This is a genomic window from Sulfitobacter sp. BSw21498, assembly GCF_006064855.1.
Lineage (GTDB): Bacteria > Pseudomonadota > Alphaproteobacteria > Rhodobacterales > Rhodobacteraceae > Sulfitobacter.
This window is the reverse complement of record NZ_CP040753.1, coordinates 447,789-563,131: the sequence shown is the minus strand read 5'-3', so window position 1 is coordinate 563,131 and position 115,343 is coordinate 447,789. Positions and strand designations below refer to the sequence as shown.

The window sequence follows — 115,343 nt, the reverse complement described above, 5'->3', positions numbered from 1 at the left end:
ATGGGCCGGACCTTCATCGAGCCGACCGAACAGATCCGTAACATGGGCGTGCGGCTGAAGCTCAACGTGAACCGGGCGCTGATCAAGGGCAAGCGGGTCATTCTGGTTGACGATTCGGTTGTCCGTGGGACCACCAGCCGCAAGATCAAAGAGATGATTCTTGATGCCGGCGCGAAGGAAGTTCACTTCCGCATCGCGTCGCCGCCCACAGCATGGCCGTGCTTTTACGGTGTGGACACGCCGCAGCGCGAAAAGCTGTTGGCCGCGACCATGTCAGAAGAAGAAATGCGCGAGCACCTTCAAGTGGATAGCCTCAAGTTCATCTCGCTTGACGGGTTGTATCGCGCCGTGGGCGAAGCAGAGGGCCGCAACAACAAATGCCCGCAGTATTGCGATGCGTGCTTCTCGGGCGACTACCCTGTCACCCCTACTGACCAGATCAATCAAGGGTTCGAGATGAAGCCAGCCGCCGAATAAGGGCCGCTTACTCCGTTACATTTCCGCAGGGGCGGGCGCAGGGATCAACCCCTCGCCCGCCCTTTTGCGTTTATGCCCCCGCGCCGCTGGCAAAGCTTTGCTGACCTGCAAGCCAGTCTTCGCCAGCCTCCGTCCTGCCCTCTTTCGAATGACCGGCGGCTTTGTTAGCTCAACGGTCTAACCACTTCCCGACACCAGAGCGCACCAAGAGGCACCTATGGCGACCGACGAAAAAGGCACTCCGACACCGCAAAAAGTTCTTAGTCTGGCAACGCAGCAGGCATCCTTGCCCAAGCTTGCCCTGATAGGTACTTTTGGCAGTCTGACCGAACCCGGCGCATTGATCCGGGACGGCCGCGGGCGTATCCACCGGGTCACGTTGAACGACAAGATCAGCGACGGAATCGTTGCAGCCATCGGCGACGACAGCGTGGTACTGTCGCAGCGCGGACGTACCGTGACGCTGAAACTGCCCAAGGGCTGACCCGCGCGCACGATTAGCCCCCGTGTTGGCCCCGTGCCGCTGCGACGCCGCGCCCCACTTGACGGGGGACGGTGGCTCAGGCAAAGCCACCTCATGACAAAAACAGCTCTTATCACCGGCGCGTCCCGCGGCCTTGGTGCCGCTTTGGCCGAAGCGCTTTGCGACACCCACCACATCATTGCAGTGGCCAAAACCACCGGCGCCCTCGAAGAGCTGGATGACCGCATCCAGTCCCGTGGCGGCAGTGCGACGCTGGCCCCGATGGACATCACCAATGCCGATGCGATGGCGACCCTGTGCCGTGGCATTTACGACCGTTGGGGCAGCCTCGATCTATGGCTTCACACTGCCGTCCACGCCGCCCCATTGGCCCCGACCGATCACATCGACGCCAAGGACATGGCGAAATCTGTCGCGTGTAACGTCACGGCCACCTCGACGCTGATTACCTATGTGGCACCGCTGCTGGGGCAATCGGGTCAGGCTGTGTTCTTTGACGATCCCGTCGTGGCGACCAAGTTCTTTGGCAGCTATGGGGCCACCAAGGCCGCACAGATCGCGCTGGCCAAAAGCTGGCAGGCCGAAAGCGTGAAAATCGGGCCGCGCGTGCACGTCATGACGCCTGCCCCCATGCCAACCGCCACGCGCGCACGCTTCCACCCCGGCGAGGACCGCGAAACGCTAAACACGCCGCAGTCGCAGGCCGCTGAAATTCTGGCGCAACTTGCGGCTTCCCGGCCCTAAAACTTGATGCGGCGAAGGCTCCTGCCTTGCCGCGCCGCGCCCCGTCGCTTATCAAGGCGCAAAGGGGAATTTATGCGCATTCTGATCACGAACGACGACGGTATCCATGCTCCGGGTCTTAAGACCCTGCACGCCATTGCCACCGCACTGGCTGGACCCGACGGCGAAGTCTGGACTGTGGCCCCTGCCTATGAACAATCCGGCGTCGGCCATTGCATCAGCTACACCAAACCCATGATGGTCGAGAACGTCAGCGACCGCCGCTTTTCCGTCGAAGGCAGCCCGGCCGACTGCGTGATGGCGGCGCTGCACGATTGTATGCTGGATGCCCGTCCTGATCTGGTGCTGTCAGGCGTGAACCGCGGCAATAACGCGGCTGAAAACACGCTTTATTCCGGCACAATCGGCGGCGCGATGGAGGCCGCTTTGCAAGGCATCCCCGCAGTGGCCCTGTCGCAATACTATGGTCCGGAAAACCGCGATCTGGACGATCCCTTTGAAGCTGCCGCATCACACGGGGCCGATGTGATCCGGCGCATTCTGGACGCCACGCCGCCCCACGGGTCGGGCTACCGTCTGTTTTACAACGTGAACTTCCCCCCCGTGGCTGCCGCCGACGTCCAAGGTATCCGCCTTGCCGCTCAAGGGGTGCGCCGCGACACCACGTTCTCTACGATCCCGCAGCTGTCCCCCTCGGGGCGGCGGTTCTTGTGGATCAAGGGGGCCGACCAACAGATCCCGACAGACGCTGGCACCGATGCGGCGCTGAACCTCGACGGCTATATCACTGTCACGCCGATGCGCGCTGACCTGACGGCTCATGATACATTTGACGCGCTTAAAGCCATCAATACATGAGCGACGAAGAAGAAATCACGGACGCGACCCGCAAGATGCAGTTTCTTTACGCACTCCGCTCCAAAGGCGTGACCGACGCCCGTGTCTTGAACGCGATGGAACAGATCGACCGTGGCCCGTTTATCCGTGGCCTGTTTGCCTCGCGCGCCTACGAGGACATGCCCCTGCCGATTGCCTGCGGCCAAACGATCAGCCAGCCGTCCGTTGTCGCCCTGATGACGCAGGCGCTCGATGTGTCGTCGCGTGACAAAGTGCTCGAGGTCGGGACAGGATCTGGCTATCAAGCCGCGATCCTCAGCAAGCTTGCGCGGCGCGTCTATACCATCGACCGCCACCGTCGGTTGGTTGTGGAAGCCCGACAGATTTTCGATGACCTCGCCCTGTCAAACATCACCGCGATCATCGGCGATGGCAGCTTTGGTTTGCCCGAACAGGCCCCCTTTGACCGGATCATTGTCACCGCTGCGGCCGAAGACCCCCCAGGGCCCCTTCTAGCACAGCTCAAGGTGGGCGGCATAATGGTGGTGCCTGTAGGCCAATCGGACACGGTTCAACACCTCATACGGGTGCGCAAAACAGAGACCGGGCTGGAATACGACGAGCTGCGCAAAGTGCGCTTTGTTCCCTTGCTTGAAGGGCTGGGAAAAGACGGCTAATTGCAGTATAGCAAGGGGAACTCCGCCCGAACGGGGACCCCAAGGCGCATACGGCACCGAATACGAGGACGAGCAGATGACCCAACCAAACGTGACCCGTACCCTCAAGCTGACGGTACTGGCGGGCAGCTCTGCGCTTTTGCTCGCTGCCTGTGACCGCCCCCTGGATATGGATTTGCGCGGCGGCTTTGGTGACGGTTTCACCACCGCCCATGCAGCCACCGGACCGCTGGACGAACGCCCCGCACCGGACAACCGCGGGGTGATCTCTTACCCTAATTATCAGGTCGCCGTGGCGCGGCGTGGTGACACGCTGGCTGATGTCGCGACCCGCGTAGGGTCCGATGTGGGCAGCCTGTCGCGCTATAACGGCATCGACGCCACAGTCCCCCTCCGCAAGGGAGAGATCATCGCCTTGCCGACGCGTGTATCCGAACCGTCACCTGCAACGGGGGCATCTGGTACCGGTCCGATCACCACCGCTGCGGTCGATATTCAATCCATGGCCGGCGGCGCGATCAACCGCGCGCCCGCCACCCCCGGCGTCCAAACCACCGCACTACCGTCGGCCCAGACCATGACCCGCGAAAACCCAGCGAAACAGACCGGGATCGAACCCATCCGCCACAAGGTCGAACGCGGCGAGACCGCCTATACCATCGCACGCCTCTATGCCGTGCCGGTTGAAACACTGGCCGAATGGAACGGGCTTGGTGCTGATTTCTCTGTCCGCGAAGGTCAATTCCTGCTGATCCCTGTCGCGCAACAGGCCGCGCCAAACCGCAGCGCCGCCGTGCCCGCCGCGGCAACAGCCACTGCGCCGGCACCCACCGCCCCGACACCCACCAGCCTGCCGGGCACCGGATCGCCCACACCAACCCCGCCAAGTGCAGCAAAGCCCCTGCCCCCCGTGGATGAAAAGCCCGCTGCACCAAAACCCGAACCCGCGGCGGCCAAACCCGTCGCTGACGTGGGCAAGACCACACAGCCCGCATCGTCGGGGCGCATGTCGCCGCCCGTTCAGGGCAGCATCATCCGCGCCTATTCCAAGGGCAAGAACGAAGGCATCAACATCAAGGGCACGCCGGGTGCTGCCGTGAAGGCCGCCGATAGCGGTACCGTCGCAGCGATCACCAAAAGCGCCGAAGGCGTGCCGATCGTCGTGATCCGCCATCCTGACAACCTGCTGACCGTCTATGCGAACGTCGCCAATGTGTCGGTCGCTAAGGGTGATAGTGTGGCAAAAGGGGCGAACATCGCCAAATTGCGGCCGGGCGACGATTCATTCGTCCATTTCGAGGTCCGCAACGGCTTTGATAGCGTCGACCCGACACCCTATCTGAACTAAGCTGAATTTTCTGTGTTATGTTTGGTCCTGCGGTCCTCCAAAAGGGGGCCGCAGCTGACCTATATTGGCGTGGTCACAAAGTGACGCCGCGCCGCCCAGCCAAATCAACAAAATACTGCCACGCCACACGACCCGACCGCGCACCGCGCGTGGCCTGCCACTCAATCGCTTCGCTATGTAGGGTCTTGGCGTCAATCTCTACGCCATAGGCATCGCAGTAGCCGCGGATCATATCCAGATATTGCTTTTGATCGCAGGGGTGAAAACCCAACCACAGCCCGAAGCGATCCGACAATGACACTTTTTCCTCAACCGCTTCGGCAGGGTTGATGGCCGAACCGCGTTCGTTTTCGATCATATCGCGGGGCATCAGGTGGCGGCGGTTCGACGTGGCATAAAGCACGACATTCTCGGGCCGCCCCTCGATCCCGCCATCCAGCACCGCCTTGAGCGATTTGTAATGCGCATCGTCATGACCAAAGCTGAGGTCATCACAATACAGGATAAAACGCTGCCGCGCGCCACGCAGCAGGTTCAGCAACCGGCCCACCGACGGCAGGTCTTCGCGCTGCAACTCAACGATGCGCAACCGGTCATGGCTTTCGCGGACATGGGCGTGCACGGCCTTGACCAGGCTCGACTTGCCCATCCCCCGCGCGCCCCAAAGCAGCGCGTTGTTTGCAGGCAGTCCAGCGGCGAACTGCGTGGTGTTGGCCAGCAACGTATCCCGCGCACGGTCTACACCGACCAGCAGGGGCAGATCAACTTTGCTAACCGTCTCAACCGGCGCCAGATGGTCAGGCCCTGTCTGCCAGACAAAGGCCCCCGCCACATCAAAATCGGGGGCTTTCAGCGGCGCAGGAGACATTCTCTCCAACGCCGCTGCGATACGGTCCATAGGGTCACGGTTCACTTCAGGTCGTCCTCATCCTCTTCGAACTCTGCAAGGATCGGGTCATCATATTCGTCGTCATAATACCCGTCCGCACGCAGTTGTTCTTCTCGTTTGCGTTCGACACGCCGTACAAGAAAGATAGAGATTTCGTAAAGCCCATAGACCACAACAAACAGGATCCCTTGGGTGATAACATCGGGCGGTGTGACAAGTGCAGCCAGCACCAGAATACCGACAACCGCATATTTGCGCACGTTGCCAAGCCCTTCGGCGCTGACCAGACCGGCCTTGCCCATCAGCGTCAGCAGAACCGGCAGCTGGAAACACAGGCCAAAGGCCACAATAAACTTGATCGTCAGGCTCAGATATTCCTGCGCAGAGCCCTGAAAGGCGATCGCCGCGATCCCGCCTGCGTTATCCGTGCCCTCCCCCACAAGCGTACCGGCCTGCTGGAAACCAAGGAAGAAATCGAACGCCAGCGGCGTTACGACGTAAAACGCAAAGGACGCGCCCAAAAAGAACATCAGCGGGCTCGAGATCAGGAACGGCAGGAAGGCGCCCTTTTCGTTCTTGTAAAGACCCGGGGCCACAAACCGCCACAGCTGATAGCTGATATAAGGAAAGCCCAAGACCAGCCCGCCCAGCAAAGAGATAGAGATAGCGACGAAAAAGCCCTCTTGCAGCTTGATCAGGATCAACCCGCAATCATCCTGACCGCGCTCGGCCATCGCTGAACACAAAGGGTGCGTCAGAAAGTTAAAGATCGGATTCCACACGGTAAAACAGATCACCATCCCGATGATAAAGGCGATCACCGAATGGATCAGCCGCGTGCGCAGCTCTGCCAGATGCTCGATCAGCGGGGCGGCACTGTCGTCAATATCGTCCGAAGCACTCATGTGTCACTCTTTTTGGCCGCTGGCTTTTTGGGCGCGGTTTTCTTGGCGGCAGGTTTCGCTGCAGCAGGTTTCTTTGCGGCTGGCTTTTTTGCAGGCGCCGTCTTTGCAGGCGTCGTTTTTGCAAGCGTCGTTTTTGCAAGCGGGGCTTTGGCTGCCGGAGTCTTCTTGGCCAGCGTTTTTTTCGCAGGGGCCTTCGCAGCCTCTGTTGCCGTCTTTTCGATCTGGGGTGCTGCGGACGGCGTGGCCAGATTTGCCTCGGCGGCTTCCGCCTGCGCCAATGCGTCCGAGGCTTCACGCTGCTTGCGCTCTGCCCCGGCGCGCGCGGTCGCGGCCTGGATCTTCTTCACATCCTCGGCGCGCTCGGCGGCCAGCTTGCCGGTATTGCTCTCGGGGTCAAACTTCGTAAGCGATTTGGTCGCCGATTTCACCTCGTCCATCGCCGATCCCAGCGGGTTTGTGGCTGTCTTCAACGACTTACTCAAGCCCGCCGACATCTCGCGCATGCCGGTGTCGTCGGCCGCATCATTCATTGCGCTGCTGAATTCACGCGCCATACCCTTGGCCTTGCCGACAAACTGGCCGACCTTACGAAACAGCACCGGCAGGTCTTTTGGACCCACCACGATCAGCGCAACAACGCCGACGACCAACAGCTCTGACCACCCCATATCAAACATGAGAGCTTACACCCGGTCCTTGTCGGTCTTCGTTTCGGTGACAACAATTGTGTCATCGCCCAGCTCTGCGGTATCCTTGTCGCCATTTTTGACGTCGTCTTCGCCTTCGCTGATGCCTTTTTTAAAGCTGGTGATGCCTTTGCCCACTTCGCCCATCAGGCTGGAAATCTTGCCGCGCCCGAACAGGACCAACACCACAACTGCAATCAGCAAAAGACCCGGAAGGCCGATATTGTTCAACATAGTCTCAACTCCATATTCCGAATGTATGCACAGGGGGACTGCCCCCGCGCCAGAAAACTCTGATCCTTTTTAGGCCCGCGTCGGGGCAGCTTGAAGAGCCAAACCAACGGCCGCGCTACCTCGTGTCGCAAAATTTGTGTGACCGGACTGCGCCCCCATACGCTCCTGACAGTTTTTTGACAGTTGCCTTGCGCCGCCGTCCGACACGTGGCACATCCTTTACCATGCGCCGCAGTGATCGATTGTTTTCCCTGCTCACCACTTTGGGTGACCACCAGTTGCACCGTGCCGAAGATCTGGCGCGGGCGGCAGGCGTGTCCTTGCGCACGCTTTACCGAGACATCGCGAGATTACAGGCGTCGGGTGTGGCGATCACGGGCACCCGTGGTGCAGGCTACCGTTTGACGCCCACCACCGTGCTGCCGCCGCTGTCCCTGTCGCAAGAAGAGATAGAGGCCCTGCAGCTTGCCCTCGCGGTTGTGCTTGAAACCACCGATCCCGACTTGAAGGCAGCCGCGACATCCCTCGCCCAAAAGATCGACGCGGCGCTGCCTGAAACGGCGCATCCAGACACGCTGGACTGGCAACGGGTCGAACACCCGTTCGCCAATGCCGCACGCGGGATGGCGCATCTGCCGGTACTTCGCGCCGCCATCCGCGCACGCCAGAAACTCAGGATCGTCTATAATGCCGACGACGGATCGCTCAGGACGTTGGTTTTGCATCCCCTTGCCCTGACCCACGCGGCCCGCAGCTGGCTCCTGTCAGGCTGGAATGAAGCTAACGAGAAAACTGAAACCCTTCGCCTTGACCTGATCGAAGACACGCACCCGCTACCCGAACTGTTCACCGCGCCGCCAGCCTTCCAAATGGATTAGAATCCTCGCCGAAGGCATCCCGCGTGCACACCACAGACAGGCGTCCGCGTTTTACCTCGCAGGATGCACTGGGAAGACAAAACAGCGGTCACGGCGCACGGTCAGCCACATCACGGCCCCCGGTTGCGGCAGGAAGACATTAGGCACGGTGGCACGCAGGGTGCTGCCGTCATGGTCCATCACGAATTCCACCAGACTTTCATTGCCCATGAACCGCGCACGGGCGACCACAGCGCGGGCCGCTGTCCCATCCGTAGACGTCGGCAAAGGCCCTTTGCCCCCGCGGTCAAAGTCGATCCGTAAATGCTGGGGCCGAAACACGATATCCACCTGCGTTCCATCTGGTACGCCGGGGGCTAGGAACCGGCCAAAGACCGTATATGCCAGCGCCCCCGTAACCTCGGCCCGCAGCACATTGGCGTCCGAGAAAAACGCGACCGAGGCACGATCGACAGGGCGCGTATAGACGTTATAGGGGGCCCCCTGCTGCACGATTCTACCGTCGCGCATCAACGCGATTTCGTCGGCCATGCGCATGGCTTCTTCGGGTTCATGGGTCACCAGCAATACGGCGGTGCCTTCTTCTTTCAAAATACCCAACGTCTCGTCGCGGATGTCATCCCGCAGACGGTTATCAAGACCCGAGAAAGGCTCGTCCATCAGCATGATCTTGGGCCGCGGAGCCAAAGCCCGCGCCAGCGCCACGCGCTGCTGTTCACCGCCAGACAGCTGATGTGGGTAGCCGTCGATGAACCGCAAAAGGTCGACACGTTCCAACAGCTCTTCGATGCGGGCGCGGCGTTCAGCCTTGTTGCCCGTTTTCAGGCCAAAGCCTACGTTATCGGCTACGCTCAGGTGCGGAAACAGGGCAAAGTCCTGAAACATCAACCCGATCTCGCGTCGCTCGGGCGGCACGCGGAACACCGTGTCGCAAATCAGCTTGCCGTCCACATGGATCGTGCCGCTGTCCTGCATCTCGACACCCGCGATCATCCGCAGCGTGGTCGACTTGCCGCAGCCCGACGGACCCAGCAGGCAGGTCACCTGCCCCGGCATTATCTTCAGGCTGACGTCATCCACGACAGCCCGCCCGCCATAGGCGCGCTGAAGGTTCTTGATTTCAAGCCGGGGATGCTTCTCGGTGAAGTCTGTCATGGGCGCGGTCTAATCCGATCATTTCACTCGGGATCGACCGGTATCAGCCCCGCCGCGTGCCCGCAAGCACCGCTGCAAAGCCTGCGACCAGTACGCTCACACAAATCACCAAAAGCTGTTCGTATTTATGCCCCTCGGGCAGCACGGCAGCAAAGGCGGGCCATGCACGCGCGAAATAGGCAAACGCCCCCAGCATCGCGGCCCCAAAGGCGGCGAAATAGGCCCAAGGTGCAATCTGGCGCTGCATCACCAGCCCCACAATCAGAACCGGCGTCAAAAACATCGACGCCGTCCCGGACACGGCCACCGCGTCAAACAGCGTCGCATTGCCCCACAGCGTCAGCACCGTGCCTGCGACCATAAAGCCCAGCATCACAACCCGCCCGCCATTCAGGCTGCGCGGCGCGAGCTTCAGCTCTTCGACCACCAGCCGTGCGGCAGAAGAGAGCGCGGAATCCAGCGTGCTCAGCGCCGATACCAGCAGCGAGATCATGAGCGCGACAAAAACCCATGCGGGGAACATCGTGGCCCATGTGCCGATCAGCTCGCCCTCGTATGCGGCACCGGCAAGGCTTGCCTGAATACCAAAAAAACCAAAGCCGATGATGCACAGCGTCGAGATCCAGAACGCATGCACGAAAGAACGGCGCGTCGTCTGTGGATCAGCGATGAACCCGCGATCCATCATCACCGGATCATGTGCGGGGTAGGAAAACACCTGCAACAACGCCACCGCCAGTAGCACCCAACCGTTATAGGCCCCCGCCGTCCCCGGTGCCGTGACAACCGCGCCCAGATCAAAACCGGGAGAGACGACCAGCGCCACAAAAGCGACGCCGAAGACCACCAGGAACACCACCATCTGCACCACATCGGTGCGCAGCGCAGCACTGAGCCCACCCCAAGCGGAATAGCCCAAGCCCACAAGCGCCACGATCAGGATCGCCGGCGTGCCGCTGCCCTCAAGCACAGCGTTAAAGATCAGTCCCACCACCAGCAGGTTCGCAAATACCTCGGACAGGAGCCGCAGGGCAATCACCAGATTATAGCAAGCGTTCCCTGCTCCGCCAAAGCGTGCCCCTAGCCAATCCTGCACGGACATGGCCCCGTTCTGGCGCAAACGGCCCACGATAAAACCGCCGGTTAGGAAGGACCCGTAATATGCGGCATAGGCCAGCGTCCCCGCGATGCCGTAGTAGTAGCCCAAGATCGCCGCGTTCATCAGGCTGCGGGCGAAAATCCACGTGGTGACCTGGCTCAGCACCAGCGTCCAAAGCCCCGGCACCCCGCCTTGGGCCGTCATTCCGCCAAAGAACCCTTCGACAGAGGCACGCCGAGGTGCAGCCAGAAGGCTGACGGCGATAACGACACCGAACAGGACAAACAGAACAATGGGAGACATCAGGGGTTACCTTTGCAAAAGACTGTAGCAACTATGGGTAACCGAGCAAAAACTGCCGCGCTATCTATCGCGCGGCAGTCTGTCGTAAACGTGATGGAATATGTCAGCCCGTCCGCTGCGCTACCCCATGGGTGCCGCAGCGTCAGACCCACAGCTTACATCGTCATGTTTGTCGCGCCACCGTCGAGCAGAAGGTTCTGGCCCACAATAAAGCCCGCGTGCGTTGAGCACAGAAAGGCGCAAGCCGCCCCGAATTCATGACGTGTGCCGTAACGCCCTGCGGGAATTGTTGATGCGCGCTCGGTGCGGGCCTCTTCCAGCGTGATGCCCTTTTGTTTGACGACACCCCCATCCAGCGCATCGGCGCGGTCGGTGGCGTGAATGCCCGGCAGCAGGTTGTTGATCGTGACACCCTTGCCCGCGACCTGACGCGAGGTACCCGCGACATAGCCGGTCAGACCGGTACGGGCAGAGTTGCTGAGCCCCAGAACACCAATTGGCGCACGTACGGATTGCGAGGTAATGTTGACGACACGGCCCCAGCCACGGTCCATCATCGCAGGCACCAGCGCTTTGATCATCGCGATGGGGGCGAGCATGTTCGCGTCGAGCGCCTTGATGAAATCCTCACGGTCCCAATCGCTCCACATGCCGGGGGGCGGGCCACCTGCGTTGTTGACCAGAATGTCGATGTCGCCAGCAGCGTCCAGCACCAGCTTCTGGCCTTCGTCCGTGGCGATATCGGCGGCAATGGTGGTGACCTCTACGCCATAGTCCTGACGGATGCGTTCAGCGGCTGTTTCCAGATCAGCGGCACCGCGTGCGTTCATCACCAGATTCACACCCGCTTCGGCCAGCGCCTCTGCACAGCCCAGGCCAAGACCCTTTGACGATGCGCAAACCAATGCGCGTTTTTCTTTGATTCCCAGATCCATAGCGATCTCTCCCGATTAATGTTCGCGCAAGTCGTAGCACTGTCACTGCGAACAATGCCAGCAAAAGGCCAAAGGCTTGACCACAATGAGACACAATCTTATGGCAAAGATGCTATAACCACCGACGGTTATGCGACCGCCGGTATTGATTTACCTTACCATTCGTGCGCAAAGGCCCGCCCCATGACCTCGCCCCGCCCTTCCTCACCGCAAAGCGTCCCTGTCTACCATGCGACGCAATTCACGGCGACGGATGGTGCGAATATGGGCGATCCGATGTCCTTTGCATCAGAGCTGCTGCTAGATGATGTCTACGAACTTTCCTATGGCGCGGCCCCTGTGCGCCTGTCGATACAGGCGGCAGCAAACGGCAGCTTGTCGATCGCGCCTGATACGCAAACCGGCGCCAGCGGCGCAGCGCTGCATCTGGATTGTGCGCTGACCTTCATGTCGCCCGATGGGCAAATCAACGACGCGATCCTGCTGGTCGAGGTGGCGGACGATGGCCACGCCGAGGCGATTTACCTTATCCCGCTGAGCGCGCTGTCGCCGAAAGTGGAATACCGGCTGGTTGGCATCGACACCCAAACCATGCGCCAGAAATTCGCGCAGGTTGCCTGCGTGTCCTTTACCCGCGGCACGCACATCACCATGGGTACCGGCGAACAGCTTCCGATTGAAGATCTGGTGGTGGGCGACAAGATACTCACCCGCGATGATGGCGTGCAGGCAATCCGCTGGATCAGCCAGAGCACAGTGCGTGCCGTCGGTGAATTTGCACCGATCTGCATTGATGCGGGCACACTGAACAACGACAATGACCTTATCGTCAGCCCCGACCACCGCCTGTTCATTTACCAACGCCAAGACCGTCTGGGCGCGGGCCGCTCGGAACTGCTGGTCAAGGCACGGCATCTGGTGAACGGTGATACAGTGCGCGTGCAAGACGGCGGCTTCGTCGATTACTTCCAGCTGCTGTTTGACAGCCATCAGATCATCTATGCCGAAGGGATCGCAGCGGAATCCATGCTGATCGACAGCCGCACCAAGGGCGTGCTGCCGCAAGAGCTGTCGGATGCCATGGGCGATGTCATCCCCGGTCATTCCGACCTGCCCCATGCGGGGCTTGATGTGTCCGAACCGCTGCTTGACCGTCCCGACGCAGCTGAACTGCTGCGCCGCGCCAGCATGCGCTAATCAGCCAAAGAACTCCTCGCGTACGATTTTGCCATTTGCCACATGGTAAACAGCGACCTCTTTCATCTCCATCACATTGCCGCTGGCCTTTTCGCGTGCGGCAACGTCGAACATAACGGCAAAGCGTTCGTCGCCATGTAGCATCGGGTCGCTGACGTTCTGACGCGTGACCTCCATCGCGCCGTCCCACCAGGCATGCTTGCCCTTGATCCCGTCGAGGCCCTTGATTTCACGCCCGTTACCGTGATCCATCGCTTCGACTGACACGGCATCCGCCGCATAAAGCCGATCAAGGTTCGCCACCTCGTGCCCTTCGCGGCACCCTTTCACCAAAGCTTCTGCAATCTCTTTCAGCTCCATCGTCTTCTCCCTTTCTATGACCTCACGCGCCTCATAGTACCCGATTTTCACGCGCGGCCCCAAAGAAATGCCACCCACCGCCTGATCCAAGCAGCCTTGCGCGTGTGTTCGGGCGTGGATATATGCCAATCCATGTTGGATACCCCCTCAAACCGCCCCGCTTTGCCTGCCGAAATCGCTCGGCGTCGCACCTTTGCGATCATTTCCCACCCCGATGCAGGGAAAACCACGCTGACAGAGAAATTCCTGTTGTTCGGTGGGGCGATCCAGATGGCGGGACAGGTGCGTGCCAAGGGCGAGGCCCGGCGCACACGGTCCGACTTTATGGCGATGGAAAAAGACCGCGGCATCTCTGTCTCGGCGTCCGCCATGTCGTTCGACTTTGTGAACAAGGGCACGAACTACCGTTTTAACCTTGTGGACACGCCCGGCCACTCGGACTTTTCCGAAGATACCTACCGCACGCTCACGGCGGTGGACGCAGCCGTGATGGTAATCGACGGCGCGAAAGGCGTGGAAAGCCAGACGCAAAAGCTGTTCGAGGTCTGCCGCATGCGCGACCTGCCGATCCTGACCTTTTGTAACAAGATGGACCGCGAAAGCCGCGATGTGTTCGAGATCATCGACGAAATTCAGGAAAACCTCGCGATTGACGTGACCCCCGCGAGCTGGCCCATCGGCGTGGGCCGCGACTTTATTGGTTGCTATGACATCCTGCGTGACCGGCTGGAACTGATGGACCGTGCCGACCGCAACAAAGTATCCGCAAGCATCGCGATCGAAGGGTTGGACGACCCAAAGCTGGCCGAACATGTGCCCGCCGCGCTGCTCGAAAAGCTGCGTGAGGATCTGGAAATGGTGCGCGAGCTGATGCCGCCGCTGGATGCTGAACTGATGGCCGAAGGGTCACTGACGCCGATCTGGTTCGGGTCCGCGATCAACAGCTTTGGCGTCAAGGAACTGATGGATGGCATCGCTACCTACGGGCCGGAACCACAAATTCAGTCGGCGCAGCCAAGGAATATTTTACCTGAAGAAACAAAGGTTTCCGGCTTTGTCTTCAAGGTTCAAGCGAATATGGACCCCAAGCACCGCGACCGCGTTGCCTTTGTCCGCCTTGCCTCGGGCCATTTTACCCGCGGCATGAAACTGACCCATGTGCGATCCAAAAAAGTCATGTCTGTGACCAACCCTGTGATGTTCCTTGCCGCCGACCGCGAGCTGGCAGAGGAAGCCTGGGCCGGTGACATCATCGGCATTCCCAACCACGGCCAATTGCGCATCGGTGACACGCTGACCGAAGGCGAAGCGATCCGTGTAAGCGGTATCCCCTCCTTTGCGCCGGAATTGCTGCAAGGCGTCCGTGCGGGCGACCCGATGAAGTCAAAGCACCTCGAAAAAGCGCTGATGCAGTTCGCCGAAGAAGGTGCCGCGAAAGTGTTCAAGCCCGCCATCGGGTCCGGCTTTGTCGTGGGCGTTGTCGGGCAGTTGCAGTTCGAAGTGCTCGCCAGCCGGATTGAACTGGAATATGGCCTGCCTGTGCGCTTTGAGCAATCACAGTTCACCTCGGCACGCTGGGTGAACGGTGACCGGCAAGCCGTTGAGAAGTTTACCGAAGCCAACAAGCAGCATATCGCCCTCGATCATGACGGCGACGTCGTTTACCTGACGCGGCTGCAATGGGATATCGATCGCGTCGACCGCGACTATCCTGATGTGCGTCTGACCGCGACCAAGGAAATGATGGTCTAACTTGGGCTTGCCAGCCCGACACGCGCGCCGCACATTGGCCCCATGACTGATGTGACATGGGGCATCGCCTCTACCATTCTGGCACCGACGCGCGACATATTGCAGTTCGCCGCCTATCATTTGGCGGCGGGCGCGCACCGGCTGTATATTTACCTCGATGCGCCCAACGACGAAGCCTTTGCCCATCTGGACGCCCACCCCAAGATCCGCGTCATTACCTGCGACGCCGCCTATTGGAAGCAGCGCAAGCGCGATCGTCCCGAGGCGCACCAGCAACGTCAGACGGCCAATGCTACCCACGCCTATAATCGTCGGCGCGAGGTCGACTGGCTGATCCATATGGATGTCGACGAATACCTTGTCGCCGACCGCCTCATCGCTGACATACTGGCGCAGTGCCCCACCGATCCGCCCGCCACCCGCGTCCGCCCGATGGAGCAGCTGTCGGGCGACCCGTCTGTGTTCAAGGATTTCATTCCCAGCGGCCCCGACCGCGCACGCATCGTGGCAGAGCTTTACCCGACCTATGGGGCCTATCTGAAAGGCGGATTTCTCAGCCATCTGGCAGGTAAGGTCTTTGTCCGCACAGGGCTGCCGAACATGCATTTGCGCATCCACAATGTCTTTCAGAAAGGCGAGATGCTGGCCTGTCATGATGCCCCGACGGGCATCTCGCTGGCCCATGCCCATGCAAAATCATGGGATGACTGGATCGGCGCCTATCGCTACCGTGTGACGAAAGGCAGCTACCGCCCCGAACTGCGCCCCAACCGCCCCTATGACCAAGGAGGCCTGTCCCTCAATGACCTCTTTTCAATGATCGAGGGCGAAAGTGGCGAAGCGGGACTGCGCGCGTTTTTCGATGAAGTCTGCGCTGATACTCCCCAATTACGCGCCCGTCTGCGCAGCCACGGCCTGCTGCGCGAGGTCGATCTGGCGCTACCCGACCATCTGGCAACACATTTCCCCCGCTTCACAGCGCCTTAGCGCATCTGTTTGACCTGACGGGCAGTTCTTGCTAATGGGTGCAGAACATGTCGCGGAGAGCCTCCGCCCCTTGGGCCATGCGGGCCGACATGAATGCTGCCGCGGGCCAAATGAGCGTCCGCTATCATCGGACACACATGACAAAATTTTCTGATCTAAACCTTAATCCTAAAGTCCTAAAAGCCATTGATGAGGCCGGGTATGAAACCCCCACGCCGATCCAGGCCGGTGCGATTCCACCTGCCCTTGCTGGCAGAGACGTGTTGGGAATCGCCCAGACAGGTACCGGCAAAACTGCCAGCTTTACCCTGCCCATGATCACCCTGCTTGCCCGTGGACGCGCTCGCGCGCGGATGCCACGCAGTCTGGTGTTGTGTCCCACGCGGGAACTGGCAGCACAGGTCGCCGAAAACTTCGACACCTATACCAAGCACCTGAAATTGACCAAGGCGCTGTTGATCGGCGGCGTTTCGTTCGGCGAGCAGGACAAGCTGATCGACAAAGGGGTCGACGTTCTGATTGCGACGCCAGGCCGTCTGATTGACCATTTTGAACGCGGCAAACTGATCTTGTCCGACGTCAAGATCATGGTTGTCGACGAAGCGGACCGGATGCTTGACATGGGGTTCATCCCCGATATCGAACGTATCTTCCAGATGACGCCCTTTACCCGTCAGACGCTGTTCTTCTCGGCCACCATGGCCCCAGAGATCGAACGTATCACAAACACCTTCCTGTCCGCTCCCGCGCGTATCGAAGTCGCGCGTCAGGCGACCACGAGCGAGAATATCAAGCAAGGCGTGTTGATGTTCAAACCCTCGCGCAAGGACCGCGAAGCGACGGAAAAGCGCAAGGTTCTGCGCGCGTTGATCGACGCCGAGGGCGACAAATGCACCAACGCCATCATCTTCTGCAACCGCAAGATGGATGTGGATACCGTGGCCAAGTCGTTGAAAAAATACGGCTATGACGCCGCACCAATCCACGGCGATCTGGACCAAAGCCAGCGGACCAAAACCCTCGACGGGTTCCGCAATGGCGATCTGCGCTTCCTTGTTGCTTCTGATGTTGCGGCACGGGGCCTTGATGTGCCGTCGGTCAGCCATGTCTATAACTTTGATGTGCCGTCCCATGCCGAAGACTATGTGCACCGCATTGGCCGGACCGGCCGCGCGGGCCGCGACGGCAAGGCGATCATGATCTGCGTACCACGTGATGAAAAGAACCTCGAAGACGTGGAACGTCTGGTACAGCGCGAGATTCCGCGACTGGAAAACCCGTTGGGTGGCCAAGAAGTCAAAGCTGACGTCCAGACAGATGCCAAGACAACAGATGCGCCTGCTGCTTCAACCGACGCTGGGACCTCCGCGGATAAACCCAAGCGGACCCGTTCGCGCAGCCGCAAGAAGCCTGAAGCGGCTAAGACTGACGCCGATCAGACAGTGACCCCACAGACAGTGACCCCACAGGCAGATACGCCACAGGCAGATACGGCGCAGACGGATACAGCGCAGGCCAGCAGCCCAAAGGCTGACGCTCCGAAAGCTGGAGCCAAGCCAGCGGCCAAGCCGCAAGCGAACAAATCCGAGAAACCTGCGCAGGGCAGCACCGAAAAGGCCGCTCCGCAAAAGGTGGACGCCACGCAGGACGACAAGTCGACCAACCGTCGGAGCCCCCGTGGCGGGCGTGGGGAAAACACCCGCAATGACAACAACCGCCAGCAGAACAACCGCAATGACAACCGTGTCGTCGGTCTAGGCGATCACACGCCCGAGTTCATCGGCCTGAGCTTTGCCGAGCGCTGCGAATAACCCTTCGCTTCCGCTGACCATCTAATAAAAAGGCGCAGAGCATTCTCTGCGCCTTTTCTTTTGCGCAGTACCCTGCCGCGTGTCCCCCATTAGTCTTCCATACAAACGCAAAACGCCGCGCAGTGGCCTGCACGGCGTTTCGATTTAGCGTGTCGATGCCTTAGCTTAGACGGCTGACAACGATGGTGACTTCGGGCTTTTTACCGATTTCATCATTAGCCGACTGACGCACAGTGCGCTTCAGTCCGTCGTGCAGCTTGTCGTCGTCGCGCAGTGTCTTGGCATTGGCGCGGCCAAGGAACTGCGCCAGATCGGCCTCAAGCACTTCGACGAGCGACGTCTTGGACCGGCCCTGCTCTGGCAAGCCCATAGCGTCGACCCAAGGGTCGCCCAAAGCTTCGTCGTTTTCGTCCATGATCACCGTCACGGTGACATGGCCGTTCAGCGCCATGCGAATACGGTCGCGTACAACGCCGTCCATCGCGCCAATTTGCGTCGACCCGTCCAGATAGGTGCGCCCGCTGTCGACATATTCAACAACCTTCGGCTCGTTGCCCGATAGGTCGATCATCATGCCGTTCACGGCCAGAACACCCTTCATTCCCTTGGCGTTGGCGATTTTGGTATGTTCGCGCAGGTGGCGGTGTTCGCCGTGCATCGGGATCAGGATCTGAGGTTTTACCACATCATGCAGCGTTTCCAGATCAGGACGGTTGGCGTGGCCCGACACGTGGTACAGACCCGAACTGTCATCGACGATATCAACGCCCATTTCAGAAAACGCATTGATGACCTTGATCACGCCACGTTCATTGCCCGGGATGGTTTTGGAGGAAAACAGGAACATGTCCCCTTCTTTCATCTCCAGCCCCATGTATTTGCCACGCGCCAGCTGCGCCGACGCCGCACGGCGTTCGCCTTGCGAACCGGTCACCAACAGCATCAGGTTTTCACGCGGGATGCCGCGGGCCTCTTCCGGGCTCACGACCGGTGGGAAGTCCTTCATCACGCCCGTTTCAAGCGAGGCTTCGACCATGCGTTTCATCGCACGACCCAGCAGAACGACGGAACGCCCTGCCCGTTCGCCAGCATCGGCCAAGGTCTTCACACGCGCGACGTTCGAGGCAAAGGTCGTCGCGACGACCATACCCTGTGCGGTACCCAGAAGCTTTTCGATCTCGGGCCCGACGGTGGCCTCAGACCGGCCGGCGTTCTGCGAGAACACATTGGTACTGTCACAGATCAACGCTTTGACGCCGTCCTTGGACACATCAGCCCAAAGTTCGGGGTCATAGGCCTCACCGACGCCCGGTGTCATGTCGATCTTGAAGTCACCCGAGTGGATCAGGCGATCGCCCGCCACGTCGATCACCAAGGACGACGATTCAGGGATAGAGTGGGACATGGGCAGGAAGCCGACCGTGAACGGCCCGACCGTGGTCTGCTGCGGCCACGGTGCCACGGTGGTCACCGCGTCTTCGGGATGGCCGTACTCGTCCATCTTGCGCTTGGCAATGTTCGCGGTGAACTTGCGCGTATAGATAGGGGCGCGCAGACGGTCATAGGTATGGGCCACGGCACCGACGTGGTCTTCGTGGGCGTGGGTGATAAATATCGCCTCGATCTGGTCGCGGCGTTGTTCAAGCCAGGCGATATCGGGGATGATCAGATCCACGCCGGGGCTTGTGTCCATGTCAGGGAAAGCAACGCCGAGGTCGACAACAATCAGCCGCTCCTTGCCGGGTTTCCCGTATCCATACACATAGGCATTCATGCCAATTTCACCTGCCCCACCGAGGGGCAGATAGATCAATCTTTCGCTGCTCATATGACTAAGCGGTATCCTTGTTATAGTTATAAATCACGGTCAAGCCGTGCATCGTCAAATCATCTTGGTATGCATCAAACAGATCGACTGTCTGTTGAAACAGCGGGGCCAGCCCGCCTGTCGCAATCACGCGCATCTCGCGGCCGCGTTCAGCCTTTATTTGGGCACATATCTCACGGACGAGGCCGACATAACCCCAAAAAATGCCCGATTGTATGCAAGAGACGGTATTTGTACCGATTACCGCCTGTGGTTTAGAGATGTCTACATGAGGTAAGGCGGCTGCGGCGTTATGCAATGCCTCGAGGCTCAGGTTCACGCCGGGGGCGATCACACCGCCGATATAGGCCCCGTCGCTGTCTACCACGTCAAAGGTCGTCGCGGTGCCGAAATCGACAACAATCAAGTCCCCACCGAACAGATCATGCCCGGCAACTGTGTTAACCAGACGGTCCGGCCCCACGGCTGTGCCCACGTCTACCCGAACATCAACGGGCAATCGGCAATCGGGTTTACCCACCACAATCGGGCGTGTGTTAAAATATCGATCCGCCAGCACACGCAGATTGAACACCACCCGCGGCACTGTCGAGCTGATGATCACATCGGTGATATCGGCCTTTACGCCCTGAAACTTCATCAAGGTGCTGAGCCAGACGTAATATTGGTCAGAGGTGCGTTGCCATTCGGTTGATGTGCGCCAGGTCGCAATAAACCGCGTTCCGTCCCAGATTGAAAAGACTGTATTGGTATTTCCGCAGTCAATCGCCAATAGCATGGCACATCCCTTCGCTCGCGTTTAGAAAAATACATCCGCCGCTGTGATGGGCACGCGGCCTTTTGGGGTGCGCAGGATCAGGTTGCCTTGCGCATCCACGTCCTCGAATACACCACGGGTTTCATCCCTCATGGTGCGCGCGACGATCTCTTCGCCCAACCGCGCGGCATGGGACAGCCACGCAGCACGGATCGGCGCAAAACCATAGGTCTGGAACTGTGTTTCCAGCAGGGCGTATTCCGCGGCCAAGGCATCAAGAAAAACCTCCGGCGGAACGACCTTGCCCGTCTCTGCCACAACCGACACAGGGCGCAAGGCCCCCGGTTCAACCTGATCGGCACCCGGCGCATGGGCGAGGTTGACCCCGATCCCGATGGCCAGAAAATCGCCGATGCTTTCAAGCAGAATTCCAGCGACTTTGCCGCCGTTCAGCAGCACGTCGTTGGGCCATTTCAGGGTAAACGCGCCTTCGTCCCGCGTGGTCGCCACAAACGCACGGCGCAGTGCAAGGGACGCGACAAAGCTGCGCAGCGCAGCAGTCGAAGGTGCCTCGGTACGACGCATCATCAAGGTTGCGGCGAAATTTCCCCGGGGCGTTGCCCAGGACCGTCCGCGCCGGCCACGTGCGGCAGTCTGTTCTTGCGCAAGGATCCATGTCGCACCGGCAAGCTGCGAGGACTGCCGCGCCGCTTCGCTAAGTGTGGAATCGACGCTATCGAAAACCTGCCGCCCATAGCCGTCGGGCCAAGCCGCTGTTTGCGCCTTGGCCCCTGTTGGATTCATGCCGGAGCCTGTGTTGCCCAGGGGTGCCACCCTAGGATCAATTGACCAGCGTCGCCGCCGCAGAGATCGCAGCAGTTTCGACGCCGAACAGATTAACAATGCCAACCACCATGATCACGGCAGCGGCAACAACAACTCCGGACAGCAGGCTGCTTTTACCCTCGTCCAGACGGTCATCCCCTTCGGCCCCGAAATACATCAAAAAGACAATGCGCAGGTAATAGTAGGCCCCGATGGCTGAGGCGACAGCACTGGCCACGACCAGCCAGATCAGCCCCGCGTCGACGCCTGCTTGCCACACGCCCAGTTTGGCAAAGAACCCCAGCATCGGCGGCACACCAGCAAGCGAGAACAGCAGCACCAGCATCGCCAGCGCCTTACCCGGTGCGCGCTTGGAATACATGTTCAGCGCAGTGATGTCTGTTACTGGCTGGCCATCTTTCTCCATCCCGAGGATGAAGGCAAAGGTCCCGATGTTCATTGTCACGTAGATCGCCAGATAGACCAGCATGGATTTGACACCCAGCTCTGTGCCCGCCGCAAGGCCGATCAATGCATAGCCCATGTGAGCAATCGAGGAATAGGCCATCAGACGTTTGATGTTGGTCTGACCAATTGCAGCAATCGCACCAAGGAACATGGACAGCACCGACAGCAGCGCGATGATCTGGCTCCAATCGGCGACAGCATTGCCAAAGGCATCATGCAACACGCGGGCAAACAGCGCCATCGCGGCAACCTTGGGGGCTGTGGCAAAAAAGGCCGTGACCGGCGTCGGCGCGCCCTCGTAGACGTCAGGCGTCCACATGTGGAAGGGCACAGCGGACACTTTGAATGCCAGCCCAGACACGACAAAGACGATACCGAACAGCAGGCCAAGTGAGGTCGGGCCTTCGCTCGCCAGGCTCATCACGCCCGCGAATTGGGTAGTGCCGGCATAACCATAGACCAGCGATACACCATAGAGCAGCAGACCGGATGACAGTGCACCCAGAACGAAATACTTCAGCCCTGCTTCAGTAGACTTCACGCTATCGCGGCGTAGGGACGCAACGACGTACAGTGCCAGCGATTGCAGCTCGAGGCCCATGTACAGCGTCATCAGATCGCCCGCGCTGACCATCATCATCATGCCGACAACGCTCAGTGCGATAAGAACCGGATACTCAAAACGCAGCAGCCCGCGCTTTTTCATATAGGCTTCGGACATGGCCAGCACCGCCGCCGCGCTCAGCAGCATGGTGACTTTGGCAAAACGGGCAAAGCTGTCTTCGATGAACAGACCGTTAAACGCGATGCGCGTTGTGCCACCGCTGGTCATACCGATCCAGATCGCCAGCAATGCCATCACGATAGCCGTGGCCCAGACCATGACGCCTGCAGCGGCGTCCTTATTGGTGTAAACCGCCCCGAGCAGTGCCAGGATCGCAAAAAGCGCCAGCAGGATTTCGGGCAGGATGACATTCAGATCAGCGGAAATCATCGCGCAGTCCTTTATTCTGAGGCCGTCTGGACAGCGGCACCTGCCGCCTCCAGGGCCGTATCATAGCTATCAACAAGGGCGGCGACCGAGGGCCCGATTATATCGAGCACCAGCGCCGGGTAGACACCCAACAGCAAGGTCATCGCCACCAAGGGTGCAAAGATCCAGCGTTCACGGCCCGACATATCGGTGATCGTGCGCAGGCTTTCCTTGATCAGGTCGCCCATCACCACGCGACGATACAGCCACAGCGCGTAACCCGCCGAAAAGATAACACCCGATGCAGCAACCGCTGCGACCCAAGTGTTCACCTGGAACGCGCCCATGATCGTCAGGAATTCCCCGACAAAACCCGATGTGCCCGGCAGGCCGACATTTGCCATGGTGAAGAACATGAACACCAGCGCATAGGCGGGCATCCGGTTCACCAGACCGCCATAGGCGTCAATCTCGCGGGTGTGCATCCGGTCATAGATAACACCAACGCACAGGAACAGCGCGGCAGAGATGAAGCCGTGGCTGATCATCTGAAAGATCGCCCCGTCCAGCCCCTGCTGGTTAAAGGTAAAGATCCCCATCGTCACAAAGCCCATGTGCGCCACCGACGAATAGGCGATCAGCTTTTTCATATCCTGCTGCACCAGTGCTACAAGCGAGGTATAGACAATCGCAATCGCCGACATCCACAGCACCAGCGGTGCCAACACGTCAGAGCCCACAGGGAACATCGGTACCGAGAACCGCAAGAAGCCGTAGCCACCCATCTTGAGCAAGATTGCCGCAAGCACGACAGACCCTGCCGTCGGTGCCTGAACGTGCGCATCGGGCAACCACGTGTGGACCGGCCACATCGGCATTTTGACCGCAAAGCTGGCAAAGAACGCCAAGAACATCATGGTCTGCAAACCGCCGACCACAGTGATCCCCGCAATCGAGAAGGTGTCGGATGCAAAGGTATGCGTCAGAAGACTGACTTCGCAGCCTCCGATGCAAGTCGTGCCCGCATCCGCATACATCATCACCATCGCCACCAGCATCAGGACCGACCCGAGGAAGGTGTAGAGGAAGAACTTGAACGATGCGTAAATACGGTTCGCCCCGCCCCAAATGCCAATAATCAGGAACATCGGGATCAGACCTGCTTCGAAGAACAGGTAAAAGAGCACGAGATCCAGCGCCATGAACACGCCCAGCATCAGCGTCTCGAGCAGCAGGAAGGCGATCATGTATTCCTTGACCCGCGTCTCTACGTTCCAGCTGGCAGCGATCACCAGCGGCATCATAAACGTGGTCAGCATCACAAACAGGATCGAAATGCCGTCAACGCCCAGACGGTACTGAAGGCCCATCAACCACTGTGCCTCGTCGACGAACTGGAAGCCGGTGTTGGACGGGTCAAAGTCGAACAGAATGAACAGCGAGATCAGGAACGTGACTGTTGTGGTGATCAGTGCCAGCCATTTTGCATTGCGCCCCGCCGCGGCGTCTTCGCCCCGCAGGAACACAGCCAGAATAAGCGCCGCAAAGCTGGGCATGAAGGTAATGATGGAAAGCAAGTGATGATCCATTAGTGTGCCCCCCCGCTCATCGTCATCCAGGTCACAAAGACCGCGATGCCGATCACCATGGCGAAGGCGTAGGTAAAGATATAGCCGGACTGCGCGCGCCCTGCCAGACGGGTGAGGAACGGGATGATCCCCATGGCGACACCGTTCAGCGTGCCGTCGATCACATTACCGTCCCCGCGCTTCCAGAAGAAGCGGCCGATGGCCATCGCGGGTTTGACAAAGATGACGTTATACAGCTCGTCGAAATACCATTTGTTCAGGAAGAACAGGTACAGCGGGCGTTGGTTGGCTGCCAGACGGGCCGGCAGGCTCGGGTTCCAGATGTAGAACCACAGCGCCATGACGAGGCCAAAGACCATCGCGATGAACGGGCTGACCTTGACCCATGCCGGTGCGGCGTGGGCGTCATCCAGCACGTGGTTGTCTGGCGCGATGTACAACGCCCCCTCGCCCGGTGCGCCGGCAAAGGCTGGACCGTGATGGCCTGCGTCTTCACCGTGATCGCCCGCAGCTTGATCGCCAGCATCGGCGTGGGCGTCTTCGGCCCCTTCGACATGGGTTTCACCACCGGCCGCGATTTCGGCCATCGGAATACCGTAGAACTTTCCTACATCCTCGGCGTGACCAAAGAAGCTGTTGTACCACACCATACCGGCGAAGATCGCACCAAGGCTAAGGACGCCAAGCGGTACCAGCATGACCATCGGGCTTTCATGCGCGTGATCGTGGGTATGCTTATCACCGCGTGCCTTGCCAAAGAAGGTCAGGAACATCAGGCGCCAGCTGTAGAAGCTTGTCATCGCAGCAGCGATCACCAGCATCCAGAAGCCGTACATGGACCCGCCACCCCAAGCGCTTTCGATAACCGCATCCTTGGAGAGGAAGCCCGCGAAACCGAAGTGTGTCAGCGGAATACCGACACCGGTGATCGCCAGCGTACCAATCATCATCGCCCAGAAGGTATAAGGAATTTTCTTACGCAGTGCGCCATAGTTGCGCATGTCCTGTTCGTGATGCATCGCGTGGATCACCGACCCTGCGCCGAGGAACAACATTGCCTTAAAGAACGCGTGCGTGAACAGGTGGAACATCGCGGCGGAATACATACCGACGCCAGCGGCCACGAACATATAGCCAAGCTGCGACATGGTCGAATAGGCGATCACGCGTTTAATATCGTTCTGAACCAGACCGATTGTCGCTGCCACGAATGCTGTGGTGGCCCCCACGAAGGTAACGAACATCATCGCCTCAGGCGCGACCTCCATCAATGGCGACATACGGCAGATAAGGAAGACCCCTGCTGTGACCATCGTCGCCGCGTGGATCAGCGCCGACACGGGTGTCGGGCCTTCCATCGCGTCAGGCAACCAGGTGTGCAGGAACAGCTGCGCCGATTTACCCATCGCGCCGATAAACAGCAGGATCGCAATCAGGTTCGCGGCGTTCCATTCGGACCACAGAAAGCCCAAAGTGGTTTCGGCCAGATCAGGCGTCGCGGCAAAGACATCATCGAACTTGATTGAGTCCGTGAGGTAGAACAGCGCCATGATCCCCAGCAGAAAGCCAAAGTCGCCCACGCGGTTCACCACGAAAGCCTTGATCGCCGCGGCATTCGCCGATGGCTTTTTATAGTAAAAGCCGATCAGCAGATAAGACGCGACGCCCACGCCTTCCCAGCCAAAGAACATCTGAACCAGATTGTCCGAAGTCACGAGCATCAGCATCGCGAAGGTAAAGAATGACAGGTAAGCAAAGAAGCGGGCACGGTAGGGTTCCGCATCCGAAAAATTCTCGTCGTGGGCCATGTAGCCAAAGGAATAAAGATGCACGAGGCTAGAGACCGTGGTGATCACGATCAACATGATCGCAGTCAGCCGGTCTAGACGGATCGCCCAGTCGGTCGACAGGCTCCCGCTTTCGATCCAGCGCAGAATCTGGATGTGCTGGGTTTCGCCGTCAAACGATAGAAAGACAATCCAGCTGAGCAGCGCCGCAAGGAACAGCAGACCCGTTGCCACATACTGACCAGCTTTCTCGCCAATCAGCTTCCAGCCGAAACCACAGATCAATGCACCCACGAGTGGTGCGAAAAGAATGATCGTTTCCATGATCTTAGCCTTTCATCACGTTGACATCTTCGACCGCGATCGTACCCCGATTGCGGAAGAAGCAGACCAGAATGGCCAGCCCGATTGCAGCTTCGGCAGCGGCGACGGTCAGGACGAACAGTGTGAACACCTGCCCCACCAGATCACCCAAATAGTAAGAGAAAGCGACAAAGTTGATGTTCACCGCCAAGAGCATCAGCTCGATCGACATCAACATGATGATGATGTTCTTGCGGTTCAGGAATAGCCCGAAAATGCCAATGACGAACAGCGTCGCCGCTACCGTCAGGTAATGTTCAATTCCGATCATGTCGTCCCTCGGTTCTTTTGCCTTTTTCAGGCGTTCTTTAGTTCTTGTCGCGGAATGTTTCCATCCCGATCCCGTCGCATCTAGAAAATGCTGTAGCCACCCACGACCACAATCAAAACGACGACAAGCACTACAATTGTATTACGTGACATGGAGTATATCCTTGAAAGGACAGGCCGATTATAGGCCCTGCCCGGGTTTCACATCATTCAGTTTCATTGCCAGTTTCGGATCGCGCATCATCTGGTCGACCACGTTCTGCCGTTTGACATCGCCGCGATGGCGCAGCGTCAGTACGATCGCACCGATCATAGCGACCAACAGGATCAGCCCCGACAGTTGGAACAGCAAAAAGTATTGATCATACAGGATCAGACCCAAGGCGGCAGTGTTATGCACCTCGTCTGTGATCACCTGCGTGCGCAGCCCTTCGGCGGCAGAGTTCGCGTCCCATGCGCCAAACGCCATGACGAACTGCATCAGGATGACCAAACCGATCAGCAATGCCAGCGGCATATAGCGCGCCATCTCGGCCTTGAGTTCGGCGAAATCAACGTCCAGCATCATGACAACGAACAGGAACAATACCGCGACCGCGCCCACATAGACGATGATCAACAGCATCGCGACAAATTCGGCGTTCAGCAGCACGAAAAGCCCCGCCGCGCTGAGGAAGGACAGGATCAACCACAGCACCGAATGCACGGGGTTGCGGCTGATCACAGTGAACAGCCCGCCGGCGATCAAGCTGATCGCGAAGAGGTAAAATGCGAAAACGCTCATGCGTCACCTTCCTTGTCATCCAAAACACCCTGCGCAATCTCCATCGCGCGGGTCATGGCGGGGATGCCGGCGAAAACCGCCATCTGCCCGATCGTCTCTATCACCTGCTGCTTGTGCGCTCCGGCCTCTACCGCGTGGATTACGGCTTGGCGCAGCGCAATGTCATTCTGGGCACCTTGCATGGTCAGCCCCGAAATCGTCAGCAACATCCGCGTCTTGGCATCCAACCCGTTGGGGTTCATCGTATTGCCAAAAAACGTTTCCATCATGTCTTTGGGCATCTTGCCCATCATCGCCTCGAACCCTTTTGGCGAAAACGCATCCATTGCAGGAAAGCCTTTGGCCATGTCCTGCATTTGACGCATCATCTCTTCAAAGGGGTTTTGGCTATCGGTCATCGGTACGGCGCGTCCAGTTCGAGGTTGCGGGCGATCTCTGCTTCCCAGCGTTCGCCGTTGTCCAGCAGCTTGGTCTTGTCATAGAATAGCTCTTCGCGGGTCTCGGTCGAGAATTCGAAATTCGGGCCTTCGACAATCGCGTCAACCGGGCAGGCTTCCTGACAGAAACCGCAATAGATGCATTTGGTCATGTCGATGTCATAGCGCGTGGTGCGGCGACTGCCATCTTCACGCGGCTCAGCATCAATCGTAATTGCCTGCGCCGGGCAGACCGCTTCACACAGTTTACATGCGATGCAACGCTCTTCGCCGTTGGGATAACGACGCAGCGCATGTTCACCACGGAAACGCGGGCTTAGCGGGCCTTTTTCGTGCGGGTAGTTGATCGTCGCCTTCGGCTTGAACATATACTTAATGCCAAGCTTCATGCCTTGGTAAAAATCCTGCAGCAGGAAGTATTTTACGTGACGGGTATAGTCGGTGTTAGCCATATCAGCCCCCTACTGTCCAACGGGCATAAATGCCCCAGAACCAATCGAATTTCGCGGCGAAGGAGACGAAGACAACCCAGAACAGGCTGAACGGCAGGAATACTTTCCATCCCAAACGCATCAGCTGGTCATAGCGGTACCGCGGGGTGATCGCCTTGACCAACGAGAAGAAGAAGAACACCAGCCCCATCTTGGCGATCATCCAGAAAATACCATCGGGCAAGCCGGGGATCGGCGACAGCCAGCCGCCAAAGAACATCAGCGAGATCAGCGCGCACATCAGCACCACGGCAACCAACTCACCGATCATGAACAGCAAAAAGGGCGTGGAGGAATATTCGACCTGATAGCCGGCAACCAGTTCGGATTCCGCTTCGGGAAGGTCAAACGGTGGGCGGTTGGTTTCGGCCAGTGCCGAGATGAAGAACAGGATCAGCATCGGGAAGTGCGGTAGCCAGTACCAGTTCAGCAGACCGTAATCCCCACTTTGCGACAAGACGATGTCGCCGAAGTTCATCGAACCGGAGCTGATGACGACGCCGATGATGATCAGACCGATCGACACCTCGTAGGAAATCATCTGCGCCGCAGATCGCAGCGACCCCAAGAACGGGTATTTGGAGTTTGACGCCCACCCGCCCATGATCACGCCGTAAACTTCAAGCGACGAGACCGCGAAGACATACAAGATCGCGACGTTGATATTCGACAAGACCCAGCCGTCGTTGAACGGGATCACCGCCCATGCGACCAGCGCCATGACCAAGGTCACCATCGGGGCCATAAAGAACACGGCGCGGTCAGCACCGGCGGGCACGATCACCTCTTTGACGATGTATTTCGCGAAATCCGCAAAGGATTGCAGCAAACCGTAGATGCCCACAACGTTGGGCCCGCGGCGCAGCTGTACCGACGCCCAGATTTTCCGGTCGGCGTACATCAGGAACGCAAGGGCAAGAAGCAGGGGAATCACAACAAGGAAAATCTGGCCAATAATCAGCAGGATCGTCCCCAGCGTGGTGTTGAAAAAGAAGTCAGCCATAGGTCCTCACACCGTCGGTATGCCTTTTTCCATGCAGTTCTGCACGGTCACTTCGGCATCTATTGTCTTCAAGCCCGCAGGCAGGCTCGGCGAGATGGTGTAAACAGCATCTGCGTGCCAGACACCACCCTCGATCTCAACATTTGTACGCACGTGGCGGGCAAAACCAAAGCCCCGGATCAAAGTATATCGGGCCGCAGCACATTCGGCGTATTCCGCTACATTCTCGGATGACCGCGCTTTGGTCATCGCCACGTCAAACTGGACAAGATCCCCGTCCAGCAATTTGGTTTCGACACCGCGATATTCAGGAATGAAATCTTCGGCCATGGGCGCTTGCGTTTCGCAGGCTCCCAAAACCAAAGGCAACATCATCCCCAAAATCCTCACTCCGCCGCCAGTGGTTTTTCGCGGCGGGCTTTGGCGTTTGCCGATAGCTCTGCCATCAACTGGCTGGCACGGGCGATCGGGTTGGACAGGTAGAAATCGGCAATCGCGGGGCGGAACGGGCTGTCGCCCAACGTACCCTGCGCAACCGGCTTCCAGTCGTTTTCCGCGACCTGATCGATATCCCCCAGATGCGGCACATCAGCGACCAGCGCCTTGCGCAGTGCCGCCAGCGAATCGAAGGGCAGTTTTGCGTCCAGCTCGGCGCTGAGCGCACGCAGGATGGCCCAGTTTTCCTTGGCCTGACCGGGGGCAAAGCTGGCGCGTGCGGCAAGCTGCGGGCGGCCTTCGGTGTTGACGAACAAACCACCTTCTTCGGTATAGGCGGCACCGGGCAGGATGATATCGGCGCGGTGCGCCCCGCGATCCCCATGCGAGCCTTGATAGATCACGACGGGACCTGCAGGAATGTCGCCTTCGTCCGCACCAAGGTTATAGATCACATCGGCGGCCAGCACATCGTTGATGCCGTTTTCAGCTACGGCCCCGATATCCATCGCGCCCACACGGGATGCGGCGGTGTGCAAGACCATAAAGCCGGATTTCGTCGCTTCGGCCAGCGCCATAGCAGCGGCCAGAATCTCGGCCCCGTCTTCACGGGCCAAGGCGCCCATGCCCACCACAATAACCGAGGATTTCTCGGCGATGTCGGCATGATCCTTTTTCAGCAATGCGTTCAGCAACGACGGGCTGTCGCCCAGATGGTCGTAATCATAGGTCAGATCGACGGCGGGGCCCATCAGGGCAACGTCGGCCCCACGCGTCCAGGCTTTACGGATACGCGCGTTAAGCACCGGTGCTTCCACGGCGGGGTTTGCGCCGATCAACATGACGGCTTGTGCCGTGTCCAGATCTTCGACCGTGGCGGTTCCGACATAGCCCGACCGGTTGCCCGCAGGCAGCTTCGCGCCATCGGTACGGCATTCGACAACGCCGCCCTGCCCTTCGATCAACTGCTTCAATGCATATGTCGCCTCGACCGACGCAAGATCACCGATCAGGCCCGCGACTTTCTTGCCTTTCATCGCAGCGGCGGCAGCGGCAAGCGCTTCGGGCCAGTCGGCTTTGCGCAGTTTGCCGTTTTCGCGAATATAAGGCGTGTCCAGACGCTGACGGCGCAGACCGTCCCAGACGAAACGGGTTTTATCGGAAATCCATTCCTCGTTCACGCCGTCGTGGTTGCGCGGCAGGAAGCGCATGACTTCGCGGCCTTTGGTATCCACACGGATGTTCGACCCGAGCGCGTCCATTACATCAATCGATTCTGTCTTGGACAGTTCCCAAGGCCGTGCGGTGAAGGCGTAGGGTTTAGAGACCAGCGCACCCACGGGGCACAGATCAATGATGTTGCCCTGTAGGTTCGAATCGAGCGTTTGGCCCAGATAGGCTGTAATTTCGGCGTCCTCACCACGGCCGGTCTGGCCCATCTGGTGAATGCCCGCGACCTCGGTGGTGAAGCGTACACAACGGGTGCACGAGATGCAGCGCGTCATATGGGTTTCAACCAGCGGGCCCAAATCCAGATCTTCGGTCGCGCGCTTAGGCTCGCGGTAGCGGCTAAAGTCGACGCCGTACGCCATCGCCTGATCCTGCAAGTCACACTCGCCGCCCTGATCGCAGATCGGGCAATCCAGCGGGTGGTTGATCAGCAGGAATTCCATCACGCCCTCGCGGGCCTTTTTCACCATGGGCGAATTGGTTTTAACGACCGGCGGCTGGCCTTCGGGGCCAGGCCGCAAATCGCGCACCTGCATGGCGCAAGACGCCGCAGGCTTGGGCGGGCCGCCTACGACCTCCACAAGACACATCCGGCAGTTACCGGCAATCGACAGACGTTCGTGGTAACAGAAACGCGGAATTTCCACCCCTGCTTCCTCACACGCCTGAATGAGCGTCATCGCCCCTTCGACTTCGACTTCCTTGCCGTCAATGATGATCTTGCGGGTATCGCTCATATGCTTATTTCGCTCTCAGTAACGAACCGATCCGGCTCGATTTTTGGATTTCTGCACGCCCTAACGCACAATAGCTTTGCGGGTCAGAAGTATCGACCCCCTTCGCCTTTAAATATGCAGCCCCCCGGGCCTTCATGCGCGCCTTTTCAGCATCGCTTTTGCGGTAGGCGTCAATTTCGTCCGACGTATAGCCCAAAGATTTGGCCGTGCTTTGCACATTGTTCAGATAGCTAAGCGCGCGCAGCATGCGGGCCGAGATATCAGGACATTCCTTGCGAATCCGGTCGGCCAGTCCAAGATCAAGCAGCGCATCATCAACAGCCGGTACATCACGCAGCGGCGGTTTTGCGGCGACAGGGCTGGCCATCATGGCCACGGTGGTTACGGCGATCAATACGTTACGCATCTTACTCTCCTCATGTAGCGGGGCGGACTGCCCCTTGCTACACATGGGAACTGACCCCGATGTTATTCAATAACACCCCTAGATCAGCCATTTGCCAGCGGTATGTCGCGCAAACGATCAGGAAGGGCAAGCCCCCTGAAACGTCAATGCGTCGTCCACAAGGCGCAAATTCTCGGGCGGGGTGTCCGGCCCCACGACCCATTTGATATCGGAACTGCCATAGTTGGTCACACAATACACCGTCGCCTCATAGCGCGCGGCTTCGCGGGCACCGGTGATCGACTGCGAGGCATTGCGCACCCGCAGGGTAAAGACATCGCGCTGCCCGTCGACTTTGCTCAGCTTGGTGCGGAAGTATTTACCATCAAAGGCCAGACGGTCTTCGCGGGCGGTACAGCCAGCCAATACCGCAGCCGTCATACAAAATAGAACAATCTGCTTCATCTTCCCTCGCTCTGCCGGTGTGGCCGGACCCGTCTTTTTTATGCAGCCCCCTGCCGATCGATGGCGGGGGCTGTCGTTCCTCGGTCGCGCCTTAAAAGGCCGCGAAAATTGCCAGCACGGCCAAGGCCAGAATACAGACCAACCCCAGCGTAAAGAACAACGACCGCATCGGCTGGTTGGTTGTCCCGATATGCACCACGGCCATCGCGACCCGCACCGCCACGAAAAGCGCCGCAAAGAGGTTCACCCAGAACACAGGCGCGCCAAGTAGCACCGCCGCCAGCGTCGATGCCAGAAACGGGCCCGACGCCTCTATCGCGTTCATAAACGCGCGATCACGGCGATAGACTACGTCGTCATAGTTCCGCTTGGGCTTACCGCACTCACAACGCCCTTCTGGCGTGCGCCCCATAGTAGAGAGAGCGCCCAGAACACTCATTAGAATGGCCCAAAAGGCCAAAGCTGCCAGCGCATGGCTATAGGCGGCAAAGGTTTCCATCACCGTTTACTCCGCCGCGACGGCGCTGACGCGGCCGGTACGCTTGTGCTTGATGCGATCCTCGATCTCGTCACGGAAGTGCCGGATCAAACCCTGAATAGGCCAAGCCGCCGCATCGCCAAGGGCGCAGATCGTGTGGCCTTCGACCTGTTTGGTCACATCGAGCAACATGTCGATTTCTTCGGGTTCTGCATCGCCGCGCACCAGACGGTCCATCACGCGCATCATCCAGCCCGTGCCTTCGCGGCACGGCGTACACTGGCCGCAGGATTCGTGCTTGTAGAACTTCGCCAGACGCCAGATCGCCTTGATCACATCGGTGGAGTTATCCATCACGATTACAGCCGCCGTACCAAGGCCCGAGCGTTGTTCGCGCAGATAGTCAAAATCCATGATCGCGTCGCGCATCTGCGCACCGGGGATCATCGGCACCGACGACCCACCGGGGATCACAGCCTTGAGGTTGTCCCAGCCGCCACGGATACCGCCGCAATGTTTTTCGATCAGTTCTTCGAAAGAGATGCTCATCGCTTCTTCGACGACGCAGGGGTTGTTCACATGGCCCGAGATCGCGAACAGCTTTGTGCCCGCGTTGTTCGGACGCCCGAAGCTTGAAAACCATTCAGGACCGCGACGCAGGATCGTTGGCACCACAGCAATGGATTCCACGTTGTTCACCGTTGTCGGGCAACCGTACAGACCGGCACCCGCGGGGAACGGAGGCTTCATCCGAGGCATGCCCTTTTTGCCCTCTAGGCTTTCGAGCAGTGCGGTTTCTTCGCCGCAGATATACGCACCGGCACCGTGGTGAACATAGATGTCAAAGTCATAGCCCGATTTACAGGCATTTTTGCCGACCAGACCGGCGTCATACGCCTCGTCGATGGCGGCTTGCAGCGCTTCGCGCTCGCGGATGTATTCGCCGCGAATGTAGATGTAGCAGGCGTTGGCGTTCATAGCGAAGCTGGCAATCAGGCAACCTTCGATCAGCGTGTGCGGATCGTGGCGCATGATTTCGCGGTCTTTACAGGTACCGGGTTCGGATTCATCGGCGTTCACCACCAGATAGCTCGGGCGACCGTCGCTTTCCTTGGGCATGAAGGACCACTTTAGGCCCGTTGGAAAGCCCGCACCGCCACGACCACGCAAACCCGACTCTTTCATCTGGCTGATGATCCAGTCACGCCCGTTTTTCAGAATGCCAGCTGTGCCATCCCAATGGCCACGCGCCTGCGCGCCCTTCAGCGTGCGGTCGTGCATACCGTAGATATTGGTAAAGATGCGGTCTTGATCCTGAAGCATGAAGCTAACCTTTATGTGTCACGGCTGGCCGCGCGGGCCCGCCTCATCTGATATATATTTACCATCGCCCAGATCAGGGCTGCCAGCGCGGCAAAGTCGAACAGCAGCGCATAGCGTCCGGGCAAGCCGAACTGCGGTGCAAGCCATTGCGCCGCGATCCAAAGCACCATTGTGCCGGCAATGACAAGGCCCACCATCCGGCCTTTGCGGGCCAAGGCAATTTCTTCCTTATCTGTCATTCGTGGGCATCCATGTCAGGCTCAGGTCTTTTTGTTGCGTGCAGAGAAGTCGGCTTCTGCGCCGGCGGCGAGGGTCTTTGCTTGCGCCGTCCAGTCGTCGCGTTGAATGCGGCCCTTGAATGGCAAGCGGGCGTCGACCCAAGCGATTTCAGTCGCCGTCCACCGCGCGATCTGGTCAAAGTGATAGATCCCCAGAGCGTTCAACGTCTGCTCGATCTTCGGCCCGACTCCACTGAGAAGCTTGAGGTTATCGGCCCCGCCTTCGCGCGGCTGGTCCAGTGTTTCAGGGCTGCTCTCAACGGTCCCCACCGGAATATCAGCGATCCCCGGACGGGTTGAGGTCGCCCCCTCGATTGTCGCCGGTGCCTCTGGCACCTCGGCAGCTTTTGGCGCAGGGATAGAGGCAACGGGTTCAGCCGCGGCCTCTGGTGCCGCAGCAGGTGCAGGCTTGGTGTCGATCGGCGTCGCCGCTGGGGCTTCGTATTTATAGGTACCCTTGCGCGCGGCAAGCTCTTCTTGGCCCTTCAGCTTGGCTGTGGGTTTGATCCCTGAAAAGCCCGCGGGCTCATCCATCGCAGCAGGAGACGTGCCCGCTGTCGCTTCGGATGCAGCACCGCCAACATCGGCTGTTGCCTGACCACCGGTGGTATCTTCGGGGCGGGTTTCGACAGTTTCGACTGCTCCAGGTGCCGCATCTAGCTTTGGCTCGGGCTCTACGGGCGCATCGCTCGTGGGGGCGGCGCTGGCGGCTTGCCTTGTTGCCGCCGTCGCAGGTGCTGCTGCGGCGGCTGGGGCGCGGGACGCCTCTGCCGTGTCGTCCGCCACCGTGCTGCATAGCAGCTTTGACATCACCACAAATGTCACAAGTCCCAGAATGATCCCGAGGAACAACGAGGCGATGAAACCCCAGCCGAAGACCTGCCAAAATAGCAAAGCGAGGACAAGGCCGACACCGCCCCCCCAACGTGTGCAACCGCGCTTGCATTGCTCTTTTTGCGTCAAATCAGTCATATCCGTCCCCTCGTCCGCCATTCAAGATGATCTATTATGTGTATTAGATATCATCTTTTGTGGCGCGGGACGAGAATTCTGTTTGATCACCAGCGGCGAGCTTTTTTGCCTGTTCAACCCAGTTATCGCGGGACACGCGGCCTTTGAACCCTTCGAGGTTCTGGTCGACCCAAGATACCTCGTTCGGGCCCCAGCCCGCGATCTGGCTAAAGTGGTAGAAACCCATCTTGTTCACCAGCGTTTCGAGCTTTGGACCGATGCCCTTGATCAACTTGAGGTCATCCGCAGCACCGCCTTCGGGGGCATCCAGCGCCTTGGGCTTGGTGGCAGCGGCCTCTGCGTTGGCTTCCGCCGATTTAGCGACGGATGCTTTCTTGGTGCCTGCTGTCGGTGCTTTGGGCGCGGGTGCCGGATCGCCCGGCGCGACGCTGCCTGTCTCGGGTTTGCCGACGGCTTCAACGCCATCCGCCTCTCCGGGTGCTTCGGAGCGCTTATCAGAGGCATCGCCCACATCACGCGGTGCGTCTTCCTCGGCCGGCGTGCGGCCCCCTTGGGCACCATCGGGGCCTTCGGGCGGCATATTGTCATCGCGCGAGACGGGCTGTTCGTTGTCGGAACCAGCGCTATCGGCACCGTCCTTGCCCTGCCACGGCGCGGTCAGGGGGACTTCGGTACCGTCAATGCGTTTGATGGTGTCGCCAATGTCCACCGCCAGCTGTGCACAGGCGTTATATTGTGTCTTGCCGCTGTCGTGGTCAGTCAGGCTGGACAGACCCGACAGGGGTTCGGACGCATAGCGCCCGTTCTGCGGCCCCGGCACAGGCACCTGCCCTGCGGCCATGTCGTCAATCATGGCGCGGAAGCCGTCGACCGTCAGGTCTTCGTAGTAATCCTTGCCGATCTGCGCCATCGGCGCGTTCGAACACGCCCCCAGACATTCGACTTCTTCCCACGAGAACTTGCCGTCTGCGCTGATCTGATGCGCCTTGGGCGCAATGCGGTCCTTGCAGACCTCGATCAGGTCTTCGGCACCGCAGATCATGCACGATGTCGTACCGCAAATCTGGAAGTGGGCGACCTCGCCCACCGGCTGAAGCTGGAACATAAAGTAGAATGTCGCGACTTCGAGCCCGCGAATATAGGCCATCCCCAGCATTTCAGAGACATGTTCGATGGCAGGACGGCTGAGCCAGCCTTCCTGTTCCTGCGCACGCCACAGCAAAGGGATGATCGCGCTGGCCTGACGGCCTTCGGGGTATTTCGTGATCTGCGCTTCGGCCCATGCCTGGTTGGCGGGGGTGAAGGCAAAGCTTGTCGGTTGGTCAGGGTGCAAACGGCGCAGCATCAGATCAGGCTTTCGTTCTTGCGGAAACGGCGGGCGCCTCCGGCGGGAGTTTATTTGGCAAAATGAAGAGGTACCGTCTCAACGGTCGACCTCTCCGAAAACGATATCCATGGTACCGATGATCGCCGCGACATCCGCCAGCTGGTGCCCCTTGGCGATGTAATCCATCGCTTGCAGGTGCAGATAGCCGGGCGCGCGCAGTTTGGCACGGTAGGGTTTGTTCGATCCATCCGCCACAAGGTAGACGCCGAATTCGCCTTTGGGGGCTTCGACGGCGCAATAGACTTCGCCGGCGGGGACGTGGAACCCTTCGGTGTACAGCTTGAAGTGGTGGATCAGGCTTTCCATGTCGGTTTTCATCGCAGTCCGGCTGGGCGGCGTGATTTTGCCCCGTGCCAGAATATCGCCCTGCCCTTCGGGCGCGCGCAGCTTTTCGATCGCTTGCTGGATGATGTAGGTAGACTGACGCATTTCCTCCATCCGGACGAGATAGCGGTCATAACAATCGCCATTCACACCGGTCGGAATTTGGAAGTCGAATTCATCGTAGCATTCATAGGGCTGCGCACGGCGCAAATCCCACGCCAAGCCAGACCCGCGCACCATCACGCCCGAGAAACCCCAATCCTGAATGTCCTGTTCAGAGACGATGCCAATGTCAGCGTTACGCTGTTTGAAAATCCGATTTTCGGTCAGCAGCAGGTCCACGTCGACCATGAAGCCCGACAGGAATTTATGCGACCACGTTTCAATATCGTCCAGCAGCGCGGGCGGCAGATCCTGATGGACCCCACCGGGGCGGAAATAGGCGGCGTGCAGACGCGCACCGGAGGCCCGTTCGTAAAAGATCATCAGATCTTCGCGTTCCTCGAATCCCCAAAGCGGCGGCGTCAGCGCGCCCACGTCCATCGCCTGTGTGGTGACGTTCAGCAGGTGCGACAGGATGCGGCCAATTTCGGAGTAAAGCACGCGGATCAACGAAGCGCGACGGGGCACTTCGACACCAGTCAGCTTTTCGATGGCCAGACACCAGGCGTGTTCTTGGTTCATCGGGGCCACGTAATCCAGCCGGTCAAAATACGGCAGGTTTTGCAGGTAGGTGCGGCTTTCCATCAGCTTTTCGGTACCGCGGTGCAGCAGACCAATGTGCGGATCGCAACGTTCGACGATCTCGCCGTCAAGTTCAAGGACAAGACGCAAAACCCCGTGCGCCGCAGGGTGTTGCGGGCCGAAGTTAATGTTGAAGTTGCGGATCTTCTGTTCGCCGGTCAGGGCGTCTTCGAAACCTTTGGTGCCGTCCATCATTTACGCTCCAGCTCGGTCAGTTTGACGCCCATCCACCACAAAAGGGCAAGCGTACCCAAAGGCACGATACAGGCAACGGACCAGTATTTATTGATCCCGAAAAACGGCAACAGCTTGACCATCGGGATGATTGTGAGGGCAGACAGTATGAACCACCAAATGCCACCCATTATTTTGCCTCCGGCTTTTCATCGCCGGGCAGAATATATTCAGCCCCTTCCCAAGGCGACATAAAGTCGAATTGGCGGTATTCCTGCACGAGGCTTACGGGTTCATACACCACGCGTTTTTCGCTCTCGTCATAGCGGACTTCGGTATAGCCGGTGGTCGGGAAATCCTTGCGCAGCGGATAGCCACGGAACCCATAATCTGTCAGCAGGCGACGCAGATCGGGGTGACCCGCAAAAATGATGCCGAACATATCAAAGACTTCGCGTTCAAACCAGTTGGCCGACGGGTGGATATCGACGATCGACGGGACCATGTCCTCTTCGCGCGCGGCAACGCGCAGACGGATGCGTTGGTTCTGGTACATCGACAAGAAGTGATAGATGACGTCAAAGCGTTTGGCGCGCCCCGGGTAATCCACCGCCGTGATGTCCACCAACGACGAGAAACGACAGGTGGCGTCGCTTTTGATAAATTCCACCAGACCGGGCAGATTGGCCTGCGTGACGTCCATGTTCAGCTCGTCAAAGGAGATGTCCCAGCCAAGGATACAGTCAGGCCGTTTCGCTTCGATATACGCGCCAAGTTCGTTCAGTTGTTCTGACATATCAGCCCCTTAGCGAACAATTGTGCCGGTGCGGCGGATTTTACGCTGCAATTGCATGATGCCGTACAGCAAGGCCTCTGCCGTTGGAGGGCAGCCGGGCACATAGACGTCGACGGGAACAATCCGGTCGCAGCCGCGCACCACAGAATAGCTGTAGTGGTAATAGCCGCCGCCGTTGGCGCAAGACCCCATAGAGATCACATACCGCGGTTCCGGCATCTGGTCATAGACCTTGCGCAGGGCCGGTGCCATCTTGTTGGTCAGCGTGCCCGCGACGATCATCAGGTCCGACTGACGCGGAGACGCGCGCGGTGCGGTCCCAAAGCGTTCTAGATCATAGCGCGGCATCGATGTGTGCATCATCTCGACCGCGCAGCAGGCCAGACCAAATGTCATCCAGTGCAGCGATCCGGTACGGGCCCAGTTGATGATGTCTTCGGTCGAGGTCAGCAGGAAGCCTTTGTCCTGCAGTTCCTTGTTCAGGTTCTGGGTGGCCACATCGCGGTCCATCCCGGCCACATTGGCCCCGGCGGCTGCTACTGCCATTCCAGTGCTCCTTTTTTCCACTCATACGCAAAACCGGCGGTCAGCACGGCAAGAAACACCATCATCGACCAGAAGCCGGCCATGCTCACGTCCTGAAAGGCCACGGCCCAGGGAAAGAGGAAAGCAATTTCGAGGTCAAAGATGATAAACAGGATCGACACGAGGTAGAACCGCACGTCGAATTTCATTCGGGCGTCGTCAAAAGCGTTAAACCCGCATTCATAGGCCGACACTTTTTCAGGGTCCGGGTTGCGCACGGCCAGCACGAAGGCGGCCAGGATCAAAACAATGCCAAGGACAATCGCCACGGCTAGAAAAAGTAGGATCGGCAGGTATTCCCGCATCATGTCGTCCAAGGGGAAGCTCCTTTTGCGTATGTGACGCGCCACGCGCCCTGTCAGCCAAACGGCACTATTGGCTTTGGTCGGTTTACTCCGCTGTCCGGTCAGGGTCAACCGAGCCCGCCATATTTGCGTCATCCCAGCCAGAAGCGGTTTTACCCCTGCCCCGTCCCGTGCGAGCGGCGCATTTTTTCAAGCCGATCGCGCCCTTCGCACAGGCCTGCACCATCGTGCTTGGATGCTGGTCACTGGCATTCAACAATCGATAGTTCATCTGTCTCCATCCGCGCCTCAGCCAGGGGTCACCCCGTGATCCACGACGCCTTGCGTTTGTCAAAAAAGGCGCCGATTCCCTCGGCTGCTTCTTCGGTCTCCCAGCGGTCCGCCAGTGCCGCGATGGTATGCTCCACGACCTGAGCGTCGATCCGCGGCCCCAAATCCCGCGCAAGTTGCTTGGCGGCAGCCACAGCCCCCGGCGCACAGGACAGATAGGGCACAACCTCGGCCTCGATCGCGCCGTCCAGTTCATCCGCTGGCACCGCGCGCGCGAGCAGCCCCAGATCAATTGCCTCTGCCGCATCAAACAGACGGGCCGACATGAATACGCGCCGCGCCCGCCCTTCGCCCATTCGCGCCAATATATAAGGGCCGATTGTCGCTGGAATGATCCCCAGCCGCGTCTCGGTAAAGCCCATCTTGAGCGTATCCACCCCGATCGCCACATCGCAGACCGACGCCATGCCAACACCGCCGCCAAAGGCATTGCCCTGCACCCGCCCGATCAACGGCTTGGGCAGCGTGTTTAGCGCGCCCAGCATGGTGGCAAGCTTTCCCGCCTCGGCCGAGCGTGTCGGCCCATCCATCTCGCGCTGCGCCTGCATCCAGCCCAGATCGCCACCCGCGCAAAAGCTTTTGCCTGCGCCCGTGAGCACCACGACCCGTACGGCGTCATCGGCGGCCAATGCGGCAGCGGCTTGCGTCAGTTCGTCGATCATCTGCGCGGACATCGCATTGTGCTTGTCCGCGCGCGCCAAGGTCAAGCTGGCGACACCGCGATCATCGGTCGCCAGTTTCAACGTCTCGTACATCACACTGCCCTCATGCCGCGCGCCATCGCGGCGGCCTCTTCAATTAATGCCTGATCCAGCCCTGTGTCATAGCCCAACCCTACCAGATGCGCGTTGACCCTTTCGGTGGCGACGTTGCCGGCGGCACCCGGCGCATAGGGGCATCCCCCCAGCCCACCGACCGCGGCATCAAACACCCGCACACCCATCGATAGCGAGGCATCAATATTATCCATCGCCCGACCGTTGGTGTCGTGATAATGTCCGGCCAAACGGCTCACTGGGACAGCCTCGCGCACTGCCAGCAGCATCCGCGCGATCGTGTCCGGCGTGCCTGCCCCGATGGTATCGCCCAAGGATACCTCATAGCAGCCCATCGAAAACAAGCGGTCTGCGACCTCTGCCACTTTCGACGGATCAACCGCCCCGTCAAAGGGGCATTTCACCACGCAAGAGACATAGCCCCGCACCGGAATGTCCACGTGGCGCGCTTGCTCGAGGATGGGGGCGAAACGCGCGAACGCCTCTTCGATGCTGGCGTTGATATTCTTCTGGCTGAACCCCTCGCTGGCAGCGGCGAAAACAGCGATCTCACCCGCCTTCGCGGCAACCGCATCCTCATAGCCGCGCATATTCGGCGTCAACGCCGCATAGCGGACCCCTTCTGCGCGCCGGATACCGCCAAGCACCTCGCCCGAACCAGCCATCTGCGGCACCCATTTGGGGCTGACAAAGCTTGCCACCTCGATCCGAGAGAACCCCGCACGGCTGAGCAGATCCACCAGCGCAATTTTCTCCGCCACTGGTATTTCGCGTGCCTCGTTTTGCAACCCGTCCCTCGGACCGACCTCGAAAATCTCGCAGAACCCTTTATCCATAACGCCGCCTCCCCTTCATTTTGCCAAATAAACTCACCTGCACGACGGTAGCATCACTCGACCGGCCACGGGTCATAAAAAGATCGGTCAAACAGCGGCACGTCTTTGGGCAGCGACAACTGGAACGCCTCGCGGTCGGTGATGCGCGCATACCAGGCCGCGACATTGGGGTGGTTGTCCAGCTTGGCGAAATGCTGCGCCATATAGACCGCCTGCCCTACATTCACATCCGCCGCGGTAAAGCCGCTCATCAACAGATAATCCTGCGACACGATCCCGCCGTCCAACCGCGCCTCGATCGCGTCATAACACTTGATGATCCGCGCGGCTTCCAGCTTCATCACAATGGGGCTGCGCATGGAATCGTCGCGCAGCGCCACATGCTGCTGGGTCAGCGCCGCGCAATGCTGCGATACCGTCTCGGCGAAATGGATCCACACCAACCATGCCATCCGGTCCGGTGCGCCCGGCATACGACCCAAACGGTCGGGGCTGAACCGTTCGCAGAGGTATTCGGCAATGGCACCGGTTTCGAACATCCGTTCCCCGTCGATCTCAAGCGAGGGGACGCGCCCAGCCGGTGAAATTGCCAGATACCCCGGGTCACGCAAAGACTTGTCAAACGCGTGGATCGACACTTCAAAGGGCACCTCTAGCTCGTGCAGCAACCACAGTGTGCGCATTGATCTGGTCTGTTCGACGTGGTGCAGGGTAATCATGGTGCGGGCTCCTATTCTTCGGGGTCTAGCCGCACCAATGCTACACCCGCCTCGACCTGATCACCAGCCTGCGCCAGAACCTCGGCGACGGTGCCATCACGCGCGGCAAGCAGGCTGTGCTCCATCTTCATCGCTTCCAGCACGGCAAGGCGGTCGCCTTTGGTGACCTTCTGGCCCACCTTGGCATCCACGACACGTACAAGACCGGGCATCGGGGCCTCGATCAAGTTGCCGTCGCCATGTCCACCCGCAGCCCGCGCCAACGGGTCGATGACGTCAAACACCAAGCCGTAGCCGTCAAACACGGTCACACGCCCCGCTGCGACAAAAACCGCGGCCGCGTGTTGCCCGCCCACAGACCAGCGCCCGCCGATCCGCTGCGCGATAACTTCGGTCCCGTCAACGGACCAGACTTGATGATCGGACGATACCACCTGCACATGCAGCAGATGATCCTCGCCGCCCCAGGTCAAGCCGACTTCACGGCGCAAGGGCTGCCACAGGGTGAACCCCGCCGCCTCGATCGGGTCCAGCAAAGACAGAGCCGCCATCCCCGCAAGGGCTGCATGGCGCGGCTGAACCTCGGGGGCTTGGGTTAACGCTTCGATATCGCGCCCGATCAGGCCGGTATCCACATCCCCCGCAGCAAAGCCGTCGTGGCCCGCCAACGCGCCCAGAAACGCAAGGTTTGTCACCGTCCCCGCGACCTCGCACCCGTTTAGGGCTGCGCGCAACCGCGACAAGGCGATCTCGCGCGTGTCCCCATGCACAATTACCTTGGCGATCATCGGATCATAGAACGGGCTGATCGTATCGCCTGCGCGCACGCCGCTGTCGGCACGACACGCGGGTGTAAACTGCAAATGGGTCAACGTGCCCGTGGCGGGCAAGAACCCTTTGGGCACATCCTCGGCATAGAGCCGCGCCTCGAACGCGTGCCCTTGGATCGACAGTTCATCCTGCCGCAACGGCAACCCTTCGCCCGCGGCAACCCGCAACTGCCATGCCACCAGATCGATGCCAGTGATGGCCTCGGTCACGGGATGTTCCACCTGCAAACGGGTGTTCATCTCCATGAAAAAGAACCCGTCCGTTTGCAGCCCGCCAGAGCCGTCGACGATGAATTCGATTGTGCCCGCACCGGCATAACCGATTGCCTCGGCCGCCGTGACCGCTGCCTGCCCCATCGCATCGCGCATCTCGGGCGTCATACCAGGAGCCGGGGCCTCCTCGATCACCTTCTGATGGCGGCGCTGAAGCGAGCAATCGCGTTCAAACAGATGCACGGCTTTGGTCCCGTCGCCAAAGACCTGCACCTCGATATGACGAGGCTTGGTGACGAATTTCTCGACCAATACATCGGCATTGCCAAAGGACGTCTTGGCCTCTGAACGTGCGCTGTCCAGCGCCGCCTGAAACCCGCCCGCCTCTTCGACCAGCCGCATGCCTTTGCCGCCGCCCCCGGCCACAGCCTTGATCAATACCGGATACCCGATCTTGTCTGCCTCTGACGCCAGCAACGCATCGTCCTGATCCGCCCCGTGATACCCCGGTACAACCGGCACACCTGCTTTGACCATCAACGCCTTGGCCGCATCCTTCAGCCCCATCGCACGAATGGCCTTGGCCGACGGGCCGATGAAGACCAGCCCCGCCGCCTCTACTGCGTCCACGAAATCGGGATTTTCGGACAGAAAACCATATCCCGGATGGATCGCCTGTGCGCCGGTATCCAGCGCGGCCTGAATAATCACCTCGCCGCGCAGATAGCTATCCGCAGGGGAAGACCCGCCGATATGCACGGCGGTATCCGCCATCGCCACATGTTTCGCCGCGCGGTCCGCATCCGAATACACCGCCACACAGCGTACCCCCATGGCCTGCGCTGTCTCCATCACGCGGCAAGCAATCTCGCCCCGGTTCGCAATCAATATTGTATCAAACATCAGGCGTAATCCTCGATCAAAGTGAAGCGCTCGCACATCAGCTTCATGTCGGGCTTGAACCCGCCGGTCCGGTGGAAATACGCTTCGTACGCCGCGCGCCAGTGGTCCAGATCCCTGAACTCGCCCTGTGCTGCGACAAACTCGGCGTCTACCTCGTTGAAGCTTCGGGTCGCGACCTCGACCGTTTCAATCATCACCGCCGGTGTGCCGTCCCAGTTCAGCGCGATATCTCGACGGCCCACCTCGGGGTAGGCATCGCCCCCCGCCCCGTAAGCAGAAGCCGCCTCGCAGGTCGCTGTTTTCTTGCCCGCACGCACGAGGGCGATAATCTCGGCGCATACGGTCGGGCTGTCGCCAAACCGGAATGTTTCCGCGTCCGGATTGGCGTCTACGATCTGTTGCAATGATTTTGTCATAACGGTCCCCTTACATCCGGAACACGCCAAAGCGTGTATCCTCGATCGGCGCATTCAAACTTGCCCGCAGCGATAGCGACAGCACCTCGCGGCTGTGGCGCGGGTCGATCACGCCGTCATCCCAAAGCCGCGCGGTTGCATACAGCGGGTGCGACTGTTCTTCGAACATATCAATCGTGGGCTGCTTGAACGCGGTCTCTTCTTCTTCGGTCCAGCTGTCGCCTGCGCGCTCAATTGCGTCACGTTTGACCGTGGCCAGAACCCCAGCGGCCTGCGCCCCGCCCATAACCGAGATGCGCGAGTTGGGCCATGTCCACATGAAGCGCGGGCTATACGCGCGCCCCGCCATGCCGTAGTTCCCCGCGCCGAACGATCCGCCAACCAACATGGTGATCTTGGGGACGTTGGTCGAGGCCACGGCTGTCACCATCTTGGCCCCGTGCCGCGCGATGCCTTCGTTCTCGTATTTCCGCCCGACCATAAAGCCGGTGATATTTTGCAAAAAGACCAGAGGGATTTTGCGCTGCGAACAGAGCTCTACAAAATGCGCACCTTTCTGGGCTGATTCCGAAAACAGCACGCCGTTATTTGCGACGATCCCCACGGGACAGCCTTTGACATGGGCAAAACCGCAGACCAGCGTTTCGCCGTAGCGGGCCTTGAACTCGTCAAAGCGACTGCCATCGACCAGGCGCATGATCACTTCGCGGATGTCATAGGGCGTGCGCAAATCGGCGGGAACAACGCCCAGCATTTCCGCCGGATCATAGGCGGGCTCTTCAACGGGGTGCCACTGCACATTGGTCACGGGTTTACGGTTCAGCCCGGCCACAGCGCGCCGCGCCAGTGCCAGCGCATGGGCGTCATCCTCGGCCAGATAATCCGCCACGCCTGACAGACGCGTGTGCACATCGCCACCGCCCAGATCCTCGGCGCTCACTACCTCGCCCGTGGCGGCCTTGACCAGCGGCGGTCCCGCCAAAAAGATCGTGCCTTGCTCTTTGACAATGATCGACACATCCGACATCGCGGGCACATAGGCCCCCCCTGCGGTGCACGAGCCCATGACCACCGCGATCTGGGGGATGCCCTTGCCGCTCATCCGCGCCTGATTATAGAAAATCCGGCCAAAGTGATCACGGTCGGGAAAAACCTCGTCCTGATTGGGCAGGTTCGCGCCGCCACTATCCACCAGATAGATGCAGGGCAGATGGTTTTCCTCGGCGATCTCTTGGGCGCGCAGGTGTTTCTTGACGCTCATCGGAAAGTAGGTGCCGCCCTTAACCGTCGCGTCGTTGCACACGATCATACAGTCGATGCCCTGCACCTTGCCGACGCCCGCAATCACCCCTGCCGCGGGGGCCGCACCACCGTAAAGCCCATGAGCAGCCAACGCGCCGACCTCAAGAAAGGGCGATCCGGGATCAAGCAAATTGGCCACCCGTTCACGGGGTAGCATCTTGCCTCGGCTCACGTGGCGGGCACGGGATTTCTCGCCGCCGCCCAGTTCTGCCGCACCCGCCGCTTCGCGGATTGTTTGCAGCGCAGCCAGATGCGCCGCCTCGTTCGCCTTGAAACTCTCGGACGAGGGCAAAGCTTGCGAAATCAGCTTCATTTCGGTCTCCTTGATCGAATGGAATGGGGGGACGTCACGGTCGGGTGTTGCATCATGCGGCCCCTTCGGCAGCGGCGCGGGCCTTGAGCTCGCGGCGGATCACCTTGCCTGTGACGGTCATTGGCAAAGCGTCCAGAAAGGCCACCTCGCGCGGATAGGAATAGCTGGCAAGGCGGGTCTTGACCCAGTCTTGCAGGGTCTGTGCGTCAACGGTCGCACCGGATTTGCGCACGACATAAGCTTTGACGATCTCGGTCCTCAGCGCGTCGGGCTTGCCGACGACACCGCAGGTTGCGACTTCTGGATGGGTCAGCAGACAATCCTCGATCTCTGCCGGACCGATGCGGTAGCCGCTTGACGTAATCACATCATCCTCGCGCCCGACAAAGCGCAGATAGTCGCCATCAAATACGCCGCGGTCGCCGGTCAGCATCCAACCGCCGCGATATTTCTGCGCCGTTTCATCCGGCCTCTGCCAATAGCCCAGCATCATCGACGCCGATCCCTTGCGGATTGCGACGTCGCCTTCGTCTTTTGTCGGATTTCCATCCACGTCGAGCACCGCGACATCATGGCCTGGAACAGGTTGTCCGATACATCCCGGGCGGGGTGGAAACTGGCTGCTTGCGCTGGTGGCGACCATATTGCATTCGGTCTGGCCGTAGAATTCGTTGATCGACAGGCCAAAGGCCTGTCGCCCCCACGCCAGCATCTCTGCCCCCAAAGGCTCCCCGCCCGATGCGACCGATCGCAGGCCCGCAATCTCGGCCCCTTCGGCCTTGAGCATCCGCAGTGCGGTTGGTGGAAAGAACACGTTACGCACATCGCCGTCCCGGATAATACGGGCGCAGGCCTCGGGCGAGAATTTGGGCAACCGCGCGGCGACCACCGGCACGCCAAGTGCCAGCGCCGGCATCAGCACATCAAACAGCCCGCCGATCCATGCCCAATCCGCCGGGGTCCACAGGCAATCGCCGCTTTGCCCCAAAATATCATGGCTCAGCGAGACGCCAGGCAAGTGGCCTGTAAGCAGCCGGTGCCCATGCAGCGCGCCCTTGGGTGGACCAGTTGTGCCAGAGGTATAAATCAGCACCGCCGGATCGCCGGGTTTAGTGCTGGCAAAAGGCACAGGATCACCCGCAACACCGAACCTATCGGCCATCAACGGGGTCGCCAGATCGCCCAGCAGGTCGCGCCCTTCGGGATCGGTCAGAACCAGCGATACGCCCGCATCCCGCACCCGCGACGCCAGCGCATCATACTTGAAGAGCTTGAACAAAGGCACTGAAATTGCACCGATTTTCCAGATCGCAAGATGGGCAGCCGCGCACCATGGGCTTTGCCCTAACAGCACGCCGACACGATCGCCAACTTGCACGCGTTGCAGCAACGCGCGTGCCAATCCGTCAACCATATCGGACAGCGCGCCAAAGCTCACATCGTGCCGTGCGTCGCCCGTCATGTCGATGATCGCCAGCTGCGCGGGATCCTGCGCCAGACATTGTGCTGCCATGTTCATCCGCGCCGGAATATCCCATGCGCCCGAACGGTCCAGTCCTGGCAGGGCGTGGGCCATCAGTCTTCCCACACGTCCAGCGACAGAGCCTGACGCGCTGTCTGCTCCATCAGGCAGCTGATCGCAGCAGGCCCCTGACCTGTGCCGCCTTGCCACAGCGCAGCCTCATAGGTGCAGGCTTTGTCACGAAATTCGATCCAGGCGCGTTGCATCTCGCGCAGGGCGTCAGCCACACCGGCTCTGTCTTCGGAAGCGGGTACCGCATCCGCATCCCTCCGTTTTGCCTGAACCATCACAGCGGCGTAATTGTCATTCAACCGCTGGTCCCAGAATTGCAGTTCGCGGTCCAGACAGCCGCCCATGCCGTAGGTGCTGCTTCCGCCTGGCGTATCCTCCATACACTGGTTCGCCGACGCGCCCGCGCAGGCCAGCTTTGCCGCATATCCCTCTGCGTCGGCCAGACAGAGCTCTGTCCCGCGATCGCTATACTGCAGGTCCTGCGCGGCAAGCGGTGAGGCGCACAGCATCAAGGCGAGGGCGACGCGTTTCACGCCATCGCTCCCATCATCTCGCGGCCCACCAGCATACGACGGATTTCCGAGGTCCCTGCCCCGATCTCCATCAGCTTGGCGTCGCGGAAGATACGGCCCACGGGGTTGTCAGACAGATAGCCCGCGCCCCCCATTGCCTGCACCGCCTGATGCGCCTGTTTCATCGCTTCTTCGCTGGCATAGAGACAGCAGGCGGCGGCATCGGCGCGGGTCACATCACCGCGGTCGCAGGCCTTGGCGACCTCGTAAACATAGGCACGGGCAGAATTCATCGCGGTGTACATATCCGCCATCTTACCCTGCATCAGCTGGAAGTTCCCGATGGGCTGCCCGAACTGCTTGCGCTCGGCCATATAGGGCATGATCTCGTCCAGACAGGCGGCCATAATCCCAAGGCCAATGCCTGCCAGCACCACACGTTCGTAGTCCAGGCCAGACATCAGCACAGCCACGCCGCGTCCTTCATTGCCCAGAACGTTTTCGAACGGGACCTCGACATTATCAAAGATCAGCTCGGCCGTGTTCGACCCGCGCATCCCCAGCTTGTCGAAATGCTGACCAGTTGAGAACCCCTTCATATCTTTCTCGATCAAGAAGGCGGTGATCCCTTTTGATCCGGCATCGGGGTCGGTCTTGGCATAGACGACCAGCGTGTCGGCATCGGGGCCATTGGTGATCCAATATTTGTTGCCCGACAGGCGGTAGTGGTCGTTGCGCTTTTCCGCGCGTAGCTTCATCGACACCACGTCGCTGCCCGCAGAGGGTTCGGACATCGCCAGCGCGCCCACATGCTTACCAGAGCACAGACCCGGCAGAAATTTCGCCTTTTGTTCGGGGGTACCGTTCAGGCGGATCTGGTTGACGCACAGATTAGAATGCGCGCCGTAAGAAAGTGAGACAGAGGCAGAAGCACGCGCGATTTCTTCCACCGCGACGGTATGCGCGACATACCCCATGCCAGAGCCGCCGAACTCTTCCTCGACCGTCATACCCAGCAGACCAAGGCCGCCCATCTCTTCCCAAAGCTCGGGCGGGAATTCGTTTTTGGTATCAATATCAGCGGCCATCGGTTTGACCCGCTCTTGCGCCCAGCGATGCACCATATCGCGCATCTCGTTCACATCATCGCCCAAATCGAATTTCATGGTGGTGTTGAACATAGACCCCTCCCCGAGTTTATTGAACAGTTGTTCATTACACTACACTTCTCGTGGATTCGGTCAAGCGAATGTCGCACGGGCGGGGAACTGGACCTGCATCGTTGATGTTACACCGATAACACATTTACGAAAGGATGCAGCGACATGAGTACATCATTGAAGAAAGAATTCTGGGACCGCATTGATGACACCCGCATCGGGATGCTGGCCACCGACACCGCCCGCGCCATCCCGATGAGCCACTATGCCGACCATGACGCGAACTGCCTGTGGTTCATCACTGCACGTGATACCGACCTGGCGAAATCGGCCCAAACGGGTGCCGCGGCAGAGTATCTGGTGACCAGCAAGGACGAACATCTATACGCCCGCATCGACGGCACGGTTCAGGCTGTTACGGACCCCGCCAAGCTGGACGAACTATGGAACGCCTTTGCCGCGGCATGGTTCAAGGACGGGCGCAAGGACGACGACGTGCAACTCGTGCGCATGGACCTGAAACAGGCCGAGGTCTGGTTGACCGGCGGCAGCCTGTCCTTCCTCTACGAGATCGCCAAAGCCAACGTGACCAAGCAGGTTCCAGATGCAGGCGAACACGGGGTCATCAATTTCTAAAGGGGCGGTCTCTGGATAGACGTCCATCTCACGGATAAGGGGACGGCAGACGTCCGGCCCTTTGGAAATTCAAACGAACGCGACGGGCCGGTGCGCCATTACCCCTGCTGGAACACGCGCGAGACTTCGCCGCGGATAATGCGCGCAATCATGGCACAATCCTCTAACGAGAATGTCAGCGGTACGCGCATATCGATAATGCTGGCAAGCACTGCATCGCTGGCGGGCAGCGCGGGGGATTTAGCGTAGTGCCATGAATCATAGCGGCTGGTGAAACCGACAGGTTCTGCGCCGCCGAACCATTTAAGCTCCACGCCGCGGGCGGCACAGCGTGACAGGACGGCTTCTATGGCGGATGACTGCCAGCCTGATAGCAGGAACTGAATTGATGATCCGACAAAGTGTTCTGCCTCGGGGCGGCCGATTACGGCCAGCCCAGGGGTATCGCGCAAACCGTCGTCGACGACCTGATACCGCGCATTCCACTTGGCAATCTGAGCATCAAGCCGCCGCAGCTGCGGACGCAGGATCGCGGCGCGCAGATTGTCCATCCGGCCTGAAATATTGGGCGTGTCGTATTTGATCGCCTCGAAGGTTTCGGGCGGGGGGCCAGCCACATGCCGTTCATAGAGCATATAAGACCCCGACAGCATGATCGCCCGCGCTGCCACCTCGGGATCATCGGTGACCAGCAGTCCGCCCTCGCCTGCGTTAACATGTTTATACGTCTGGCACGAATAGCATCCCACAGCCCCATGCCGCCCCGAATGCACGCCGTTCCAGCTGGCCCCCATGGTATGCGCGCAATCCTCGACCACGGTGACACCGGCGGCATCACAAAGCGTCATCAGCGCGTCCATATCGCAAATGTGACCCCGCATATGGCTTAGCAGCAGAACCCGCGCATGATCCAGTTTGCCAGCCAGGTCCTCCAGATCGATCACCAGCCCCTCTGTCACATCGACAAAGACAGGCTCTGCCCCGACCGCGGCAATCGCACCGGGCACGGGGGCGAGTGTAAAGGCGTTGGATAGCACCCGGTCTCCCGATTTGACGCCGACAGCCCGCAGTGCGGTCGCGATGGCATAGCCGCCCGATGCGACGGCAAGGCAGTATTTCGCCCCGACCATCGCTGCGAATTCCTGCTCAAGCAGCGCGACCTCTGCAGCCTCTCCGGCCACGGTGTTATAGCGGTGCAGTCGCCCGTGGCGCATTACGGCGACAGCGGCGTCAATGGCGTCTTCGGGAATGGGTTCTTGTTGGGTAAAGCTGCCGGTGAAGACCTCTGCCATGTTTGCTGCCATGTCAGGCTGCACCGATCAGACGGGTCACGATATCAGGCAGGTCGTCATAGTGGTCCAGCAAGGCTTCGGGGGCCAGTGCCGCCATATCGTCACCCGAGGGGCCAAAGGACACCAGCACGCAAGGCACCCCCGCCGCGCGCGCCGTCTCGCGGTCGGTGTTGGTATCCCCCACCAGCAAGCACAGCGCCGGATCACCCCCGGCACGGCGGGCCGTTTCGAACAGATGTTCGGGATCAGGCTTGCGCATCGCCAGCGTGTCAGCCCCCACCATCGCGCCAAAGGCATCACGCACGCCGAGCCTTGTCAGCAGCGTATGGGCCAGCGCTTCGGGTTTGTTGGTGCAGATTGCCACGCGGTAACCTGCGGCTTTCAACGCAGCTACCGCCTGCATCGCGCCGGGGTAAAGCACCGTATGCGTGTCGATCTCGCGGCCATAGGCCTCTAGCAGCATGGGATAATAGCGGTCGATCGTTGCCTCGTCTTCTGCCCGACCCAGCCGTTCCATTCCCAAACGCAGCATCGCGCGCCCGCCCTTCAAGGCCGTGCCCGCGTCGGTTTTCGCGTCCAGAACATCGCCCTCGCCCATATCCCGGAAGCACGCATTGGCCGCGGCAATCAGGTCACCGCTGGTGTCTGCCAAGGTCCCGTCGAGGTCGAATACTACCGTTTTCATCGGCATTCCTTTGCTGAATGTGTTGCAGGCGGAAATCTTCTTTGATGACCCCTAGCCTTGCGCAAAATCGTCAACAAGGTAAAGAGAGCGGACATTAAATTGATTAAAGAGATTATACATGGAAGTCGCACTGATCCTTTTGGCCGCAGGCAAAGGTACCCGTATGCAATCGGACCTGCCAAAGGTTCTGCATGCCGTCGCCCACGCACCGCTTTTAGAACACGCTATGGCCTCTGGCGCGGCATTATCGCCTGCCCGTACGGTCGTTGTTGCGGGTCACGGTGCCGATCAGGTGCGTGCCGCAGCCCAAGCATTTGACGACGAAGCGCAGGTTGTGGTCCAAGAAGAGCAGCTTGGCACGGCCCATGCCGTTGGACAGGCACGCGAGGCCCTTGCAGGGTTCGACGGGACGGCCATCGTGCTGTACGGAGATACGCCTTTTGTGCAGACTGAAACCCTCGAAAAAATGTGTGACGCGCTGAAGTCGAACGATGTCGTTGTGTTGGGCTTCGACGCTGCCGATCCCGCGCGCTATGGCCGGCTGGTAATGCAAGGCGACAGCCTGGATCGCATCGTCGAATACAAAGACGCCACAGATGAAGAGCGCGCGATAACGCTTTGTAATAGTGGCGTTGTTGCTTGCAAATCTGATCTATTGTTTGACCTGATTGACGCCGTTGGCAATGACAATGCGTCGGAAGAATACTACCTCACCGACATCATCGGCATTGCACGGGATCGCGGGCTGAAAGCCACTGCTGTCACCTGTGACGAGGCCGAAACAATGGGCGTGAATTCCCGCGCTGATCTGGCCGCTGCCGATGCCGCGTTCCAATCGCGGGCCCGTGCGGCGATGCTGGAAGACGGCATTACGCTGATGGCCCCCGATACGGTCTATTTCGCACGCGATACCTATATCGGCCGCGACACGGTGATCGAACCCAACGTGGTTTTCGGCCCCGGCGTGACCATCGAATCCGGTGCCACCATCCGCGCGTTCAGCCACCTTGAAGGGTGCCATGTCGCCCGTGGTGGCATAATCGGCCCCTACGCCCGTCTGCGCCCAGGCGCAGAGCTGTCCGAGGATGTGCGCATCGGCAACTTTGTCGAAGTGAAGAACGCGCAGATCGCCGAAGGGGCCAAGGTGAACCACCTAAGCTACATCGGCGACGCCACCATCGGTGCCAAAGCCAACATCGGCGCGGGCACAATCACCTGCAACTACGACGGCGTGATGAAGCACCATACCCATATCGGGGCCAATGCGTTTATCGGGTCAAACACCATGCTGGTGGCACCCGTGCATATCGGCGACGGCGCGATGACAGGATCAGGCTCGGTGATCACGTCGGATGTAGAGGCAGACGCACTGGCGCTAGCGCGCGCACCGCAGATAGAAAAACCCGGCATGGCCCGGAAATTGTTCGAAATGTTAAAGGCTAAGAAGGCCAAACAGCAGAGAGGCAGCTAATTATGTGTGGTATTGTCGGTATCCTTGGCCAACACGAAGTTGCGCCTACCCTCGTCGAAGCCCTGAAACGCCTGGAATACCGCGGCTATGACAGCGCCGGTATCGCCACGGTTGACGCAGGCAAGCTGGACCGCCGCCGGGCAGTCGGAAAGCTGGTAAACCTGTCAGACCTGTTGGTGCATGAGCCGCTGGCCGGCAAGTCAGGCATCGGCCACACCCGTTGGGCCACCCACGGTGCCCCCTCCGTCACCAACGCCCACCCGCATCAGGCGGGACCCGTGGCAGTCGTGCACAACGGTATCATCGAGAACTTCCGCGAACTGCGGGCTGAGCTCGCCGAGGACGGCGTAAAATTCGTGACCGAAACGGACACAGAAACCGTTGCGCTGCTCACCCAGAAGTACATGACCGAAGGATTGGGCCCGGTTGATGCCGCAACCAAAACCATCGCACGTCTGCACGGGGCCTTTGCGCTGGCGTTCCTGTTTGACGGCGAAGACGATCTGATGATCGGCGCACGCAAAGGGGCCCCGCTTGCCGTGGGCTATGGCGACAACGAGATGTATCTAGGCAGCGACGCGATCGCCCTGTCGCCGATGACGGACCGCGTGACCTACCTTGAAGAAGGCGACCGCGCTGTGCTGACCCGTACATCGGTCAAGATTTACGATGCCAATGACGCGCCCGTTGATCGTGTGGTTAAGAAGATCAGCCTCGACACCACCCGCATCGACAAAGGCGGCCACAAACACTTTATGGCGAAAGAGATCGCCGAACAGCCTGCCGTCATCGGCGAGGCGCTGTCGCGCTACCTGACCGCGGACGGAGAGATCATGCTGCCCGATCCGGGCCTCGACTTCACCAAGCTCGACCGGATCACCATGGTCGCCTGCGGGACGGCCTTTTATGCTTGCCTCACGGCAAAATACTGGTTCGAGCAGATTGCCCGCCTGCCGGTTGAGGTCGATGTGGCCTCGGAATTCCGGTACCGCGAACCGCCGATTTCCGACCGGACGATGGCCCTGTTTGTCAGCCAGTCGGGCGAAACCGCCGATACACTCGCAGCCCTGCGCTATTGCGCGGGCAAGGCTGATCTGATCGCCTCGGTGGTGAATGTTACTGAGTCCTCGATTGCACGTGAAAGCAATCTGGCGCTGCCGATCCATGCTGGCGTAGAGGTCGGTGTGGCATCCACCAAAGCGTTCACCTGCCAGTTGACCGTCCTGTTCCTTATGGTGCTGAAAGCCGCCGTGGACCGCGGTGCAATCACCAAGGAAGAGCAGGCAGATTACGTCTCTGGCCTGCGGTCCATGCCGTCGCTGATCAATACTGCGCTCGAACAAAACGAGGCGCTGCGCGACGAGGCCTACAAGCTGTCTTCGGCACGCGACGTGCTGTTTCTGGGGCGCGGCGCGATGTTCCCCCTCGCCCTAGAAGGTGCATTGAAACTAAAAGAAATCAGCTATATACACGCCGAAGCTTATGCATCCGGAGAGCTAAAGCACGGCCCCATCGCTCTGATCGACGAGAACGTTCCCGTAGTGGTCATGGCCCCCAACGACGCGTTGTTCGATAAAACCGTCAGCAACATGCAAGAAGTCATGGCGCGCAAGGGCAAGGTCATCTTGATCTCGGACCGCGCAGGACTGGACGCAGAATCCGAAGGCACATGGGGGCAGATCGAAATGCCGCCGGTTGCAGATGCACTCGCCCCGATCCTTTATGCCATCCCTGCCCAACTGCTGGCCTATCATACTGCCATCGCCAAGGGGACAGATGTCGACCAGCCACGCAACCTAGCCAAATCGGTGACCGTAGAATGAACCTAACCCCCTATATGGCGCAGCTCAACGCATTGGCTGACCCCACTGCCGTCGACAAACTGCACAGCGCTCACAAGGTGGATCGCCCCTATCTGGGCGTGACCAACCCGCAGATCAACGATCTGACCAAAACCTGGCGGGCCGAGCTGTCGTTGGCTGACCGGATTTCACTGGCGGACGCACTGTGGCAGACTGACATTTTCGAAGCCCGGCTCGCGGCGGCGAAACTGCTGACCCAAGCCCGCCTGCGCCCCGATGACGAAGCGGCGTGGCAGTTGATCCAAAGCTGGGTGCCCGATTTTGACAGCTGGGCCATCGCCGATCACGCCTGTATGGCGGCGCAAAAGCGGTTGCTCGCCGATCCTCAGCGTCTGGATGTTGTCGAAAGCTGGGCCCAATCCGGAGAGCTTTGGTCAAAGCGCGCAGCTTTGGTCGCCACATTACCGTGGACCAAGCAGGATAACCCAAAACCCGAAGAGCTGGACGCCCGCGAGCGTATTCTTGGCTGGGCGGCGGGCTATCTGCCGGTCAAGAACGGTATCTTGCAAAAGGCCATCGCGTGGTGGGTACGCGACCTCAGCCGTCATGATCCAGCGCGGGCCGCAGAGTTTATCGAAGCCAACCGCACGCACCTCAAGCCTTATGCGATCAAAGAGGCGGCACGGTATATGCCAGACTTCCCGCTTGAAGCAGCAGCCGATGACACCGACGCAACGTCGGAAGACTGAAATTGCAAGGCTGATCCTGAACGAGAACGGGCGTCCAAGGTTTTCCTCGGACGCCCGTTTTGCATTTGATGTTATAGGACCGCCAGAGTTACCCGTTCGTTGACACTTCGACCTTGGTCAGATCCGTCAGCGACGCCCCGATCAACCGCAATGCAGACAGTGACATACGGCTGCCGCCCGATGCAGGTCCGTCCAGCGGGATCAGCTCTACCGTAGAAGATTTACCAGTCGCGGGGTTGGTCACGCGGCCCTGCATCTCTGATTTCACCAGCGGCGTTTTCAGCCACAGCCCCGGTTCGGTCGCACTGCCAAGCGAGGCCACGGTCGTGCCAAGTGACTTGGCCCCCGACGCTGCGGGTTTGGACGCCTCGGCGCGCTGTTCAGCCGTCGTGGTATCCAAGGCATCCGCCGTGCGCGCAGCTGCAGGCGGGCGCGGCGCGGTGGTGGCCGGCGACGGTGTTGCCGTTTCGCCCGTTTCGACACCAGTTTCTGCTGTAACCGCGGGCGTACTTTCGTCGCCGGCCTTGTTACCCAGACCCATACGATCCGTTACGCCGGCACATCCGGCCAGACCCACGACAGCGATACCTAAAATAATATAATGTTTCATGGAATAAATCTAACCTTCCAACGAAGCCGCTTCAATCTCCTAAATGCTACTTGCCCCGCGATGGGCCGATGTTTACCTATGGGATATGAATGCACCTTTGATTGACCCGTTCGCCCGCGCTATCACCTATCTGCGCGTCTCTGTTACAGATCGCTGTGACTTTCGCTGTGTTTATTGCATGTCCGAGAATATGACCTTCCTGCCCAAAAAGGAACTTCTATCCTTGGAAGAGCTGGATCGGCTGTGCACCAACTTTGTCGATCTCGGCGTGCAAAAGCTGCGCATCACAGGGGGCGAGCCTTTGGTGCGCAAGGGTATCATGACCTTCTTTAACAGCATGACCCGCCATCTGGACGCCGGCACGCTCAAAGAGCTGACGTTGACGACCAATGGCAGCCAGCTCGAGCGTTACGCCGCCGACCTTTATGCCGCCGGTGTGCGCCGCGTGAATGTGTCGCTGGATACGCTGGACGATCAAAAGTTTGCCGATATCACACGCTGGGGCCGCCTGCCCCAAGTCCTGCGCGGTATTGATGCTGCACAAAATGCGGGTCTGCGGGTCAAAATCAACGCCGTGGCGCTGAAGGGCTTTAACGAGGCCGAGCTGCCCAGCATGACCGCGTGGTGTGCCGACCGCGGCATTGATCTGACGTGGATAGAAGTGATGCCCATGGGCGATCTCGGGAACGAGGACCGTTTGGGCCAGTACTGGTCCCTCAAAGACGTGCGCCGCGCCTACGAGGATCACTACACCGTTACCGATTTGGCAGAGAACACTGGCGGGCCTGCCCGTTATGTGCGGCTTGAAGAGACCGGTCAGAAGATCGGGTTTATCACGCCGTTGTCCCATAATTTCTGCGAAAGCTGTAACCGCGTGCGGATCACCTGCACGGGCGAGATCTATATGTGTCTGGGTCAGGAAGACGTGGCCGACCTGCGTGCGCCCTTGCGCAACCACCCCGAGGATGACGCCCCCCTAAAAGACGCCATCCGCGCGGCGATCAACCTAAAGCCCAAGGGCCATGACTTTGATTACTCACGGCAAAAGCTGGATGGGCAGATGCCCCGCCACATGAGCCATACAGGCGGCTGACCCGACCGTGTCCGCGCCCTTTCTGTACCGCGCCTGGGTTCTTGCCAGCCGCTGCCTGATCCCCTTTGCCGCCAGCGCAGAGGCCCGCAAACTGCACGGGCAAGATGTGCCCGCTGCCCGCGCGGGCGAGAAACGCGGTATTGCGACGCTGCCGCGCCAGACGGATGGCAAGCTGGTCTGGGTCCATGCAGCATCGGTCGGAGAAAGCCTGTCGGTGCTGGCGTTGATCACCCGCATGGGCATCATGCTGCCCGACGCGCAATTCCTGATCACATCGGGCACCGCGACCTCGGCCAAGCTGGTGGCGCAGCGTCTGCCGCCGCGCAGCGTGCACCAGTTCGCCCCGCTTGACGCGCCCGGCCCCCTTAAGCGCTTTTTGTCCCACTGGCACCCCGATGCCGCGATTTTTGTCGAAAGCGAGATTTGGCCCCAGATGCTGCGCCGGACCCATGCGACAGGTGCGCCGATGGCCTTGGTCAATGCACGGATGTCTGACAAGACCGTGGATTTCTGGGAGAAATGGCCTCGCACAGCCCGCTATCTGTTTGATGTTTTTACGCTCATCCTGACCCAGAATGACGCGATGGCACGCAATATGATCCGCATGCACGCCCCTGCCGATCGCGTGTCGCGCGGGGTGAATCTAAAATCTATGGCCGGCCCTCTGCCGGTCGACGACAAGGCGCTTGCGCGGGTGACCGCGGCGCTTGACGGGCGGCCCGTATGGGTTGCCTCCTCGACCCACGAAGGCGAAGAACGCACCGTACTTGCGACGCACCGCAAGCTGTTACGCGACCTGCCCGATCTCTGTCTGATACTTGCCCCCCGCCATCCCGAACGCGGCGACGCGGTCGAGGCACTGGCCCATGATGCTGGCCTGACCGTCCAACGGCGCAGCCGCGGCGACGCGCCGGGCGGGCAAGTCTATCTGGCGGATACGCTGGGTGAATTGGGTCTGTGGTACAGCCTGTCTGGCGTGGTTTTTCTGGGCGGCTCTCTTTTGCCCATCGGCGGGCACAACCCGTTCGAGGTGGCGCAATCGGGCGCGGCTGTGCTTTCAGGCAACCATGTCGCGGCTTTTGCAGAGACCTATGCGCAGCTTGAAACCGAAGGGGCCGCGCGGATTGTGGCGGACGGCGAAGACCTGACCGCCCGCGTCCTGTCGCTCTTGACCAATCCCCAAGAGCTCGCGACGATGACCGCAGCCGCATCCCGTTTCATCGCCGCGCAGGACGACCAGCTGGATGCGATAGCCAGCCGTCTGATCACCACTCTCAAGTTGGATACCCCATGACGCACCCTCTTGCCCGCACCGATGTGATCGCCCCGAACTTCAAGCGCCGGCTGAGCGGCGTCACCGCCACTGTGATGCGGCTGGTGCCGGTGCAATCACGTGACATATCGATCGTAGCGACCGGTCCTGTCGTCCCCGAGGACGTGCCACAGGTGCCTTTGTCGTCGCTGATCACCATGTCGCGGCGGGGGCCATCAGCCTCTGGTTGGCGGGTCTGGCACGCGCGGCGCAACGTAGAGATGCTGGGCGGGCTGGCGCTGCGCTATCTGCTGGGCAAACGGCTCAAGCTGATGTTCACCTCGGCCAGCCAACGCGAGCAGACCGGCCTGACGCGCTGGCTGATCCGGCGGATGGATACCGTGGTTGCGACCTCGGACCGGACCAACGCCTATCTGGAAAACCCCGGCCATGTGATCATGCATGGCATCGACACCGAAGGTTTTGCCCCCTCGCCCGACCGCACCGCCTTGCGCGCCGAGCTTAAGCTGCCGGTGAATGCGACGCTGGTGGGCTGCTATGGCCGTATCCGCGCGCAAAAGGGCACTGATGCCTTTGTCGAGGCCATGCTGCCCATCCTGCGGGACAATCCCGATGTCGTGGCCCTTGTGATGGGGCGCGCGACCGAGAAATACGAAGCCTTCAAGAAAGGCCTGAAAGACCGCGCCCGTGCCGAGGGCCTGTCGGACCGGATGCTCTTTCTGCCAGAGGTGCCCGTAGGCGATATGGCCGATTTCTACCGTGTGCTGGATCTTTATGTCGCGCCGCAACGCTGGGAAGGGTTCGGACTGACCCCGATCGAAGCGATGGCCTGCGGTGTGCCAGTCGTCGCCACCCGTGTGGGCGCGTTTGAAAAGCTTGTGGTGCAAGGCACAACCGGCCTGCTGGTGGACCCAGACAATATCCCCGCGCTTGAGGCCGCGACACGCGATGCCCTGTCTGACCGGACGCGTCTGGCCGCGTGGGCAGAGGCCGGGCGCAGCTATGTCGTGTCGGATTTTTCGATTGCGCGCGAAGCCGCGGCATTGGTCAAGATTTACCGTAAACTGCTGGCCGCATAGGGCGCGGGTTTCCCCACGCCCTATGCGCATGAACCTTAGCCGATTGGCATACGCTGTTCGGCGATACCTGCCCACCAGCTGCAGCCAGCAGGGATGATATCGTCGTTAAAGTTATACATCGGGTGGTGCACCATCGCGGTGTCGCCATTGCCGACCAGAATATAAGCACCCGGGCGCTCTTCGAGCATAAAGGCGAAATCCTCGCCGCCCATGACCAAGGGTGCTTCGTCACATTGCCCTGAAATACCGCGCGCGACATCCGCCGCGAATTCGGTCTGCGCGTCGTGGTTCACCATCACCGGATAGTTGCGCACGTATTTGACCCGTGCCGTCGCGCCAAAGGTGGTGGCGATGCCTTCGCAAATCTCTGTCACGCGTTTTTCTGCAAGATCGCGCAGGTCGTTTGACAAAGTGCGCACGGTGCCCAGCAGGTTCACACGCTGCGGGATGACGTTGAACGCCTTGGAGGAGGATTCAATCGAGGTAATGGACACCACGATATTGCCCACAGGGTCCGCATTCCGGCTGACGATGGTTTGCAGCGCAGTGATGATATGCGCGGTCACAACGCCTGTATCGATGGTCTCATGCGGCTTGGCAGCGTGGCCGCCCAGACCTTCGACCTCGATCTCGAGCAGATCGGTGGCCGCAAAGAACGGGCCGGGGCGAATGCTGAACTGACCTGCGGGAATACCGGGCCAGTTGTGCATGCCATAGACTTCTTGGATGCCCCAGCGGTCCATCATGCCATCTTCGCACATCTCGCGCCCGCCGCCGCCACCTTCTTCGGCGGGCTGAAAGATCACCACGACCGTCCCGTCAAAGTTCCGCGTTTCGGCCAGATATTGCGCCGCCCCCAAAAGCATCGCCGTGTGGCCGTCGTGGCCGCAGGCGTGCATCGCGTTGGGCGTCTTGGAGGCATAGTCCAACCCGGTTTGCTCGTGGATCGGCAGCGCGTCCATATCTGCGCGCAGCCCGATGACTTTGCCCGACGCGGTAGAGTTGCCCTTGATCACGCCGACAACGCCCGTACGCCCGATGCCTTCGACGACTTCGTCGCAGCCAAAGGCCCGCAGCTTTTCAGCAACCGTGCCAGAGGTGCGGTGTGTCTCAAACAAGATTTCGGGGTGTTCATGCAGATCACGTCGCCATGCGGTGATGTCGGTGTGCAATTCGGCAAATCGGTTCTTAACGGGCATTTTTCGAAGTCCTCGAAGTCTGGGGGATAAAAGCATGCGGCGTGCCCCTTTTCAGGGCAAGCCGCTGGCTAGGCTGGCAATCTTGTTTCAATCATTTCCGCGTACCAGCTACAACCTGCGGGGATCGCGTCATCGTTGAAATTATACATAGGGTGGTGGACGGTGGGCCCGTCGCCATTGCCCAACATGATATAAGCACCGGGGCGCTGGTTCAGCATATACGAGAAATCCTCCCCCGCCATAATCGGGGGCGTGTCACGGTCCACACCGGGCGTGATGTTTTCCGCCACATCGGCGGCATAGCCGGTGTTGGTCTCAGCATTCACCGTGATCGGGTATCCGCGTTCATAGGTGATGTCGGCGGTACATTGATGGGCCGCGCAGGTATGGGTCACGACCGATTGCAAGCGGTCTTGCACCAGATCGCGGATGCTTGCATCAAGTGTGCGGACCGTGCCGCGCAAACGCACTGTCTGCGGCAAGACGTTGTGGCTGTCGGTGTCGGATCGCATGGTGCAGACCGACACCACCGCATTCTTGATCGGGTCGACATTGCGCGCGGCAATGGATTGCAGTGCCACGACGACATGGGCCGCAGCAAGGTTGGTATCAATCGCTTCATGGGGGGCAGCGGCATGACCACCCTGCCCGGCGATTGTAATATCGAATTCATCCGCCGCCGCCAGCAACGCCCCACACCGGATCGCGAATGTGCCGACAGGCTGATCAGGCATATTGTGCATGCCGTACACTTCGTCGATCGACCACCGCTCCATCAGACCTTCCTCGACCATGACATTGCCGCCACCGCCGCCCTCTTCGGCGGGTTGAAAGATCAGCACTGCGCGCCCGTCGAAATTGCGTGTTTCCGCCAGGTATTGCGCCGCACCAAGCAGCATAGCGGTATGCCCGTCGTGGCCGCAGGCGTGCATCTTGCCCGCTTTTTTTGACGCATATTCAAGCCCCGTCGCCTCTGTGATCGGTAGCGCGTCCATATCCGCCCGCAACCCGATGCTGCGCCCCGAGGTATTGGTCTTTCCCTCGATCACCGCGACGATACCGGTTTGCGCCACGCCTGTCGTGATATCGGTGATGCCAAAACTGCGCAGCTTCTCTTCGACAAAACCCGCGGTCTGTGGAAGATCGAATTGCAGTTCGGGAATGGTGTGCAGGTGACGCCGCCATGCTGTGATCTCGGCGTGGGTTTCGGCAAAGCGATTCTTGATCGGCATCGGCGCGCGTTCCTTTTCATTATGACTAAACGTTGGGGCCCAATATCATAGGACTTCCATCGGAAAACCGCGCAAGGCGGAACCGGCTAAGATCATGGCCAGCACCCTCTCCGGTTACCAGACGAGCCAAAACGCGGCCCATACCCGGCCCTATGCCGAAGCCGTGGCCTGACATGCCGGTGCCAATCGTGAGCCCCGGCAGTGCTGCCACGGTATCTACGACAGGGACAATATCGGGCATGGTGTCGATCATACCTGCCCATGCGGATTTCAGCTTTATCGGACCAAATTCCGGAAACATCGCCGAAAAATCACGCAGCAGGCGGCGGATCTTGGCCATATTGGGGGCGGGATCCAGGATGCGCATCGCCTCGAACGGGGATGGGGCGTCCGGCTGCCAGCGCCGTTTGGTTCCCCATGCATCGGGGAAGCCTTTGGGTGCAAACGGATGGAGCCGTTGGCCAAAGGGATCGGCAAGCAATTGCGTCATAAAGTGAGGCAACGCGCGGAACGCATCCGGCCCGACGAACAGCTCGGGCGCACCGGGTGGGGCAAGGGTATAGCCGCCATCCTCGCGGCGACGGAATGCGACCCGCCCGTCTGATACCGCACCCGCATAGACTTCGGGCAAGGGCTCTGTCGCTGCCACATTTTCGCGCACAGAGAGTTGCGGCATCGAAATACCGTGGTTGCGTAGAAACAGCGCCGACCAGGCACCGCCCGCCAGAACCACCTGCGAGGATTTGATACGGCCCTGTTCGGTGATCACCCCTGCAATACGCCCCGCAGCAATGTCGAGTGCACGTACGGCGCAATTTTCGATGATCTGCACGCCCTCGCGGGCGGCGATACCGGCCAGTGCGGGCACGGCGACCCAAGGCTCCGCGCGCATGTCCGACGGCGTGATCAACGCGCCGATCTGCGGTGTGGCGAGGGTGGGAAAGAGCCGCGTCACCTCGGCAGCCGTCAACATCTTGCTATCCGCGCCATTGGCCCGCGCATGGGGCAGCCAGTCTTCGTAGCCGGCAAGCTGCGCCGGTTTCTGCGCCAAATAGGCAATGCCGCCTTGCCGTAGACCGATATCGACGTCTGTTTGCCCTGCCAGATCACGCCAGATCGCCTGCGCCTCGGCCATGATAGGCATCTCGTCAGGATCCCGCCCCTGTTGCCGGATCCAGCCCCAGTTGCGGCTGGATTGTTCGGCAGCGATGCGGCCTTTTTCCAGCAAGGTCACAGAATGCCCGTCACGCGCAAGAAAGAGCGCGGTGCAGACCCCGATGATCCCGCCGCCGATCACAATGATATCCGAGGCCGCAGGGGGCGGGCCGGGATAGGTGATGGGGGTGGTGGCATTAATCGGGAACGGCTGCATGGTCAGGCTCTGTTCTGCGTTGGCGTCGCGGGCGGCGCAGGCCTGGGTCCGGGGCCAGCCCCCGGCGCCGCACGGCGGCCCCTCCCCCGGGATTTGGTACCATTTGGAAGAAGAGGGCCGCTGCGCTGGGTCATTTCAACCGTTCAAGCAGGTCGCGCATGAATTGATGGCCGGCCTCGAATTGGGTGACTTCGATGTATTCGTTGGGCTGGTGCGCCTGCGCAATGTCGCCGGGGCCGCAGACCACCGCGCTGTAGCCTGCTTCCTGAAACTGCCCTGCCTCGGTGCCGTAGCTGACTTTGTGGCTGGCGTTGTCGCCGGTGATCTGGCGCACAAAGGTTTCGGCCAGCCCGTCTTTCTCGGGTTTGAGCGCTGGCACGTCAAAACGGGGCGTGATCTCGATATAGGTTTCGGGGACGACCTCTTGCATCTGCTGTTCGACTTCGCGCACTTTTTCAAGATAGGCGGTGCCCCAGGCGTCTTTGTCTTCGCCGGGGACAACCCGGAAATCCATTGCAAAATGGCAATCCTTGGCGGTGATATTATGGGCCGTCCCGCCAGAGATCACGCCCACATGTGCGGTGGTGAAAGGCGGGTTGAACATCGCGGCAAGGTCGCTGGGTTTGCGCGCCATGTTTTCGGTGTTCACCTCATTGGCCCACTCGATCAGCTTGGCCCCTGCCATGATCGCGTTGACGCCGGTGTGCAGCAGCGACGAATGGACCTCGAAGCCAACGACATGGGTGTTGAACCCCGTCCCGCCCTTGTGCCCTGTCACCGCCTGCATCGTGGAGGGTTCGCCCACGATCACTAACGCGCCCTTGGGCAGCACCGGCTGCATCGCTTCGATCATCGGAGGCGCACCGGTGCAGCCGATTTCCTCGTCAAAGCTCAGCGCGATTTGCAGCGGGCGTTGCACGCCAGCATGATGTGCCTCTACCAAGGCCCAGATCGCCAGCGCGTCGAAACCCTTCATATCGCAGCAGCCACGGCCATAATAGCGCCCGTCCCGTTCGACCACGGTGAACGGATCACTGTCCCAGGGCTGGCCGTCGACAGGCACCACATCTGTATGACCAGAGAGGACAACCGCGCCTTCTTCCCACGGGCCGGCATGCGCAAAAAGCGCGTGCTTGGGCTGATCGGGGTGAATATAGCGGTGTGACGCGATGCCGTGGCTTTCGAGATACTCCGCCACCCAGTCGATCAGCGGGATATTTGTGTCTCGTGAGACGGTGGGAAAGCTGACAAGTTTTTCCATCAGCTCAAACGGGGTCATGCGCGCAGTCATCAATGAGGTCCTTTAGTATCCGCTATCGGTGATCAGCACCTGATGGCCCGCGGATACGGTTTTGTAAACAGAGGGTTCCGCGACATAGCTTGTCGGATGGATCGGCGACGGGATCGGTTTAAAGTTCAGTTCGCTTTCCTTTTTGCGGCGACGCGGATCAGCGATGGGAACGGCCTTCATCAAGGCTTGGGTATAAGGGTGCTGCGGATTTTCGAACACCTGCGCCCGGGTGCCCATCTCGACGATCCGTCCCAGATACATGACGCCGACATAGTGGCTGACCCGTTCGACCACCGCCATGTCGTGGCTGATGAAAAGGAAGGACAGTCCCAATTCCTGCTGCAGCTCAAGCATCAGATTGACCACCTGCGCCTGCACCGACACATCCAGCGCCGACACGGCCTCGTCTGCCACAATCAGCTTAGGGTTCAGGGCCAAGGCGCGTGCGATCGCCACCCGTTGGCGTTGCCCGCCTGACAATTCATGGGGGAAACGCCGCATAAAGCTGCGCGGTAGTTCCACGCGGTCAAACAGCATCTCGATGCGTTTGGTCAGCTCGGCCCCCTTGAGCGTGCCATAGTTATGGATCGGTTCGGCCACTTGATCCGACAGCTGCATTTGCGGATTGAGCGAGGCAAACGGGTCCTGAAAGATCATCTGCATGTCCAGCCGCGCCTTGTGCAGGCCACGCGGATCCAGTGCCATGATGTCTTTGCCGTCAAGGTTGACCTCCCCCGACTGGGGTTCGACCAGCCGCAGAATAGACCGCCCTGCCGTGGATTTACCGCAGCCGGATTCGCCCACAAGGCTCAGCGTCTGGCCCTTGTTGATGGTGAACGACAGGTCTTCGACCGCATGGACATTAGCAACCGTGCGGCGCAGAAAGCCGCCCTGGACCGGAAAGCGCGTGGTCAGGTTCTTGACCGTCAGCAGCGTTTCCTCGGTCCCTTTGATGGGCACGATTTCCTTGTCTTCGGTGCCGAGCAGCCTCATCGGTTCGGGGTAGGCCTTGCCGCGCATTTCACCCAGCTTCGGCACAGCGGCCAGCAGCGCTTTGGTATAGGGGTGCTGCGGGTTCTCGAAGATTTCCTCGACTGTGCCCTCTTCGACCTTCTTGCCGCGGAACATGACGACGACGCGGTCAGCCATCTGGGCCACAACCGCCATATCATGGGTGATAAACATCACCGCGGTGCCGGTCTCGCGTTTAAGCCGGTCTATCAGCGCAAGGATTTCGGCCTGAATGGTCACATCAAGTGCGGTGGTGGGTTCATCCGCGATCAGCAACCGTGGCGAACAGGCAAGCGCCATGGCGATCACAACCCGCTGGCGCATCCCGCCTGACAGTTCATGCGGGTATTGCTTGATCCGACGGGCGGGCTCGGGAATGCGTACTTGGGTCAACAGTTCGAGCGCACGCGCCTCGGCTTGCGACTTGGACATGTTCTTGTGCAGGCGCAGCCCTTCGGTCAGCTGGCGGCCCACGGTAAAGACCGGGTTCAGCGCGGTCATCGGTTCCTGAAAGATCATGCCGATCTCATTGCCGCGAATTTCGCGCATCACATCTTGATCTGTGCGCGCTAAATCGACAGCGGGGTCGTTCTGTCGCTCAAATAATAGGCGTCCGCCAGCAATTTTTCCGCCGCCGAACTCGACCAGACGCATCAACGACAAAGAAGACACCGACTTACCCGAGCCGGATTCGCCCACAACGCAGACGGTTTCACCCGCATTAATGTCAAAGCTGACGTTCTCCACCCCCAAGACGGGTCCGTCCTGAGTTTGAAATTCGACCCTAAGCTCTTGAATTTGCGCGATTGGTGTCGGCTTTGCCTCGTCTAGCATGGTATTTTCCAGCGCTTCTCGTTTAATCAATCCGACGACGCTAAGGCCAATCATCCTCTGGTGTCAAATCCGTCAGCGCGACCGCTAACATCCACAGCTTTGGAGGCTTGCTTTTTTTTTCAAACCTGTTTCGATGCTTCAACGTAATTGGCGTGGCCGAAAAAACGGGCATTGTAGCGGGCAACTTTGCCAGCCCCGATGCCCCACCTACCCTGCGTCGATCAAGAGTGACGGTTTTGGCAGTGCCAGAAAGACGGACCATAAAAAAGGCACCAAAAAAAATCACCGGTGTCCAACAAGGAGTAAGCTATGAACATGAAAACCCTGTTACTGGGGGCTGCGGCTTCCGTAGCGATTGCCCCCGCCGCATTTGGCGCCGCCCATGAAGGCGAGCGTGGACGCGACGGCGAGGTAAAAGTGATCTACTGGCAAGCGCCCTCGATCATGACCCCCTATCTGTCGGGCGGCACCAAGGACCTCGAGGCCGCGAGCCTCGTGCTCGAACCACTGGGCCGCTATGACGAAACCGGCGCACTGGTGCCCTATCTGGCTGCCGAAATTCCCACCGTTGAAAACGGCGGCGTGTCCGAAGATCTGAAATCTGTGACTTGGAAGTTGCAAGAAGGCCTGCTGTGGTCTGATGGTACGCCGGTGACGTCCGCAGACCTGAAGTTCACCGCTGAATACTGTATGCACCCCGAAGGTGGTTGCGCGCAGGCGTCAAAATTTGATGGTGTCGAAAGCATCGATATCGTGGATGATCTGACGGTGACCGTCCATTTTTCTGATGCCAAGCCCAACCCTTACGGCCCGTTCATGGGCGCGCAATCCCCGATCATTCAGGCTGCGCAGTTTAAGGATTGTCTGGGGTCCAAGGCGCCGGAATGTACCGAAGCGAACTTTAACCCCATCGGCACCGGCCCGTTCCGCGTCACGGACTTCCGTCCCAATGACGTGATCCAGATGGAAGCCAACCCCAACTACCGCGATCCGAACAAACCTGCGTTTGCGACCCTGACCCTCAAGGGTGGTGGTGATGCGAATGCGGCGGGCCGTGCCGTGATGGAAACCGGCGAATACGACTATGCCTGGAACATGCAGCTGGCCCCCGACGTACTGGCGAAGATGGCCGAAGGCGGTAAAGGTCAGGCGATCTCTGCATTCGGTACCTTGGTCGAACGGATCGAAATGAACATGACCGATCCGTCGCCAGACCTGCCAGAAGGTGAACGTGCGACGCTTGCGCATCCGCACCCGATCCTGTCGGACTTCAAAGTCCGCAAGGCGCTTTCCATGGCGATCGACCGTCCTTTGCTGGTCGAAGTCGGGTATGGTCAAGCCGGCCGTGCAACCTGTAACCTTGTCCCCGCCCCCGAGCTTTACGCATCCGACAACACTGAATGTCTGACGCAGGATCTTGAAGGCGCCAAAGCCTTGCTGGACGAAGCCGGCTGGACCGACACCGATGGCGATGGCATCCGTGACAAAGACGGTGAGAAACTGGCCCTGCTGTTCCAGAGCTCGACAAACGCTGTGCGGCAGGATTTTCAGGCGCTGATCAAAGACTGGTGGAACCAGATCGGTGTCGAAGTGGAGCTGCGCAACCTTGATTCTTCGGTCTTCTTCGGTGGCGACCCCGGTTCGCCTGACACCTTCCAGAAGTTCTATGCTGACGTTGAAATGTACGCGAACAACTTTGACGGCACCGACCCGCAGGCCTACTTGTCTGCCTACCGTTGCGGCAACGAACCCAAGCCATCCAGCCAATGGCAGGGTGAAAACATCAACCGTTTCTGCAGCGAAGAATATGATGAGCTGCTGGACGAACTGTCGCGCACGGGCGCTTTGGATAAGCGTGGCGAGATCGCCAAAAAGCTGAACAACATCATCACGCGTGACACCATGACCATCGTTCCGCTGGTCGACCGTGGCCGGGTTTCCGCTGCGTCCAACACATTGGGCGGCGTGATCCTGAACACATGGGATTCCGAACTTTGGAATGCCGCCGACTGGTACCGCGTGAAAGAATAATCACGCCCAAGGTCAGAGGAGCACGCGCATTGCGTGCTCCTCTTGACTTGATGCCATTTTGAATGTGTGCGAAATCGCGCCTCCCTTCGATTTTGACACGCTTCCCCTCCTCCTAGACCGACTTGCAAAGGCGCTGTGCATGCTGACCTTCACCATTCGTCGACTACTTTTGTCGATACCAACGCTTTTGTTTATCAGCCTGATTATCTTCTTGCTGCTGCAACTGGCCCCCGGCGATCCGATGGCTCAGGTGCCCCTGACTGTCCCACCAGAAGTGAAACAGAAAATGCGCGAGGCGCTTGGCCTCGGGCAGCCGATTTATGTGCAATACTACAAATGGTTGATCCAGTTTTTCTGGGTAGAGCCTCAGGTCTTCATCGACTGGGCCACCCGTGACAGTTTCCTGTTGGGCTGGCTGCCCGACACCAGCCTGTCGACCTTCATCGACCCCGACACCGGCGCCGTACGCCCTGTGCAACGCGCCATCAGCTGGCAGACCCGCAGCCCGATCATGGATATCGTGATCCAGCGGATGCCGCAGACCCTTTGGGTGGTTGGGCTCAGCTATATCGTGGGGATCCTGATCGCGATCCCCATCGGTATCTATTCTGCCTATCGGCACTATTCACTGTTCGATCAGGCCGGGACATTCGTGACAATGGTTGGCTTTTCGATCCCGCCCTTTTTTACTGGCCCGCTGCTTATCGTTGTATTCTCTGTATCGCTAGGGTGGTTGCCGTCGATCTATGACACCACCCATGTCGTGACGGACTGGGAAAGCTTTAAGGTCCAGTTCATGCAGATGGTCATGCCCGTGATGGTGCTGGCGCTGCAAACCACCGCACAGATCAGCCGCTATATGCGGGGGGCGATGCTGGACAACCTGAATCAGGATTACGTCCGCACCGCCCGTGCCAAGGGCCTGCGTGAGACATCCGTCGTGCTGGTTCACGTCTTGCGCAACTCTATGATCCCGGTGGTCACGGTCATAGCACTTGGGATGCCCGCGATCTTTGGGGGCGCGATCATCACCGAAAACGTGTTCAAGGTAAACGGGATCGGACAGCTGCTGCTGACTGCGCTCTTTGCCAATGACCTTCCCATGGTGATGACGCTGACCTTTATCTTCGCCATCCTCATCGTTCTGTTCAACCTGATTGCCGATGTTCTATACGGCCTGCTTGACCCAAGGATCCGCTATGACTGAGCAAGCCACTCCCGCAAGCCCGCTTGAGGCTGACATCGAACTTTACGGCGCGCTGGTCGACAAAGAGCCGCAAAAACCGCCGCGGAGCCAATGGATCGACGTCTGGCAGCAGTTTCGCAAGCACAAGGGTGCTGTCTTTGGCGGAGGCTTCTTGCTGTTCATCACGCTCGCCGTGCTGTTTGGCCCCTTCCTTTGGGACGTGGATCCCAAAGCGCTTGATATCCGCAACAAGAACTGGCGCCCGATCTATCAACTGCTGTTTGACAGCGAAGCAAAGGCCGGTTGGGCGCACCCCTTTGGAACAGATCAGCTGGGCCGTGATATCATGGCGCAGATGATCGCCGGAGGCCGCGTGTCGATGGCCGTGGGGTGGCTCGCGATGGGACTGGCACTGGTGATCGGGTCGGCCATCGGGGTAATCTCGGGCTACTTCAAACGGCTCGATTTCTGGCTGATGCGGTTCACTGATCTGGTGTTGTCGCTGCCGATCCTGCCTTTGACGCTGCTGGCGGTGACCCTGTTCCGGCAACCGCTGAATGCGCGGTTCGGCCCCGAAGGCGGCATGTTTATCCTGATTGTGGGGATCATCGGGCTGACGTCCTGGATGCAGACGGCGCGGATCGTACGCGGCGACATCCTGGCGCTGAAAGAGCGTGAATTCATCCTCGCGGCGCGGTCCATCGGCACGCGGTCAGGCAAGATCATCCGCAAGCACCTGCTGCCCAATGTGATTTCCCCAATCATGGTATCTGCCACACTTGGGCTTGCCACGGCGATCATCACCGAAAGCGCGCTGAGCTTTCTGGGCGTGGGCTTCCCGTCGGACTATCCGACATGGGGCAAACTGCTGTCGGATGCCGTGTCGCGTATGCAGGAATTCCCCGAACGGGTGATCCTGCCCGGTATCGCAATTTCCCTGACTGTGCTTAGCGTGAACTATCTGGGCGACGGGCTGCGCGATGCGCTGGACCCGCGGTTGCGCGGGCGGTGATCCTCTGCCGGTCATAGCGCTTGGGGCTGCGGACAGGATTGAGTATTTATAAAAAGGGTGAAGGGGGGCTGCGGCCTCCCTTTGTCGTTGAGGCGCAAAAGGCTTGAACTCGGGCGGTTTCCGCGTCAGTGAACTGGCGTGCTGTCGTCAGGGGAACGCAAAGATGTTTGAGCAATTCGGTTTTGAAAACACCACGCCGCAACAGGCTGCTGTCTGGTTCGCGCTGGCCTTGGGCGTGGTCTTTGGCGTTCTGGGGCAGATCACCAAGTTCTGTTTTCGCCGGTCGCTGGTTGGCGAAGACCGACGCGCGGCTAAAGGGGTCTGGCTGACGGCACTGGCCTTTGCTGTCTTGGGCACGCAAGCCGCTGTGGCGATGGGCTGGATCAGCTTTGCCGATCATCGTTTTCTGGTGCCTGACCTCCCCTATCTGGCGATTGGGTTTGGCGGGCTCCTGTTTGGTGCGGGCATGGTGCTGACACGGGGCTGTATTTCGCGGCTGACCATTCTGGCGGGCTCTGGCAATTTACGGGCGGCCCTGGTCGTTGTGGTGTTCGCAGTCGTGGCCCATGCGACATTGAAAGGCGTGTTGGCCCCGATGCGCGTGGCGCTTGGCAGCGTCACACTTGGGCTTGGTGATTATATCAGCCTCGCCGCTCTGCCCGGTGGCGTGGCCCTTTGGGGTGGCTTGATCGTCGTGGCCGCCTTGGCCGTGGCGCTACGGTCGGGGAACCGTCCGGCCCATCTGATGATGGCAGCGCTGATTGGTTTGCTGGTCCCGTTGGCGTGGGTCGGTACCGGCTTTATTCTGTTCGACGAATTTGATCCCATCGCGATGGAGAGCCTGTCGTTCACGTCGCCCTCTGCCGATACGTTGTTCTGGCTGGTGGCAAGCAGTTCCATCCCCGCAGGCTTTGGCGTCGGGTTGCTGGGCGGCGTATTTCTGGGAGCCTGTGCGGCCAGTCTGTTGTTTGGCGGCTTTGGCTGGCAGAGTTTCGAGACCCCCACCCAGACCGGCCGCTATCTGGCCGGTGCCGCGCTGATGGGTGTCGGCGGTGTACTTGCAGGGGGCTGTACGCTGGGTGCCGGACTATCCGGCGTGCCTACGCTGTCGCTGGCTGCCATATTGGCTATCGTGATGATCGGCATCGGCGTGTTGGCCATGCATGCCCTATTGCGCGCAACCCCTGCGGGCAGCTGACGCTATTTGATCTTGTGGCGCAAACGGCGCAGAAGACCCCAGACGAGGATCACCACGACAGGCACGGCAACGGCCGTAAGCGTGCCCTTGCTGATCCCGCTACGTTCGGCCAGCGGGTAGAGCATATAACCCACCAGTGACACCGCGTAGTAGCTGATGGCGACGACCGAGAGCCCTTCGACCGTGTGCTGCAGACGCAGCTGCAGGTCCGAGCGTTTATCCATGCTGGCCAGTATCGCCTGGTTCTGCGCCGACCTTTCCACATCCACCCGTGTGCGCAGCAGTTCAGCGGCGCGACTGGCACGGGCGGACATCTTGTTCAGGCGTGTTTCCGACGATTTCACCGTGCGCATCGCAGGCTCGTAGCGGCGCATCATGAATTCATCAAAACCCTGTCGCGCCATAAAGCGGGTTTCGCGGAGGGCCCCGATCCGCTGCGCGACAATGGCCTGATAGGCCTCTGTCGCGCCAAGCCGATAAGAAGCATCCGCCGAAAGCGCCTCAAGCCCGACCGAGATATCCAGCAAGCGGTGCAGCGTGTCTTCGGCCATAGCAGAGGTGCCTGCCATGCCCGCCATCAGGTCAATCAGCTCTGCGTCGAGCCGGTCAAGCTGGGCGGCGAACTCACGCACCTTTGCAAAGCCGAGCATGGACATCGATTTATAGGTCTCAATCTCGCACAACCGTTGCACGATGCGCCCCAGACGGCGGCTGCCGGTGCCTTCCGATGCGAAGACCGCCATGCGCATGTGGCCCGCCGGATCGATACGGAAATCACTGGCGATAACTGCAGCATCTTCCAGCACAGACGCCACTGCCAAGCTTTCCGGGACGAACCAATCTTGCAGCGCCTCCGCGATCTGCGCGTCCTCGGCAGGACGCGGCACCAGCCGCAGCAAGATCGACGTAATGCGTTCTGCCTTCAGGCCAGCGCGCCAATTCTCGGGAAAGACATCAAACTCTGCCGGATCAAAGGGGCGCTGGCCGATCTGGTCAAGAAACACGGTATAGGTCACGAATTCGGTATGCTGTTCCCATTTCAGGGTATATTTGCCCATCGGCCCGAAATAATGGGTCGCGTCCTCCGACGGGAGGGGCGCACCGTAGTGGGTCAGCAAGGCACGTAACTGCTGTAGGTCAACCGACCGGTCGCGCGTTGCGGCGTCTCCTATTGGTCGCACCGCCAGATAGGCCGCCACATGGGGCGCGACCAGCGATGGAAACGGGCGCGCGTGAAGCTCGCTATTCAGGGTATAGCGCAGGGGGTGATCGTCGAGAGCAGGCACGATGAGGGCTTTCTGCAGGGATATGATCGGGGCAACCTAGCGCGCTTACCGCCGTTCGCCTAGATATATTTTACATAGCTTTCATAGGGTTATCCGTATACCGCAGGATACCGCCCGAAATCGCATCGCCTTTTCAGAACCGGTTGAGCGGGATTTTCAGATAGGCGTGGCCGTCTTCTTCTGCGTCCGGCAAGCGCCCAGCCCTCAGGTTCAGCTGCAAGACATGCAACATCCGGTCCGGTAAGGACAGCGTCTTGTCCCGTGACTCGCGTAGATCGACAAAGCGGTCGAGTGACACACCGCTACCGATATGCGCATTATGTCTGCGCTGTTCAGCCACGCTAGATTCCCACGTGGGCTGCGGGCGATAGTCAGTACCGTAGTCATGGCCGACGAACAGCCGCGTCGCATCGGGCAGTGCAAGAATTTCTTGTAGCGACTGATACAGCTTTGCCGCGGTACCACCGGGGAAATCAGCGCGGGCGGTGCCGACATCGGGCTGCATAAAGCTATCGTGCACAAAGGCGGCATCCGACCCCACCACATAGGAAATCGACCCCAGCGTATGCCCCGGGGACAGCATCACGCGGACCGGCAGATCGCCGATGGTAAAGGTATCACCGTCGTCAAACAGATGGTCAAAATCGGACGCGGGGTCAAAGGCGTCAGGCATGTGGTAGTAGTCGCGCCACAGCTCGGCAATCTCGGTGATTTTGGACCCGATGGCATTGGGTTTGTTCAGCCGGCGTTTCAGCTCATGGGATGCCATCAGGTGATCGGCATGGGGATGCGTGTCGAGAATCCATTCGATCTGGTACCCTGCCGCGTCGGCATGGCGCAGGATCGTATCGACATTCTGCGTATCAGTGGCGGCGCTTTGCGGGCTGAAGCCCAGAACCACATCAATCACCGCCGCTTTGGATGTGGCGGGATCAGCGACCAGATACTGGATGCTGCCGCTATCGTCGTCATAAAAGCCGGTCACTTCGGCCGCGCCGGGGCCGGTTGACGGGCTGGTGCGCGAAAACTTCATATTCAAATCCTCCTATATGACAATTCAACACCCGCAAGGCGCTTGAGTTCCATGTATCACCCCGAATGTAAAAAGGGCGGCGCATCGCTGCACCGCCCTTTGGTTTGTCATCTGTCTCCGGATCAGTCGATCAGCGGCAGCAGCTTGTCCAGGCTCGCCTTGGCATCGCCATAAAGCATCCGCGTGTTGTCTTTAAAGAACAACGGGTTCTCAATACCGGAATAGCCAGTCCCCTGCCCGCGCTTGGACACGATGACGTTCTTGGCCTTCCAGCATTCCAGCACGGGCATACCGGCGATCGGGCTGTTGGGATCATCCTGTGCGGCGGGGTTCACGATGTCGTTCGACCCGATCACGATCGCAACGTCGGTGGATTTGAAATCATCGTTGATCTCGTCCATCTCCATCACGATGTCATAGGGCACCTTGGCCTCGGCCAGCAGCACGTTCATGTGACCCGGCAAACGACCCGCAACGGGGTGAATGGCGAAACGCACGTTCTTGCCTTGGGCCCGCAACTTTTTAACCAGCTCGCTGACCGCTTGCTGTGCCTGAGCCACCGCCATCCCGTAACCGGGGATGATGATGACGCTATCGGCTTCGTTCAGCATGCTCGCCACACCGTCGACTTCGATCGAGATCTGTTCGCCCTCGACTGCCATCTGTGGACCAGAGGTGCCACCAAAGCCGCCCAAGATCACGCTGACGAACGAACGGTTCATCGCTTTACACATGATATAGGACAGGATCGCACCTGACGAACCAACCAGCGCACCGACCACGATCAGCAGATCGTTGCCAAGGCTGAAACCGATCGCCGCTGCAGCCCAGCCGGAATAGCTGTTCAGCATCGACACAACCACGGGCATATCTGCGCCGCCAATACCCATGATCAGGTGATAGCCAATGAACAGCGCCGCCAGTGTCATGATGAACAGCGGCAGGAACCCACCGGTGTTAAAGTACCAGACCAAGCACAGCAGCGATACGGCCGCAGCGGTTGCGTTCAGGACGTGGCCACCGGGCAGTTTGGTTGCCGAAGAGTTCACCCGACCCGCCAGCTTGCCATAGGCAATGACCGAACCGGTAAAGGTGATCGCACCGATGAACACACCAAGGAACAGCTCGACCCGCAGGATTGCGATCTCGACGCTGTCCTTCTTGGCCAGAAGGGCGGCGAAGCCCTCGGTTGCCTTGCGGGCGGTGTCATCCATCGCCAGCACGTTGCCCAGTTCGATATGCGCGTTATAGCCGACGAAAACCGCCGCCAGACCCACAAGGCTGTGCATTGCAGCAACCAGTTCGGGCATTTGCGTCATCTGTACTTTTGTCGCCAGTTGATAACCGATGGCACCGCCACCCGCGATCAGGATCAGCGACAGCACCCAAAAACCAGCCCCCGGCCCGATCAATGTCGCAACCACGGCCAAGGCCATGCCCACGATCCCGTACCATACGGCACGCTTTGCGCTTTCCTGCCCCGACAGCCCGCCAAGGCTGAGGATGAAGAGGATGGCGGCGACTACGTAAGCCGCTGTTGTAAAACCAAAATCCATTTACCTGAACCCTTTACGATTTTTGGAACATGGCAAGCATGCGCCGTGTCACGAGGAACCCACCAAAGATGTTGATCCCGCACATAAACACCGACAGCGCGGCCAGAATAATCACCAAGAACGATCCGGACCCGATCTGCATGACCGCCCCCAGAATGATGATTGACGAAATCGCGTTGGTCACGGCCATCAGCGGGGTGTGCAGGCTATGTGCGACGCCCCAGATCACCTGGAAACCAATGAACACGGCCAGAACGAACACGATAAAGTGCTGCATAAAGCTGGCTGGTGCGACCAGGCCAACCGCCAACAGCAACACGCCACCAATTGCCAGCAAGCCGACCTGATTGCGCGTCTGTGCTTTGAACGCCGCCGTCTCTTTGGCACGCTTTTCTTCCGGCGTTAGTTCCTTGGGCTTGTCCTTTTTCGGCGCTGCCGCAATCGCTGCTACCTTGGGCGGGGGCGGCGGGAAGGTGACTTCTTTGTCGTGGGTGATGGTTGCCCCACGGATCACGTCGTCTTCCATGTTGTGGTTGATCACACCGTCTTTTTCCGGTGTCAGATCGGTCAGCAAGTGGCGAATGTTGGTCGAGAACAGCGTCGACGCCTGCGTTGCCATCCGGCTTGGGAAATCGGTGTAGCCGATGATGGTTACACCATTCTCGGTCACGATTTTCTCGTCCATCTTGGTCAGCTTGCAGTTGCCGCCCTTTTCCGCCGCCAGATCGATGATGACCGACCCGGGCTTCATTGCGGCGACCATATCTTCGGTCCACAGCTCTGGCGCTTCGCGGTTGGGAATCAACGCCGTGGTGATGACGATATCAACTTCGGGGGCCAGTTCGCGGAACTTGGCCAGCTGCGCTTCGCGGAATTCCGGCGAAGAAACAGAAGCGTAGCCACCCGAGGCGGAGCCGTCCTGCTGCTCTTCTTCGAAATCGAGGTACACAAATTCGGCACCCATCGATTCGACCTGCTCGGCGACTTCGGGACGTACGTCAAAGGCCAGCGTGATCGCGCCCAACGACGTTGAGGTCCCGATCGCTGCCAGACCGGCAACACCTGCACCGACAACCAGAACCTTGGCCGGAGGGACTTTGCCCGCGGCTGTGATCTGACCGGTAAAGAAGCGGCCAAAGTTATTGCCCGCCTCGATCACCGCACGGTAGCCCGCGATGTTCGCCATCGACGACAGTGCATCCATTTTCTGCGCACGGCTGATCCGAGGGATCATCTCCATCGCGACAACAGTGGTGCCTTTTTCAGCCGCCTCTTTCATCTTGGCTTCGTCGGCCACAGGGCTAAAGAAGGAAATCAGCGTCTGGTCGGACCGCATCATCGCCATCTCGGCGGTGCTCGGGACACGGACCTTGGCCACGACATCCGCCGTTTCCCAAAGCTCAGCCGCTGTGTCGATCACCTCTACCCCGGCTTCGACATATTTATCGTTGGAAAAACCAGCCGCCTCGCCTGCGCCAGCTTCAATCAGACAAGTGTGACCGAGCTTTTGCAGCTGAAGTGCTGATTCCGGGGTCATCGCAACGCGATTTTCCCCTTCAAATGTTTCTTTTGGCGTCCCGATCTTCAATCCAGAGTCCCCCGTTGGTGCTTCTACGCCTCGCGTGGCGCAATAATATTACCCAGAGCGATAGCGCTTGGGTTCCTATAGTACAAGAGACGGACATAATTAGAACAGCGATTTGCACCATCAATAGCGCTAACAGCCGCATTTAGGGTTTGCGACGTTGCGTGAAAACGCGCGCGCCCTTGCACCTGCCCCTCGCTGCCGACAGCATGCCCGTCATCACGTTCCATTTCATAAGGGAGAGCAGAATGGACCTACAGGGAAAACACGCACTGATCACAGGCGGCGGCACCGGCATCGGGCTGGATATCGCACGGGATTTGGCGGCACGGGGCGCGCACGTAACGATCACCGGCCGCCGCCAAGAGGTGCTCGATGAGGTTGCGGGCGACAATATGACCGGCATGGCGATGGACGTGCGCAGCGAAGACGACGTGGTGGCCAAGATCGCCGCAGCCGTCAAAGCCCACGGCCCGATCCAGATTTGCATCCCCAACGCCGGTATTGCCGAGGGCAAGGCCGTGCATAAGACCGATATGGAATTCTGGCGCAACATGATGTCCACCAATCTGGACGGTGCCTTTCTTACGATCCGCGAATCGTTGAAGACAATGCGCGACACCGAATGGGGCCGGGTCATTGCGATCTCTTCCATGGCCGGATTGCGCGGCCTGCCCGGCGCGGCGGCCTACTCTGCGTCGAAACACGGGATGATCGGGCTGATCAAATCACTGGCCGCGGACTATCTGGGGCAGCCCTATACGTTCAACGCGATCTGCCCTGGCTACGTGGACACCCCGATCGTATCGCGCAACACCGCGTCAATCTCGGAACGTGCTGGTATTTCAGAAGAAAAAGCACGCGCGATCATGGTGAATTCAAACCCGCATAAACGTCTGATCGACGTGTCCGAGGTCACAGCTGCCGCCACATGGCTAACCGGCCCCGGTTCGCAAAGCATCAACGGACAGTGCATTCAGGTCACCGGCGGCGACATGTAACTGCGTTGCCGGTCATAATTTGTTAATTTTGGGGCGGCTAAGGTCGCCCCATGCATAAGATCACAGCCCCCCTTATACCGCCCCGAGATGCCGCAGCCTTTCGCAGCTGCCGGATAAGGCGAGCGTCCGGCAAGCGGCCTCAAAAACCTGCCGTGCAACACAGCGATTTCACCTGGAAAAAGATCGACACATTGACGGCACGTTATTTTTCTCACCCCGTCGAATCATCGCGACGGCGCATCACGTTGACAGAGGGATCAGGCTGATTTCAGCATCCGCTGTTGTTTGCTGTCGGCCCAAGCTTGCGCTGCGGCACCGAACCTTTCGAACAAGGGACGCGACACAGGGTCATTCCCCGCGTCCCATTCTGGATGCCACTGCACGGCGAGCGTGAAACCGGGGGCGTCCTTGATATAAATCGCCTCTGGCGTGCCATCCTCGGCGAAGCCGTCGATGATCACGCGCGGGCCCGCGGCCTTGATCCCCTGCCCGTGCAACGTGTTGGTGCGCACCTTTGGCGCACCCAGAAGCTCGTGAAACACGCCGCCTTGGGTAAAGGTCACATCGTGACGCAGCTCGAATTTCTGCTCCATCGTGCCATCGGGCGGCATGCGGTGGTTCATCCGTCCCGGCAATTCACGGATCTCAGGGTAGAGCGTCCCGCCCATGGCCACATTGACCTCTTGGAACCCACGGCACACGCCAAAGAACGGCTGTCCCCGCTCGACACAGGCGCGCACAAGCCCAAGGGCAATGGCGTCGCGGGCACGGTCAAAGGTGCCATGCGCCTCTGTCGCGGACTCGCCATATTCTTCGGGGTGCACATTCGGTCGCCCGCCGGTCAACAAGAAGCCGTCGCAGGTTTCAAGCAACTCGTCGACCGACACCAAGGACGGGTCGCTGGGAATGATCAACGGCAAACAGCCAGACACCTGCGCCACCGCGATGGTGTTCATCGTGCCGGCCGCGTGGATCGGGTATTGGTCATTCAACAGGCTGGTGTTTCCGACAATACCAACAACAGGACGCGCCATATTCAGCCTCAGATTTTGATTTCACTCAAAGCCTACCGCGTCCTCAATCCGACCTCAACACCCCAAAGCCCACCGCTATTCCTCACCGATCAGCCCTGCAGCGCCAATCCCGGCCAGCGCAGCCAGTACATCATTGTCAGATGTATCCCCGGTCACGCCCAGCGCGCCGATCACAACGCCCGCCGCGTCGCGCAGCAGCAAACCGCCCGGTACAGGCACCACGGCCCCGCCATAAACACCGTTCACCGCCGCCATGAAATAGGCTTGCTGCTCGGCCCGCGCCATTTGCGCCCGCCCGGCCATACCCAACATCACCGCGCCATAGGCTTTGCCGTGGGCGATGCCGAACCGGCCAGGGGCCGCGCCGTCTTCACGCTCGAACGCCTGCACGTGGCCGCCTGCGTCCAGCACCACGGCTGACAGGGGTTTCAACCCCAGCTCGTGGCCCTTTTTAAACGTTTCGGCGATCATGATCCGCGCCTGCTCTAATGTGACTGTCATCCTATCCTCATCTTTGCTTCATTTTGCTAAGTAAACTCCGGGGAGCACGAGGGGCTTGGCCCCTCGCCTCTTCCGGTAAGACACGTTCAGCCTTGTGCGGCCTTCAGCTCCAACCGGCGTGCGTGCAGGACAGGTTCGGTATAGCCCGACGGCTGCACGCGCCCTTTCAGCACCAGATCGCAAGCGGCCTGAAAGGCAATCCCGTCAAAGCCGGGGGCCATCGGCTGGTAAAGCGGATCGCCCGCGTTCTGCCGGTCCACGACGGCGGCCATCTTTTTCAGCGCTGTGGTCACCTGATCCTCGGAAACCACCCCGTGGTGTAGCCAATTCGCCAACGCCTGGGCCGAGATGCGGCAGGTCGCGCGGTCTTCCATGAGGCCGACGTCATGGATGTCCGGCACTTTTGAACAGCCAACGCCCTGATCGACCCAGCGCACGACGTAGCCCAGAATACCCTGAGCGTTGTTCTCTACCTCCTGTGCGATATCGGCGTCAGATAGGTTGCGCCCCGCAAGTACGGGGATCGTCAGCAGGTCTTCCAGCGTACCACGGGCACCGCCCCGTTTGATCTCGTCCTGACGCGCCAGAACATCGACGGTATGATAGTGCATCGCGTGCAACGTCGCAGCCGTAGGCGATGGCACCCAAGCGCAGTTTGCGCCTGCTTTGGGATGGCCGATCTTGGCGTCCAGCATGGCTTCCATCAGATCAGGCATGGCCCACATCCCCTTGCCGATCTGCGCGCGCCCCTGCAGGCCGCAGGCCAAACCGATATCGACGTTGCGATCCTCATAGGCGCTGATCCACGGCGCGTTCTTCATCTCGCCCTTGGGCACCATTGGCCCTGCCTCCATCGAGGTGTGAATTTCGTCGCCCGTGCGGTCGAGGAAACCGGTGTTGATAAAAGCAACGCGGGACTTGGCTGCACGGATACACTCGGCAAGGTTGACCGATGTGCGACGCTCTTCATCCATGATGCCGAGTTTGACGGTATTGGCCGGCAGCCCCAGCGCGGTCTCTACCCGGGTAAATATCTCATCCGCAAAGGCAACTTCTTCGGGCCCGTGCATCTTGGGTTTGACCACATAGACCGAGCCCGCGACCGAATTGCGCATTCCGCCCTTTTTCTTCAGATCGTGCATCGCGAGCAATGTTGTGACCATCGCGTCCATCAGGCCTTCGCCGATCTCCAGCCCGTCGCGGTCCAGAATGGCGGGGTTGGTCATGAGGTGACCCACGTTGCGTACCAGCATCAACGACCGCCCCTTAAGCGTCAGCGTACTGCCGTCCGGGGCGGTGTAGTCGCGATCGCCGTTCATCTCGCGCGTCACCTGCTGGCCACCCTTTTCGAACGTCTCGGAAAGATCGCCCTTCATCAGGCCCAACCAGTTGCCATAGGCGACAACCTTGTCTTCGGCATCCACAGCGGCAACGCTATCTTCGCAATCCATGATCGTAGACATCGCGGATTCCAGCAGCACATCGGCCACGCCTGCCCGATCGGTTTTGCCAATGTTATGCGCAGCGTCGATCTGAATTTCGATGTGCAAGCCGTTGTTGCGCAGCAAGATCGCGTCAGGCGCAGCCGCATCCCCGCGGTAGCCGATAAACTGCGCCGCATCTTTCAACGCAGGTGTCAGTGCCCCGTCTGCGACGGCATAACCGGTCACATCCGTATGGCTGCCAGAGGCAAGCGGGGCTGCTTCATCCAGAAACGCCTTGGCCTGCACCACAACCCGCGCGCCACGCTCTGCGTCATAGCCCTTGCCCTTCGGCAAATCCCCTAGCGCATCTGTGCCGTAATACGCGTCATATAGGCTGCCCCACCGCGCGTTGGCGGCGTTCAGGGCAAAGCGGGCGTTGGTAATAGGAACGACCAGCTGCGGTCCGGGGACCTGCGCGATTTCGGGATCGACACCTTGGGTATCAATCTCGAATGCGGGGCCTTCGGGCACGAGATACCCGATCTCACGCAGAAAGGCATTATAGGCGTCGGCGTCATGGTTCTGGCCGGCGCGGTCTTTGTGCCAAGCATCTATCTTGGCCTGCATCTCTTCACGCGTCTGCAACAAGGCGCGGTTTTTTGGCCCCAGATCATGCACGAGATCACTTAGCCCCGCCCAGAACGTGCCCGCATCAATGCCAGTGCCGGGCAACGCCGAGCCTTCAATAAATTCTACCAGTTCGGCGGCAACCTGAAGGCCGTTCTTATCGCTACGCTGTGTCATCTCTTAGCTCCTGTTGCTCGCATGGATATCGCTTTGACAACAGGCTTAGAAGGTATGCCAGCGTGGGGCAACATTTATTGGTAATAATATATTACCAATGCGCAGCTATCTTACCGCTCGGCCGCAGAGACCCCCCGCCTTCCGACACCTCTCAGAGCAGTATTTCACCGCTTCCCAATCGCGCGCCCACTTGCGTCGCCAGCTAAAGGGCAGGCCACAACGCTGGCAGATCTTTGTTGGCAACTCTGACTTTTTGCGCATTTTCGCCATGGCACTTCCCTCGTTCGCAATGCAGCACGCAAAAAAAACGGCAGACCTTGTTGCCAAAGTCTGCCGTCCAAATCGTTAAATTCTCAATCGTTAATTATGCGCCGCGGAAACTCAGTTACTTTCGTTCGTTCCCGGTGCGACGGGATCAACCGGCGCGGCGTTTGTATCATCAGCTTGCGATGCGCCATTGGGTTCGGCGTCGCTCACGGCGGGCACGGTGCTATCGGTGGTGATGCCTTGTGTCGCTTCCTCTGCCGCGGGCTGATGATCTTCGCGGCCATTACCGATCAGAATAAATCCGAGAATGGCGGTGATGACGACGCCGAAGATGATCGCCCCCTTTACGCCAAGCAGCGCAGGCTTGTGCTGTTTCTCTTGCTTCTCAATATTTGTGTCGGGTGCAGACATGGTGCCCTCCGATGGGTCGGTGTAGGTTGCTCTTATCGGGTGGCGACCTTGCAGGCGCCATTGTGCAGGACTAACTTGAACATTGGACATTCGGTTCCAAACAGAAGGAAAATACATGCGCGACGCTGCTCCCCAGACGATATACTTGGCCGACTATACCCCCTACGGCTTCATCATCGACCATGTCGCGCTGCATTTCGATCTGGACCCACGCAAGACCCGCGTCAAAAGCCGGATTGCCTTCCGCCCCAACCCCGACACCAGTGACCGCAGCTTTTTTCTACATGGTGAAAACCTGTCGCTTGTCTCTGCCGCAATTGATGGCACGCCGGTATCGCCCGAAGTCACCCCCCAAGGGCTAACCTGTGACGTGCCTGACGCTCCGTTTATCTGGGAAGCCGAGGTGGAGATCGACCCGCAGGGCAATACCGCGCTTGAGGGGCTTTATATGTCGAATGGCATGTATTGCACCCAATGCGAGGCCGAAGGCTTTCGCAAGATCACCTATTATCCCGACCGCCCCGATGTGATGGCGGTCTTTACTGTCACCATCAACGGCCCGCACCCCGTTCTACTGTCCAACGGCAACCCCGTCAGCAGCGATACCGACACAGCTGAATGGCATGACCCGTGGCCCAAGCCCGCCTATCTGTTCGCGCTGGTTGCTGGCGATCTGGTCGCACATCCCGGAAGCTTCACCACAAAATCGGGCCGCGCCGTCGATCTGAACCTCTATGTACGTCCCGGTGACGAGGGCAAATGCGCCTTTGGCATGCAGGCGCTCAAGGACAGTATGAAGTGGGACGAAGACGTCTATGGCCGTGAATACGATCTTGATCTGTTCAACATCGTTGCAGTGGATGATTTCAACATGGGCGCAATGGAGAATAAGGGGCTGAACATCTTCAACTCCTCTGCCGTGCTGGCCAGCCCCGAAACCTCGACCGACATGAACTTTGAGCGGATCGAGGCGATCATCGCGCATGAATACTTCCACAACTGGACCGGCAACCGGATCACCTGCCGCGATTGGTTCCAGCTGTGCCTCAAGGAAGGGCTGACCGTTTACCGCGACAGCCAATTCACCTCTGACATGCGCTCGGCTGCGGTGAAACGGATTGGCGATGTGATCGATCTGCGCGCCCGACAGTTTCCCGAAGACCAAGGCCCGCTAGCCCACCCCGTGCGGCCCGAAAGCTTTCAAGAGATCAACAACTTCTACACCGCCACGGTCTACGAAAAAGGTGCCGAGGTGATTGGCATGCTCAAGCTGCTGGTCGGTGATGAGGCATATTCAAAAGCGCTCGACCTCTTTTTTGACCGTCACGACGGGCAGGCCTGCACCATCGAAGATTGGCTGCAAGTGTTCGAAGACACCACTGGCCGCGATCTGGCGCAATTCAAGCGCTGGTATTCCCAAGCCGGCACACCGCTGTTGTCCGTTACGGAAAGCTGGGATCACGGCACGTTGACGCTGCACTTTAAACAGCACACGCCGGCCAGCGATGCCACAGCCGATGCGCAGCCTCATGTGCTGCCGATTGCCGTCGGGCTGATCGGTCAAGACGGCGACGAGGTCGAGGAAACAACGGTGCTCGAGATGACACAGGCCGAACAGAGCTTTGTCTTTGACGGTCTGGGGACGCGACCCGTCGCATCGGTGCTGCGCGGCTTTTCCGCGCCCGTGGTCCTGACCCAAGACCTGTCGGACGCAGATCGTGCGCATCTGCTGGCCCATGATACAGACCCCTTTAACCGCTGGGAACAGGGGCGCATGCTGGCCTATGGCTCCCTGTTGGGGATGATCCGCGATGGCAAGGCCCCCAACAAGGACTGGCTGGCCGGTATCCGTGCGGTGATCGGTGATGAAACTCTTGATCCGGCGTATCGTGCGCTGATGTTGGGCCTGCCGTCGCAATCTGATCTGGCCCGCGCACTGGCAGAGGCGGGTGACACCCCCGACCCTGACATCATCTATGCCGCTACCGAGGCGACCCGCGCCGCGATGGCAGAGGCTTTTGCCGATCTGCTGCCGACGCTCTATCGCCGTCACACGGTCGACGCTCCGTTTGAACCCAACGCGAAACAAGCGGGCAAGCGGGCGCTGTCCAATGCTGCGCTGTCCCTGTTGACGCGCAATGACGAAGGCGCACTGGCGCAAGAACAGTATGACGCGGCTGACAACATGACCCAGCAGCTTTCCGCGCTGGCCAACCTGATCCGCACCGGTCGCGGCAACAAAGCCGTCGACGCGTTCGAGGGACAATGGAAAGCGGACCGGCTGGTCATGGACAAATGGTTTGGCCTGCAAGTGATCGAAGCCGACCCCGAAGACGCCCACGAAGTCGTCGAAACGCTGACCAAACATCCCGACTTCAACTGGAAGAACCCCAACCGTTTCCGCGCCGTGCTGGGGGCCTTTGCCGCGCACCACGCGGGCTTTCACCATGCTTCGGGCGCAGGCTACCGTTTGCTGGCGGACTGGCTGATCAAGCTTGATCCGGTGAACCCGCAAACCACCGCGCGCATGTGTTCAGCGTTCCAGACGTGGAAGCGCTATGACAGCGACCGCCAAGCGATGATCAAGACAGAGCTGGACCGCATCCTGTCGCAGTCTGGTCTGTCGCGCGACACCACCGAGATGCTGTCGCGTATCCGCGGTGCGTGATGAAAACTGAGGTGTCCCGCATGGGGGCACCTTGCCCCCGCTTATGGTGGTCGCAGGACGGTTCTGAGCATAGGCTGATTGATCCACCTCAGGGGCGGGCTTTTGGGCGCACAGCGTCAAGCGGTTTGCAATAGGTCTGCCGCTTTAACCAACCCGCCATGTCATGGCGCTTTGCGGGGCTGCGCATGGGGCCCCAATCGGCGGCCACGCCTTTTCCGCCGCGCCCATAGATCACACCGTCGCGGGGCACCGTGACCGTCATGATCCGTATTGCGCAGCTCAGGTTCGCGCCGCCGTTTTGCAGACTAGCGCCCGTGCCAGCATTGCACCCATAGCCGCGTGCCGTGGCAGGTAAAATCTGTAGCAACCCATACCAAAGCCCGCCGCCACCGACGGCGCGCGCTTTATAGGTGCTTTCATATTTTGCGAGGGTCGACATAAACCCGACCCAGAACGCGCGACGATCCGCGTCCGAAGCGGTGGGATAGGCAGGGCACCATTCTTCGACATCGGCGGGCACCATATCAACCAAGGGCTTGCCATGAGACTTCAGCGCCGACAGCGCTGTTCGGGTCCAGATCGCGTGACCGCGCCGATGTTGCCACCTTGTGCGCGGGATAACCGCGCTGCGCGCAGGCGGAGAGACATCGTAAAGGGTGATCGGTGCCGCAGTGGTAAGGTCAGGATTGGACGCGCCGCCCTCTCCGGCCAGCGCAGGGGCGGGTTCGATCGGGGGGGCCGTCGGGGTCGTAGCAGACGCAGGGTCACTGACCGCGCCGCGCGCGATAGGGCGCAGAACATTCACCGTCTCGGCAACAGCGGGCAGCGTCATGCCCCCCCACAGGCAAAGCGCGATCACAGCAGACCCAAGAATCACGCGCGGCGAGCCATCGCGCCGCAGTCCTTTGCGGCGTGCACTATTCTTTACAGACATTTGTCCCCCCACTCGTATTCGCGCACAACATAGCGCGTTCCGCGCCATCGTCTCCAGTCTTTGAACAATCAGGCATTATTCAGCCTTAAACTGCTTTCCAGCGGTGGGAAAATCCCAGACTGACCACCGCGATGCCATCTTGGTGCCTAAATATCCCGCCAGTTTCATCAGCAGAAGACGGGCTTACCCAAGACTGGACAGACGATGCTGCACCTCAAGAATTTATTCAAACGCAAAAGCATGCCAACGCTGCTGTTGGAAACAGACGACCTTGGTTGTGCACCGCGTCGCCGCGAACCCCGTGCGCAGGGGCAAGAAACGCCTGCCCCCTCTGCCCCTGCGCGCGCCGACACTGTCCCGGCGTCACCGCAAGAGATGCTTTGCATCGACTGCCCCGATCCCACTGCCGAAGACCGCCTATGCGATGAAAACCACCAACTCGGGCAAAAGCTTGTGCGACAGGAAAACTGGGCTGGTCTGTCCAAGGCAATTCGCCGCGCTGACGCAGACAACACTCTTACCCCCGGATCTATGCCTGTGGCCGAGCTGATGGCCCTTGGTGCGCGCGCTGATGTTGTGATGGCAACGGAACACGCGATCGAAGATGTCGACAGCGGCTTTGCCAAAGCGTTGCTCAGCGGGATCGAGGATTTCGAACATGTGCTGGATGCGCATCAAGACGATTATGTCGTCGCCTGTGTCGTCGCCCAGGCCCATATCGACATCGGCTGGGCCTGGCGCGGTAAGGGCGAAAGCACCGTGCTGCCCCAACGCAACCGAGACGCCTGCATCGCCCACTTTGAGCGCGCCGGAGAGATTATCGCGCCGTTCATCGAACAGCACCCCACCAGCGCGCTGGTTGCGGCGACCCGTTGTGCTCATGTCAGCGGCCCGCTTCACCACCAAGGCGGGCTACGCGAAAGCTACGAGCAGCTCATTCTGCTCAACCCGCTCAACCCTCGCCCGATGCGCGCCTTGGGCAACCACATGCTGCCTCGCCACCACGGTGGCTATACCGAGCTTGAGCTTGAGGCGCGCCGCACCGCCGCACGTGTGCAGAATGTCTGGGGTGCCGGTGGCTATACCTGGGTTATGTTTGACGCCATCTGCGCCGATGACACGGCTTGCGCCAATCTGGACGTTGATTATTTCATCGACGGGCTGCGCGATATTCTAGCCCATCATTCGACCGCGTATTGTGCGAACCTACTGGCTGCCTATTGCGCCAATATGCCAAGCTTTGGCGGTGGCGGGGATGAACGCGCCGACAATATCCGCGCCCAAATCGGGGCCTGCACCGACTGGATCATCCGCGCACATCTGACCGAACTCCACCCGATGATCTGGGCCCACGCGGCCCACGGGTTCAACAATAACCTGCGCATCCGGTCGCCCCATAAATTCGCAGCCTCGGGCCGCGACGACGCGATGCAAGTCATAAACAGCCTGTTTCGCTCCGAACTCGCATCGGGGCAACGTATTGTGTTCACCAGCAACGGTCCGCAAGCAATGACCGCCTAACACCGACATCCAAAGCGGATCAGCACACGCATTGGCGCTGCCCCCCTCTTGCAGCACCCCGCCCCCTGTCTTATGACCAAGGCGTTCTGTTTCTGACGCCAAAGGTGCCCCCATGCTTGACCTGACCTATGACACCCCCAAAGTGCGCACCATTGCGGGTGCCAAACATGACTGGGAACTGGTCATCGGGATGGAGGTTCACGCGCAGGTAATGTCGAACGCGAAACTCTTTTCCGCCGCTTCGACAAAATTCGGCGCAGAGCCCAACAACAACGTTTCCTTCGTGGATGCGGCCATGCCTGGCATGCTGCCCACCATCAATGAATTCTGTGTCGAACAGGCCGTGCGCACGGGTCTGGGCCTCAAGGCCGAGATCAACCTGCACAGCGCCTTTGACCGCAAGAACTACTTTTACCCCGATCTACCGCAAGGCTATCAGATTTCGCAGCTGTACCACCCCATTGTGGGCGAAGGCGAAGTGCTGGTGGAGATGGGGGCCGGGGTCGCAGGTGAAAATCCTACGGCGCGCCTGGTGCGTGTGGAACGCATCCACCTGGAACAGGACGCGGGCAAATCGATTCACGATATGGACCCGAACATGTCCTTTGTGGACCTGAACCGCACCGGTGTCGCGCTGATGGAAATCGTCAGCAAGCCCGACATTCGCGGCCCCGAAGAGGCTGCTGCCTATCTGACCAAGCTGCGCCAGATCTTGCGGTATCTTGGTACGTGCAATGGCGACATGCAGTCGGGCGCGATGCGTGCGGATGTGAACGTGTCGATCTGCCTGCCCGGCCAATACGAAAAATATCAGGCGACGCAAGACTTTAGCCACCTCGGGACGCGCTGCGAAATCAAGAACATGAACTCCATGCGGTTCATCCAACAAGCGATCGATGTCGAAGCAAAGCGCCAGATTGCCATCGTCGAAGCCGGCGGCGAAGTGGTGCAGGAAACCCGTTTGTTCGATCCCGACAAGCAGGAAACCCGCTCCATGCGGTCAAAGGAAGAGGCGCATGACTACCGCTATTTCCCCGACCCCGATCTGCTGCCACTGGTGATCGAACAGGCGTGGGTTGATGACATCGGTGCCAACCTGCCCGAACTGCCCGACGCCAAGAAAGCGCGCTTTATCAATGACTTTGGCCTCAGCGACTATGATGCGTCGGTTCTGACCTCAGATCTGGACAGCGCGGGCTACTTCGAGGCGACCGCACAGGGCCGAGATGGCAAGATGACGGCGAACTGGGTGATCAACGAACTCTTCGGCCGCCTCAAGAAAGACGAGAAAGCCATCACCGACAGCCCCGTCAGCCCTGCCCAGCTGGGCGGCGTTATCGACCTGATCGCGTCTGATGCGATTTCCGGCAAGATCGCCAAGGACCTGTTTGAAATCGTCTATACCGAAGGCGGTGACCCTGCCTTGATCGTCGAAGAACGCGGGATGAAGCAGGTCACAGACACCAGTGCTATCGAGGCCGCGGTGGACGAGATCATCGCCGCGAACCCCGATCAGGTTGCCAAAGCGCGCGAGAATCCGAAGCTAGCGGGCTGGTTCGTCGGGCAAACGATGAAGGCCACCGGCGGCAAGGCGAATCCGAAAGCGGTGAACCAGATCGTTGCACAAAAACTGAACGGCTAAGACGTCGGGCCGGGGTTTACCAAAGCCCCGGCCCTTTTCTCGCCACGCTCCCCCTCTGACACGCTTTGAAAGGTCATTTATGGACACGCCCTTCCGGTCATCGCCGCGCCTTGTACAGCCCGAGTGGATCGACTTTAACGGCCATTTGAACATGGCTTATTATTCGGTGTTGATGGATAACGCGGTCGATGATGCCTACCATCAGATCGGGTTCGGACCAGAGTATCAGAAGACAGGCCATACCACTTATGTGGCCGAATTCCACGTCTGCTATCTGCGCGAGTTGCACGAGGGCGCGTCGACCTATTGCACGTTCCAACTGCTCGACTTTGATGAAAAGCGTTTCCATTCGTTTACGCAGCTCTGGCACGAAGACGGCTGGCTGGCTGCCACCGGCGAAGCGCTGACGCTGCATATCGACCAGTCTGGCCCCCGTGTGGCCCCGATGCCCGCCGATATTATGGCCCGGCTAGAAGCGATGAAATCGGCCCACGCGACGTTACCTTATCCTGAACAGGCCGGCCGCAAAATCGGACTGAAACGCTGATCCGCGCGCCCTTGTTTGACCTCCTTTGACCCGAAAGCCAGCTCATATGCCACGCTATGAATACAAAGTTGTACCCGCCCCCACCAAAGGGCTGAAGGTCAAGAATATCAAAGGCGCTGAAGCGCGGTTTTCCCATGCGCTTCAGGAGCTTATGAATGGTCTTTCAGCTTACGGCTGGGAGTATCAGCGGGCAGAGACTCTGCCATCGACTGAACGCGTGGGGCTGACCGGCAGCACGACGGAATGGCGCAATGTACTGGTGTTTCGCCGCCTACGCGAGGAGGCGCCGGACACGGCCCCTACTGAGCTTCTCCCCCCACCGTCAGACGCCATGGAAAAGCCCGAAGCCACTGCCTTGAACGCGGACACGGACAAGACAGTGGACGAAAGCTATTTCGAGGATCAGCACGGTGAAACCGACGAGGACGAGGAAACGGCGGAGGTTGCTCCGTCAATGCTGAACGCGCTGGCGTCGCGGCGCAAATCCAGCACGGTTGAAATACCCGCCGAGACCAAACCCGAGGGCGGACAGCAAGCATCAAAGACGGAAGCCAAGACCGACACCCAGACAAAAGCAAACGACGCGACCGAGGAAAAACCCGCAGGCGATCCCCAGACAAAGTCCGTGGACGAAAAAGGCGCGAAGGCTTCGGATGAAACAGAAGCCGCCCCCGCATCCGAAGACGCCCCCGCCCCCAAGGTCGCTAAGACCCCGGACTAAGGGGCCCCTGTCAGACGTCGAGATCCAGCGCCAGTGCATGAATGCGGCCGATCAAGTCGGGGCCAAGCGCCTCATGCACGGCGCGGTGCCGCGCAACCCGGGACAGCCCCTTGAAATGGGCGGCCCGAATTTTCACATTAAAATGACTTTCACCCCCCTCGCGGAAGCCGCCATGTCCACGGTGGCTTTCACTATCGTCAACGACGCTTAACTCCGATGGTGCAAACGCCTCTTCCAGCCGGTCGGCGATTTCTTGTGTCACTGACATTTTTTAGCTTAGCCCCCTTCAATCTCACAGCCCAAGGTCTAAACTGACCGGCCTGAGTCGGAAAGGTCCATATCATGCCCAAAAGTGATCCCTTTGGATTCGACATGTCTGTGTCGTCTTCAAAAAAGAAAAATCCCCGCGGCCGTCGCGGGATGTCCGGTGCGTCCGAGACATCACAACGCGTCTGTTCACACGAAGGCTGCGAGGAAGCCGGCAAATACCGTGCGCCAAAAGCACCTGACGTGCTGGATGACTATTTCTGGTTCTGCCAGCAGCACGTGCGCGAATACAATCTCAAGTGGAACTTCTTTGACGGCACCACAGAGGCCGAATTGAACGCCCAGCAATCCAAGGACAAAGTGTGGGAACGCACCACCAAGCCGCTTGGCGATCCGGAAGCACGGGCCTGGGCGCGTTTGGGCATCGAAGACCCGCATCAGGTCTTGGGCAAAAACGCGACGCAGAACCCCGGCAAGGGGCCAGCCGCCGGACGCCGCCTCCCCCCCACAGAACGTCGCGCGCTGGAAATCCTCGAGGCCAAGGACACCTGGAGCAAGCCAGAAGTGCGCAAGGCGTATAAGGCGCTCATCAAGGTCCTGCACCCCGATATGAACGGCGGTGATCGCAGTCAGGAAGAGCAGTTGCAGCTGGTCGTCTGGGCCTGGGACCAGCTCAAGGGCAGCCGCAACTTCAGGGACTGACGCCGCGCCATTCCGGCAGGCCGTGGGCATCGGCCACCGCGTGAAGCGCGTGCCATAGACAGAGAGACGGGGCGGTGCAGATAGGTGCGCCGCCCCTTTTCCGTCCCCCGCAGGGCTTTGCGACTTTGCCGCAGGTGCGAATTGCCCCTTTCCCTCGCGCTCAGGAAAGATATGTTGCCGTGGACGCCACCCCCTGATCCGCAGGCGGTGCGCAGGACAGAAGCATGAAGGACGTACAGAATATGGCCGAGACCTCATTGGACCTCACAACCAAACCCACCAAAGAGATCTCCGTTCGCGAAGTCTTTGGCATCGACACAGATATGGTCGTGCACGGCTTTGACGAACGTACAAGCCGCGTTCCTGAGCTGGACAGCACTTATAAATTCGACCCTGACACCACGATGGCGATCCTTGCGGGGTTCAACCACAACCGCCGCGTGATGGTTCAAGGCTACCACGGGACGGGTAAGTCCACCCACATCGAACAGGTGGCAAGCCTGTTGAACTGGCCTTGTGTACGGGTCAACCTTGATAGCCACATCAGCCGGATCGACCTGATCGGTAAGGATGCGATCAAGCTGAAAGACGGCAAGCAGGTTACCGATTTCCAGGAAGGCATCCTGCCTTGGGCGCTGCGCAACCCGACTGCGATTGTGTTCGACGAATATGATGCGGGCCGTGCCGACGTGATGTTCGTGATCCAGCGCGTGCTGGAAGTTGACGGCAAGCTGACGCTGCTTGACCAGAACAAAGTGATCGAACCCCACCCCTATTTCCGCATTTTTGCAACCGCCAACACTGTTGGTCTGGGCGATACCACGGGTCTCTATCACGGCACGCAGCAGATTAACCAAGGTCAGATGGACCGTTGGTCGCTGGTCGCCACGTTGAACTATCTCAGCATCGATGCGGAAACGCAGATCGTTCTGTCCAAGAACCCGCATTACAACACGGACAAGGGCCGCAAGACGATCAAGCAGATGGTCACCGTCGCCGACCTGACGCGGACCGCCTTTATGAACGGCGAACTGTCGACCGTCATGTCGCCTCGGACCGTGATTGCCTGGGCCCAGAACGCCGAGATCTTCCGCGATGTGGGCTATGCCTTCCGTCTCTCGTTCCTCAACAAATGTGATGAACTTGAACGCCAGACCGTCGCCGAGTTCTATCAGCGCCTGTTCGACGAAGAGCTGCCGGAATCCGCCGCAAGCCTGAGCCTTGGCTGAGGCACAACCCGCCCTGTGCCAACGTCGGCGGGGGTGAATAACACGACGTTCACCGGCACTTAGGGTCGGTGAACGGCAGTTTGACCGCAGTGCCAGTTTCGCGTGGCCGCGGTGACAAAAGCCGCATACCGGCCGCACTCGGATGGGAGAATGACATGAGCAAACAATCAGATAACCCCGCCGACGCGTTCAAAAAGGCTTTGGCCGAAGCAACCAAAGTCATGTCGAAGGATCCCGATCTTACGGTGAGCTTTTCCGTCGATCCCTCGGGGCTGAGCGGCGATTCAATGCGCTTGCCACAGGTCAGCCGCCGCATGACCCGCGAAGAAGTCCTGCTTGCCCGGGGCACCGCCGATGCGCTGGCGCTGAACCGGCGCTATCACAACGGCCAGACCCATTCGAAATACATGCCCGCCGGTGACATGGCCCGCGACCTATATGAGGCGATGGAAACCGCCCGCTGCGAAGCCGTGGGCGCACGTGACATGCCCGGCACCGCCGGCAACATCGACGCGAAGATCAAATATGACTCCCTGCGCAAAGGGTACGATCAGGCGAAACAGCCCTCGGATGTGCCTTTGGCCACGGCAGCAGGCTATCTTGTGCGCCATCTGGCGACGGGGCGCGATATGCCCGCCGGTGCCGCCAACGCAATGGAGCTGTGGCGCGGTTATATCGAGGATCAGGCCGGCGGCACGCTCGAGACACTGAACGACACGCTAGACGATCAGGCCGCCTTTGCCCGCTTTGCCCGCAAGATGATCTTCGATCTGGGCTATGGCGACCAACTGGGCGATGACCCAGATCAAGGCGACGATGATCAGGACAGTGCCGAGGAAGAAGGCACCGAAGAAGAGCAAGAGCCCGATAGCACCGGTCAGGACGAACAAGACGAGGACGAGGCAGAGGCCTCTCCGGAACAGTCGCAAGAACAACAGCAAGATGAATCCCAAGCGCAGGTGTCGATGGATGATACCGCCGACCAAGAGCTTGGCGAAGAAGCAGAAATGCCCGACGGCGACGCCCCGATGGAGCCCCCCGCCCCGCCGCAGGCATCGGATGCGGACCCGAATTATCTGGTGTACCAGACCGACCACGACGAGGTGATCGGTGCCGCAGATTTGGCCGAACCGGCAGAGCTTGAACGGTTGCGCGCCTATCTCGACCAGCAGCTTGAACCATTGAAGGGCGCGGTGAGCCGACTGGCGAACAAGCTGCAGCGCCGCTTGCAGGCGCAGCAAAACCGGTCATGGGAATTTGATCTCGAAGAAGGCACGCTGGACGCCGGTCGTCTGGCCCGCGTGGTGGCCAACCCCACGACGCCACTGTCGTTCAAGGTCGAACAGGACACCGAATTCCGCGATACCTGCGTGACGCTGCTGCTCGACAACTCCGGCTCGATGCGCGGGCGTCCGATCTCTATCGCCGCGATTTGCGCCGATGTTCTGGCCCGCACGCTGGAGCGCTGTAACGTCAAAGTCGAGATTTTGGGCTTTACCACCCGCGCATGGAAAGGCGGCCAAGCCCGTGAGGCATGGCTGAACGATGGCCGTCCGGTACAACCAGGCCGTCTGAATGATTTGCGCCACATCATCTATAAATCCGCAGACGCCCCCTGGCGGCGTACGCGGCCCAACCTGGGGCTGATGATGAAGGAAGGCCTGCTGAAAGAGAACATCGACGGCGAGGCGCTGGAATGGGCCCACCGCCGGATGATCGCACGACACGAATCCCGCAAAATCTTGATGGTGATCAGCGACGGCGCGCCCGTGGATGACAGCACCCTGTCGGTGAACCCCGCCAACTATCTGGAAAAACACCTGCGCGACGTGATCGCCATGGTCGAAAAGCGTAAGGCCGTCGAACTGCTGGCCATCGGCATCGGCCACGACGTGACCCGCTATTATGACCGCGCCGTCACGATCACGGATGTGGACCAGTTGGCCGGTGCCATGACAGAGCAGCTGGCCGCCCTTTTCGACACCGATCCGCGCAAACGCGCCCGTGTCATGGGCATGCGCCGCGCAAGCTGAGGGTCAAGGACGCTCCGCGGGGAGTTTTAAGAGCAAAATGAAGAATGGGGTGGTGACATGTTTCAATCGTTCGAGGTGACCTCGCGGCCGGAACAAGGGCCGCCACGGCTGGCCGCGCTGCGCAAGCAATTGCGAACCGACGCGCTTGACGGGTTTCTGGTGCCCCGCGCCGATGCCCATCAGGGCGAATATGTTGCCCCCCGCGATGACCGGCTGAAGTGGCTGACAGGGTTTACCGGATCGGCTGGTTTCTGTGCCGCCTTGCGGGATGTGGCGGGCGTGTTCATCGACGGGCGCTATCGCACGCAGGTCAAGGCGCAGGTGGCGGATGTCTATACGCCGGTCGCATGGCCCGAGGTGTCACTGGCAGATTGGCTGCGCACAGAGCTGCCTCAGGGCGGCATCGTGGGATTCGATCCGTGGCTGCATGCCGCCGGACAGATCGAGCAATTAGAGACAGCGCTGGAAGGCAGCAGCGTGACGCTACGCCGTACCGGTAATCTGGTGGACCGCATCTGGGCAGACCAGCCCGCACTGCCGATGCAGCCCGCCAAATTGCATCCGGTCGAATTTGCCGGCGAGGCACATGATGACAAAATCGCACGGCTTGCAGGATCGTTGCGCGACAAGGGCCGTGCCGCGGCAGTAATCACCCTGCCCGATAGCCTGTGCTGGCTGCTTAATATTCGCGGGTCCGATATTGCACGCAATCCGGTCGTCCACGGCTTTGCCGTGCTGCACGATGCCGGTCATGTTGATCTGTTCGTCGCCCCCGCCAAGCTGGAGGGGCTGGAGGCGCATCTGGGCCCGCACGTGACCATTCATGCACCAGAGGCGTTTCTGGCGGCTCTCGCCGACCTAACTGGTGCCGTTCTGGCCGAGAAAGCGACTGTGCCGGTGGCTGTCGCGGATGCTTTGGGCGACAAGATCGTGTGGGGCGACGACCCCTGCGCTCTGCCCAAGGCCCGCAAGAACGAGGCCGAGATCAACGGATCTATCGCCGCGCACCTGCGCGATGGGGCGGCCTTGGTCGAGGTTCTGGCCTGGCTCGGTGCACAGCCAGCGGGCAGCGTGACGGAGACACAGGTCGTCACCAAGCTCGAGACGGCACGCCGCCGCGATCCGGCGCTGCAAGAGATCAGCTTTGAGACCATCGCCGGCACCGGCCCCAATGGCGCGATCATGCATTACCGCGTGACCGAAGACACCGATAGTGTTCTGCAAGACGGGCATCTGCTGGTGTTGGACTCCGGTGGGCAATATCTGGATGGCACCACCGACATCACCCGCACCATAGCCATCGGCACGCCGCCGGCCGAGGCGAAAGAGGCGTTTACCCGTGTGCTCAACGGTTTGATCGCCATGAGCCGCCTGCGCTGGCCTAAAGGGTTGGCTGGCCGCGATATCGAAGCCGTGGGCCGATTGCCCCTTTGGATGGCAGGGCAGGATTTCGATCATGGGCTGGGCCATGGCGTCGGAGCCTATCTGAGCGTCCACGAAGGGCCGCAACGGCTCAGCAAGCTGAGCACGGTGCCCCTGTCCGACGGTATGATCCTGAGCATCGAGCCCGGCTATTACCGCGAGGGGGCCTTTGGCATTCGGCTGGAAAACCTTGCCGTGGTACGGCCTGCGGGTGACATGCCGGGCGGGGACGAGCACCGCGCCATGCTCACTTGGGAAACGCTGAGCTTTGCCCCCATTGATACGCGGTTGATCGTGCCCGACATGCTGAGCATGGATGCGCGGGACTGGCTGAACGCCTATCACCGCGACGTTGCGGAAAAGATCGGACCGCAGCTATCACCGGTTGCGAAACTGTGGTTGGATGCGGCAACAGCGCCGGTTTGAGCGCGATATAAATCAGTTCATTCAGGGAGGACGGTCAGCAATGGCAGACCATATCAAGATTTTGAAGTCAAACGGGACATGGACAGTGCGCGCAGGCGGTGCGGTATTGGCCGAAACACGCAATGCGCTGGAACTGCGCGAGGGCGACCGCGACGCGGTAATCTATATCCCCCGCTCGGATATCGCGATGGCGTTTCTGGACAAGACCGACAAGACCACCCACTGCCCCCACAAGGGCGACGCGCATTATTTCTCGGTCGTGACCAAAAGCCGGACGCTCGACAACGTCGCATGGTCCTATGAGGACCCGAACGACGCCGTGGCCGAGATCAAAGGTCATCTGGCTTTCTACCAGCTGCCCGAGGTCGCGGTAGAGCAAATCTAGGGGCCCCCGCGAGGGCCCCAAAATTTCAAGGTTGATGTAAGGGGGGCTGCGGCCCCTCTTATGCGTTCAGCAGCCAGCTTGTGTCCGCGCCGAGATCGGCGGCGCTGGTGTTTTGCACGATCACCACGACATTGCCGTTGACCACAAGCTCGCTGTCGGTGCCATTGGCCGCGGCGCGGATTTCGAACATGCCGTCCCCGGGGGCGAAGCTGGCGGGCGATCCTTGGGTTTCTTGCAGGTACAGACCGTCTTCGGCAAGGTTGAAATCGGTCACGATCACCGGTGCCTTTCCAATCTGATCATAGCCGATGGCGTTGATTACATCGGCCCCGTCACCCCCTGTCACCGTATCGCCGTCGTTGGCGCTGATGGTGTCGTCGCCGTCGCCTCCCAGCACCACATCGGCCATCGTATCCGTATCGCCTGACACATTGCCGTCGAGGTTGAAGTCAAACGCACGGATCACGTCATCACCGGCACCGCCGTCGATGCTGTCAGCACCCAGCCCCGAGATAAGGAAATCATTCCCCGCCCCGCCGTTCAACGTGTCATCGCCCATACCGCCGAACAATGCGTCATTCCCGGCATCACCATCGATCAGGTCGTCACCCTTGTTGCCCGCCAACTTGTCCGGCCCTTCGCCGCCTGACAGCGTGTCATTGCCAGGGCCCGCGTTGATCGTATCGGCCCCTGCATCGCCCGACAGGTCGTCATTGCCGCTGCCACCATTGATCAGATCGCTTTGGGTGCCGCCGCTGATCACGTCATCGCCCCCGTTGCCGTTCAGCGTGTCGTTCAACCCGCCGCCCATCAACGTGTCGTTCCCACCGTTGCCATTCAGCAGATCGTTGCCACCCTCACCGTCGAGCACATCATCGCCCGCCAGCCCGCTGAGCGTATCGCTGCCGACGCCGCCCATAAGGGTATCGTTGCCCGCGCCGCCGCTGAGCCCGTCGTTGCCCGCGTTGCCCATCAGGATGTCGTCACCATCATTCCCTTCAAGGTAGTCAAAGCCTTCGCCACCGCTAAGCGTGTCATTGCCGCGGCCCCCCAGCACAGTATCCGCGCCAAAGTTGCCCATGGCGTCGTCATTGCCCGACCCACCGTTGATTAGATCGTTGTTGGTGCCACCGCGCAGCACATCGTCGCCGGAACCGCCAAAGAGCGTGTCCATCAGCCCGCCGCCCAAAAGCGTATCGTTGTCGGACCCGCCGATCAGGGTGTCGGACCCAAGACCGCCCACAAGGGAATCCGCACCGCCGAAACCCGCCAAGCTGTCGTCGCCGCTGCCACCTATCAGGGTGTCATTGTCGGCACCGCCGTCGAGTGTATCGCTGCCGTTGTTCCCGTTCAGCAGATCGTCGCCCACGCCACCGCGCAGCATGTCGCTGCCCTGCCCGCCAGACAGATCATCGTCGCCCCCGAAACCGGTCAGGCTGTCCGCGCCATTGCCACCCAAAAGCGTATCACTGCCGGGGCCACCGTTGACGGTATCGCGGCCCTCTTCGCCATTGCCAAGGTTGTCGCCACCGCCAAGGTGCAGCATGTCGTTGCCAGCACCGCCCTGGACGGTGTCATCCCCACCAAAGCCGTTTACCGTGTCGTCCCCGCCAAAGGCATCGATGTCATCATTTGCCCCCGTGCCGGTGACCAGGTCAGGCCCATTGGTGCCCTGTTGCAGTACAATCTGCGGGGATGTGACATTTGGCTCTGACACGTCTTCGATGTCCTCCGATATGTCATCATCACCGTCGTCGCTGCCCATCAGCCCTGCCATTCCAAAAAGCGCGAGCGCCGGCAGTAAAGTCAATCCAAGCATGTTAAAATCCCCCAAAACTATACTTAAGAGTGTAGTTCACGGGGACCGTCCCAGCAAAGCCAAATTCCTGCCGCAATTCAGCCGCATTTCAATATTTCACGACAATCATATCTCGCACGACCTACTGTGCTGAAAGTAGCAACAATTAAGAATGTTCTTCGGCGGCGGTTTCGGCCAGGGCGCGGTTATAGGCCTTGAGGGCATCGACATGGAACAACGCGCCCAGCAATTCTGGCGGCGATTCGGGTTTCAGCGTGACCACTGGAATAAAGGCAGCACCGGTCTGCTCGAAAATCGGCATGGCGGCCTCTAGTGTGGCGGTGCCGTCAATATAGGTCCCTTCGCCGATCAGTTCCCAACAGGTTTCCTCGTTCGCGGCACGCAGATCGTCGGGGCGGCGCATGATGCGGCCGACCATGAACATGCCCAGCAAATAGGCCTGTGGACCGGCCGCAAGGTGAATACCACGCCGCTCCATCTGGGTGAGAAAAAAGCTGCGGTGCACCAGACGTGACGCCAACCCCGTAGACATGCTGACAGCGACCATGACCGCAAGACCCGTCTGCCAGTCACCTGTCAGTTCGAACACAATCAACGTCGTAGAAATCGGCGCGCCCAGAACGGCTGCCGCCACCGCCCCCATTCCCGCCAGCGCATAAAGCGAGGTCGCACCCGACATCGTGGGGAATACGCCCGTGGCGATCAGACCAAACGCCAGCCCCGTCAACGCGCCCAGCATCAGCGAGGGCGAGAACACACCGCCGCCCATGCGCCCCCCAAGTGTGATCGACACGGCGATGATCTTGAGCACGGCAAAAACGACCGCCTCGTGCAGGATCATATCGCCGCTCAGGGCGCGGGTTGTCGTCTCGTACCCGACGCCGATGATATGGGGGAACCACAGCGCGATTACGCCAAGGATCGCACCCGCCACAGCCGGCCGCAGATACCGTGGCAGCTTGCTGCGGGCCTGAATTAAATTGCCGATATCCTCGGCCCAAAAGATGCCGCGCATCAGGAATACCGCGACCACGCCGCAGGTCAGCCCGAGCAGCAAAAACGCTGGCAGTTCCGCGTAGAACGACATGTCGCCCACGGTGGGCAGGACAAATTCGGTCAGGCCGCCAAACTCTAGCCGGTTAATCACCGTCCCCGCGGCAGAGGCGATGACGATCGGGGCGAACGCATGCACGGCAAAGTGGCGCAACACGATCTCTAGCGCAAAAAGCGCCCCTGCAATCGGTGCGTTAAAGCTGGCCGATACAGCTGCCGCCACAGCGCAGCCCAGCAGGTCGCGCCCGGTGATGCCGCTTGCGTTGATCCGACGACTAACCAACGTCGCGATCACGCCAGCAAGGTGAACAACCGGCCCTTCGCGCCCCGACGACCCGCCGGTGCTGAGCGTGATCAGCGAGGCCAAAGCCGACGCGATCCCTGCCCGCGTTTCCACACGCCCTTCGTGTAGTGCGGCCCCGAGGATCACATCGCCGACACTGCGCGCGCGGGCATCGCGGGTGAAATTATGTAGGATGAGCCCCACAGTAAGCCCGCCGATCGTAGGAATTAAAACGACCCAATACCATTCGAGGCTGCCAATATAGCTGTGCAAACGCTGGACATCTTCGGTGCCATAAAGAAGCGCCTGTAACGCATTGATCCCTTTGCGAAAAAATAGCGCGGCAAAACCCGCGCAAATACCGATCACCAGCGCGATGAACCAAAAGGTAACCTTGCCCGGCCCCTTTTCACGCAGCACGCCCCAGCCAAAACGCGCATGGCTGCACAGCGTGTCATATTGCTGGTTCAGAAAGGGGCGCGGTTTCAAAGGCATGGCGGCTTTGCTGTCAGGGTTTCCCCATGTCTAGGACAGAGCCGCCTGCGTTAAAACCCCTGCAATCAAGACGAGGCTCTTAGCTGGCGAATTCTTCGCCCAAAAGCTCGCGTGCAGCAGCGCGGGCGGCGTCGGTGATCGTGTCTCCGGCCAGCATACGCGCGACCTCGTCCACCCGTTCGGGGGCCGACAACGGCGTGACCGTCGACAAAGTCATCCCTTTGGACACGGCCTTGGACACACGCCAGTGGTGTGCGCCCAAAGCGGCCACCTGCGGCGAGTGGGTGACAACAAGCACCTGACCGCCCTGCGACAGCGCCGCCAGACGCCGCCCCACCGCATCGGCTGTTGCACCGCCAACACCACGGTCGATTTCGTCAAAAATCATCGTCAGGCCGGTTTGCCCCTTGGCCAGACAAACCTTGAGCGCGAGCAGAAAGCGGCTTAGTTCCCCGCCCGATGCGATCTTGCCCAAAGGTCCCGCAGGCGCGCCGGGGTTGGTGGCAACGGTGAAGGATACCGCGTCACGCCCCTCGGGGCCCGGTGTTTCGGTTGTGATCTGGGTCGCAAAAACCGCGCGTTCCATTTTAAGCGGGGCAAGCTCAGCGGCGACGGCCTTGTCCAGCTTGCCTGCATTCTTTTGGCGTGCATCGGTCAGTGCGTCAGCGGCGGCGTCATAGGCGGCTTGGGCATCACGCACGGCTTTCTCGAGACCGGCCTGTGCTGCCTCGCCCGCGTCTAGCGCATCCAGCTTGCCGCGCAGCGTGTCGGCAAAGCCAGCCAGCTCATCGGCCTGTACCTCGTGCTTGCGGGCCATGCCGCGGATGGCGAACAGTCGTTCTTCGGCTTCCTCGAGCTCGATCGGGTTGAACGACATGGTGTCGATCGCGGCGACCACGCCCTCCGTCGCGTCGTCCAGTTCGACCATCGCACGTGACAGCGCGGCCATCGGGGCCTCTAGCGCGCCGTCGGCTTTGTGGGCGACGCCGTCAAGCCAGCGCAGGGCGTCGCCCAACTGGGTCTCTGCGCCGCCCTGTCCCATCATCTCGTAAGCGTTGACCACATCGCTGCGGATCTTTTCGGCGCTTTGCATCAAACGACGGCGCGCATCCAGCTGTTCTTCCTCGCCCGCTTGCGGGTCCAGCTTGTCCAGCTCTGCGACGGCATGGCGCAGGTATTCTTCTTCGGCTGCAATGGCTTCGCGGTCGGCAGCGGCCTGTTTCGCCGCCTTGCGTGCCGCAGCGAGGGCGGACCATGCCTGACGCACCTTGGCCCGCAGCGCAACCGTGCCCGCGAATTCATCCAGAATGGCGCGGTGGCCCTTTGGGTCAAGAAGCCCGCGGTCGTCATGCTGGCCGTGCAGCTCTACCAACGTCTCGGACAGCGCGCGCAGCACCTCGCCCGAACAGCGCCGATCGTTGACCCACGCCGTCTTGCGTCCGTCAGAGCCGTTGATCCGACGCAGGATCAGCTCGCTCCCACCCGGCAGTCCGGCCTCTTCCAGTACCGCATGGGCCGCGTGCCCCTCTGGCAGATCGAACCACGCTGTCACCTCGCCCTGAGACGCGCCCTGACGCACCAGATCAGCACGTCCACGCCAGCCCAGCACAAATCCCAGACTATCAAGCAGGATCGATTTGCCCGCGCCTGTTTCACCGGTCAGAACGTTCAAACCCGGCTGAAACGCAAGCTCCAGCCGGTCGATGATCAGCATATCCGAAATATCTAGGCCGCGTAGCATGGGTCACTATCCGTGAGGGCCGTAAAAAGGCGCGTGGTCAGATCCATTCGCCCTTGATCGTTTGGCGGTAAATCGCGGTCAGCCAGTTGTCCCCAAGGGACTTCATTTCAAGCCCTTGACCGGTCAACAACTTATAGCTGGCGGCGTACCACTCGGTCGACTGGTAGTTGTGGCCCAAAATGGCCCCGGCAGTCTGTGCTTCGTCGGTCAGGCCAAGCGAGAGATAGGCCTCGACCAAGCGATGCAGCGCTTCGGCTGTGTGGGTGGTGGTCTGGAAATCCTCGACGACAACGCGGAACCGGTTGATCGACGCGGTGTAATGCTCGCGGCGCAGATAATAGCGCCCGACTTCCATTTCCTTGCCCGCCAGATGGTCGAAGGCAAGATCGAACTTAAGCACCGCAGACCGCGCATATTCGCTGTCAGGGTAATCCTCTATCACGCGGCGCAACGCTTGCAGCGCCTGGAAAGTCAGGCCCTGATCGCGGCCGACTTCGTCGATCTGGTCATAATAGCTAAGCGCCAGCAGATAGCTGGCATAAGACGCGTCATCGTCATCGGGGAAGAAATCGATATAGCGCTGCGCGGCAGACCGGCTGCTGGGGTAGTCCTGATCCTGATGGAAGGCAAAAGCCTGCATGATCAGCGCGCGTTTGGCCCATTCGGAATAGGGATACAGGCGCTCGATTTCCGAGAAATACTCAGCGGCTTCGGCGGGGCGTTTGCGGTTTAGTTCGAATTCGCCGCGTTCAAAAATCTGTTCGGCCGAATAGGTTTCAAGCGGGATTTCCTGAGGGTTGAAGAAGCTGTTGGTCGTCCGACCCGTATCCTGAGCACCACCGCACGCGCCAAGAACGCCCGCCAAAAGCACCGCACCGACCACCCGCTTGCGCGACATCGTACCCGTCATGCGTTTCACCCTCGCTTTAAACTCTGCGTCACGTTTCACGATACGCCTTTGCCCGTGACTAGCACAAGGTTTCGCGCAACAAAACGACCATTCGGCAGTCCCCCGCAAGGGCAGCTGTCGACCGGCCAAATCGTAAACAAAGGATTACCCAAGCACCACCGGAGTTTCAACCGTCGTTAATGCCCTGCCCTTCGTCACCGCGATCACGATTTCAGGCAACGGCGGGAATTTCATCCCACTCAAGGCCAAAGCCCGGCAGACGCGACGCCATCTGTGCGTCGCATTCGACCATACGCACCGCGCCGGGGGTCGCGAACAGCGCGCGCAGCAGCGTGTTGGTCAGGCTGTGACCTGCGCGAACACCGGTATAGTGTCCAATAAGCGGCGCACCTGCCAGCGCCAGATCGCCCAAGGCATCCAGCATCTTGTGGCGTACAGGTTCGTCCGAATGGCGCAGACCGCCCGGGCTGAGGACTTGGTCGCCGTCAAATACGACCGCGTTCTCGCCGGCGTTGCCGCCCAAGGCCAGACCGTTGGCTTGCATCGCATCCACATCCGCCTGACGGCAGAAGGTACGGCTGTCGCAAAGTTCACGCGCGAAGCTGCCGTTGTTCATCACCAGCGACTTTTCCTGATGGCCGATGGCGGCGTCTGCAAAATCGATGACAAAGTCGATCTTCAGTGTGTCCGCAGGCGAGATGGTGGCCGATGCTTCGCCGTCGGTCACAGTGACGGTCTTGAGCACCTCAAATGCCCGTACAGGGGCCGCCAGCATGCGCACACCGCGCTGCATGATACCACGCACGAACGGCGCGGCAGACCCGTCAAGGATCGGCACTTCGGGGCCGTCGATCTCGATTAATGCGTTGTGGATACCGCAACCGGCCAGCGCCGCCATCAGGTGCTCAACAGTAGAGACCTGCAGGCCCGTCGCATTCTCAAGCTTGGTGCAAAGCGGCGAACGGTTCACCGCATCCCAACGCGCAGGGATCAAACGATCACCCACATCAACGTCGCTGCGTGAGAACCAGATACCGTGATGCACACCAGCAGGACGGATGGTCACAGTTGCGGGACGACCCGAATGAAGGCCGGTGCCGCTAAAGCTGATCGCTGTCTTGATGGTTGTCTGCACGGTTAATACTCACTGTCCAAAGATCATCTGTCTAAGTTGAACTCTGTCCTATCTGGGCCGTTCCGATTGCTCAATTCAATGATTACTACCGTCTGAAACATGACTGTCACAATTAAGGGGTAATATCCGCTCATTCACGGTAAGCGACTGATTTTAATATAAACTTAAGAAATCAGGCATGTCGCATGTCTGGCAAAGCGTGAAGACTGAGCTGCGGTTTTTTAACAAATATTACCGCAGTTGCTGCACCGCAGCATCCCTGAAGTTGTACCGCTAACGAAAAAGACCACCCCGAAGGGTGGCCTTTTAGACGCATACGAGGACGTCTTGCCGTTTCTTAGTTCGCCTGGCGACGCAGGAACGCGGGGATCTCGATCCGCTCTTGATCTTCGTCTTGCAGATCGCGCGGCTGTGGCGCGGCAGAGGACGCGCGGGTCTGGACCGGCGGCTGCTGGCGTGCGGGGCGCTGCTGCTGGGTTTCCGCCTCACCGTGGCCGGTCATGCGGTTGATCAACGAATTGATCCCGAAACGCTTTTCGCCCTGATCGGCCGCGGCAGGTTGCTGACGCTGCTGCTGGGGCTGTGCCTGAGGCTGGCGTTGCGGTTGTTGCTGCTGGGTTGGCGACGCTTTCTGAGCCGCCGCGCGCAGGCGGGCCAAAGCTTCGGGCGATGGGGTGCCCGGTGCAGACGCGCGTGGCGCGACAAATGCTTCTTGCTGTTGCGCGTCGACATTCACCTCTTCGTGGCGCGGCTGAAAAGACGCAACCTCGGGACGGTAAGCAGGGGGGGGAAGATCATCGGCGTTGGACGCGTTGTCTTCGTAGCGGTTGTCAGAGAAACCACCGTGCTGGGAAGACTGGTCTTCCTGGAACAACTGCTGCTGCGGCTCTTCTTCGTATTCCGCTTGGGCAGCAAGTGGTGCAGGCGTCTCGGTGGCTGGGGCTTGTTCAACCTCAAGGGTTCTGGCTGGCAACGGCTGCGACATCGAACGGCGTGGCACAGGCATTTCTGTGTTCACGTCAACCGCATCGATACCTGTCGCGACAACGCTCACGCGCATAACGCCACCCAGTTCAGTGTCGAGCGTGGACCCAACGATGATATTCGCGTCTGGGTCGACTTCTTCGCGGATACGGTTCGCCGCCTCGTCCAGTTCGAACAAGGTCAGGTCGTGGCCGCCGGTGATGTTGATCAGAACGCCCTTGGCACCGCGCAGGCTGATTTCGTCCAGCAGCGGGTTCGCGATGGCCTTTTCGGCAGCCTGGATGGCGCGATCTTCGCCCTCGGCCTCGCCGGTACCCATCATCGCCTTGCCCATTTCGTCCATCACAGCGCGAACGTCAGCAAAGTCGAGGTTGATCAGGCCGGGACGGACCATCAGGTCTGTAACGCCTTTGACGCCTTGATACAGCACGTCATCTGCAAGCGAGAATGCTTCGGTAAAGGTGGTTTTTTCATTCGCCAGACGGAACAGGTTCTGGTTGGGAATGATGATCAGTGTGTCGACAACTTTTTGCAGCGCCTCGATGCCGTCCTCGGCTTGACGCATCCGCTTGATGCCCTCGAACTGGAACGGTTTGGTCACGACGCCTACGGTCAGGACACCCAGCTCGCGTGCGGCTTGGGCGATAATTGGCGCAGCACCTGTCCCGGTGCCCCCGCCCATACCTGCCGTGATAAAGCACATGTGTGCGCCGGCCAGGTGATCTACAATCTGTTCAATGCTTTCTTCCGCAGCAGCAGCACCGACCGACGCCCGTGCGCCAGCACCCAGACCTTCGGTAACTTTGATGCCCAGCTGAACGCGGTTCTCCGCCTTGGCTTGCTGCAACGCTTGCGCGTCCGTGTTGGCAACCACGAAATCAACACCATCGAGTTCTTTTTCGATCATGTTGTTCACGGCGTTGCCGCCTGCCCCGCCAACACCAAACACTGTGATGCGGGGTTTCAGGTCGCCCTGTCCGGGCATTGAAAGATTGAGGGTCATGAGCCGTCCGCCTGTATTGTTTAGCTCGCTTACGGAGCATTTTTTGTGCAATTCCCCTTGTTGTATAGGGATAACGCCCTTGCGTCACCTAGAAAACACGATTTTGACACATTATATGGGCGTTTTTTTGCCGGTTTTCTCATGATTTCGACGCGCGCACCGCATCTGGGGGTTACCAGTTGTCGCGGAACCACTTGACAGCGCGCTTCAACGATCGGGCCGGATATCGGTCGGCAGGAATGTCGAAATCCCACCACTCGTCCTGCGGGTGCGCGGCGAATAACGCGAGCCCCACGGCAGAGGCAAAACCGGGCCCGGTTGCAGCCTGTGGCAGGCCGTGGACGCGCAACGGGCGGCCCAAACGGACCTGTTGGCCCAAGATCTTGCTGGCCAGCCCATCAAGGCCCGGAATTTGACTACCCCCACCCGTCAGCACGATCTGCTGGCTTGGTAGGTGATCAAATCCCGCGGCATCCAGACGGGCGCGGACCTCTTCGAGAATTTCTTCGACACGCGGGCGCATAATGCCGATCAGCTCTGCGCGGCTGACGGTACGGCGGTCGTGTTCATAGTCACCGGTATCCCCACCGATATCGATCATCTCGCGGTCATCCATGCCTGTCGCATGCACCCCACCATAGAACGTCTTGATCCGCTCGGCGTTGGCCGTCGGCACCTGCAATCCCATAGAGATATCAGAGGTAATGTGGTCGCCGCCCATACGGACGCTATCGGCATAAATCATGTGTTTGCGGATAAAGATCGACACAGAGGTCGATCCGCCGCCCAAATCGATGCAGGCCGCCCCCAGCTCTTGTTCGTCTTCGACCAGCGATGAAATCCCCGAGACATAGCCAGAGGACGCGATACCTGCCAATTCAAGGTCACAGCGTTTGATGCAATGGGCAAGGTGTTGAACCGCAGCGGCATCGACGGTCAGCATATGCATGTCGACCGACAGCGTATTGCCTAATTGTCCGCGCGGATCGGACAGACCCGACCGGTTATCCAGGGCAAAGTTCACGGGCTGCGCGTGCAGGACCTCGCGGCCTTCGCCGTATTCCGGGACATCGCAATTGGCCAGAACCTGCGCGACGTCCTGCTCGGATACGACTTGCCCTTCCAGTTCAAGCGTGGCGTCCAGACCATAGCTGCGCGGCTCGGCCCCCGAGAAACAGGCGATCACGTGATCCACGCGGATGTTCGCCATTTTCTGAGCAGCCTGCAGCGCGGTGCGCACGGCGCGTTCTGTTTCCTGCATGGCGCAAATTTCGCCAAAGCGGACCCCGCGCGACCGTGTGGTTGCAGCGCCGATCACACGAAAGCCCGACTGCCCCGCAAGCGACCCGATTTCACCCTCTTCGGACATGCGGCCCGTGCCGTCAAAACGCAAGACAAGGCAGGCAATCTTAGAGCTGCCCACATCCAGAATAGCCACCACGCCGCGTTGCATCGCAAGCTTACGCATGTGGCGCATGGATCGCTGACTATCGTATAGGTCCATCATGTTTTCACTGTCCCGAAATCTGCCTGATGCGCCACAATTCTTGTGTGGCTTCTTTGTTCATTTGCACGGTGGGCCGCTGCGCCAACCGCATATCTACCCGCGCCACATCGCGGCTTAGCACCTCTTCCGCGCCTTCCAGCGCGATCACCCGCTCCAGCGCCTGAACGGCCTGTGTTTCGGGCAGCAAGATACGCTGCTCACGGTCAAGAACGACGTCCCAACGACGTTCTCCCATGCGCACCAACCCCCGCAGCCGCTCCCCCAACGGAGCCGCCGTGCGGATCAATTCAAGCGCTTCGCCCACGCGTATGTTCGCAGCTTCACCCACGACCAGCGGAAGGTCCGTACGCTCGCCACGTGCCGCGATCTGCCCGATGGTGCTGCCCTCGGCGTCGATCAGCGACAGCCCGTCCTGACTGCGCCAAACAGCGACCGGCACCCGCGGCTGCACCGATACTTGCAATACACCGCCCGGCTTGACCCGAAGCGACGCCTGTTTGACGCCGGGAAGATTGGTGATCGCGTCGCGCAGCGCTGGAAGATCCAGATCGAACGAGCTGGTCGGAAATTCAACAGGCACCGTGGCGCGGACATCGGCGGCCAAGGTCCCTTCTACGCCGTCGATCGCCATCAGCTTGACCATGAATTCGGGCCGCTGCTGGATGCTGGTGCGCGCGTTTGCGTAGATATCGAACAGCTGTCCGCGCCGTGCTTCGTCCGCGAGGTAAATTGTCCCCGCCGTCATCGCCAGACAAAACGGCACCCCGACGCGCAACCCGAACCGGAAGGTCGGCGTCAGCATAAGGCGCTGCATCCGCCATGCCCAACGTGATGGCGCTGGATCAGTCTTGCCCAGCTTGGCGGGTTTAACGCGTTTGATCAACGATTGCATGACGCGTCCTCGATCATCCAGGCGCACAGCTCGCCGAAGGAAATACCCACTGACTGTGCCTGTTCTGGCGACAGCGACGTGGGGGTCATGCCAGGTTGTGTGTTGGTCTCGAGCAGGAAAAGACCCGCAGCGCCCTTGCTTTCATCCCAGCGGAAATCTGTGCGGCTGACGCCACGACACCCAAGCGCGTTATGCGCGCGCAGGGCGTAATCCATGCAAAGTTCGAAAATCTCGTGCGGGATGTCGGCCGGCACCACATGGGTTGATCCGCCGGCTTTGTATTTCGCGTCGTAATCATACCAGCCCGTGGTCTGGATATCGGTCACGGTGAGCGCCCGCTGCCCCATCACAGTGGTGGTCAGCTCGCGACCAGCGACAAATTTCTCGACCATCACCTCGGCGGGCATGGCGTCGTCCAACTGCGGCGGGCCGTTGTTTTCGACCTCGACCAGATAAACGCCAACGGACGAGCCTTCGTTGTTCGGCTTCACGACGTAGGGCGGATCCATCACATGCGACCCGCGCACAGTAGAGGCCGGAACGATCACGCTTTCAACAACGGGCAGGCCTGCGGCACGGAAAACTTCCTTGCTGCGCTGCTTGTCCATCGCCAGTGCAGAGGCCAGCACGCCGGAGTGCGTGTAAGGCAGCCCCATCCATTCAAGGATCCCCTGAACGCAACCATCTTCGCCCCAGCGACCATGCAGGCAGTTCAGAACCACATCAGGCTTGGCTGTAACCAAGTCAGCACAAAGATCGGGGCCGCAATCGACCTCGATGACTTCGAAATTCCGGTCCCGCAAAGCCGCTGCGCACGCGCGCCCTGTTGAAAGAGACACCTCGCGCTCAGCGGAGGGGCCACCCAACAATACTGCAACTCTCGGGGGTGTCCTGCTCGACAATCCCACTCAATCTGCCTTTTTAAATGGGCCTGTTGCGACCCTTATTTATTCTGTGTCGGGTCACTTACGGACCCTGTATCATGACGCTCGAACGATTATTTTTCGCCGATCCGCATAATTTCCCACTCTAGCGTAATCCCGCTGGAATCGTAAACCTTTTTTCGCACCAACTCGCCTAATGCCTCAAGGTCGGCCGCCGTCGCGGACCCGGTATTGATCAGGAAGTTGGGATGTTTCGGGCTCATCTGCGCACCGCCCAAGGTGGCACCGCGCAACCCGGCATCGTCAATGACCTTCCACGCCTTCAGATCGTGGCGATCGTCGGCCTGCCCCGTGCTGGAAAATCCTGCCGGATTGCGAAACGTCGACCCTGCGCTGCGGTCCTTGGTGGGTTGTGTTTCGTCGCGTTTGCGCAGCTGCTCTTCCATCCGCGCATGCAGCGCATCGGCATCGCCTTGGGGCGGCGCAAACGTGGCCGAGGTGATGACACACCCGTCCGGCAGCGCGGACTGGCGATAGGCGAATTTCATGTCATCAGGCCCAAGCGTGACATGTTCGCCCTCACAGGTGATCGCCTCTGCGCTGATGAAATAATCAGCGGTATAGGTGCCGTAGCAACCCGCGTTCATCCGCACCGCGCCGCCGATGCTACCTGGTATTGTGCGCAGAAACGTTAGATCAAGCCCCGCGTCCGCCGCCTTGCGCGCCACATGGGCGTCGAGCGCGGCTGCGCCCGCGGTGACGTTACCATCCTGGCAGCTGATGGCATTAAACCCGCGCCCCAACCGGATCACCACAGCGCGCAAGCCGCCGTCGCGCACGATCACATTCGACCCGACGCCCATTGGCATGACAACCACATCGCGCGGCAACGCCTTCAGGAACGCCGCCAGATCATCCGCATCCGCAGGCTGGTAGAAATAATCGGCAGGGCCGCCCACACGCAGCCACGTCAGATCAGCCAAGGGACGGTTTTGCGTCAGCTTGCCGCGCATATCGGGAAAGGAAATATCTGTCATGGGCTTCGCGTAGCTCTCTTTGGCGGGGAGGTCAATTTTCCACACGTCTCAAAGACAGGTGGACCGCAAGCGCGTTAATCGGGGCGGTTTGCACGCAGGGTGCGGGTAAGGCGACCGGCCACCCAGCCGACAAGGAACGCACAGAACGCATATCCTGTGGCCGCGGCTTGGGCCATGAACACCGGTCGCTCGAACGGTTTCGCGCCTAAGCCCCAGATCATCCACGCCCAGTTCAACGCCAATCCGGTCAGCAAGACCAGCACAAAGCCACCATAGCGCCGCGCCAGCCCACACCAACCAGAGGCCAGCATCCACGCAACGAGAATGCCGATAAGAATGACCAACGTCAGATTCATTCTGCCGCATCCCTAACTGCAGCACCGCGCAGCCAGCGCATCAAATAGATCACGGGCCAGCGCAGCACCGAACAGCCGCCCGCAAACACCAGCATCCCGACCCAAGGGCCATGCTGCATGGTGACATAGCCCAGTACGGGAATTCCCACGGCAATCAACACATAGGCGCTGCGCCAGTGCTGGTCAGAACTGGGTGTCATCGCCAACACATTCGCAACGACGGCCCAGAAACAGGCAAGAACCAGTGATGTACTCATTTGGGTACCTCGGGGTTTTGTCCGCGCAGCTTGGCCAGCAAAAAGCGCAAGGGATTGCGGAACATGGACACAAAGGCAGCAAGTGCGAGCAAGGTGAACAGCCAGCCCTCCTGAAGACCGATCAAGACGATCAGCACAGGTGCGGCGATCAGCAGTAAGATACCGGGAATATATTGAAGACGCATCGGCAGCGTCGCCACCGTGGCCGAGCAAAAGACCCACAGGATGCAAGCCCAAATCAAGGTCATGACCGGCCCCCATATACAGGGGTCGGTTCCATTTACACGGCTTCCTTCTTTAGCGCAGCCAGCGCGTCGGGCAAGGCGTTGGCCCATGTGCTTATGGTGCCCGCCCCGAGGCAAACAACCATATCCCCCGGACCTGCCTTCTCGCGCACAAGCCGCGCCAGATCTTCCTCGCTTTGGACGGCGCGGGCATCGCGGTGGCCGTGACGGATCAGCCCTGCAACCAGATCGTCGCGCCCTGCCCCTTCGATGGGGTCTTCGCCCGCGGCATAGACCTCGGCGATGCCAACCACATCGGCATCGTTAAAGCAGGCACAGAACTCTTCAAAGTGATGGTGCAGGCGGCTGTAGCGGTGTGGCTGGTGCACGGCGATGACGCGCCCTTCGGTGGCCTGACGCGCAGCCTTGAGCACAGCGGTGATTTCAACCGGGTGGTGACCGTAGTCATCGATAATTGTCACACCGTCGACTTCGCCCACTTTGGTAAAGCGCCGGTTCACACCGCCAAAGCCCGCCAGTGCGGCCCGGATTTCTTCGGCTTTCATGCCAAGGTGTCTGGACACAGCAACCGCCGCCATTGCGTTCGAAACGTTATGATCCCCCGGCATGGGCAAGCTACAATCCTTGATTGTGATCCCTTCGGCCTGAAATACGATATCGAAATGCGCCACGCCCGCCTTGTAGTGCAGGTTGATCGCGCGCACATCGGCTTGCGTGTTAAAGCCATAGGTCATCACGCGGCGGTCGGTGATCTTACCCACCAGCGCTTGCACTTCGGGGTGGTCAATGCAGCAGACAGCCAGCCCGTAGAACGGAATGTTTGATACGAAGTCCAGAAACCCTTTGCGCAGGGTATCAAAGTCGCCCCAATGCTCCATATGTTCGGGGTCGATGTTGGTCACGATCGCAATGGTCGCCGGCAGACGGTTAAAGGTGCCGTCGGATTCATCCGCTTCGACCACCATCCATTCGCCCTGCCCCATACGTGCATTCGAGCCATAGGCGTGGATGATCCCGCCATTCACGACAGTCGGGTCGATGCCACCTTTGACCAGCAGTTCGGCCACCATCGTTGTCGTGGTTGTCTTGCCGTGGGTTCCGGCAACGGCGATGTTGGATTTCAAGCGCATCAGCTCTGCCAGCATCTCTGCGCGGCGCACGATCGGCAGCCCTGCCACCCGTGCCGCATCAAGTTCGGGGTTGCCCGGTTTGATCGCGGAAGAGATCACGATAACCGCGGCCCCTTCGATGTTCGCGGCCTGCTGCCCTTCAAAAACAGTCGCGCCAAGATCCACCAGACGGTCTGTGATCTTGGTCGACTTCAGATCAGACCCCTGCACGCGATAGCCGTGGTTCAACAACACTTCGGCAATGCCTGACATGCCGATACCGCCGATGCCTACGAAATGGATCGGGCCCACATCAGTCGGAAGCTTCGTGGCTGCGTTCATCGTTTCTTTCCTTCGGTTGCCAGGGCTTCCACCATCTGGGCGAGTTCTTCTGCGGCGTCTGGTTTGGCGACAGATAGTGCTGCGCGTGACATCTGCAACGCACCATCGGCGTGGGTCAGCACCATTTCAATTTGGGCGCGCAGGCTGTCGGGGTTTGCCATGTTTTCTGGCACCATGATCGCGGCACCGGCGTCGACAAGCCCGCGGGCATTCGCGGATTGGTGATCGCCTGTGGCAGCCGCATAGGGGATCAGGATTGAGGGCCGCCCGATAATAGAGATATCGGCGACGCTGGACGCGCCCGCGCGGCTGATCACCAGCTGGGCTTCGGACATGCGGCGCGGCACATCGTGGAAAAACGGCTGCACATCTGCGTTGATACCGTTTTCGGCATAGAAAGCCGCGACGCGTTCACCGTCTTCGTCGCGTGCCTGATGGCTCACGCGGATATTGCGCAACAGATCCAGCGGCAGATCGGCGATGGCGGGGGGGATGACCTCGCTGAGGATCCGCGCGCCCTGGCTGCCGCCCATCACCAACAGCTCCATCGGATAATCACCGGGCGCGATATAACCGGCACCGGCCCGTTCCAGCACAGAAGCACGCACCGGATTGCCAGTATGCTGTGCGCTTACCCCGTCGGGGAGCGTGGTCGGCCATGTCCCGCACGCCACCGCATCGACGCGTTTGGCGAACAGATTATTGACGCGCCCCAAGACGCCGTTTTGTTCATGGATCATGCGTGGTTTGCGCAGCACCCATGCCGCGGCCAGCGCGGGGATCGACGGATAGCCGCCAAAGCCGACAACCACATCGGGTTTATCGCGCAGCATCCCAAAGACGCCGCCAATCACACCGCCCATAATTCGAAACGGAGCCATCGCCTTCGCCATGAGCCCACCGCGCGCGAAAGTTGCGCTGCTGACCTGCTGGATCTCGACCGCGTCGGGAAAGCCGCTTGTGTAGCGCGCACCGCGCGCGTCCGTCGACAGCTTTACCCGCCAGCCGCGGGCAAGCATGACTTCGGCCAGCGCCTGCGCG

The 115,343-nt window shown here is 59.9% G+C and carries 109 protein-coding genes (2 of these 109 cut by a window edge); 33 read left to right on the top strand and 76 right to left on the bottom strand.

Annotated elements, in window-relative coordinates:
• The 6 genes from purF to E5180_RS02790 all read left to right on the top strand — a co-directional run.
• A protein-coding gene (gene purF / locus E5180_RS02815; RefSeq protein ID WP_138923061.1) for an amidophosphoribosyltransferase crosses the window boundary here: on the top strand, positions 1-477 show its 3' portion. Its footprint begins 1,008 nt before the window's first position; only the last 477 of its 1,485 coding nucleotides appear in the window; its start codon lies off the left edge, out of view; its stop codon occupies positions 475-477.
• Positions 478-694: 217 nt separating this feature from the next.
• Entirely contained in the window at positions 695-961 is a 267-nt protein-coding gene (locus tag E5180_RS02810) for a pilus assembly protein PilP (RefSeq protein WP_138923060.1), read from the top strand.
• 93 nt (positions 962-1,054) lie between these two features.
• The gene (locus E5180_RS02805) at positions 1,055-1,705 is read left to right on the top strand and encodes an SDR family NAD(P)-dependent oxidoreductase (protein WP_138923059.1); all 651 of its coding nucleotides are present in this window, start codon (positions 1,055-1,057) and stop codon (positions 1,703-1,705) included.
• 72 nt (positions 1,706-1,777) lie between these two features.
• Complete coding sequence (gene surE / locus E5180_RS02800; RefSeq protein WP_138923058.1) at positions 1,778-2,563, top strand: 5'/3'-nucleotidase SurE; 786 nt, start codon at positions 1,778-1,780, stop codon at positions 2,561-2,563.
• Entirely contained in the window at positions 2,560-3,219 is a 660-nt protein-coding gene (locus tag E5180_RS02795; protein WP_138923057.1) for a protein-L-isoaspartate(D-aspartate) O-methyltransferase, read from the top strand. The genes surE and E5180_RS02795 overlap by 4 nt, the downstream gene beginning before the upstream one ends.
• Positions 3,220-3,295: 76 nt before the next feature.
• Positions 3,296-4,567, top strand: a complete 1,272-nt coding sequence (locus E5180_RS02790) for a M23 family metallopeptidase (protein ID WP_138923056.1) — start codon at positions 3,296-3,298, stop codon at positions 4,565-4,567.
• A gap of 73 nt (positions 4,568-4,640) precedes the next feature.
• On the opposite strand, the gene E5180_RS02785 is transcribed toward E5180_RS02790, so the two are convergent.
• From E5180_RS02785 to E5180_RS02770, 4 genes are read right to left on the bottom strand one after another with little or no spacing between them, the layout of a single operon-like run.
• On the bottom strand, positions 4,641-5,480 hold the full coding sequence (locus E5180_RS02785) for an ATP-binding protein (protein ID WP_138923055.1): 840 nt from the start codon (positions 5,478-5,480) through the stop codon (positions 4,641-4,643).
• On the bottom strand, positions 5,477-6,361 hold the full coding sequence (gene tatC, locus E5180_RS02780) for a twin-arginine translocase subunit TatC (protein WP_093732589.1): 885 nt from the start codon (positions 6,359-6,361) through the stop codon (positions 5,477-5,479). Before tatC ends, E5180_RS02785 begins: the two co-directional genes overlap by 4 nt.
• Positions 6,358-7,038 carry a Sec-independent protein translocase protein TatB gene (gene tatB / locus E5180_RS02775; protein ID WP_138923054.1) on the bottom strand — a complete coding sequence of 227 codons (681 nt, stop codon included), beginning with the start codon at positions 7,036-7,038 and terminating at the stop codon, positions 6,358-6,360. Before tatB ends, tatC begins: the two co-directional genes overlap by 4 nt.
• Before the next feature lie 6 nt (positions 7,039-7,044).
• Positions 7,045-7,281: a twin-arginine translocase TatA/TatE family subunit gene (locus tag E5180_RS02770; protein WP_138923053.1), complete on the bottom strand. Its 237-nt coding sequence runs from the start codon at positions 7,279-7,281 to the stop codon at positions 7,045-7,047.
• A gap of 176 nt (positions 7,282-7,457) precedes the next feature.
• Here E5180_RS02770 and E5180_RS02765 point away from each other — a divergent pair, with 176 nt between their 5' ends.
• Positions 7,458-8,159: a helix-turn-helix transcriptional regulator gene (locus E5180_RS02765; RefSeq protein WP_254700518.1), complete on the top strand. Its 702-nt coding sequence runs from the start codon at positions 7,458-7,460 to the stop codon at positions 8,157-8,159.
• A 51-nt stretch (positions 8,160-8,210) separates the two neighbouring features.
• On the opposite strand, the gene E5180_RS02760 is transcribed toward E5180_RS02765, so the two are convergent.
• The 3 genes from E5180_RS02760 to E5180_RS02750 all read right to left on the bottom strand — a co-directional run bounded on the left by E5180_RS02760 (position 8,211) and on the right by E5180_RS02750 (position 11,651).
• Complete coding sequence (locus E5180_RS02760) at positions 8,211-9,314, bottom strand: ABC transporter ATP-binding protein (RefSeq protein WP_138923052.1); 1,104 nt, start codon at positions 9,312-9,314, stop codon at positions 8,211-8,213.
• 43 nt (positions 9,315-9,357) lie between these two features.
• The gene (locus E5180_RS02755; RefSeq protein ID WP_138923051.1) at positions 9,358-10,716 is read right to left on the bottom strand and encodes a sodium:proline symporter; all 1,359 of its coding nucleotides are present in this window, start codon (positions 10,714-10,716) and stop codon (positions 9,358-9,360) included.
• Between the two features lie 155 nt (positions 10,717-10,871).
• The gene (locus tag E5180_RS02750) at positions 10,872-11,651 is read right to left on the bottom strand and encodes an SDR family oxidoreductase (RefSeq protein WP_138923050.1); all 780 of its coding nucleotides are present in this window, start codon (positions 11,649-11,651) and stop codon (positions 10,872-10,874) included.
• A 183-nt stretch (positions 11,652-11,834) separates the two neighbouring features.
• On the opposite strand from E5180_RS02750, the gene E5180_RS02745 reads away from it, so the two are divergent.
• Positions 11,835-12,848, top strand: coding sequence for a Hint domain-containing protein (locus tag E5180_RS02745; protein ID WP_138923049.1), 1,014 nt, complete (start codon positions 11,835-11,837; stop codon positions 12,846-12,848).
• On the opposite strand, the gene E5180_RS02740 is transcribed toward E5180_RS02745, so the two are convergent.
• The gene (locus tag E5180_RS02740; protein WP_138925094.1) at positions 12,849-13,208 is read right to left on the bottom strand and encodes a nuclear transport factor 2 family protein; all 360 of its coding nucleotides are present in this window, start codon (positions 13,206-13,208) and stop codon (positions 12,849-12,851) included. It lies immediately after the preceding gene.
• A gap of 132 nt (positions 13,209-13,340) precedes the next feature.
• Here E5180_RS02740 and E5180_RS02735 point away from each other — a divergent pair, with 132 nt between their 5' ends.
• The 3 genes from E5180_RS02735 (at position 13,341) to E5180_RS02725 (ending at position 17,758) form a co-directional block, all read left to right on the top strand.
• Positions 13,341-14,960, top strand: coding sequence for a peptide chain release factor 3 (locus E5180_RS02735; protein ID WP_138923048.1), 1,620 nt, complete (start codon positions 13,341-13,343; stop codon positions 14,958-14,960).
• A gap of 42 nt (positions 14,961-15,002) precedes the next feature.
• Complete coding sequence (locus E5180_RS02730) at positions 15,003-15,947, top strand: glycosyltransferase family 2 protein (protein ID WP_138923047.1); 945 nt, start codon at positions 15,003-15,005, stop codon at positions 15,945-15,947.
• Positions 15,948-16,084: 137 nt separating this feature from the next.
• Complete coding sequence (locus E5180_RS02725; RefSeq protein ID WP_138923046.1) at positions 16,085-17,758, top strand: DEAD/DEAH box helicase; 1,674 nt, start codon at positions 16,085-16,087, stop codon at positions 17,756-17,758.
• A gap of 160 nt (positions 17,759-17,918) precedes the next feature.
• Here the strand turns inward: E5180_RS02725 and E5180_RS02720 are convergent, their stop codons facing one another.
• From E5180_RS02720 to E5180_RS02560, 34 genes are all read right to left on the bottom strand, one after another.
• Complete coding sequence (locus E5180_RS02720; protein WP_138923045.1) at positions 17,919-19,586, bottom strand: ribonuclease J; 1,668 nt, start codon at positions 19,584-19,586, stop codon at positions 17,919-17,921.
• Positions 19,587-19,590: 4 nt separating this feature from the next.
• A complete protein-coding gene (locus E5180_RS02715; protein WP_138923044.1) occupies positions 19,591-20,364 on the bottom strand; it encodes a type III pantothenate kinase in 774 nt (257 codons plus the stop codon).
• 21 nt (positions 20,365-20,385) lie between these two features.
• Complete coding sequence (locus E5180_RS02710) at positions 20,386-21,147, bottom strand: biotin--[acetyl-CoA-carboxylase] ligase (protein WP_138923043.1); 762 nt, start codon at positions 21,145-21,147, stop codon at positions 20,386-20,388.
• Between the two features lie 37 nt (positions 21,148-21,184).
• Positions 21,185-22,630: an NADH-quinone oxidoreductase subunit NuoN gene (gene nuoN, locus E5180_RS02705; protein ID WP_138923042.1), complete on the bottom strand. Its 1,446-nt coding sequence runs from the start codon at positions 22,628-22,630 to the stop codon at positions 21,185-21,187.
• 11 nt (positions 22,631-22,641) lie between these two features.
• Positions 22,642-24,198: an NADH-quinone oxidoreductase subunit M gene (locus tag E5180_RS02700; RefSeq protein ID WP_138923041.1), complete on the bottom strand. Its 1,557-nt coding sequence runs from the start codon at positions 24,196-24,198 to the stop codon at positions 22,642-22,644.
• Positions 24,198-26,309, bottom strand: a complete 2,112-nt coding sequence (gene nuoL, locus E5180_RS02695) for an NADH-quinone oxidoreductase subunit L (protein WP_138923040.1) — start codon at positions 26,307-26,309, stop codon at positions 24,198-24,200. The genes E5180_RS02700 and nuoL overlap by 1 nt, the downstream gene beginning before the upstream one ends.
• Positions 26,310-26,313: 4 nt before the next feature.
• Complete coding sequence (gene nuoK, locus E5180_RS02690) at positions 26,314-26,619, bottom strand: NADH-quinone oxidoreductase subunit NuoK (protein ID WP_005853964.1); 306 nt, start codon at positions 26,617-26,619, stop codon at positions 26,314-26,316.
• A gap of 180 nt (positions 26,620-26,799) precedes the next feature.
• Complete coding sequence (locus E5180_RS02685) at positions 26,800-27,402, bottom strand: NADH-quinone oxidoreductase subunit J (RefSeq protein WP_138923039.1); 603 nt, start codon at positions 27,400-27,402, stop codon at positions 26,800-26,802.
• Positions 27,399-27,800 carry a carboxymuconolactone decarboxylase family protein gene (locus E5180_RS02680; protein WP_093732606.1) on the bottom strand — a complete coding sequence of 134 codons (402 nt, stop codon included), beginning with the start codon at positions 27,798-27,800 and terminating at the stop codon, positions 27,399-27,401. The genes E5180_RS02685 and E5180_RS02680 overlap by 4 nt, the downstream gene beginning before the upstream one ends.
• Positions 27,797-28,291: an NADH-quinone oxidoreductase subunit NuoI gene (gene nuoI / locus E5180_RS02675; RefSeq protein WP_138923038.1), complete on the bottom strand. Its 495-nt coding sequence runs from the start codon at positions 28,289-28,291 to the stop codon at positions 27,797-27,799. Before nuoI ends, E5180_RS02680 begins: the two co-directional genes overlap by 4 nt.
• 1 nt (position 28,292) lies before the next feature.
• Positions 28,293-29,333 (bottom strand): NADH-quinone oxidoreductase subunit NuoH, encoded by a 1,041-nt coding sequence (gene nuoH / locus E5180_RS02670; protein WP_138923037.1) that lies wholly within the window; start codon positions 29,331-29,333, stop codon positions 28,293-28,295.
• Between the two features lie 6 nt (positions 29,334-29,339).
• The gene (locus E5180_RS02665; RefSeq protein WP_093732609.1) at positions 29,340-29,708 is read right to left on the bottom strand and encodes a hypothetical protein; all 369 of its coding nucleotides are present in this window, start codon (positions 29,706-29,708) and stop codon (positions 29,340-29,342) included.
• Positions 29,709-29,719: 11 nt separating this feature from the next.
• Positions 29,720-31,735, bottom strand: a complete 2,016-nt coding sequence (gene nuoG / locus E5180_RS02660) for an NADH-quinone oxidoreductase subunit NuoG (protein ID WP_138923036.1) — start codon at positions 31,733-31,735, stop codon at positions 29,720-29,722.
• 4 nt (positions 31,736-31,739) lie between these two features.
• Positions 31,740-32,141: a DUF5333 domain-containing protein gene (locus E5180_RS02655; RefSeq protein ID WP_138923035.1), complete on the bottom strand. Its 402-nt coding sequence runs from the start codon at positions 32,139-32,141 to the stop codon at positions 31,740-31,742.
• 117 nt (positions 32,142-32,258) lie between these two features.
• Positions 32,259-32,585 (bottom strand): hypothetical protein, encoded by a 327-nt coding sequence (locus E5180_RS02650; protein WP_138923034.1) that lies wholly within the window; start codon positions 32,583-32,585, stop codon positions 32,259-32,261.
• 91 nt (positions 32,586-32,676) lie between these two features.
• A complete protein-coding gene (locus E5180_RS02645; protein WP_138923033.1) occupies positions 32,677-33,084 on the bottom strand; it encodes an MAPEG family protein in 408 nt (135 codons plus the stop codon).
• A gap of 6 nt (positions 33,085-33,090) precedes the next feature.
• Positions 33,091-34,386: an NADH-quinone oxidoreductase subunit NuoF gene (nuoF, locus tag E5180_RS02640; RefSeq protein ID WP_138923032.1), complete on the bottom strand. Its 1,296-nt coding sequence runs from the start codon at positions 34,384-34,386 to the stop codon at positions 33,091-33,093.
• Positions 34,387-34,397: 11 nt separating this feature from the next.
• Complete coding sequence (locus E5180_RS02635; RefSeq protein ID WP_093732615.1) at positions 34,398-34,625, bottom strand: DUF5337 domain-containing protein; 228 nt, start codon at positions 34,623-34,625, stop codon at positions 34,398-34,400.
• Positions 34,626-34,646: 21 nt separating this feature from the next.
• Positions 34,647-35,636, bottom strand: coding sequence for an endonuclease (locus E5180_RS02630; protein WP_441351434.1), 990 nt, complete (start codon positions 35,634-35,636; stop codon positions 34,647-34,649).
• A gap of 43 nt (positions 35,637-35,679) precedes the next feature.
• Complete coding sequence (locus tag E5180_RS02625) at positions 35,680-36,981, bottom strand: NADH-quinone oxidoreductase subunit E (RefSeq protein WP_138923030.1); 1,302 nt, start codon at positions 36,979-36,981, stop codon at positions 35,680-35,682.
• A gap of 78 nt (positions 36,982-37,059) precedes the next feature.
• The gene (locus tag E5180_RS02620) at positions 37,060-38,283 is read right to left on the bottom strand and encodes an NADH-quinone oxidoreductase subunit D (protein WP_138925093.1); all 1,224 of its coding nucleotides are present in this window, start codon (positions 38,281-38,283) and stop codon (positions 37,060-37,062) included.
• Positions 38,283-38,456, bottom strand: a complete 174-nt coding sequence (locus tag E5180_RS15670) for a hypothetical protein (protein WP_171048886.1) — start codon at positions 38,454-38,456, stop codon at positions 38,283-38,285. The genes E5180_RS02620 and E5180_RS15670 overlap by 1 nt, the downstream gene beginning before the upstream one ends.
• Complete coding sequence (locus E5180_RS02615; protein WP_138923029.1) at positions 38,456-39,061, bottom strand: NADH-quinone oxidoreductase subunit C; 606 nt, start codon at positions 39,059-39,061, stop codon at positions 38,456-38,458. The genes E5180_RS15670 and E5180_RS02615 overlap by 1 nt, the downstream gene beginning before the upstream one ends.
• Before the next feature lie 9 nt (positions 39,062-39,070).
• Positions 39,071-39,607 (bottom strand): NuoB/complex I 20 kDa subunit family protein, encoded by a 537-nt coding sequence (locus tag E5180_RS02610; protein WP_093732620.1) that lies wholly within the window; start codon positions 39,605-39,607, stop codon positions 39,071-39,073.
• Complete coding sequence (locus tag E5180_RS02605) at positions 39,598-39,963, bottom strand: NADH-quinone oxidoreductase subunit A (protein WP_093732621.1); 366 nt, start codon at positions 39,961-39,963, stop codon at positions 39,598-39,600. The genes E5180_RS02610 and E5180_RS02605 overlap by 10 nt, the downstream gene beginning before the upstream one ends.
• 287 nt (positions 39,964-40,250) lie before the next feature.
• A complete protein-coding gene (locus tag E5180_RS02600) occupies positions 40,251-41,036 on the bottom strand; it encodes a crotonase/enoyl-CoA hydratase family protein (RefSeq protein WP_138923028.1) in 786 nt (261 codons plus the stop codon).
• On the bottom strand, positions 41,036-41,893 hold the full coding sequence (locus tag E5180_RS02595) for a hydroxymethylglutaryl-CoA lyase (protein ID WP_138923027.1): 858 nt from the start codon (positions 41,891-41,893) through the stop codon (positions 41,036-41,038). Before E5180_RS02595 ends, E5180_RS02600 begins: the two co-directional genes overlap by 1 nt.
• A gap of 53 nt (positions 41,894-41,946) precedes the next feature.
• On the bottom strand, positions 41,947-42,612 hold the full coding sequence (locus E5180_RS02590) for a glutathione S-transferase family protein (RefSeq protein WP_138923026.1): 666 nt from the start codon (positions 42,610-42,612) through the stop codon (positions 41,947-41,949).
• A gap of 11 nt (positions 42,613-42,623) precedes the next feature.
• A complete protein-coding gene (locus tag E5180_RS02585; RefSeq protein ID WP_138923025.1) occupies positions 42,624-44,558 on the bottom strand; it encodes an acetyl/propionyl/methylcrotonyl-CoA carboxylase subunit alpha in 1,935 nt (644 codons plus the stop codon).
• The gene (locus tag E5180_RS02580) at positions 44,558-44,974 is read right to left on the bottom strand and encodes an ASCH domain-containing protein (protein WP_138923024.1); all 417 of its coding nucleotides are present in this window, start codon (positions 44,972-44,974) and stop codon (positions 44,558-44,560) included. Before E5180_RS02580 ends, E5180_RS02585 begins: the two co-directional genes overlap by 1 nt.
• A 10-nt stretch (positions 44,975-44,984) precedes the next feature.
• Positions 44,985-46,589, bottom strand: coding sequence for a carboxyl transferase domain-containing protein (locus E5180_RS02575; RefSeq protein WP_138923023.1), 1,605 nt, complete (start codon positions 46,587-46,589; stop codon positions 44,985-44,987).
• Between the two features lie 52 nt (positions 46,590-46,641).
• Complete coding sequence (locus E5180_RS02570) at positions 46,642-48,165, bottom strand: AMP-binding protein (protein ID WP_138923022.1); 1,524 nt, start codon at positions 48,163-48,165, stop codon at positions 46,642-46,644.
• Complete coding sequence (locus E5180_RS02565) at positions 48,165-48,656, bottom strand: lysozyme inhibitor LprI family protein (protein ID WP_138923021.1); 492 nt, start codon at positions 48,654-48,656, stop codon at positions 48,165-48,167. The genes E5180_RS02570 and E5180_RS02565 overlap by 1 nt, the downstream gene beginning before the upstream one ends.
• The gene (locus tag E5180_RS02560) at positions 48,653-49,816 is read right to left on the bottom strand and encodes an isovaleryl-CoA dehydrogenase (protein WP_138923020.1); all 1,164 of its coding nucleotides are present in this window, start codon (positions 49,814-49,816) and stop codon (positions 48,653-48,655) included. The genes E5180_RS02565 and E5180_RS02560 overlap by 4 nt, the downstream gene beginning before the upstream one ends.
• A 144-nt stretch (positions 49,817-49,960) precedes the next feature.
• Between E5180_RS02560 and E5180_RS02555 the strand changes: the two genes are divergently transcribed.
• Entirely contained in the window at positions 49,961-50,431 is a 471-nt protein-coding gene (locus tag E5180_RS02555; RefSeq protein ID WP_138923019.1) for a pyridoxamine 5'-phosphate oxidase family protein, read from the top strand.
• Positions 50,432-50,529: 98 nt separating this feature from the next.
• Here the strand turns inward: E5180_RS02555 and E5180_RS02550 are convergent, their stop codons facing one another.
• Both E5180_RS02550 and E5180_RS02545 read right to left on the bottom strand, forming a co-directional pair.
• Entirely contained in the window at positions 50,530-51,723 is a 1,194-nt protein-coding gene (locus tag E5180_RS02550; RefSeq protein ID WP_138923018.1) for a DegT/DnrJ/EryC1/StrS family aminotransferase, read from the bottom strand.
• 13 nt (positions 51,724-51,736) lie between these two features.
• Positions 51,737-52,408 (bottom strand): HAD-IA family hydrolase, encoded by a 672-nt coding sequence (locus E5180_RS02545; protein WP_138923017.1) that lies wholly within the window; start codon positions 52,406-52,408, stop codon positions 51,737-51,739.
• A gap of 118 nt (positions 52,409-52,526) precedes the next feature.
• Here E5180_RS02545 and glmU point away from each other — a divergent pair, with 118 nt between their 5' ends.
• From glmU to E5180_RS02530, 3 genes are read left to right on the top strand one after another with little or no spacing between them, the layout of a single operon-like run.
• The gene (glmU, locus tag E5180_RS02540; RefSeq protein WP_138923016.1) at positions 52,527-53,879 is read left to right on the top strand and encodes a bifunctional UDP-N-acetylglucosamine diphosphorylase/glucosamine-1-phosphate N-acetyltransferase GlmU; all 1,353 of its coding nucleotides are present in this window, start codon (positions 52,527-52,529) and stop codon (positions 53,877-53,879) included.
• Positions 53,880-53,881: 2 nt separating this feature from the next.
• The gene (gene glmS, locus E5180_RS02535) at positions 53,882-55,702 is read left to right on the top strand and encodes a glutamine--fructose-6-phosphate transaminase (isomerizing) (RefSeq protein WP_138923015.1); all 1,821 of its coding nucleotides are present in this window, start codon (positions 53,882-53,884) and stop codon (positions 55,700-55,702) included.
• Positions 55,699-56,430: a DNA alkylation repair protein gene (locus tag E5180_RS02530; protein WP_138923014.1), complete on the top strand. Its 732-nt coding sequence runs from the start codon at positions 55,699-55,701 to the stop codon at positions 56,428-56,430. Before glmS ends, E5180_RS02530 begins: the two co-directional genes overlap by 4 nt.
• An 88-nt stretch (positions 56,431-56,518) precedes the next feature.
• Here E5180_RS02530 and E5180_RS02525 read toward each other — a convergent pair whose 3' ends face one another.
• Positions 56,519-57,040: a hypothetical protein gene (locus E5180_RS02525; RefSeq protein ID WP_138923013.1), complete on the bottom strand. Its 522-nt coding sequence runs from the start codon at positions 57,038-57,040 to the stop codon at positions 56,519-56,521.
• 85 nt (positions 57,041-57,125) lie between these two features.
• Here E5180_RS02525 and moaA point away from each other — a divergent pair, with 85 nt between their 5' ends.
• From moaA to E5180_RS02510, 3 genes are read left to right on the top strand one after another with little or no spacing between them, the layout of a single operon-like run.
• Entirely contained in the window at positions 57,126-58,133 is a 1,008-nt protein-coding gene (gene moaA, locus E5180_RS02520) for a GTP 3',8-cyclase MoaA (protein WP_138923012.1), read from the top strand.
• A gap of 7 nt (positions 58,134-58,140) precedes the next feature.
• Positions 58,141-59,427, top strand: a complete 1,287-nt coding sequence (locus tag E5180_RS02515) for a 3-deoxy-D-manno-octulosonic acid transferase (RefSeq protein ID WP_138923011.1) — start codon at positions 58,141-58,143, stop codon at positions 59,425-59,427.
• On the top strand, positions 59,424-60,485 hold the full coding sequence (locus E5180_RS02510; RefSeq protein ID WP_138923010.1) for a glycosyltransferase family 4 protein: 1,062 nt from the start codon (positions 59,424-59,426) through the stop codon (positions 60,483-60,485). The genes E5180_RS02515 and E5180_RS02510 overlap by 4 nt, the downstream gene beginning before the upstream one ends.
• Positions 60,486-60,520: 35 nt before the next feature.
• Here the strand turns inward: E5180_RS02510 and E5180_RS02505 are convergent, their stop codons facing one another.
• From E5180_RS02505 to E5180_RS02485, 5 genes are all read right to left on the bottom strand, one after another.
• Positions 60,521-61,684 (bottom strand): M20 aminoacylase family protein, encoded by a 1,164-nt coding sequence (locus tag E5180_RS02505; RefSeq protein WP_138923009.1) that lies wholly within the window; start codon positions 61,682-61,684, stop codon positions 60,521-60,523.
• A 68-nt stretch (positions 61,685-61,752) separates the two neighbouring features.
• A complete protein-coding gene (locus E5180_RS02500) occupies positions 61,753-62,916 on the bottom strand; it encodes a M20 aminoacylase family protein (RefSeq protein ID WP_138923008.1) in 1,164 nt (387 codons plus the stop codon).
• Between the two features lie 25 nt (positions 62,917-62,941).
• Positions 62,942-64,288, bottom strand: a complete 1,347-nt coding sequence (locus tag E5180_RS02495; protein WP_138923007.1) for an NAD(P)/FAD-dependent oxidoreductase — start codon at positions 64,286-64,288, stop codon at positions 62,942-62,944.
• A gap of 130 nt (positions 64,289-64,418) precedes the next feature.
• Complete coding sequence (gene argE / locus E5180_RS02490; protein ID WP_138923006.1) at positions 64,419-65,579, bottom strand: acetylornithine deacetylase; 1,161 nt, start codon at positions 65,577-65,579, stop codon at positions 64,419-64,421.
• Positions 65,580-65,591: 12 nt separating this feature from the next.
• Complete coding sequence (locus E5180_RS02485; protein WP_138925092.1) at positions 65,592-67,424, bottom strand: ABC transporter ATP-binding protein; 1,833 nt, start codon at positions 67,422-67,424, stop codon at positions 65,592-65,594.
• A 309-nt stretch (positions 67,425-67,733) separates the two neighbouring features.
• Between E5180_RS02485 and E5180_RS02480 the strand changes: the two genes are divergently transcribed.
• The 4 genes from E5180_RS02480 (at position 67,734) to E5180_RS02465 (ending at position 72,851) form a co-directional block, all read left to right on the top strand.
• The gene (locus E5180_RS02480; RefSeq protein WP_138923005.1) at positions 67,734-69,455 is read left to right on the top strand and encodes a peptide ABC transporter substrate-binding protein; all 1,722 of its coding nucleotides are present in this window, start codon (positions 67,734-67,736) and stop codon (positions 69,453-69,455) included.
• 139 nt (positions 69,456-69,594) lie between these two features.
• Entirely contained in the window at positions 69,595-70,662 is a 1,068-nt protein-coding gene (locus E5180_RS02475; RefSeq protein WP_138923004.1) for an ABC transporter permease, read from the top strand.
• On the top strand, positions 70,655-71,653 hold the full coding sequence (locus E5180_RS02470) for an ABC transporter permease (RefSeq protein WP_138923003.1): 999 nt from the start codon (positions 70,655-70,657) through the stop codon (positions 71,651-71,653). Before E5180_RS02475 ends, E5180_RS02470 begins: the two co-directional genes overlap by 8 nt.
• Positions 71,654-71,816: 163 nt before the next feature.
• On the top strand, positions 71,817-72,851 hold the full coding sequence (locus E5180_RS02465; RefSeq protein WP_138923002.1) for a YeeE/YedE thiosulfate transporter family protein: 1,035 nt from the start codon (positions 71,817-71,819) through the stop codon (positions 72,849-72,851).
• Between the two features lie 2 nt (positions 72,852-72,853).
• Here the strand turns inward: E5180_RS02465 and E5180_RS02460 are convergent, their stop codons facing one another.
• The 4 genes from E5180_RS02460 to E5180_RS02445 form a co-directional block, all read right to left on the bottom strand.
• A complete protein-coding gene (locus E5180_RS02460) occupies positions 72,854-74,137 on the bottom strand; it encodes a DUF3422 family protein (protein WP_138923001.1) in 1,284 nt (427 codons plus the stop codon).
• Positions 74,138-74,270: 133 nt separating this feature from the next.
• Positions 74,271-75,170: an MBL fold metallo-hydrolase gene (locus E5180_RS02455; RefSeq protein WP_138923000.1), complete on the bottom strand. Its 900-nt coding sequence runs from the start codon at positions 75,168-75,170 to the stop codon at positions 74,271-74,273.
• 122 nt (positions 75,171-75,292) lie between these two features.
• Positions 75,293-76,726, bottom strand: a complete 1,434-nt coding sequence (locus tag E5180_RS02450; RefSeq protein ID WP_138922999.1) for an NAD(P)(+) transhydrogenase (Re/Si-specific) subunit beta — start codon at positions 76,724-76,726, stop codon at positions 75,293-75,295.
• 13 nt (positions 76,727-76,739) lie between these two features.
• Entirely contained in the window at positions 76,740-78,314 is a 1,575-nt protein-coding gene (locus tag E5180_RS02445; RefSeq protein ID WP_138922998.1) for a Re/Si-specific NAD(P)(+) transhydrogenase subunit alpha, read from the bottom strand.
• A 245-nt stretch (positions 78,315-78,559) separates the two neighbouring features.
• Here E5180_RS02445 and E5180_RS02440 point away from each other — a divergent pair, with 245 nt between their 5' ends.
• A complete protein-coding gene (locus E5180_RS02440; RefSeq protein ID WP_138922997.1) occupies positions 78,560-79,312 on the top strand; it encodes an SDR family NAD(P)-dependent oxidoreductase in 753 nt (250 codons plus the stop codon).
• Positions 79,313-79,569: 257 nt separating this feature from the next.
• On the opposite strand, the gene E5180_RS02430 is transcribed toward E5180_RS02440, so the two are convergent.
• The 5 genes from E5180_RS02430 to E5180_RS02410 all read right to left on the bottom strand — a co-directional run bounded on the left by E5180_RS02430 (position 79,570) and on the right by E5180_RS02410 (position 83,753).
• On the bottom strand, positions 79,570-80,346 hold the full coding sequence (locus E5180_RS02430) for a gamma-glutamyl-gamma-aminobutyrate hydrolase family protein (protein WP_138922995.1): 777 nt from the start codon (positions 80,344-80,346) through the stop codon (positions 79,570-79,572).
• Between the two features lie 75 nt (positions 80,347-80,421).
• Positions 80,422-80,847, bottom strand: a complete 426-nt coding sequence (locus E5180_RS02425; RefSeq protein ID WP_093732656.1) for a GlcG/HbpS family heme-binding protein — start codon at positions 80,845-80,847, stop codon at positions 80,422-80,424.
• Between the two features lie 86 nt (positions 80,848-80,933).
• On the bottom strand, positions 80,934-83,075 hold the full coding sequence (locus E5180_RS02420; protein WP_138922994.1) for a malate synthase G: 2,142 nt from the start codon (positions 83,073-83,075) through the stop codon (positions 80,934-80,936).
• A gap of 105 nt (positions 83,076-83,180) precedes the next feature.
• Positions 83,181-83,345 carry a DUF2256 domain-containing protein gene (locus tag E5180_RS02415; RefSeq protein ID WP_093732658.1) on the bottom strand — a complete coding sequence of 55 codons (165 nt, stop codon included), beginning with the start codon at positions 83,343-83,345 and terminating at the stop codon, positions 83,181-83,183.
• A 111-nt stretch (positions 83,346-83,456) separates the two neighbouring features.
• The gene (locus tag E5180_RS02410) at positions 83,457-83,753 is read right to left on the bottom strand and encodes a hypothetical protein (RefSeq protein WP_138922993.1); all 297 of its coding nucleotides are present in this window, start codon (positions 83,751-83,753) and stop codon (positions 83,457-83,459) included.
• A gap of 115 nt (positions 83,754-83,868) precedes the next feature.
• Between E5180_RS02410 and pepN the strand changes: the two genes are divergently transcribed.
• On the top strand, positions 83,869-86,421 hold the full coding sequence (gene pepN / locus E5180_RS02405) for an aminopeptidase N (RefSeq protein ID WP_138922992.1): 2,553 nt from the start codon (positions 83,869-83,871) through the stop codon (positions 86,419-86,421).
• Positions 86,422-86,509: 88 nt separating this feature from the next.
• Here the strand turns inward: pepN and E5180_RS02400 are convergent, their stop codons facing one another.
• Positions 86,510-87,355, bottom strand: coding sequence for a lytic transglycosylase (locus E5180_RS02400; RefSeq protein WP_138922991.1), 846 nt, complete (start codon positions 87,353-87,355; stop codon positions 86,510-86,512).
• Positions 87,356-87,595: 240 nt separating this feature from the next.
• Between E5180_RS02400 and E5180_RS02395 the strand changes: the two genes are divergently transcribed.
• The 4 genes from E5180_RS02395 (at position 87,596) to E5180_RS16085 (ending at position 91,786) form a co-directional block, all read left to right on the top strand.
• Positions 87,596-88,876: a hypothetical protein gene (locus E5180_RS02395; protein ID WP_254700517.1), complete on the top strand. Its 1,281-nt coding sequence runs from the start codon at positions 87,596-87,598 to the stop codon at positions 88,874-88,876.
• Positions 88,877-88,988: 112 nt separating this feature from the next.
• Positions 88,989-90,518 carry an Asp-tRNA(Asn)/Glu-tRNA(Gln) amidotransferase subunit GatB gene (gene gatB / locus E5180_RS02390; RefSeq protein ID WP_138922989.1) on the top strand — a complete coding sequence of 510 codons (1,530 nt, stop codon included), beginning with the start codon at positions 88,989-88,991 and terminating at the stop codon, positions 90,516-90,518.
• Between the two features lie 79 nt (positions 90,519-90,597).
• Positions 90,598-91,065: a thioesterase family protein gene (locus E5180_RS02385; protein WP_138922988.1), complete on the top strand. Its 468-nt coding sequence runs from the start codon at positions 90,598-90,600 to the stop codon at positions 91,063-91,065.
• Between the two features lie 46 nt (positions 91,066-91,111).
• Positions 91,112-91,786, top strand: a complete 675-nt coding sequence (locus E5180_RS16085; protein ID WP_441351433.1) for a hypothetical protein — start codon at positions 91,112-91,114, stop codon at positions 91,784-91,786.
• A 10-nt stretch (positions 91,787-91,796) separates the two neighbouring features.
• On the opposite strand, the gene E5180_RS02375 is transcribed toward E5180_RS16085, so the two are convergent.
• Complete coding sequence (locus E5180_RS02375) at positions 91,797-92,054, bottom strand: BolA family protein (protein ID WP_138922987.1); 258 nt, start codon at positions 92,052-92,054, stop codon at positions 91,797-91,799.
• Positions 92,055-92,128: 74 nt separating this feature from the next.
• Between E5180_RS02375 and E5180_RS02370 the strand changes: the two genes are divergently transcribed.
• The 5 genes from E5180_RS02370 (at position 92,129) to E5180_RS02350 (ending at position 98,250) form a co-directional block, all read left to right on the top strand.
• Positions 92,129-92,755, top strand: coding sequence for a J domain-containing protein (locus tag E5180_RS02370; protein WP_138922986.1), 627 nt, complete (start codon positions 92,129-92,131; stop codon positions 92,753-92,755).
• A 242-nt stretch (positions 92,756-92,997) separates the two neighbouring features.
• Positions 92,998-93,984 carry a cobaltochelatase subunit CobS gene (gene cobS / locus E5180_RS02365; protein WP_138922985.1) on the top strand — a complete coding sequence of 329 codons (987 nt, stop codon included), beginning with the start codon at positions 92,998-93,000 and terminating at the stop codon, positions 93,982-93,984.
• A gap of 155 nt (positions 93,985-94,139) precedes the next feature.
• A complete protein-coding gene (gene cobT / locus E5180_RS02360; RefSeq protein ID WP_138922984.1) occupies positions 94,140-96,017 on the top strand; it encodes a cobaltochelatase subunit CobT in 1,878 nt (625 codons plus the stop codon).
• A 57-nt stretch (positions 96,018-96,074) separates the two neighbouring features.
• Entirely contained in the window at positions 96,075-97,865 is a 1,791-nt protein-coding gene (locus tag E5180_RS02355) for an aminopeptidase P family protein (RefSeq protein WP_138922983.1), read from the top strand.
• A 40-nt stretch (positions 97,866-97,905) separates the two neighbouring features.
• Entirely contained in the window at positions 97,906-98,250 is a 345-nt protein-coding gene (locus tag E5180_RS02350; RefSeq protein WP_138922982.1) for a DUF427 domain-containing protein, read from the top strand.
• 58 nt (positions 98,251-98,308) lie between these two features.
• Here the strand turns inward: E5180_RS02350 and E5180_RS02345 are convergent, their stop codons facing one another.
• The 15 genes from E5180_RS02345 to E5180_RS02275 all read right to left on the bottom strand — a co-directional run.
• The gene (locus E5180_RS02345; protein ID WP_138922981.1) at positions 98,309-100,069 is read right to left on the bottom strand and encodes a calcium-binding protein; all 1,761 of its coding nucleotides are present in this window, start codon (positions 100,067-100,069) and stop codon (positions 98,309-98,311) included.
• Positions 100,070-100,214: 145 nt separating this feature from the next.
• Positions 100,215-101,900: a chloride channel protein gene (locus tag E5180_RS02340; RefSeq protein ID WP_138922980.1), complete on the bottom strand. Its 1,686-nt coding sequence runs from the start codon at positions 101,898-101,900 to the stop codon at positions 100,215-100,217.
• 79 nt (positions 101,901-101,979) lie between these two features.
• Positions 101,980-103,641 carry a DNA repair protein RecN gene (gene recN, locus E5180_RS02335; protein WP_138922979.1) on the bottom strand — a complete coding sequence of 554 codons (1,662 nt, stop codon included), beginning with the start codon at positions 103,639-103,641 and terminating at the stop codon, positions 101,980-101,982.
• Between the two features lie 37 nt (positions 103,642-103,678).
• Entirely contained in the window at positions 103,679-104,551 is an 873-nt protein-coding gene (locus E5180_RS02330; protein ID WP_138922978.1) for an outer membrane protein assembly factor BamD, read from the bottom strand.
• Between the two features lie 211 nt (positions 104,552-104,762).
• Positions 104,763-105,686 carry a UDP-3-O-acyl-N-acetylglucosamine deacetylase gene (lpxC, locus tag E5180_RS02325; protein WP_138922977.1) on the bottom strand — a complete coding sequence of 308 codons (924 nt, stop codon included), beginning with the start codon at positions 105,684-105,686 and terminating at the stop codon, positions 104,763-104,765.
• Between the two features lie 337 nt (positions 105,687-106,023).
• A complete protein-coding gene (gene ftsZ, locus E5180_RS02320; RefSeq protein ID WP_138922976.1) occupies positions 106,024-107,673 on the bottom strand; it encodes a cell division protein FtsZ in 1,650 nt (549 codons plus the stop codon).
• Positions 107,674-107,845: 172 nt separating this feature from the next.
• Positions 107,846-109,180, bottom strand: a complete 1,335-nt coding sequence (gene ftsA / locus E5180_RS02315; RefSeq protein ID WP_138922975.1) for a cell division protein FtsA — start codon at positions 109,178-109,180, stop codon at positions 107,846-107,848.
• 4 nt (positions 109,181-109,184) lie between these two features.
• Complete coding sequence (locus tag E5180_RS02310) at positions 109,185-110,072, bottom strand: cell division protein FtsQ/DivIB (protein WP_138922974.1); 888 nt, start codon at positions 110,070-110,072, stop codon at positions 109,185-109,187.
• Entirely contained in the window at positions 110,060-110,980 is a 921-nt protein-coding gene (locus tag E5180_RS02305) for a D-alanine--D-alanine ligase (protein ID WP_138922973.1), read from the bottom strand. Before E5180_RS02305 ends, E5180_RS02310 begins: the two co-directional genes overlap by 13 nt.
• Before the next feature lie 89 nt (positions 110,981-111,069).
• Positions 111,070-111,993, bottom strand: a complete 924-nt coding sequence (gene murB, locus E5180_RS02300) for a UDP-N-acetylmuramate dehydrogenase (protein ID WP_138922972.1) — start codon at positions 111,991-111,993, stop codon at positions 111,070-111,072.
• A 74-nt stretch (positions 111,994-112,067) separates the two neighbouring features.
• Complete coding sequence (locus E5180_RS02295) at positions 112,068-112,349, bottom strand: hypothetical protein (protein ID WP_138922971.1); 282 nt, start codon at positions 112,347-112,349, stop codon at positions 112,068-112,070.
• Entirely contained in the window at positions 112,346-112,606 is a 261-nt protein-coding gene (locus E5180_RS02290) for a DUF2484 family protein (protein WP_138922970.1), read from the bottom strand. Before E5180_RS02290 ends, E5180_RS02295 begins: the two co-directional genes overlap by 4 nt.
• A complete protein-coding gene (locus E5180_RS02285) occupies positions 112,603-112,854 on the bottom strand; it encodes a DUF2484 family protein (protein ID WP_138922969.1) in 252 nt (83 codons plus the stop codon). The genes E5180_RS02290 and E5180_RS02285 overlap by 4 nt, the downstream gene beginning before the upstream one ends.
• A gap of 32 nt (positions 112,855-112,886) precedes the next feature.
• Entirely contained in the window at positions 112,887-114,302 is a 1,416-nt protein-coding gene (gene murC, locus E5180_RS02280) for a UDP-N-acetylmuramate--L-alanine ligase (RefSeq protein WP_138922968.1), read from the bottom strand.
• A protein-coding gene (locus E5180_RS02275) for a UDP-N-acetylglucosamine--N-acetylmuramyl-(pentapeptide) pyrophosphoryl-undecaprenol N-acetylglucosamine transferase (RefSeq protein ID WP_138922967.1) crosses the window boundary here: on the bottom strand, positions 114,299-115,343 show its 3' portion. Its footprint extends 56 nt past the window's final position; 1,045 of the gene's 1,101 nt are visible here — the last part of the coding sequence; its start codon lies off the right edge, out of view; its stop codon occupies positions 114,299-114,301. Before E5180_RS02275 ends, murC begins: the two co-directional genes overlap by 4 nt.

Coding starts and splice junctions, on each gene's coding strand:
- E5180_RS02625 (WP_138923030.1), bottom strand. CDS start 36,981: ATGCTGCGCCGTTTGCACCCTGACCAACCGACAAGCTTTGCCTTCACC.
- E5180_RS02575 (WP_138923023.1), bottom strand. CDS start 46,589: ATGAAGCTGATTTCGCAAGCTTTGCCCTCGTCCGAGAGTTTCAAGGCG.
- nuoK (WP_005853964.1), bottom strand. CDS start 26,619: ATGATCGGAATTGAACATTACCTGACGGTAGCGGCGACGCTGTTCGTC.
- E5180_RS02745 (WP_138923049.1), top strand. CDS start 11,835: ATGACCTCGCCCCGCCCTTCCTCACCGCAAAGCGTCCCTGTCTACCAT.
- E5180_RS02470 (WP_138923003.1), top strand. CDS start 70,655: ATGACTGAGCAAGCCACTCCCGCAAGCCCGCTTGAGGCTGACATCGAA.
- E5180_RS02760 (WP_138923052.1), bottom strand. CDS start 9,314: ATGACAGACTTCACCGAGAAGCATCCCCGGCTTGAAATCAAGAACCTT.
- E5180_RS02455 (WP_138923000.1), bottom strand. CDS start 75,170: ATGAAGTTTTCGCGCACCAGCCCGTCAACCGGCCCCGGCGCGGCCGAA.
- E5180_RS02700 (WP_138923041.1), bottom strand. CDS start 24,198: ATGGATCATCACTTGCTTTCCATCATTACCTTCATGCCCAGCTTTGCG.
- E5180_RS02480 (WP_138923005.1), top strand. CDS start 67,734: ATGAACATGAAAACCCTGTTACTGGGGGCTGCGGCTTCCGTAGCGATT.
- E5180_RS02725 (WP_138923046.1), top strand. CDS start 16,085: ATGACAAAATTTTCTGATCTAAACCTTAATCCTAAAGTCCTAAAAGCC.
- E5180_RS02610 (WP_093732620.1), bottom strand. CDS start 39,607: ATGGCAGTAGCAGCCGCCGGGGCCAATGTGGCCGGGATGGACCGCGAT.
- surE (WP_138923058.1), top strand. CDS start 1,778: ATGCGCATTCTGATCACGAACGACGACGGTATCCATGCTCCGGGTCTT.
- E5180_RS02655 (WP_138923035.1), bottom strand. CDS start 32,141: ATGCGTAACGTATTGATCGCCGTAACCACCGTGGCCATGATGGCCAGC.
- E5180_RS02620 (WP_138925093.1), bottom strand. CDS start 38,283: ATGGACGGCACCAAAGGTTTCGAAGACGCCCTGACCGGCGAACAGAAG.
- E5180_RS02595 (WP_138923027.1), bottom strand. CDS start 41,893: ATGGATAAAGGGTTCTGCGAGATTTTCGAGGTCGGTCCGAGGGACGGG.
- E5180_RS02475 (WP_138923004.1), top strand. CDS start 69,595: ATGCTGACCTTCACCATTCGTCGACTACTTTTGTCGATACCAACGCTT.
- E5180_RS02330 (WP_138922978.1), bottom strand. CDS start 104,551: ATGACGGGTACGATGTCGCGCAAGCGGGTGGTCGGTGCGGTGCTTTTG.
- E5180_RS02415 (WP_093732658.1), bottom strand. CDS start 83,345: ATGGCGAAAATGCGCAAAAAGTCAGAGTTGCCAACAAAGATCTGCCAG.
- E5180_RS02770 (WP_138923053.1), bottom strand. CDS start 7,281: ATGTTGAACAATATCGGCCTTCCGGGTCTTTTGCTGATTGCAGTTGTG.
- E5180_RS02740 (WP_138925094.1), bottom strand. CDS start 13,208: ATGGAGCTGAAAGAGATTGCAGAAGCTTTGGTGAAAGGGTGCCGCGAA.
- cobT (WP_138922984.1), top strand. CDS start 94,140: ATGAGCAAACAATCAGATAACCCCGCCGACGCGTTCAAAAAGGCTTTG.
- E5180_RS02720 (WP_138923045.1), bottom strand. CDS start 19,586: ATGAGCAGCGAAAGATTGATCTATCTGCCCCTCGGTGGGGCAGGTGAA.
- E5180_RS02370 (WP_138922986.1), top strand. CDS start 92,129: ATGCCCAAAAGTGATCCCTTTGGATTCGACATGTCTGTGTCGTCTTCA.
- nuoH (WP_138923037.1), bottom strand. CDS start 29,333: ATGGCTGACTTCTTTTTCAACACCACGCTGGGGACGATCCTGCTGATT.
- E5180_RS02345 (WP_138922981.1), bottom strand. CDS start 100,069: ATGCTTGGATTGACTTTACTGCCGGCGCTCGCGCTTTTTGGAATGGCA.
- E5180_RS02550 (WP_138923018.1), bottom strand. CDS start 51,723: ATGGCAGAGGTCTTCACCGGCAGCTTTACCCAACAAGAACCCATTCCC.
- E5180_RS02645 (WP_138923033.1), bottom strand. CDS start 33,084: ATGGAAACCTTTGCCGCCTATAGCCATGCGCTGGCAGCTTTGGCCTTT.
- E5180_RS02355 (WP_138922983.1), top strand. CDS start 96,075: ATGTTTCAATCGTTCGAGGTGACCTCGCGGCCGGAACAAGGGCCGCCA.
- glmS (WP_138923015.1), top strand. CDS start 53,882: ATGTGTGGTATTGTCGGTATCCTTGGCCAACACGAAGTTGCGCCTACC.
- E5180_RS02635 (WP_093732615.1), bottom strand. CDS start 34,625: ATGACAGATAAGGAAGAAATTGCCTTGGCCCGCAAAGGCCGGATGGTG.
- E5180_RS02560 (WP_138923020.1), bottom strand. CDS start 49,816: ATGTTCAACACCACCATGAAATTCGATTTGGGCGATGATGTGAACGAG.
- E5180_RS02710 (WP_138923043.1), bottom strand. CDS start 21,147: ATGAATCCAACAGGGGCCAAGGCGCAAACAGCGGCTTGGCCCGACGGC.
- E5180_RS02525 (WP_138923013.1), bottom strand. CDS start 57,040: ATGAAACATTATATTATTTTAGGTATCGCTGTCGTGGGTCTGGCCGGA.
- E5180_RS02685 (WP_138923039.1), bottom strand. CDS start 27,402: ATGAGCGTTTTCGCATTTTACCTCTTCGCGATCAGCTTGATCGCCGGC.
- E5180_RS02395 (WP_254700517.1), top strand. CDS start 87,596: ATGCCAACGCTGCTGTTGGAAACAGACGACCTTGGTTGTGCACCGCGT.
- E5180_RS02680 (WP_093732606.1), bottom strand. CDS start 27,800: ATGACCGATAGCCAAAACCCCTTTGAAGAGATGATGCGTCAAATGCAG.
- tatC (WP_093732589.1), bottom strand. CDS start 6,361: ATGAGTGCTTCGGACGATATTGACGACAGTGCCGCCCCGCTGATCGAG.
- E5180_RS02805 (WP_138923059.1), top strand. CDS start 1,055: ATGACAAAAACAGCTCTTATCACCGGCGCGTCCCGCGGCCTTGGTGCC.
- E5180_RS02630 (WP_441351434.1), bottom strand. CDS start 35,636: ATGACTGATTTGACGCAAAAAGAGCAATGCAAGCGCGGTTGCACACGT.
- E5180_RS02500 (WP_138923008.1), bottom strand. CDS start 62,916: ATGCCGATCAAGAATCGCTTTGCCGAAACCCACGCCGAGATCACAGCA.
- E5180_RS02715 (WP_138923044.1), bottom strand. CDS start 20,364: ATGCTATTGGCGATTGACTGCGGAAATACCAATACAGTCTTTTCAATC.
- E5180_RS02545 (WP_138923017.1), bottom strand. CDS start 52,408: ATGAAAACGGTAGTATTCGACCTCGACGGGACCTTGGCAGACACCAGC.
- nuoI (WP_138923038.1), bottom strand. CDS start 28,291: ATGGCTAACACCGACTATACCCGTCACGTAAAATACTTCCTGCTGCAG.
- E5180_RS02735 (WP_138923048.1), top strand. CDS start 13,341: ATGTTGGATACCCCCTCAAACCGCCCCGCTTTGCCTGCCGAAATCGCT.
- gatB (WP_138922989.1), top strand. CDS start 88,989: ATGCTTGACCTGACCTATGACACCCCCAAAGTGCGCACCATTGCGGGT.
- E5180_RS02485 (WP_138925092.1), bottom strand. CDS start 67,424: ATGCTAGACGAGGCAAAGCCGACACCAATCGCGCAAATTCAAGAGCTT.
- E5180_RS02350 (WP_138922982.1), top strand. CDS start 97,906: ATGGCAGACCATATCAAGATTTTGAAGTCAAACGGGACATGGACAGTG.
- E5180_RS02600 (WP_138923028.1), bottom strand. CDS start 41,036: ATGTACGAGACGTTGAAACTGGCGACCGATGATCGCGGTGTCGCCAGC.
- glmU (WP_138923016.1), top strand. CDS start 52,527: ATGGAAGTCGCACTGATCCTTTTGGCCGCAGGCAAAGGTACCCGTATG.
- E5180_RS02420 (WP_138922994.1), bottom strand. CDS start 83,075: ATGACACAGCGTAGCGATAAGAACGGCCTTCAGGTTGCCGCCGAACTG.
- E5180_RS02570 (WP_138923022.1), bottom strand. CDS start 48,165: ATGGCCCACGCCCTGCCAGGACTGGACCGTTCGGGCGCATGGGATATT.
- E5180_RS16085 (WP_441351433.1), top strand. CDS start 91,112: ATGCCACGCTATGAATACAAAGTTGTACCCGCCCCCACCAAAGGGCTG.
- E5180_RS02465 (WP_138923002.1), top strand. CDS start 71,817: ATGTTTGAGCAATTCGGTTTTGAAAACACCACGCCGCAACAGGCTGCT.
- E5180_RS02440 (WP_138922997.1), top strand. CDS start 78,560: ATGGACCTACAGGGAAAACACGCACTGATCACAGGCGGCGGCACCGGC.
- murC (WP_138922968.1), bottom strand. CDS start 114,302: ATGAACGCAGCCACGAAGCTTCCGACTGATGTGGGCCCGATCCATTTC.
- nuoL (WP_138923040.1), bottom strand. CDS start 26,309: ATGGAAACGATCATTCTTTTCGCACCACTCGTGGGTGCATTGATCTGT.
- cobS (WP_138922985.1), top strand. CDS start 92,998: ATGGCCGAGACCTCATTGGACCTCACAACCAAACCCACCAAAGAGATC.
- E5180_RS02495 (WP_138923007.1), bottom strand. CDS start 64,288: ATGCAGCCGTTCCCGATTAATGCCACCACCCCCATCACCTATCCCGGC.
- E5180_RS02585 (WP_138923025.1), bottom strand. CDS start 44,558: ATGTTTGATACAATATTGATTGCGAACCGGGGCGAGATTGCTTGCCGC.
- E5180_RS02310 (WP_138922974.1), bottom strand. CDS start 110,072: ATGCAATCGTTGATCAAACGCGTTAAACCCGCCAAGCTGGGCAAGACT.
- E5180_RS02615 (WP_138923029.1), bottom strand. CDS start 39,061: ATGTCAGAACAACTGAACGAACTTGGCGCGTATATCGAAGCGAAACGG.
- E5180_RS02530 (WP_138923014.1), top strand. CDS start 55,699: ATGAACCTAACCCCCTATATGGCGCAGCTCAACGCATTGGCTGACCCC.
- E5180_RS02375 (WP_138922987.1), bottom strand. CDS start 92,054: ATGTCAGTGACACAAGAAATCGCCGACCGGCTGGAAGAGGCGTTTGCA.
- nuoF (WP_138923032.1), bottom strand. CDS start 34,386: ATGCTTCAGGATCAAGACCGCATCTTTACCAATATCTACGGTATGCAC.
- E5180_RS02650 (WP_138923034.1), bottom strand. CDS start 32,585: ATGAAGCAGATTGTTCTATTTTGTATGACGGCTGCGGTATTGGCTGGC.
- E5180_RS02410 (WP_138922993.1), bottom strand. CDS start 83,753: ATGTCTGCACCCGACACAAATATTGAGAAGCAAGAGAAACAGCACAAG.
- E5180_RS15670 (WP_171048886.1), bottom strand. CDS start 38,456: ATGGGTGGCATTTGGTGGTTCATACTGTCTGCCCTCACAATCATCCCG.
- E5180_RS02430 (WP_138922995.1), bottom strand. CDS start 80,346: ATGGCGCGTCCTGTTGTTGGTATTGTCGGAAACACCAGCCTGTTGAAT.
- E5180_RS02285 (WP_138922969.1), bottom strand. CDS start 112,854: ATGACCTTGATTTGGGCTTGCATCCTGTGGGTCTTTTGCTCGGCCACG.
- nuoG (WP_138923036.1), bottom strand. CDS start 31,735: ATGAGCGATACCCGCAAGATCATCATTGACGGCAAGGAAGTCGAAGTC.
- E5180_RS02590 (WP_138923026.1), bottom strand. CDS start 42,612: ATGATTACCCTGCACCACGTCGAACAGACCAGATCAATGCGCACACTG.
- E5180_RS02385 (WP_138922988.1), top strand. CDS start 90,598: ATGGACACGCCCTTCCGGTCATCGCCGCGCCTTGTACAGCCCGAGTGG.
- E5180_RS02580 (WP_138923024.1), bottom strand. CDS start 44,974: ATGACAAAATCATTGCAACAGATCGTAGACGCCAATCCGGACGCGGAA.
- ftsA (WP_138922975.1), bottom strand. CDS start 109,180: ATGATGGACCTATACGATAGTCAGCGATCCATGCGCCACATGCGTAAG.
- E5180_RS02810 (WP_138923060.1), top strand. CDS start 695: ATGGCGACCGACGAAAAAGGCACTCCGACACCGCAAAAAGTTCTTAGT.
- E5180_RS02290 (WP_138922970.1), bottom strand. CDS start 112,606: ATGAGTACATCACTGGTTCTTGCCTGTTTCTGGGCCGTCGTTGCGAAT.
- E5180_RS02750 (WP_138923050.1), bottom strand. CDS start 11,651: ATGGATCTGGGAATCAAAGAAAAACGCGCATTGGTTTGCGCATCGTCA.
- argE (WP_138923006.1), bottom strand. CDS start 65,579: ATGACTGCGCGCATGACCCCGTTTGAGCTGATGGAAAAACTTGTCAGC.
- E5180_RS02505 (WP_138923009.1), bottom strand. CDS start 61,684: ATGCCCGTTAAGAACCGATTTGCCGAATTGCACACCGACATCACCGCA.
- E5180_RS02510 (WP_138923010.1), top strand. CDS start 59,424: ATGACGCACCCTCTTGCCCGCACCGATGTGATCGCCCCGAACTTCAAG.
- E5180_RS02730 (WP_138923047.1), top strand. CDS start 15,003: ATGACTGATGTGACATGGGGCATCGCCTCTACCATTCTGGCACCGACG.
- E5180_RS02400 (WP_138922991.1), bottom strand. CDS start 87,355: ATGTCTGTAAAGAATAGTGCACGCCGCAAAGGACTGCGGCGCGATGGC.
- murB (WP_138922972.1), bottom strand. CDS start 111,993: ATGACAGATATTTCCTTTCCCGATATGCGCGGCAAGCTGACGCAAAAC.
- recN (WP_138922979.1), bottom strand. CDS start 103,641: ATGCTACGCGGCCTAGATATTTCGGATATGCTGATCATCGACCGGCTG.
- ftsZ (WP_138922976.1), bottom strand. CDS start 107,673: ATGACCCTCAATCTTTCAATGCCCGGACAGGGCGACCTGAAACCCCGC.
- nuoN (WP_138923042.1), bottom strand. CDS start 22,630: ATGATTTCCGCTGATCTGAATGTCATCCTGCCCGAAATCCTGCTGGCG.
- E5180_RS02755 (WP_138923051.1), bottom strand. CDS start 10,716: ATGTCTCCCATTGTTCTGTTTGTCCTGTTCGGTGTCGTTATCGCCGTC.
- E5180_RS02555 (WP_138923019.1), top strand. CDS start 49,961: ATGAGTACATCATTGAAGAAAGAATTCTGGGACCGCATTGATGACACC.
- E5180_RS02340 (WP_138922980.1), bottom strand. CDS start 101,900: ATGCCTTTGAAACCGCGCCCCTTTCTGAACCAGCAATATGACACGCTG.
- E5180_RS02425 (WP_093732656.1), bottom strand. CDS start 80,847: ATGACAGTCACATTAGAGCAGGCGCGGATCATGATCGCCGAAACGTTT.
- E5180_RS02450 (WP_138922999.1), bottom strand. CDS start 76,726: ATGGATTTTGGTTTTACAACAGCGGCTTACGTAGTCGCCGCCATCCTC.
- E5180_RS02665 (WP_093732609.1), bottom strand. CDS start 29,708: ATGATGTTGCCTTTGGTTTTGGGAGCCTGCGAAACGCAAGCGCCCATG.
- moaA (WP_138923012.1), top strand. CDS start 57,126: ATGAATGCACCTTTGATTGACCCGTTCGCCCGCGCTATCACCTATCTG.
- E5180_RS02790 (WP_138923056.1), top strand. CDS start 3,296: ATGACCCAACCAAACGTGACCCGTACCCTCAAGCTGACGGTACTGGCG.
- tatB (WP_138923054.1), bottom strand. CDS start 7,038: ATGTTTGATATGGGGTGGTCAGAGCTGTTGGTCGTCGGCGTTGTTGCG.
- E5180_RS02795 (WP_138923057.1), top strand. CDS start 2,560: ATGAGCGACGAAGAAGAAATCACGGACGCGACCCGCAAGATGCAGTTT.
- pepN (WP_138922992.1), top strand. CDS start 83,869: ATGCGCGACGCTGCTCCCCAGACGATATACTTGGCCGACTATACCCCC.
- E5180_RS02295 (WP_138922971.1), bottom strand. CDS start 112,349: ATGAATCTGACGTTGGTCATTCTTATCGGCATTCTCGTTGCGTGGATG.